At 72.0% G+C, this 112,848-nt stretch carries 113 protein-coding genes and 2 pseudogenes (1 of these 115 only partly in view); 69 read left to right on the forward strand and 46 right to left on the reverse strand.

The window, feature by feature from the left end; translation table 11 throughout:
* On the reverse strand, window positions 1–815 hold an 815-nt coding region (locus BSB02_RS28915; RefSeq protein ID WP_143591280.1), incomplete at its 3' end, for a hypothetical protein.
* Between the two features lie 112 nt (window positions 816–927).
* Here BSB02_RS28915 and BSB02_RS39995 point away from each other — a divergent pair.
* The 27 genes from BSB02_RS39995 to BSB02_RS29045 all read left to right on the forward strand — a co-directional run bounded on the left by BSB02_RS39995 (window position 928) and on the right by BSB02_RS29045 (window position 23,081).
* On the forward strand, window positions 928–1,164 hold the full coding sequence (locus tag BSB02_RS39995; RefSeq protein ID WP_143591282.1) for a hypothetical protein: 237 nt from the start codon (window positions 928–930) through the stop codon (window positions 1,162–1,164).
* Window positions 1,165–1,290: 126 nt separating this feature from the next.
* Window positions 1,291–1,524, forward strand: a complete 234-nt coding sequence (locus tag BSB02_RS28920) for a hypothetical protein (RefSeq protein WP_084963736.1) — start codon at window positions 1,291–1,293, stop codon at window positions 1,522–1,524.
* A gap of 185 nt (window positions 1,525–1,709) precedes the next feature.
* Window positions 1,710–1,982: an HNH endonuclease gene (locus tag BSB02_RS28925; RefSeq protein ID WP_084963737.1), complete on the forward strand. Its 273-nt coding sequence runs from the start codon at window positions 1,710–1,712 to the stop codon at window positions 1,980–1,982.
* Window positions 1,982–2,413: an AAA family ATPase gene (locus BSB02_RS28930; RefSeq protein WP_084963738.1), complete on the forward strand. Its 432-nt coding sequence runs from the start codon at window positions 1,982–1,984 to the stop codon at window positions 2,411–2,413. The genes BSB02_RS28925 and BSB02_RS28930 overlap by 1 nt, the downstream gene beginning before the upstream one ends.
* A 293-nt stretch (window positions 2,414–2,706) precedes the next feature.
* Window positions 2,707–2,952 (forward strand): hypothetical protein, encoded by a 246-nt coding sequence (locus BSB02_RS28935; protein ID WP_143591284.1) that lies wholly within the window; start codon window positions 2,707–2,709, stop codon window positions 2,950–2,952.
* Window positions 2,949–4,421: a terminase large subunit gene (locus BSB02_RS28940; RefSeq protein WP_084963740.1), complete on the forward strand. Its 1,473-nt coding sequence runs from the start codon at window positions 2,949–2,951 to the stop codon at window positions 4,419–4,421. Before BSB02_RS28935 ends, BSB02_RS28940 begins: the two co-directional genes overlap by 4 nt.
* 10 nt (window positions 4,422–4,431) lie before the next feature.
* Complete coding sequence (locus BSB02_RS28945; RefSeq protein WP_084963741.1) at window positions 4,432–4,650, forward strand: hypothetical protein; 219 nt, start codon at window positions 4,432–4,434, stop codon at window positions 4,648–4,650.
* Window positions 4,647–5,897 carry a phage portal protein gene (locus tag BSB02_RS28950; RefSeq protein WP_084963742.1) on the forward strand — a complete coding sequence of 417 codons (1,251 nt, stop codon included), beginning with the start codon at window positions 4,647–4,649 and terminating at the stop codon, window positions 5,895–5,897. The genes BSB02_RS28945 and BSB02_RS28950 overlap by 4 nt, the downstream gene beginning before the upstream one ends.
* Window positions 5,894–6,685, forward strand: a complete 792-nt coding sequence (locus tag BSB02_RS28955) for an HK97 family phage prohead protease (RefSeq protein ID WP_084963743.1) — start codon at window positions 5,894–5,896, stop codon at window positions 6,683–6,685. Before BSB02_RS28950 ends, BSB02_RS28955 begins: the two co-directional genes overlap by 4 nt.
* A 67-nt stretch (window positions 6,686–6,752) precedes the next feature.
* Window positions 6,753–7,994 (forward strand): phage major capsid protein, encoded by a 1,242-nt coding sequence (locus BSB02_RS28960; RefSeq protein ID WP_084963744.1) that lies wholly within the window; start codon window positions 6,753–6,755, stop codon window positions 7,992–7,994.
* Between the two features lie 11 nt (window positions 7,995–8,005).
* Window positions 8,006–8,413, forward strand: coding sequence for a hypothetical protein (locus BSB02_RS28965; protein ID WP_084963745.1), 408 nt, complete (start codon window positions 8,006–8,008; stop codon window positions 8,411–8,413).
* Window positions 8,414–8,421: 8 nt separating this feature from the next.
* Entirely contained in the window at window positions 8,422–8,634 is a 213-nt protein-coding gene (locus BSB02_RS28970) for a hypothetical protein (protein ID WP_143591286.1), read from the forward strand.
* 59 nt (window positions 8,635–8,693) lie between these two features.
* Entirely contained in the window at window positions 8,694–9,362 is a 669-nt protein-coding gene (locus tag BSB02_RS28975; RefSeq protein WP_084963747.1) for a phage tail fiber protein, read from the forward strand.
* Window positions 9,363–9,681: 319 nt separating this feature from the next.
* Entirely contained in the window at window positions 9,682–9,996 is a 315-nt protein-coding gene (locus BSB02_RS28980) for a hypothetical protein (protein WP_158088749.1), read from the forward strand.
* Window positions 9,997–10,077: 81 nt separating this feature from the next.
* Window positions 10,078–10,461 (forward strand): hypothetical protein, encoded by a 384-nt coding sequence (locus BSB02_RS28985; protein WP_084963749.1) that lies wholly within the window; start codon window positions 10,078–10,080, stop codon window positions 10,459–10,461.
* Between the two features lie 32 nt (window positions 10,462–10,493).
* Entirely contained in the window at window positions 10,494–12,173 is a 1,680-nt protein-coding gene (locus tag BSB02_RS28990) for an SGNH/GDSL hydrolase family protein (RefSeq protein WP_143591288.1), read from the forward strand.
* 13 nt (window positions 12,174–12,186) lie between these two features.
* Window positions 12,187–13,407, forward strand: a complete 1,221-nt coding sequence (locus tag BSB02_RS28995; protein ID WP_084963751.1) for a hypothetical protein — start codon at window positions 12,187–12,189, stop codon at window positions 13,405–13,407.
* Window positions 13,404–14,207: a head-tail connector protein gene (locus BSB02_RS29000; protein ID WP_084963752.1), complete on the forward strand. Its 804-nt coding sequence runs from the start codon at window positions 13,404–13,406 to the stop codon at window positions 14,205–14,207. Before BSB02_RS28995 ends, BSB02_RS29000 begins: the two co-directional genes overlap by 4 nt.
* Entirely contained in the window at window positions 14,204–14,662 is a 459-nt protein-coding gene (locus BSB02_RS29005) for a hypothetical protein (RefSeq protein ID WP_084963753.1), read from the forward strand. The genes BSB02_RS29000 and BSB02_RS29005 overlap by 4 nt, the downstream gene beginning before the upstream one ends.
* A 14-nt stretch (window positions 14,663–14,676) precedes the next feature.
* The gene (locus tag BSB02_RS29010; RefSeq protein WP_084963754.1) at window positions 14,677–14,886 is read left to right on the forward strand and encodes a hypothetical protein; all 210 of its coding nucleotides are present in this window, start codon (window positions 14,677–14,679) and stop codon (window positions 14,884–14,886) included.
* Between the two features lie 2 nt (window positions 14,887–14,888).
* Window positions 14,889–15,920 (forward strand): phage tail tube protein, encoded by a 1,032-nt coding sequence (locus BSB02_RS29015; RefSeq protein ID WP_084963755.1) that lies wholly within the window; start codon window positions 14,889–14,891, stop codon window positions 15,918–15,920.
* Complete coding sequence (locus tag BSB02_RS29020; protein WP_084963756.1) at window positions 15,921–16,541, forward strand: hypothetical protein; 621 nt, start codon at window positions 15,921–15,923, stop codon at window positions 16,539–16,541. It abuts the gene before it with no gap.
* A gap of 2 nt (window positions 16,542–16,543) precedes the next feature.
* Window positions 16,544–16,858, forward strand: coding sequence for a hypothetical protein (locus BSB02_RS29025; RefSeq protein WP_084963757.1), 315 nt, complete (start codon window positions 16,544–16,546; stop codon window positions 16,856–16,858).
* 146 nt (window positions 16,859–17,004) lie between these two features.
* The gene (locus tag BSB02_RS29030; protein ID WP_084963758.1) at window positions 17,005–20,448 is read left to right on the forward strand and encodes a phage tail protein; all 3,444 of its coding nucleotides are present in this window, start codon (window positions 17,005–17,007) and stop codon (window positions 20,446–20,448) included.
* Window positions 20,445–22,109: a hypothetical protein gene (locus tag BSB02_RS29035; protein WP_143591290.1), complete on the forward strand. Its 1,665-nt coding sequence runs from the start codon at window positions 20,445–20,447 to the stop codon at window positions 22,107–22,109. The genes BSB02_RS29030 and BSB02_RS29035 overlap by 4 nt, the downstream gene beginning before the upstream one ends.
* A 3-nt stretch (window positions 22,110–22,112) precedes the next feature.
* On the forward strand, window positions 22,113–22,565 hold the full coding sequence (locus BSB02_RS29040; protein WP_084963760.1) for a hypothetical protein: 453 nt from the start codon (window positions 22,113–22,115) through the stop codon (window positions 22,563–22,565).
* Entirely contained in the window at window positions 22,566–23,081 is a 516-nt protein-coding gene (locus BSB02_RS29045) for a hypothetical protein (protein ID WP_084963761.1), read from the forward strand.
* A 15-nt stretch (window positions 23,082–23,096) separates the two neighbouring features.
* Here BSB02_RS29045 and BSB02_RS29050 read toward each other — a convergent pair whose 3' ends face one another.
* Window positions 23,097–23,441, reverse strand: coding sequence for a hypothetical protein (locus tag BSB02_RS29050; protein WP_084963762.1), 345 nt, complete (start codon window positions 23,439–23,441; stop codon window positions 23,097–23,099).
* Between the two features lie 178 nt (window positions 23,442–23,619).
* On the opposite strand from BSB02_RS29050, the gene BSB02_RS29055 reads away from it, so the two are divergent.
* From BSB02_RS29055 to BSB02_RS29070, 4 genes are all read left to right on the forward strand, one after another.
* Window positions 23,620–23,967: a hypothetical protein gene (locus BSB02_RS29055; RefSeq protein ID WP_084963763.1), complete on the forward strand. Its 348-nt coding sequence runs from the start codon at window positions 23,620–23,622 to the stop codon at window positions 23,965–23,967.
* 9 nt (window positions 23,968–23,976) lie between these two features.
* Window positions 23,977–24,756, forward strand: a complete 780-nt coding sequence (locus tag BSB02_RS29060; RefSeq protein ID WP_084963764.1) for a peptidoglycan recognition protein family protein — start codon at window positions 23,977–23,979, stop codon at window positions 24,754–24,756.
* A gap of 65 nt (window positions 24,757–24,821) precedes the next feature.
* Entirely contained in the window at window positions 24,822–25,061 is a 240-nt protein-coding gene (locus BSB02_RS29065) for a hypothetical protein (protein ID WP_084963765.1), read from the forward strand.
* A gap of 324 nt (window positions 25,062–25,385) precedes the next feature.
* Complete coding sequence (locus tag BSB02_RS29070) at window positions 25,386–25,805, forward strand: GntR family transcriptional regulator (RefSeq protein WP_206184942.1); 420 nt, start codon at window positions 25,386–25,388, stop codon at window positions 25,803–25,805.
* Here BSB02_RS29070 and BSB02_RS29075 read toward each other — a convergent pair.
* The 8 genes from BSB02_RS29075 to BSB02_RS29110 all read right to left on the reverse strand — a co-directional run bounded on the left by BSB02_RS29075 (window position 25,793) and on the right by BSB02_RS29110 (window position 30,309).
* Window positions 25,793–26,146, reverse strand: coding sequence for a hypothetical protein (locus BSB02_RS29075; RefSeq protein ID WP_143591292.1), 354 nt, complete (start codon window positions 26,144–26,146; stop codon window positions 25,793–25,795). The two genes, BSB02_RS29070 and BSB02_RS29075, sit on opposite strands and share 13 nt — an antisense overlap.
* Window positions 26,143–26,523, reverse strand: coding sequence for a hypothetical protein (locus BSB02_RS41635; protein ID WP_206184943.1), 381 nt, complete (start codon window positions 26,521–26,523; stop codon window positions 26,143–26,145). Before BSB02_RS41635 ends, BSB02_RS29075 begins: the two co-directional genes overlap by 4 nt.
* Before the next feature lie 85 nt (window positions 26,524–26,608).
* On the reverse strand, window positions 26,609–27,790 hold the full coding sequence (locus tag BSB02_RS29085) for a helix-turn-helix domain-containing protein (protein WP_158088750.1): 1,182 nt from the start codon (window positions 27,788–27,790) through the stop codon (window positions 26,609–26,611).
* A 360-nt stretch (window positions 27,791–28,150) separates the two neighbouring features.
* A complete protein-coding gene (locus BSB02_RS29090; RefSeq protein WP_143591294.1) occupies window positions 28,151–28,513 on the reverse strand; it encodes a hypothetical protein in 363 nt (120 codons plus the stop codon).
* 75 nt (window positions 28,514–28,588) lie between these two features.
* Window positions 28,589–29,041, reverse strand: a complete 453-nt coding sequence (locus BSB02_RS29095; RefSeq protein WP_084963769.1) for a hypothetical protein — start codon at window positions 29,039–29,041, stop codon at window positions 28,589–28,591.
* Window positions 29,042–29,129: 88 nt separating this feature from the next.
* Complete coding sequence (locus tag BSB02_RS29100) at window positions 29,130–29,525, reverse strand: hypothetical protein (RefSeq protein ID WP_143591296.1); 396 nt, start codon at window positions 29,523–29,525, stop codon at window positions 29,130–29,132.
* Window positions 29,526–29,533: 8 nt separating this feature from the next.
* The gene (locus tag BSB02_RS29105) at window positions 29,534–29,809 is read right to left on the reverse strand and encodes a hypothetical protein (RefSeq protein WP_084963771.1); all 276 of its coding nucleotides are present in this window, start codon (window positions 29,807–29,809) and stop codon (window positions 29,534–29,536) included.
* Window positions 29,806–30,309, reverse strand: a complete 504-nt coding sequence (locus BSB02_RS29110) for a hypothetical protein (protein WP_084963772.1) — start codon at window positions 30,307–30,309, stop codon at window positions 29,806–29,808. The genes BSB02_RS29105 and BSB02_RS29110 overlap by 4 nt, the downstream gene beginning before the upstream one ends.
* A gap of 36 nt (window positions 30,310–30,345) precedes the next feature.
* Between BSB02_RS29110 and BSB02_RS29115 the strand changes: the two genes are divergently transcribed.
* On the forward strand, window positions 30,346–31,191 hold the full coding sequence (locus tag BSB02_RS29115) for a DMT family transporter (RefSeq protein ID WP_276206367.1): 846 nt from the start codon (window positions 30,346–30,348) through the stop codon (window positions 31,189–31,191).
* 4 nt (window positions 31,192–31,195) lie between these two features.
* Here the strand turns inward: BSB02_RS29115 and BSB02_RS29120 are convergent, their stop codons facing one another.
* A complete protein-coding gene (locus tag BSB02_RS29120) occupies window positions 31,196–31,909 on the reverse strand; it encodes a DoxX family protein (protein ID WP_158088751.1) in 714 nt (237 codons plus the stop codon).
* A gap of 23 nt (window positions 31,910–31,932) precedes the next feature.
* A complete protein-coding gene (locus BSB02_RS29125) occupies window positions 31,933–33,462 on the reverse strand; it encodes an MFS transporter (protein WP_240506716.1) in 1,530 nt (509 codons plus the stop codon).
* Between the two features lie 248 nt (window positions 33,463–33,710).
* Here BSB02_RS29125 and BSB02_RS29130 point away from each other — a divergent pair, with 248 nt between their 5' ends.
* From BSB02_RS29130 to BSB02_RS29150, 5 genes are all read left to right on the forward strand, one after another.
* On the forward strand, window positions 33,711–35,468 hold the full coding sequence (locus BSB02_RS29130; protein ID WP_084963775.1) for a tetratricopeptide repeat protein: 1,758 nt from the start codon (window positions 33,711–33,713) through the stop codon (window positions 35,466–35,468).
* A 308-nt stretch (window positions 35,469–35,776) separates the two neighbouring features.
* A complete protein-coding gene (locus BSB02_RS29135; protein WP_240506717.1) occupies window positions 35,777–38,071 on the forward strand; it encodes an AAA family ATPase in 2,295 nt (764 codons plus the stop codon).
* 118 nt (window positions 38,072–38,189) lie between these two features.
* On the forward strand, window positions 38,190–39,839 hold the full coding sequence (locus BSB02_RS29140; RefSeq protein WP_240506718.1) for an ABC transporter family substrate-binding protein: 1,650 nt from the start codon (window positions 38,190–38,192) through the stop codon (window positions 39,837–39,839).
* A gap of 66 nt (window positions 39,840–39,905) precedes the next feature.
* Window positions 39,906–40,988 (forward strand): DNA glycosylase AlkZ-like family protein, encoded by a 1,083-nt coding sequence (locus BSB02_RS29145; protein ID WP_240506727.1) that lies wholly within the window; start codon window positions 39,906–39,908, stop codon window positions 40,986–40,988.
* Window positions 40,989–41,027: 39 nt separating this feature from the next.
* On the forward strand, window positions 41,028–41,855 hold the full coding sequence (locus BSB02_RS29150; RefSeq protein WP_084963778.1) for a PhzF family phenazine biosynthesis protein: 828 nt from the start codon (window positions 41,028–41,030) through the stop codon (window positions 41,853–41,855).
* On the opposite strand, the gene BSB02_RS29155 is transcribed toward BSB02_RS29150, so the two are convergent.
* The 3 genes from BSB02_RS29155 to BSB02_RS29165 form a co-directional block, all read right to left on the reverse strand.
* Window positions 41,852–44,251 (reverse strand): endo-beta-N-acetylglucosaminidase, encoded by a 2,400-nt coding sequence (locus BSB02_RS29155; protein WP_084963779.1) that lies wholly within the window; start codon window positions 44,249–44,251, stop codon window positions 41,852–41,854. The two genes, BSB02_RS29150 and BSB02_RS29155, sit on opposite strands and share 4 nt — an antisense overlap.
* Window positions 44,248–45,468, reverse strand: coding sequence for a glycoside hydrolase 5 family protein (locus tag BSB02_RS29160; protein ID WP_084963780.1), 1,221 nt, complete (start codon window positions 45,466–45,468; stop codon window positions 44,248–44,250). Before BSB02_RS29160 ends, BSB02_RS29155 begins: the two co-directional genes overlap by 4 nt.
* Before the next feature lie 121 nt (window positions 45,469–45,589).
* Window positions 45,590–46,615, reverse strand: a complete 1,026-nt coding sequence (locus tag BSB02_RS29165) for a LacI family DNA-binding transcriptional regulator (protein ID WP_084963781.1) — start codon at window positions 46,613–46,615, stop codon at window positions 45,590–45,592.
* A 91-nt stretch (window positions 46,616–46,706) separates the two neighbouring features.
* Between BSB02_RS29165 and BSB02_RS29170 the strand changes: the two genes are divergently transcribed.
* From BSB02_RS29170 to BSB02_RS29180, 3 genes are read left to right on the forward strand one after another with little or no spacing between them, the layout of a single operon-like run.
* On the forward strand, window positions 46,707–47,978 hold the full coding sequence (locus BSB02_RS29170) for an ABC transporter substrate-binding protein (protein ID WP_084963782.1): 1,272 nt from the start codon (window positions 46,707–46,709) through the stop codon (window positions 47,976–47,978).
* Window positions 47,975–48,946: a carbohydrate ABC transporter permease gene (locus BSB02_RS29175; RefSeq protein WP_240506719.1), complete on the forward strand. Its 972-nt coding sequence runs from the start codon at window positions 47,975–47,977 to the stop codon at window positions 48,944–48,946. Before BSB02_RS29170 ends, BSB02_RS29175 begins: the two co-directional genes overlap by 4 nt.
* On the forward strand, window positions 48,946–49,767 hold the full coding sequence (locus tag BSB02_RS29180; protein ID WP_084963783.1) for a carbohydrate ABC transporter permease: 822 nt from the start codon (window positions 48,946–48,948) through the stop codon (window positions 49,765–49,767). The genes BSB02_RS29175 and BSB02_RS29180 overlap by 1 nt, the downstream gene beginning before the upstream one ends.
* 1 nt (window position 49,768) lies before the next feature.
* Here the strand turns inward: BSB02_RS29180 and BSB02_RS29185 are convergent, their stop codons facing one another.
* The 6 genes from BSB02_RS29185 to BSB02_RS29210 all read right to left on the reverse strand — a co-directional run bounded on the left by BSB02_RS29185 (window position 49,769) and on the right by BSB02_RS29210 (window position 55,159).
* Window positions 49,769–51,142 carry an acetyl-CoA carboxylase biotin carboxylase subunit gene (locus tag BSB02_RS29185; protein ID WP_084963784.1) on the reverse strand — a complete coding sequence of 458 codons (1,374 nt, stop codon included), beginning with the start codon at window positions 51,140–51,142 and terminating at the stop codon, window positions 49,769–49,771.
* Entirely contained in the window at window positions 51,139–51,630 is a 492-nt protein-coding gene (gene accB, locus BSB02_RS29190) for an acetyl-CoA carboxylase biotin carboxyl carrier protein (RefSeq protein WP_240506720.1), read from the reverse strand. Before accB ends, BSB02_RS29185 begins: the two co-directional genes overlap by 4 nt.
* Complete coding sequence (locus BSB02_RS29195) at window positions 51,623–53,287, reverse strand: acetyl-CoA carboxylase carboxyltransferase subunit alpha (RefSeq protein ID WP_084963785.1); 1,665 nt, start codon at window positions 53,285–53,287, stop codon at window positions 51,623–51,625. The genes accB and BSB02_RS29195 overlap by 8 nt, the downstream gene beginning before the upstream one ends.
* Window positions 53,284–53,661: a TcmI family type II polyketide cyclase gene (locus tag BSB02_RS29200; RefSeq protein ID WP_240506721.1), complete on the reverse strand. Its 378-nt coding sequence runs from the start codon at window positions 53,659–53,661 to the stop codon at window positions 53,284–53,286. Before BSB02_RS29200 ends, BSB02_RS29195 begins: the two co-directional genes overlap by 4 nt.
* Window positions 53,662–53,732: 71 nt before the next feature.
* Window positions 53,733–54,395 carry a response regulator gene (locus tag BSB02_RS29205; protein ID WP_084963787.1) on the reverse strand — a complete coding sequence of 221 codons (663 nt, stop codon included), beginning with the start codon at window positions 54,393–54,395 and terminating at the stop codon, window positions 53,733–53,735.
* The gene (locus BSB02_RS29210; RefSeq protein WP_158088752.1) at window positions 54,374–55,159 is read right to left on the reverse strand and encodes a sensor histidine kinase; all 786 of its coding nucleotides are present in this window, start codon (window positions 55,157–55,159) and stop codon (window positions 54,374–54,376) included. The genes BSB02_RS29205 and BSB02_RS29210 overlap by 22 nt, the downstream gene beginning before the upstream one ends.
* A 454-nt stretch (window positions 55,160–55,613) precedes the next feature.
* On the opposite strand from BSB02_RS29210, the gene BSB02_RS29215 reads away from it, so the two are divergent.
* Genes BSB02_RS29215 through BSB02_RS29255 form a run of 9 tightly spaced genes read left to right on the forward strand, consistent with a single transcriptional unit; the run spans window position 55,614 to window position 62,591 of the window.
* A complete protein-coding gene (locus tag BSB02_RS29215) occupies window positions 55,614–55,976 on the forward strand; it encodes a SchA/CurD-like domain-containing protein (RefSeq protein WP_084963789.1) in 363 nt (120 codons plus the stop codon).
* Window positions 55,973–56,719 (forward strand): SDR family oxidoreductase, encoded by a 747-nt coding sequence (locus BSB02_RS29220; protein ID WP_084963790.1) that lies wholly within the window; start codon window positions 55,973–55,975, stop codon window positions 56,717–56,719. Before BSB02_RS29215 ends, BSB02_RS29220 begins: the two co-directional genes overlap by 4 nt.
* On the forward strand, window positions 56,716–57,027 hold the full coding sequence (locus BSB02_RS29225) for an antibiotic biosynthesis monooxygenase family protein (protein ID WP_084963791.1): 312 nt from the start codon (window positions 56,716–56,718) through the stop codon (window positions 57,025–57,027). The genes BSB02_RS29220 and BSB02_RS29225 overlap by 4 nt, the downstream gene beginning before the upstream one ends.
* Window positions 57,024–58,187 (forward strand): FAD-dependent oxidoreductase, encoded by a 1,164-nt coding sequence (locus BSB02_RS29230; protein WP_206184944.1) that lies wholly within the window; start codon window positions 57,024–57,026, stop codon window positions 58,185–58,187. Before BSB02_RS29225 ends, BSB02_RS29230 begins: the two co-directional genes overlap by 4 nt.
* Window positions 58,184–59,014: an SAM-dependent methyltransferase gene (locus BSB02_RS29235; protein WP_084963793.1), complete on the forward strand. Its 831-nt coding sequence runs from the start codon at window positions 58,184–58,186 to the stop codon at window positions 59,012–59,014. The genes BSB02_RS29230 and BSB02_RS29235 overlap by 4 nt, the downstream gene beginning before the upstream one ends.
* Window positions 59,015–59,030: 16 nt before the next feature.
* Window positions 59,031–59,279, forward strand: a complete 249-nt coding sequence (locus BSB02_RS29240) for an acyl carrier protein (protein WP_084963794.1) — start codon at window positions 59,031–59,033, stop codon at window positions 59,277–59,279.
* On the forward strand, window positions 59,276–60,112 hold the full coding sequence (locus BSB02_RS43335) for a cupin domain-containing protein (RefSeq protein ID WP_084963795.1): 837 nt from the start codon (window positions 59,276–59,278) through the stop codon (window positions 60,110–60,112). Before BSB02_RS29240 ends, BSB02_RS43335 begins: the two co-directional genes overlap by 4 nt.
* A complete protein-coding gene (locus BSB02_RS29250) occupies window positions 60,109–61,386 on the forward strand; it encodes a beta-ketoacyl-[acyl-carrier-protein] synthase family protein (protein ID WP_084963796.1) in 1,278 nt (425 codons plus the stop codon). Before BSB02_RS43335 ends, BSB02_RS29250 begins: the two co-directional genes overlap by 4 nt.
* A complete protein-coding gene (locus tag BSB02_RS29255) occupies window positions 61,383–62,591 on the forward strand; it encodes a beta-ketoacyl synthase N-terminal-like domain-containing protein (RefSeq protein WP_084963797.1) in 1,209 nt (402 codons plus the stop codon). The genes BSB02_RS29250 and BSB02_RS29255 overlap by 4 nt, the downstream gene beginning before the upstream one ends.
* Window positions 62,592–62,649: 58 nt before the next feature.
* Here BSB02_RS29255 and BSB02_RS29260 read toward each other — a convergent pair whose 3' ends face one another.
* Window positions 62,650–64,824, reverse strand: coding sequence for an MMPL family transporter (locus BSB02_RS29260; RefSeq protein ID WP_084963798.1), 2,175 nt, complete (start codon window positions 64,822–64,824; stop codon window positions 62,650–62,652).
* A gap of 123 nt (window positions 64,825–64,947) precedes the next feature.
* On the opposite strand from BSB02_RS29260, the gene BSB02_RS29265 reads away from it, so the two are divergent.
* Window positions 64,948–65,634, forward strand: coding sequence for a response regulator transcription factor (locus BSB02_RS29265; RefSeq protein WP_084963799.1), 687 nt, complete (start codon window positions 64,948–64,950; stop codon window positions 65,632–65,634).
* On the forward strand, window positions 65,634–66,743 hold the full coding sequence (locus BSB02_RS29270; RefSeq protein ID WP_084963800.1) for a sensor histidine kinase: 1,110 nt from the start codon (window positions 65,634–65,636) through the stop codon (window positions 66,741–66,743). Before BSB02_RS29265 ends, BSB02_RS29270 begins: the two co-directional genes overlap by 1 nt.
* Before the next feature lie 47 nt (window positions 66,744–66,790).
* On the opposite strand, the gene BSB02_RS29275 is transcribed toward BSB02_RS29270, so the two are convergent.
* The 6 genes from BSB02_RS29275 to BSB02_RS29300 all read right to left on the reverse strand — a co-directional run bounded on the left by BSB02_RS29275 (window position 66,791) and on the right by BSB02_RS29300 (window position 71,847).
* Entirely contained in the window at window positions 66,791–67,654 is an 864-nt protein-coding gene (locus BSB02_RS29275) for a 5-oxoprolinase subunit C family protein (protein ID WP_084963801.1), read from the reverse strand.
* The gene (locus BSB02_RS29280; RefSeq protein WP_084963802.1) at window positions 67,651–68,382 is read right to left on the reverse strand and encodes a 5-oxoprolinase subunit B family protein; all 732 of its coding nucleotides are present in this window, start codon (window positions 68,380–68,382) and stop codon (window positions 67,651–67,653) included. Before BSB02_RS29280 ends, BSB02_RS29275 begins: the two co-directional genes overlap by 4 nt.
* On the reverse strand, window positions 68,379–69,134 hold the full coding sequence (locus BSB02_RS29285; RefSeq protein ID WP_084963803.1) for a LamB/YcsF family protein: 756 nt from the start codon (window positions 69,132–69,134) through the stop codon (window positions 68,379–68,381). Before BSB02_RS29285 ends, BSB02_RS29280 begins: the two co-directional genes overlap by 4 nt.
* Before the next feature lie 19 nt (window positions 69,135–69,153).
* A complete protein-coding gene (locus BSB02_RS29290; RefSeq protein WP_084963804.1) occupies window positions 69,154–69,915 on the reverse strand; it encodes a thioesterase family protein in 762 nt (253 codons plus the stop codon).
* Window positions 69,916–69,919: 4 nt separating this feature from the next.
* Window positions 69,920–71,458, reverse strand: a complete 1,539-nt coding sequence (locus tag BSB02_RS29295) for a hypothetical protein (protein ID WP_240506729.1) — start codon at window positions 71,456–71,458, stop codon at window positions 69,920–69,922.
* 164 nt (window positions 71,459–71,622) lie between these two features.
* Window positions 71,623–71,847 (reverse strand): hypothetical protein, encoded by a 225-nt coding sequence (locus tag BSB02_RS29300; protein ID WP_084963806.1) that lies wholly within the window; start codon window positions 71,845–71,847, stop codon window positions 71,623–71,625.
* A gap of 137 nt (window positions 71,848–71,984) precedes the next feature.
* Between BSB02_RS29300 and BSB02_RS29305 the strand changes: the two genes are divergently transcribed.
* The 5 genes and pseudogenes from BSB02_RS29305 to BSB02_RS41650 all read left to right on the forward strand — a co-directional run bounded on the left by BSB02_RS29305 (window position 71,985) and on the right by BSB02_RS41650 (window position 77,725).
* Window positions 71,985–72,548: an HhH-GPD-type base excision DNA repair protein gene (locus tag BSB02_RS29305; RefSeq protein WP_084963807.1), complete on the forward strand. Its 564-nt coding sequence runs from the start codon at window positions 71,985–71,987 to the stop codon at window positions 72,546–72,548.
* Between the two features lie 182 nt (window positions 72,549–72,730).
* A complete protein-coding gene (locus BSB02_RS29310) occupies window positions 72,731–74,839 on the forward strand; it encodes a SpoIIE family protein phosphatase (RefSeq protein ID WP_084963808.1) in 2,109 nt (702 codons plus the stop codon).
* Window positions 74,840–75,063: 224 nt separating this feature from the next.
* Complete coding sequence (locus BSB02_RS29315) at window positions 75,064–76,707, forward strand: RNA polymerase sigma factor (protein ID WP_084963865.1); 1,644 nt, start codon at window positions 75,064–75,066, stop codon at window positions 76,705–76,707.
* A 92-nt stretch (window positions 76,708–76,799) separates the two neighbouring features.
* Window positions 76,800–77,012: pseudogene (locus tag BSB02_RS43670) on the forward strand (site-specific integrase); the annotation flags it as partial.
* Window positions 77,013–77,086: 74 nt separating this feature from the next.
* Complete coding sequence (locus BSB02_RS41650; RefSeq protein ID WP_240506722.1) at window positions 77,087–77,725, forward strand: tyrosine-type recombinase/integrase; 639 nt, start codon at window positions 77,087–77,089, stop codon at window positions 77,723–77,725.
* Window positions 77,726–77,750: 25 nt separating this feature from the next.
* Here the strand turns inward: BSB02_RS41650 and BSB02_RS29325 are convergent, their stop codons facing one another.
* From BSB02_RS29325 to BSB02_RS29335, 3 genes are all read right to left on the reverse strand, one after another.
* Window positions 77,751–78,113 carry a hypothetical protein gene (locus tag BSB02_RS29325; RefSeq protein ID WP_084963809.1) on the reverse strand — a complete coding sequence of 121 codons (363 nt, stop codon included), beginning with the start codon at window positions 78,111–78,113 and terminating at the stop codon, window positions 77,751–77,753.
* Window positions 78,114–78,300: 187 nt separating this feature from the next.
* Window positions 78,301–79,017 carry a YaaA family protein gene (locus tag BSB02_RS29330; RefSeq protein WP_084963810.1) on the reverse strand — a complete coding sequence of 239 codons (717 nt, stop codon included), beginning with the start codon at window positions 79,015–79,017 and terminating at the stop codon, window positions 78,301–78,303.
* 215 nt (window positions 79,018–79,232) lie between these two features.
* Window positions 79,233–79,463, reverse strand: coding sequence for a DUF7455 domain-containing protein (locus BSB02_RS29335; protein ID WP_084963811.1), 231 nt, complete (start codon window positions 79,461–79,463; stop codon window positions 79,233–79,235).
* A 248-nt stretch (window positions 79,464–79,711) separates the two neighbouring features.
* Between BSB02_RS29335 and BSB02_RS29340 the strand changes: the two genes are divergently transcribed.
* Window positions 79,712–81,766, forward strand: a complete 2,055-nt coding sequence (locus BSB02_RS29340; protein WP_084963812.1) for a DNA gyrase/topoisomerase IV subunit B — start codon at window positions 79,712–79,714, stop codon at window positions 81,764–81,766.
* A 179-nt stretch (window positions 81,767–81,945) separates the two neighbouring features.
* Here the strand turns inward: BSB02_RS29340 and BSB02_RS29345 are convergent, their stop codons facing one another.
* A complete protein-coding gene (locus tag BSB02_RS29345) occupies window positions 81,946–82,206 on the reverse strand; it encodes a hypothetical protein (protein WP_084963813.1) in 261 nt (86 codons plus the stop codon).
* 150 nt (window positions 82,207–82,356) lie between these two features.
* On the opposite strand from BSB02_RS29345, the gene BSB02_RS29350 reads away from it, so the two are divergent.
* Both BSB02_RS29350 and BSB02_RS29355 read left to right on the forward strand, forming a co-directional pair.
* Entirely contained in the window at window positions 82,357–82,932 is a 576-nt protein-coding gene (locus tag BSB02_RS29350) for an RNA polymerase sigma factor (RefSeq protein WP_084963814.1), read from the forward strand.
* Window positions 82,920–83,879: a CU044_5270 family protein gene (locus BSB02_RS29355; protein WP_084963815.1), complete on the forward strand. Its 960-nt coding sequence runs from the start codon at window positions 82,920–82,922 to the stop codon at window positions 83,877–83,879. The genes BSB02_RS29350 and BSB02_RS29355 overlap by 13 nt, the downstream gene beginning before the upstream one ends.
* On the opposite strand, the gene BSB02_RS29360 is transcribed toward BSB02_RS29355, so the two are convergent.
* Together BSB02_RS29360 and BSB02_RS29365 are read right to left on the reverse strand one after the other, a co-directional pair.
* Complete coding sequence (locus BSB02_RS29360; protein WP_084963816.1) at window positions 83,876–84,874, reverse strand: 1-aminocyclopropane-1-carboxylate deaminase; 999 nt, start codon at window positions 84,872–84,874, stop codon at window positions 83,876–83,878. The two genes, BSB02_RS29355 and BSB02_RS29360, sit on opposite strands and share 4 nt — an antisense overlap.
* Window positions 84,875–84,926: 52 nt before the next feature.
* Entirely contained in the window at window positions 84,927–85,421 is a 495-nt protein-coding gene (locus tag BSB02_RS29365; protein WP_084963817.1) for a beta-class carbonic anhydrase, read from the reverse strand.
* A gap of 101 nt (window positions 85,422–85,522) precedes the next feature.
* Between BSB02_RS29365 and BSB02_RS29370 the strand changes: the two genes are divergently transcribed.
* Complete coding sequence (locus BSB02_RS29370) at window positions 85,523–85,852, forward strand: hypothetical protein (protein ID WP_084963818.1); 330 nt, start codon at window positions 85,523–85,525, stop codon at window positions 85,850–85,852.
* Here the strand turns inward: BSB02_RS29370 and BSB02_RS29375 are convergent.
* Complete coding sequence (locus BSB02_RS29375; protein ID WP_084963819.1) at window positions 85,805–86,368, reverse strand: thioredoxin family protein; 564 nt, start codon at window positions 86,366–86,368, stop codon at window positions 85,805–85,807. The two genes, BSB02_RS29370 and BSB02_RS29375, sit on opposite strands and share 48 nt — an antisense overlap.
* A gap of 14 nt (window positions 86,369–86,382) precedes the next feature.
* Here BSB02_RS29375 and BSB02_RS29380 point away from each other — a divergent pair, with 14 nt between their 5' ends.
* Window positions 86,383–86,757 (forward strand): VOC family protein, encoded by a 375-nt coding sequence (locus tag BSB02_RS29380; protein WP_084963820.1) that lies wholly within the window; start codon window positions 86,383–86,385, stop codon window positions 86,755–86,757.
* A 55-nt stretch (window positions 86,758–86,812) separates the two neighbouring features.
* Here the strand turns inward: BSB02_RS29380 and BSB02_RS29385 are convergent, their stop codons facing one another.
* The 3 genes from BSB02_RS29385 to BSB02_RS29395 all read right to left on the reverse strand — a co-directional run bounded on the left by BSB02_RS29385 (window position 86,813) and on the right by BSB02_RS29395 (window position 93,394).
* Window positions 86,813–89,845 (reverse strand): glycoside hydrolase family 3 N-terminal domain-containing protein, encoded by a 3,033-nt coding sequence (locus tag BSB02_RS29385; RefSeq protein ID WP_084963821.1) that lies wholly within the window; start codon window positions 89,843–89,845, stop codon window positions 86,813–86,815.
* Between the two features lie 360 nt (window positions 89,846–90,205).
* Complete coding sequence (locus BSB02_RS29390) at window positions 90,206–92,734, reverse strand: DNA gyrase/topoisomerase IV subunit A (RefSeq protein WP_084963866.1); 2,529 nt, start codon at window positions 92,732–92,734, stop codon at window positions 90,206–90,208.
* 87 nt (window positions 92,735–92,821) lie between these two features.
* Window positions 92,822–93,394 carry a GNAT family N-acetyltransferase gene (locus BSB02_RS29395; RefSeq protein ID WP_084963867.1) on the reverse strand — a complete coding sequence of 191 codons (573 nt, stop codon included), beginning with the start codon at window positions 93,392–93,394 and terminating at the stop codon, window positions 92,822–92,824.
* A gap of 85 nt (window positions 93,395–93,479) precedes the next feature.
* Here BSB02_RS29395 and BSB02_RS29400 point away from each other — a divergent pair, with 85 nt between their 5' ends.
* Window positions 93,480–94,304: a TauD/TfdA dioxygenase family protein gene (locus tag BSB02_RS29400; protein WP_084963822.1), complete on the forward strand. Its 825-nt coding sequence runs from the start codon at window positions 93,480–93,482 to the stop codon at window positions 94,302–94,304.
* A gap of 56 nt (window positions 94,305–94,360) precedes the next feature.
* Entirely contained in the window at window positions 94,361–96,448 is a 2,088-nt protein-coding gene (locus BSB02_RS29405; protein ID WP_084963823.1) for a RecQ family ATP-dependent DNA helicase, read from the forward strand.
* Window positions 96,449–96,452: 4 nt separating this feature from the next.
* Here BSB02_RS29405 and BSB02_RS29410 read toward each other — a convergent pair whose 3' ends face one another.
* Both BSB02_RS29410 and BSB02_RS29415 read right to left on the reverse strand, forming a co-directional pair.
* Entirely contained in the window at window positions 96,453–98,852 is a 2,400-nt protein-coding gene (locus BSB02_RS29410) for an ABC transporter substrate-binding protein (protein WP_084963824.1), read from the reverse strand.
* Window positions 98,853–98,855: 3 nt separating this feature from the next.
* Complete coding sequence (locus tag BSB02_RS29415) at window positions 98,856–99,749, reverse strand: carbohydrate kinase family protein (RefSeq protein ID WP_084963825.1); 894 nt, start codon at window positions 99,747–99,749, stop codon at window positions 98,856–98,858.
* Between the two features lie 160 nt (window positions 99,750–99,909).
* Between BSB02_RS29415 and BSB02_RS29420 the strand changes: the two genes are divergently transcribed.
* Entirely contained in the window at window positions 99,910–102,537 is a 2,628-nt protein-coding gene (locus tag BSB02_RS29420) for a bifunctional acetate--CoA ligase family protein/GNAT family N-acetyltransferase (protein ID WP_084963826.1), read from the forward strand.
* A 57-nt stretch (window positions 102,538–102,594) separates the two neighbouring features.
* Here BSB02_RS29420 and BSB02_RS40000 read toward each other — a convergent pair whose 3' ends face one another.
* Complete coding sequence (locus BSB02_RS40000) at window positions 102,595–103,665, reverse strand: hypothetical protein (RefSeq protein ID WP_143591300.1); 1,071 nt, start codon at window positions 103,663–103,665, stop codon at window positions 102,595–102,597.
* Window positions 103,666–103,897: 232 nt separating this feature from the next.
* On the opposite strand from BSB02_RS40000, the gene BSB02_RS29435 reads away from it, so the two are divergent.
* The 3 genes from BSB02_RS29435 to BSB02_RS29445 all read left to right on the forward strand — a co-directional run bounded on the left by BSB02_RS29435 (window position 103,898) and on the right by BSB02_RS29445 (window position 106,524).
* Window positions 103,898–104,488, forward strand: a complete 591-nt coding sequence (locus BSB02_RS29435) for a DUF5998 family protein (protein ID WP_084963829.1) — start codon at window positions 103,898–103,900, stop codon at window positions 104,486–104,488.
* Between the two features lie 93 nt (window positions 104,489–104,581).
* Window positions 104,582–105,712 (forward strand): alkaline phosphatase family protein, encoded by a 1,131-nt coding sequence (locus tag BSB02_RS29440; protein WP_084963830.1) that lies wholly within the window; start codon window positions 104,582–104,584, stop codon window positions 105,710–105,712.
* Window positions 105,709–106,524 (forward strand): sulfurtransferase, encoded by an 816-nt coding sequence (locus BSB02_RS29445; protein ID WP_084963831.1) that lies wholly within the window; start codon window positions 105,709–105,711, stop codon window positions 106,522–106,524. The genes BSB02_RS29440 and BSB02_RS29445 overlap by 4 nt, the downstream gene beginning before the upstream one ends.
* Here BSB02_RS29445 and BSB02_RS29450 read toward each other — a convergent pair.
* The 3 genes from BSB02_RS29450 to BSB02_RS29460 form a co-directional block, all read right to left on the reverse strand.
* Window positions 106,464–109,124: a CHAT domain-containing protein gene (locus BSB02_RS29450; protein ID WP_084963832.1), complete on the reverse strand. Its 2,661-nt coding sequence runs from the start codon at window positions 109,122–109,124 to the stop codon at window positions 106,464–106,466. The two genes, BSB02_RS29445 and BSB02_RS29450, sit on opposite strands and share 61 nt — an antisense overlap.
* 79 nt (window positions 109,125–109,203) lie before the next feature.
* Window positions 109,204–109,650, reverse strand: a complete 447-nt coding sequence (locus BSB02_RS29455) for a hypothetical protein (protein WP_084963833.1) — start codon at window positions 109,648–109,650, stop codon at window positions 109,204–109,206.
* Window positions 109,647–110,183: a sigma-70 family RNA polymerase sigma factor gene (locus BSB02_RS29460; RefSeq protein WP_143591302.1), complete on the reverse strand. Its 537-nt coding sequence runs from the start codon at window positions 110,181–110,183 to the stop codon at window positions 109,647–109,649. Before BSB02_RS29460 ends, BSB02_RS29455 begins: the two co-directional genes overlap by 4 nt.
* Window positions 110,184–110,344: 161 nt before the next feature.
* On the opposite strand from BSB02_RS29460, the pseudogene BSB02_RS43675 reads away from it, so the two are divergent.
* Window positions 110,345–110,626 (forward strand): annotated as a pseudogene (locus BSB02_RS43675) (zinc ribbon domain-containing protein); the annotation flags it as partial.
* 318 nt (window positions 110,627–110,944) lie between these two features.
* On the opposite strand, the gene BSB02_RS29470 reads toward BSB02_RS43675, so the two are convergent.
* Entirely contained in the window at window positions 110,945–111,952 is a 1,008-nt protein-coding gene (locus BSB02_RS29470; RefSeq protein WP_084963836.1) for a S8 family peptidase, read from the reverse strand.
* Between the two features lie 175 nt (window positions 111,953–112,127).
* On the opposite strand from BSB02_RS29470, the gene BSB02_RS29475 reads away from it, so the two are divergent.
* The gene (locus BSB02_RS29475; RefSeq protein ID WP_206184947.1) at window positions 112,128–112,622 is read left to right on the forward strand and encodes a DUF3145 domain-containing protein; all 495 of its coding nucleotides are present in this window, start codon (window positions 112,128–112,130) and stop codon (window positions 112,620–112,622) included.
* Between the two features lie 90 nt (window positions 112,623–112,712).
* Here the strand turns inward: BSB02_RS29475 and BSB02_RS29480 are convergent, their stop codons facing one another.
* Window positions 112,713–112,848: the 3' end of an acyl-CoA carboxylase subunit beta gene (locus BSB02_RS29480; RefSeq protein ID WP_084963837.1), read on the reverse strand. The gene runs 1,289 nt beyond the window's last position; 136 of the gene's 1,425 nt are visible here — the last part of the coding sequence; its start codon lies beyond the right edge, outside the window; it ends in the stop codon at window positions 112,713–112,715.

A 112,848-nucleotide genomic window follows, 5' to 3' on the forward strand; every position in this document is an offset into this window, starting at 1 on the left:
CACCCCCGGCCTGAAGGCCGGAGCACTGGCCCGCATTTTGGTAGCTCGATCAGCGGGGATACGGCAGTCTCGACCCCCTGGATCAGGTCAGGAATAGTCGGGATGATCGGCTCGCCGGCGGATGCCGAATCCGGGCTGAAGCATAGGTCGAACGTGAACGAGAACTTCATGGAGACGAGATCATTCGGATGCCGCGCTGCTGCGCCAACGCGGAAAATTACCGCACCGTCAGAGAGCGGATACTGGCGGTCTGCAGGGGCCATCTGAACCACTGGAGCCTCGACGACCTTGCCACTCCGGGGCAGCTTCGCGGATAGGTGGAGGTTGAAGCTTCGATGTGACGCCCCTACGGGCACGATCATGTGGTGCTTGTCCTCGATGTCGAGGTCATGGAGAAGGGCGAATCTGTCGTCGCCGCCGCGATACGGCTTGATCGTGTTATCGACCAAGTCGAATACCTGCGCCGAAGCGCCACGCAAGCTCGATCGCACACGACGGTAGTGCTGCGGATCCTTGCCGATGGGGAAATACGTTTTCCTGTCTGGAGTGTGTCCGTTCGCCCGCACGAGGTGCCAGGCGATGTGATCGAGAGCCGAGCGGGCGTTATGGACGGCGTCACCGAGGGCGAGACTGAGGTCGTCGGGTGGCTCCTCCTTGATCTTGACGACATAGATCAGGTCGCCGGTCTCCTGGTCTTCGGCGTCGAACACCTCGAACGGTTCGCGTGCAAGGAAATCGGCGATGTGCTGTTGGAGCGCGGCCGTGTGGCGGTGTGCCTGCCGGAATTTCGCTCGAATCTGTCCCGATGGCGTCAAAGTATCCCCCTCTGGTCAACATGCTTACCGTAGGGGAAATCGGTGCGAAGCGTGACGGAATTTCGACGTCTTGTCCCGGCACCGCCGCGATCACACCAGGCATCATGGAGACGTGGACCTGGCCGTACGCACCGAGCTCTGGACCGTCGAGGACGCCGCACGCGAACTCCACCCCAAGATGACCGTCGCCCAGGTCCGCGCACTCATCACCCTCGCCGACATCCCGTCCATCGGAAATCGGCCACCCGGACCGTACGGTGGCCGACCAGCCAAGGTGTACGACGGCGAGCAACTACGCAAAGCGCACGCTGTCATAGCCCGATTGTTGATCGCGCAAGCAGGTTTGTGAGAAACTCTCCGTTAGGAGACGTGTCTCCACAGTCACGGCATGGCTGGTCGGGACACGGCAAGGCCAGGCACGGCGAAAGAAAGCCCGGTACATGCAACCGGGCTTTTCGCATGTCAGGAGGTTGCCATGAGCCGATTCACCAAGGCATGGCTCATCTGGCTCGGCGTCACCCTCGGCGGCTTCGGCGTTATCGAAGGCCTGGCACTCGCCTCCGGCGACATGGACGCCACCCTGTCAGGGCATCTCCGCCTCTGGCTCGGACTCGACCCCGGCAAGCCGTGGGGAATCGCCGGCGGCATCGCATTCCTCGCCGGCCTGGTCTGGCTCGGCTGGCACATCGTGTTCGACCGCGACCGCTAGACCCTGACAGCGGCGGGAGGTGAACGTCATCTCCCACCGCAAGAACAACCCGTCGCGCCTGTGCTGTGCCGAATGGGGTTTAGGCTGCACCGACCACGGCGGCAAGCGGCACCGCTGCGTGAGGGCCTGGCGACACCGCGGGCCGCACGAATGCGGCTGCTTCGCGACCGGCTGACGGAGGACCCATGCCACGCAGCAAGGGACGCGGCGGCCGGCCCTGGCGGCGTATCCGGGCGCAGATCCTCGCCGCCTCCCAGACCTGCTGGATATGCGGGCACGGCGGCGCGGACACCGTCGACCACGTCATCCCGCTCACCCTCGGCGGCGCCCCGCTCGACCCCGCCAACCTACGGCCTGCACACGGAGTCAAGGGCTGCCCCGTGTGCAGGCGCAAGTGCAACAGCAGCAAGGGCAACAAGACCGCACTCCCTGCGCCTCGCACATCCCGAGCCTGGTAATGCTGTACGTCATCACCGGGCCACCCGCGGCCGGCAAAACCACTTGGGTGCGGGAGCGCGCCAAGCCGGGCGACGTCGTCATCGACTACGACGCGATCGCCGCCGCCCTCACCATCCGGGCCCCATCACACGGGCACGCCCGCATCATCCGCGACATCGCCTACCGAGCCAGAGCCGCAGCCATCCAGGAAGCGCTCAAGCACACCACCGACGTGGACGTGTACCTCATCCACACGCTGCCGCCCGCCGACGCCCTGGCCAAGTACGAAGAGCACAACGCTCAGATCGTCACCGTCGACCCTGGTCGAGACGTCGTCATGCAGCGCATCACCGAACAGAGAACACGCTCCATGGTCGCCGTCGCAGAGCGCTGGTACGCAGCCGCACGTCACGCTACGCAACCAGCCCAGAGACGATCACGACACTGGTAACGCAGAGTCATCACCACGACTGTCACTCACAGTGATGATCCAGATCGAAGCAGTGCGCAGCGCCCCAAGCGCACCGCCGGGCACGAGCATTACCCCAGGTCATAGGCCCAGGGAAGGGGGGTTGCAGAGTTGATCATCAACGCATGGGTGACCCCAAACCCAGTCGCCCATTTCTCTCCCCGCTACGGAAAGTAATCGCCCTCAAGGTCGCTACTCACAGTGATGGATGGGGCGTCACGCTGCGTGAGGAGGTTTCGGTGACTCCTCGTAGTCGGTCGCGGAAGGTGCTCGAGGTGGCGGTCCGTGCGGACCTGGAGCGCTGGGGGATCGCAGAGGACACCGGGCTGGCGGCGAGCGCGCTGGACCTGGCGGCACGCCTGAGCGTCCCGGACATCCGGCCGGCCGCGGCGAGCATGCTGCATGCGCAGTTGCGGGCGACGCTCGCCGAGTTGGCGAAGCTGGCCAAGCCGGAGGCGGAGAGCGGCGACCCGGTGGATGAGCTGCAGAAGCGGCGCGAGGACCGCCGGAAGGGCGCGTGAACGGCGCGCTGGCGCTTGGGGTGCAGACCCCGCGGATCGTTTCGATCCCGCCGTACCAGTCGTCGGCTGGCCAGGAAGCGATCGATCTGTGCGCACAGATCGGGCTAGTGCTCGACCCGTGGCAGCAGTTCATCATGCACCACAGCCTCGGGGAACGCGACAACGGCCGGTGGGCGGCGTTCGAGGTCGGCATCGTTGTCAGCAGGCAAAACGGCAAGGACTCGGTCTTCGAGGCACGCGAGCTCGCGGGATTGTTTCTTTTCGGCGAGAAATTGCTTTTGCATTCCACTCACGAATTTAAAACGACGCTTGAGCATTTTCGCCGAGTGCTTTTCTGGCTGGAGAACGTGGACACGCTGCGCCGTCGGGTGAGGCGGATCCGCACCTCGCATGGCGAGGAGTGCGTGGAGCTGCTGACGGGCCAGCGGCTGCGGTTCGTGGCGCGCACGACCGGCTCGGGCCGCGGCTTCAGTGGCGACTGCGTGATCCTCAACGAGGCGTTCAACCTGCCCGAGGTCGCCGTCGACGCGCTGATGCCGACGCTTTCGGCGCGGCCGAATCCGCAGCTGTGGTACGGCTCGAGCCCGGGTGACAAGGACATCGCGCCGTGCGAGCAGCTCGCACGGGTGCGGCGGCGTGGCATCAAGGGTGATGACCCGTCGCTGGCGTACTTCGAGTGGTCGATCGAGCCTCACACGCCCGAGTGCGGCGAGGGGTGCACCGAGCATGACGATCCTGCGGATCCGGCGTCCTGGGCGAAGGCGAACCCTGCGCTCGGGATCCGCATCAGTCAGGAGCATGTGGCCCGGGAGCACGCCTCGATGGGGGCGAAGGGCTTCCTGCGCGAGCGCCTGGGCGTGGGGAACTGGCCGACGGATGCGGCGGACCAGTGGGCGGTCATCCCGGAGCCGCGGTGGCGGGCCGTGGCGGACGAACAGTCCGAGCCCGTCGGCCGGGTGGCGTTCGCCATCCACGTGAGCCCGGACAGGTCGTGGGCGGCGATCGCGACGGCGGGCCGGCGTGCTGACGGGCTGACGCATGTTGAAGTGGTCGATCACCGGCCGGGCACGGGCTGGGTGCCGGAGCGGGCCAAGACCCTCGTCGAGCGGTGGGATCCGTGCGCGCTGGTGGTGGACGCCGGTTCGCCGGCGGGCTCGCTGATCGCGCCGCTGGAGGAGCTCGGGCTGGAGGTCGTGAAGCCGACGGCGCGCGAGGTCGGGCACGCGTTCGGCCAGCTGATCGACGGGGTGATGCCCGAGGAGGGCGAGCCGACCATCCGCGTGCTCCCGCACCCGGCGCTGGACGCGGCGGTGGCCGCCGCGGTGACGCGGCCGCTGGGTGATGCGCGGGCGTGGGACAGCAAGGCCGCGAGCGCGGATATCTCGCCGCTCGTGGCCGCAACCCTCGCCGCGTGGGGGTTCGCAACCAGGGGTCATGTCGAGGAAGACGCACCGCCGAACCTGTGGTGAAGGAGATCGTGTGGCCGACAACCTGATCGAAACCGCTGGGTTCGGGCTGCTGATCGCGTTCGCCTACTTCGTGTGGCCGCCCGCGGCACTGTTGGTGGCCGGGCTGGTGTTGCTGCTGGTGGCCAACGTGCGCAGCGCACGGAAGGCCAAGCGGGAGGGCAACGCGGGGCACGGCTTCGTCGAGCGGCTCCTCCGTACCTGGCTGGCGGCGAAGGCTGAGCAGAAGTGACGATCCTGCGCGGTCTGGCGGAGCTGCGGTCGCCGGAGAATCCGGCGGTGCCGCTGACGTCGGCGACGTTGCTGGACTGGATGGGTGGCCCGCGCACCGCGTCCGGGAAGCGGGTGACGGAGAAGGGTGCGCTCGCGTTCTCGGCGGTCTTCCGATGCACGGCGCTGATCTCTGGCGTGAGCTCGGCGCTTCCGCTGCACGTCTACCGCGACGGGACGCATACGCGTGTGGCGTCGCAGCTGCTGCGGAATCCGCATCCTGAGCTGACGGCGCTCGAGGTGTGGCGGCTGACGTTCGTGCATCGGTGTCTGTGGGGCAACGCGTATGTGCAGAAGCTGCGTGATGGTGGCGGTCGGGTTCGGGAGCTGTGGCCGATCACGCCGGACCGGGTGCGGGTGGAGCGGTTCCGGCCGACGGAGGCGAATCCGAGCGGGAAGCTGTTCGACGTCACCGACGACTGGGGCACGCAGCACATCCTGACGCCGCGCGAGGTCCTGCACCTGCCCGGCATGGGCTACGACGGGGTGTGCGGCGTCTCTCCGGTGCGGGCTGCGGCTCAGGCGATCGGCCTGGGGTTGGCCGCGGAGGAGTATGGGGCGAAGTTGTTCGGTAGCGGCAACCTCATGTCGGGCATTCTGCAGACCGAGCAGCGGCTCACCCCCGACCAGGCCGACGCGCTCAAGCAGCGGTGGAAGGCCAAGATGTCTGGCCTGGACAAGGCCCACGACGTCGCGGTGCTCGACTCGGGCGCCAGCTTCAAGCCGGTGTCCCTGCCGGCGAAGGACTCCCAGTTCCTGGAGTCGCGGCTGTTTGAGGTGGAGGAGATCGCCCGCTGGTTCGGTGTACCGCACTTCCTGATGGGCCTCACGGCCAAGTCCACCTCGTGGGGGACGGGGTTGGAGCAGCAGGCGATCGGCTGGACCAAGTTCGACTTGCAGCCGACGTGGCTGGCGCCGACCGAGCAGCGCATCACCAAGGAGCTGCTGGGCGCGGGTGTGGAGGCCCGTTACAAGGTTGAGGGGCTGCTGCGGGGTGACAGCCGGGCGCGGGCGGAGTTCTACCGGGTGATGCGCGAGGTGGGCGCGTTCTCCGCGAACGACATCCGCGATCTTGAGGATCTGCCGCCGATTCCGGAGGGCGACACCTACCTCCAGCCGCTCAACATGGCGCCGCTCGGCAGCGACCCCACCAACGACGATCCGGACGACGAGCCTGTTGATGATGAGGAAGGCGAGGACGGCGAATGACGCTGACCGTGACCACCGAGGAGCGCCGTCGCCTCGCTCTGACGGCGACCGGCGCCGAGCTGCGCGCCGATGACGCCGGGACCGAGCGGTTCGTCGGCCTGGCCAGCCCGTTCAACGTGCGGGCGCCGATCGGCAACCCCAAGACCTGGGGGTTCTTCGAGGAGTTCATGCCGGGCTGCTTCACCAAGACCCTGCAGGAGGGGGATCAGCGGATGCTGATCGACCACGACTCCTACTACGTGGTCTCCCGCGTGTCGGCTGACACGCTGAAGCTCGCCCAGTCGGCGCGCGGCCTGGAGGTCGACAGCGCTCTGGACGACGAGCTGTCGTACGTGCGGGACCTGAAGGCCAACCTGCGCAACGGCAACATCACGGGCATGTCCATCGGCTTCTACGTCGTCAAGGACACCTGGACGATGATCGAGGTCGAGGAGGAAGGCGACGACGGCAAGGTTCGAGTCTACCAGGCGGAGCTGCGCACCGTTCAGGAGGTGCGGCTCATCGAGGTCTCCGCGGTCACCTTCCCGGCCTTCGTCGACACCGAGGCCGAGCTGAAGAGCGTGGCGTCGGCTCTCGCGTTGCGGGCCGACGTCGGCGCGATCGAGCGTCGCGCCGCCTACCGTCCCGAGCTTCGGGACTTGCTGCAGGTCGTCACACGCGAGCCGGGTGAGTCCACTCGCGCTGACGAGACCACCGAGCCGGAGCACCCCACTCGGCGGCATCTCGACACGGTCGACCTGGCGATGCGGGGCCTTGCCGCCCGCTACGGGCTGAAGCACCCCGCCTGACCCAACACGATCACGACCCCGCACCCGACGTGCGGGCTGTCGGTATGCCCTCGAAAGGGGAATCCGGATGAGCGATCAGCTCAAGCGGCTCATTGACGAGCAGAACGCCGTCTGGCAGCGGATGAACGACATCCGCGCCGCCGCCGAGTCCGAGAACCGCGACCTGACCGCCGAGGAGCGGGCCAACTGGGATGCCGCCGAGGCGCGCCTGACCGAGGTGTCGGGCGACATCGAGCGGCTGGAGCGGTTCACCAAGCTCGACAAGGTGGACCGCTCCCAGGTCGTCGTCGCCGGTGGCGGTGAGGACCATCAGGACGCGACGGCTGAGCGGGACAAGCGGTACGCCGAGGCGTTCAACACCTACCTGCGCCGCGGCATGAGCGCCCTGACGGGTGAGGATCAGCAGCTGCTGATGCAGCGGTTCGAGGCTCGCGACCAGGGCGCCGCCAACGACACGCTGGGCGGCTATCTGGTGCCCGAGGGGTTCCGCAACATCGTCACCGAGACGATGAAGGCGTACGGCGGTCTGCTCGCCGTGTGCACGGTCATCACCACCTCGACGGGTGCGGATCTGCCGTGGCCGACCAACGACGACACCGGCAACGAGGGCGAGTTCCTCGCGGAGAACACCCAGCTGGGCAGCCAGGACGTCACCTTCGGTCAGCGCAAGCTGCAGGCTCACACGGTCAACAGCAAGATCGTGCGTGTGGCGATCCAGCTGCTGCAGGACTCGGCGTTCGATCTGGACACGTGGCTGCCGCGCAAGCTCGGTGAGCGGATCGGCCGCCGCGCTGCCCGGGCGTTCACCCAGGGCACTGGCATCGACCAGCCCGAGGGCATCACGCAGAACGTGGCCACGGGCGCCACCGGCACCGGCACCATCGCGTCGGGTACGGCGTACGCCTACAACGACCTGGTGGACCTGGAGCACTCCGTCGACCCGGCCTATCGGGCGCGGGCGCGGTATGTGCTGCACGACAGCGCGCTCAAGCACATCCGCAAACTCAAGGACAGCCAGGGCCGTCCGCTGTGGGTGCCGATCCCGGCGCCGGGCTTCCCGCCCACGATCAACGGCTACGAGTACACCGTCGACAACTCGATGCCCGCGGTCGCCGTGAACTCCAAGAGCGTCGCGTTCGGCGACTTCCAGGCCGGTTACGTCGTGCGCCAGGTGCAGGGTATCCAGGCGCTCCGGCTCACCGAGCGGTACGCCGACTTCCTGCAGGTCGGGTTCCTCGGCTTCTCCCGGCTGGACGGCAAGGTCGACGACGCTTCGGCCCTCCGCATCCTCGTCTCGCCGGCGTCCTAAGGAGATCCGTCGTGAAGGACCTGTACAACAACGCCCTTTCTCGCCACAGCGTGGCTGTGGCCAACCGCACCAACGGCACCGTCAGCGGCACCGGCGTGGACCGTGCCCAGTTCGGCAACATGGCCAACGCCGTCATGATCGTCGCCGTGGCGGGCGCGATCACCGACGGCACCCACGCTGTCAATGTCCAGGAGTCCGACGACAACAGCACCTGGGCCGATGCCCCGGCGTCGGCTCTGCTGGGTACGGAGCCGTCGTTCACGTCCGCGAACGCCAACAGCACCGCCGACGTCGGGTACATCGGCACCAAGCGCTACGTGCGCGCTCAGGTGGTGACCACGGGCGCTACCACCGGCGGCGCGGTCGGCGCGGTGGTGATCCTGGGCGATCCGCGGAACGCGCCGGTGGCGAGGTCCTGATGCCTCGGGTGCGGATCCTGGATGCGATCAGGTTCACCAGCTACGAGCACAAGCCGGGCGACCTGGTGGACCTGCCCGGGGACATCGCCGCCACCTGGTGCCACAACGGGCTTGCTGAGCTGGTGCGGTCGGATCGTGCTGAGGCGCCCGAGGCTAGCGAGCCGGCGCAGGAGACGACGGCCACCAAGTCCCGCGCGTCACGCGCACGCAAGTCTGACTAAGTCGTCGCAGGAGGCCGCCCCGTCTTGGGGTGGCCTCCTCGCTGTGCCTGGGAGGTGGCATGCCCTTCAATCTGACCAGCCAGAACAACGCCCTGAAGTCGGGTACGGGCGGCGGGATCGCGGGCGCGATCACGCACATCGGCGTGCATACGCTGACCGATCCCGGCACGGGTGCCAACGCCAGCGCCGGCGAGGTATCTGGTGGCAGCCCCGCCTACGCCCGGCAGGCGGTCGCCTGGGGTACGCCGGGTACGCCCGGGCCGGGTCAGGTGTCCAACACGGGGGCGTTGACGTTCGACATCCCCGCCGGCTCCACTGTCGGGTTCCTCACCTTCTGGAACGCTGCGACCGGCAACAGCAACAACTATCTGGGGTACGCGCCGATCAACGGCACGGTGAAGGGGTTCTTCTCGGTCGACACGACGCTGGCGAACGATGCGCTGCTGTCGGTGGCGCACGGCCTCGCCGACGGCGACCGGGTCCAGTTGTTCAACACGTTCGCCGAGTCGCTGCCGACCGGGTTGACGGAGGGTGCCCTCTACTACGTGGTGAACTCCACGGCCAACAGTTTCAAGGTGTCCACCACCTCCGGCGGTGCGCCTGTGGACATCACCGCGTTGGGCGGCGGTGAGGGCTTCTTCCAGAAGATCGTGCCCGAGGTGTATGCGTCGCAGGGGCAGCTCACGGTCGCCGCTGGTGCGATCGTGCTGGACGCGACCGGCATTTAGCCTGCCGTGGCGATTGGGTTTCGGTCCGCCAGTGGGGCGACATCCGGGTTCGGCGCCAACACTTCGCTGGAGGTGCCGGCCCCGCCTGGGGTGGCCGTCAACGATGTGCTGTTCGCCGTGATCACGAACGTGACGGCGGTCGGCGGCGACATCACGCAGACGGAGCCCTCCGGCTGGTCGCTGGTGCGCGGCGATCATGACCCGGGATCGGGTGCGACCGGTGTCCGTGTCAACTGCTGGATGCACGTGGTTGGTGATTCTCCGCCGTCCTCGTACATCTGGACGGTGAGCGCCGGGACCGAGCTGGTCGGCAGCATCTGTGCCTACACGGGCGGTCGTGCGCGGCCATGCCGCGACCGGCAACGGCACGGCCACCACGCCCCGTCCGCTGGACCCCTCCGACGGGGCCGCCTCGTTCATCGCGAAGGTCGTCTCCTCCACTCCAGCCTCGGCTGGGACGCCGGTCACCTTGGTGGCGGACACCTTCAACATCCGCGGCGGGCTCGAGGAGGTCTACCCGGAGGTGATGCGGCCGAAGGCCGCGCAACCCGACGGCACGATCTGCGTGCGCCTGCTGACGGCGCTGGCGGACGACGCGGTGTTCTCCGGGACGATCTGGGTGCGAGAGCTGTGATCGATGCCGCTGTTCGGGCCTGGCCCTCTGCCGCCGCGACGCTCGCGCCGACGCATCATCTGGACGCTCCCGGGAGGTGTCGTGGCTGATAGCGCCGTCCCGATCACGCCGGGCAGCGGGGCGAACATCGACACGTACGCCGTGGCCGGTGGCGACCATCAGCAGATCGTGCGGGAGGCTCGCGCCACCGCGGTGACCACGAACACGTGGACGGTGTCGACGACCGCCTCGACGGGCCAGATCCCTGCTGATGCGGGGCGGGTGGCGGTGGCTATGGTGAGTCTCGCATCGGCTCGCGTGTACCTGCGGTTCGACTCGACGGCGCCGACCGCGAGCAGCCACCACTGGTATCTGGACCCTGGCGATCGGTATGAGGTGCCCGCCGAGATGACCACGCTGGCCATCAGCATGCTGGGGGCGTCCGGCGGGGGCACGATCGTCTCGACTCTGGCGACGGCGAGCTGACCATGGGTGTTTCACCGGGTCCCCTGCGGCAGGTGCCGGACTACTGGAACGTGTTCGGCCACAGCTACCTCATCTTCACAGTCGGGACCCTGTGGCAAACCGGGAGGGCTGACGCGATCTTCCGTGGCTCGATGGACATCGAGCACAACAACTGGAGGAACTACGCCTCAACAGGGGCAATGCTCACACAGGAAGGGCGTCAGCACGGCGGTTACGCCCGCGTGCTGCAGGAGGTCACCAGGAGCCAGCGGACCGCGCCCTACGCCGCTGACGGCGGCGCGGCGGTGCTGTGCTACGGCATCAACGACATGGGCAACAAGGGCGTCACGACGCAGCTGCGGACCGCCTTCCAGCATGCGCTGCGGACCTGCATCTCCCGCTGGCGGGCCAGCAGCATCCGGGAGAACAACTACAACCTGGGCACGTCGCCGGGCCAGATCAGCTACGGTGCCGGGTTCACCGAGTCCGGCGGCACATCGGAGTTCTCGTCCGGCACGTCCATCCACCGCGCGACCTCGACGACGAACGCGACGATCACGATCACGCTGCCTAGTGATTACGGCGGCGAGCCGGTCGTGGTCTGCTGGGTGGGCGCCGCGGGAGCGTTCGGCGCAACGATCACTTTCAGTGGCACCGCTGGCGTCACCGGTACGTTGTCGACGTCGAACATCATGCCGTCCGGGTCGCATTGCCCGGTTGTGCGGCGGATCACGAACCTGACCGCGGCGAATGCGGGCCAGACCATCGTCATGACCGCGACCAGCATCGACGCGTCGGGCGCGGCCGAGTTCGATTGCTGGTGGATCGAGGCGACGAATCCACCTCCGGTGATCGTGTGCAACATCGCGCGGCTGACGGCGGCCGGGTATGCCTCCTACCCGAATACGGTCACGGATGCAGACGTGGCCACCTGGAACCAGGCGATCGCGGACGTTGTCGCCGAGTTCGACGGCATGGTGCAGATCGCGGACTTGGACGCGGCGCTCAACAAGGACGCCTCCCTGATCTTCACCGACGGCGTACATCCGAACGAGTTCGGCGCCGCGCGCATCGCCGATGCGTTGCTGGCCGCCACGAAGCGGCTCACCCCGACCACCAGCCTGGGGAACGCAGCGCACCTCAACGTGTCTGCCCCCCGCTCCGGGCAGCTGCTCCGGCCTCGCCTGTCCGGGCATTGGTACACCGCCGACAGTGCAGGCATCGGCGCCACCTACACGGCGGTGGCGGGCGACATGTTCGCCCTGCCGATCCAGGTGACCGGCTCACGCGAGCGCTGGATCCGGTTCGCGGTGGAGGCGATCGCGAGCGTGACGGGCACGAGCATCCGGTGGGGCATCTACGACGACATCGGCGCCAGCGGATACCCGATGTGTCTCGTGACTGAGCCCACCGCCTCGGGGGCGTTCACCATCACCACCGGCGCCGGGGTGAAGATGTCGCCCGCGTCCGGCACCGGCAGCCTCAACCAGCCGCTGGATCCTGGCGTCTACTGGCTGGTGATCAAGTTCACCGCCGTGGGCACCTCGCACACGTTCCGCACGTTGAAGGGCCCGTCGCTGCTGCTGCCGAACCTGTCCACGGGCGGCGCCGGGTCCATCACCCCGTCCGGGTGGAAACTCACCGGCCAAGGCACCGGCGTACTACCCGCTACCTTCCCGGCCGGGGCGGCACTGTCGGACAACTGCCCATACGTCGGCGTCCTGATCAACTAGCCGAGGGGGCGCGGTGCCGATCCTGCTGCTGCCGCGCTCCAGCACCACCGGACCCGGCGTCGCCGCCACAGGTCGCGCCTATGCCGCGCTGGCGGGCCAGGCGACGGTCGGCAAGCGGGTGGCAGTCTCGTGCCACGCGCAGCTGGCGCTGGCTGGCGTCGCCTCGACACGGAAGCAGGGGGCAGCGACCGCGCGTGGGCATGCGGCGCTGACCGCCACGTCCACCCCGCGGAAGGCGGCACACGCGACGTCGGCGGCCGCCGTGGCAGCGGCTGGGCTCGCTACGGCGGCCAAACGCGGCCTGGCGACTAGCTCGGCGCCGATGGGGCTGTCGGCGACTGCGGTGGCCGTACGGCGAGCTGTCGGGGCCGTCACAGCGCCGGTCGCCGCGGTCGGCACGGTGACCGTCCGGAAGGCGGCCACACCTGCCGTACGGGGCGTTCTGGCCGCCGCCGCGACCGCTGGCGGACGTAAGGCTGGTGCGGGGTCAGGTCGCGCCGCGCTGGCGGCGGCGGCCACCGCAGCCGGGCGCAAGACCGCCCCCGCGACTGGCCGTGCATGCCAGACGCTGGTCTCCTTCGCCTCCGGCAGGCGGGCGGCAGCGGCGGCCGGACAGGCTCACCTCGCCCTGGCCGGACATGCCAGCGTGGCCAAGACGGCGCCGGCGGTCGTGGCCGGGCAGCTGGTGCTCGCCGCGGCGAGCAGCGCCCGCAAGACGACGTCGGCCGCGGGGTTCGCCCCTGTCGTGCTGGTCGGCTGGCAGACGCAGACCTACGTGCGGGCGGTCATCGCCACCGCGGCGTTGTGCTGTGCGGCCACCGCCGCCGCAGTGCGCCGCACGGCCGCCTCCGGCGCGGGCGTCGTCCTGCTGTATCCGGCGGCGGCTGGCCGTCCGGTACGGCACGCCGTCGCCAGCGCGCCGCTGGCCGTCGTTGGGCAGGCGACGGGCAGGCGCCGCGCCTCGGTTGCCGGCCGCGGGGTTCTGGCGCTGGCAGCCGCCGGCACTGGCCGCCGTACCGCAGCTGTGAGCGGGCAGGCGCATCTGCTGCTGGCCGCCTACACGATGCCGACGGCCGCCAACGCTCCGGCGCGGCTGTCGCCGTCCGCGGGGTCTGCTGTCCGCTTGTCGCTGTCGGCCGCGTCAGCGATGCAGGTGGCGGGCCGGTCGGAGCTGCTGTCGACGTTGTCGGCCTCGTCCCATCCGCTGATCGAACTGGGAGGGAGGTCGGGATGACGTTCGCCTTTGGCGCCGCGGCGCGGTTGTCGACCGAAGTGCGCGTCAACGGCACGCTCACCAACGCGACGACGATCTCGTTGACGATTCTTCGCCCAGACGGCACGACGGACGGGCCGTTTACGCCAGTCAACGATGGCATCGGGCTCTACCACTACGACTACACCTCGGCGCAGGCTGGGCGGCACATCGCCCGGTGGACCACGACAGGGCCGGTCGGTGCGGACGAGGAGTCCTTCGATGTCGCCGCCCAGTGGGCGGAGGCGGGAGTCATTAGCCTCGTCGCGGCGAAGAAACAGCTGAACATCGACCTGTCGGACACCGAAGACGACGAGGAGATCCAGGACTACCTGCGCAGCGTGACGGAGATCTGTGAGCGCTACGTCGGGGCGCTGGTGCGCCGCACGGTGGTCGAGAAGCATGCGGGCGGGTATGCACTGGCACTCAATCACGCCCCCGTGCTGTCGCTGACCTCGGTGGTGGCGATCGAATCGGGCGGCGTGGACCAGGCCGTGGCTGATCTCGACCTGGATGGGCCGACCGGGATCGTTCAGCGCAAAGACGGCGGCTTCATGTGCGGACCGTTCCGTGTGACGTATGTGCCGGGCCGGTTGGAGATCCCACCGCACGTCTCGCAGGCGGCGAAGATCCTGTTGCAGCACATGTGGGAAACCCAGCGCGGCACCATGGGCGGGGTCCGCGTCGGCGGCAGCGACGAGGTGTACGACCCGCGGTTCGGGTTCACGATCCCCCGCCGTGCCGTGGAGCTGCTCGGCGATCAGCCACCGGGGATCGCATGACCGAGACGCGCGTCCCGGCCATCATCAACGCCCTGGTGACGCTGCTCAGCGCCGACCCGGGACTGGCCGGGAAGGTCGTCGACGGGCCGCCGGTGACGAACGATCCGCTGAATGAGGCGGTGTTCATCGGCTACGACGGCAACCCGGAGGGTGACGGGCAGGCTGCCGAGTCCACCCAGGAGTGGGCGGGGATCGGCCAGAGGAAGCGCGACGAGACCGTGCAGATCACATGCGCGGTGGTCGTGTGGCGCGGCAGCACGAAGGTCCAGCCGGTACGGCAGCGCGTGTATGAGCTGCTCGGCGAGGTGGGCGAGGTGCTGCGCGCGGATCCGTCGCTGGGGTTGCCGCCGCCGACGCTGGCGGAGATGGCGTCAGGTCAGCTGTTCCAGTCGCAGCGGCAGTCGGGGATCGAGTGCCGGATTCCGTTCGTGGTCGCGGTCAAGACGCGCGTGTGAGAGGGAGGGGCCTGGTGGCCAGGTTCAAGAACGTCAGCGGCGAAGATCGCCGTGTCGGCCGGGTCGACGGGCCGCTGGTGAAGGCGGACGAGGTCGCCACGGTCGACGGTGAGGTGACCGAGGAGCTGGAGGACGCGTACGTCGTCGGCTCGGGGGATGAGGCGCGGGCCTGGCCGAAGGCCACGTGGCTGCTGCTGGACGAGCCCAAGAAGAAGGGTGACTGATCATGCCGACCGGTACCGGCCTTGACGCACAGCTGGGCTTCGCCGCGGAGTCCACCGTGGGGACCGCGGTGACGGTCACCAAGTTCGTCGAGTTCAACAACGAAAAGCTCGCGTGGAAGCCGACCTTCGTCGAACCGACGGGCCTCCGGGTGGGCCGTAAGTACAAGCGAGCCTCCCGCCTGGTGCAGTCCCGCAAGACGGTCGAGGGCTCGCTGGAGCTGGAGTGGGCGACCAAGGGCATGGGCTTGCTCGTCGCCCACATGCTGGGCTCGACCGGCGCGCCGCAGCAGATCGCCGCCACGTCGGCCTACAAGCAGATCCACACGCCGGGCGGGTTCGTCGGCAAGAGCCTGACGATCCAGGTGGGCCGGCCGGAGCCGTCGGGGACGGTGCGGGCGCACACGTACTCCGGCTGCAAGTTCAAGGGCTGGGAGTTCAAGCTCTCCGACAGTGAGATCGCCACCCTCAGCCTGGAGGTCGATGGATGGGACGAGTCGACGGCGACCGCGCTGGCGACCGCGTCCTTCGTCGCTGGCGCCGAGGTCTGGAACTTCCAGCAAGCGGTCCTCAAGCTGGGCGGCACCGCGTCGACCGCGTCGGGTGAGATGAGCATCACCGGCGGCACCGCCGTGACGACCATCATCAAGGAAATCTCGATCAAGGGCGAGAACCCGCTGGCGACCGAGCGGTACGGCATCGGCAACAGCGGGGTCAAAAGGGAGCAGTTGGAGAACGACACCCCGACGATCACCGGGTCGCTGACGGCGGAGTTCAATCGCACCGAGCTGTATGACTTGATGAAGAACAACACCACCACGGCGATCGAGCTCGCCTTGACGGGTGCGGCGATCCCCTCTGGCGGTGGCAACAACTTCTTCCTCAGCTTCATCATGCCGGCCTGCAAGCTGAAGGAAGCGTCTCCCACGGTCGAGGGGCCGGATGTGGTGCAGATGACCACCAGCTTCGAGGCCTACGACGACGAGGTGAACGCGCCGATCCAGATCAAGATCGTGTCGACGGACACGGCGCTGTAAGTGGTCGACGTTCGCATCACCGGCTCCGAGCAGCTCGGCGACCTGGCCAAGCGCCTCAAGGGTGCGGGCGATCAGGGCAAGGGGCTGCGTAAGGAGCTGCTGAAAGCGATCCGGACGGCCGCGCGGCCGGCGTTGCAGGACACGCGTCGGGCGGTGCGCACCATCCCGGTGACCGGGTCGCGTGGCGGTGGCCGCAAGCAGCGGGAGACCAAGGCGTTCCGGGACCGGTTCGACAGGGTTCTCGACCGGGCCAGCGATGACGAGCTCGGCTCCGATGAGCTCGAAGCACAGGAAGCGAAGATCCAGGACCGTGCCCGGCGGGGCTCCGGCCTGCGGGACACGATCGCCCGGTCCCTGCGCCTGGTGACCAAGACGGGCAGCCGGTCGGCGCGGGTGCGAATCGAGGTCGATGCCTCCAAGATGCCGCAGGACCAGCGCACATTGCCGAGGCATCTCGACTCGGAGAAGGGCTGGCGGCACCCCGTGTTCGGCAACCGCAAGAAGTGGGTGCACCAGCGCGGCCAGCCCTGGTTCGAGGTGACCATCCGCCGGCACGCCCCGAAGGTGCGCAACGACATCCTCAAGGCGATGGACGACATCGCCGACAAGATCGAAGGATAGGCATGCAGAAGATCACCATCGGCGATGAGAGCGTCGAGCTGGACATCGCCCACCTGCCGCTGCACGAGGGCATCGCCCTGCAGAGGGCAACCGGGTGGCGGATCAAGGAGCTCGGCGAGGCGTGCGCCGCGGGCGACCTGGTTGCCATCGCCGCGCTGGCGTGGCTGGCGCTGCGCCGGATGGGCAAGGACGTGACGTTCGCCGATATCGAGTCGGGTGCCTATCCGATCGACCTGGCGTCGATCAACGTCGAGGTGCTGGACGAGCCGAGCCCTCCCTCCGGCGGCGAGGCGAAGACCTCGCCGCCAAACGCCTGAGATATCTCGCGCCGCTGGCGTACCACTTCGGGGTGCGCCCGTGGGAGACGCGGTTGCTCAGCGAGCAGGAGTTTGAGCTGCTGTGCACAGCTGTCGATGAACTGAATAGGCAGGCCAAGGCCTGAGTCGCGCCAGGGGGGTGTCCGATGACCACCTCCATGGGGTTCGACATCTTCGCGCGGGATCACGCCTCCAGGACGTTCGACCAGGTCGGCGACCGAGCCGAGCGGCTCGGTCGCCGCCTGGACGACGTCGGCAAGTCCAGTTCCAGCCTCCGCGGCGAGTTCGACGGGCTCGGCAACACCCTGTCCGGGCTCGGCGGTGGTCTCTCCGGGCTCGGCGGCCGCCTGGGCGACCTCGGTGGCCACCTCTCTGCGCTGGGTGGCCGCGCTGCCAGCATCGGCGGCCACCTGTCAGACCTGGGCGACCGCATGGGCAGGCTGTCATCGTCGGCCGCGTCGATGGGCACGAGCGTGCTCGCGGCATCGGTCAAGCTCGGGACGTTCGCCGGTGCCGCGGCTACGGCCGCCACGAATGTCGCCGGTCTGGTGGCAGCGCTCGCCCCGGCGGCGGGCGCGCTGGCGGCGCTTCCTGGCGCGGTACTGCTGGGCGCCGGCGCCCTGGGCACTCTCAAGCTCGCGCTGCGGGGTGTCGCCGAAGGCTTCGCCGACGCCATCAGCGGCGACTACGAGCGGTTCGTCAACAGCACGGCGGATCTGTCCGAGGCGGCAGCGGCGGTCGGCCTCGAGCTGTTCCAGATGGCGCCCGCCTTCCAGGGGATCAAGTACGAGGTCCAGGACGCCGTCTTCGAGCCGCTGATCGGCCAGATGTGGAGCCTGCTCCCGGCGATCAACGCAATCGACGACGGCATGGTGGGCGTCGCCGAGCAGTTCGGCCAGGCGGCGCTGCAGCTGGTGGAGTTCGCCCGGGCGGCCGACACCGTCCGCGCCATCGAGGCGGTCTTCGCCTCGCTGCGCAGCACCATCTCCGACCTTCTGCCCGCGTTGCAGCCGCTCCTGGCCGGCTTCCGCGACCTGGGCGTGGTCGGTGCTGGATTCTTGTCCGGGCTTGCTCCCGGCATCGCCGATGTGGCCGCCAAGTTCGGCACGTTCCTGTCCACCGCGGCCGCGTCCGGCCGCGCCTTGGATTGGATGCAGGAAGCCGTCGAGGTGTTCCGGCAGCTTGGGGCGATCGTCGCCGACGTCGGCGGCATCCTCAACGCGGTCTTCACCGCCTTGGAGACCGCAGGTGGGAACGCGCTGGGCATCCTCGGCGAGCTGCTCGACAGCCTGCACGCCTTCCTGGACTCCGCTCGCGGTCAGGAGATCCTGGTCGCGGTCTTCGAGGCGCTGCACGAGGTGGCGGCGGCGTTCCTGCCGGTCATCAGGGCCATCGGTGATGCGGTGCTGCAGCTCGCGCCCGGCGTCGCCGACCTGGCTACCGCGGTCGGTCCGGTGCTGACGGCGGCGATCCGCGCGGTGGCGCCCGCGCTGGCGGCGATGGTTCCGGGCGTCGTGGCGGCGATCGGCGGCATCCAGGCCGCTGTCGAGGCGCTCGCTCCGGCGCTCTTGCCGCTGGGACGGGCGATCGGCGAGGCGTTCGCTACCGTCCAGCCGCTGATCGCCGAGCTCGGGCCTGCCATCGCCGCTGTGCTGCCTGGGGTGCAGGCGCTGCTGGCAGGGTTCGCGGAAGGCCTCGCAGCTCTCGCCCCGGCTCTGGCGCCTCTCGGTCGGGCGATCGGCGCGGTGATGGCCGCCGTGGCGCCGTTGCTGCCGATCGTCGGCGAGCTGGTGGCGCTGATCGCCACGTCGCTGGCCGCCGGGGTGCAGCAGGCGCTGCCGTCGCTGCGTCTCCTGGTGCAGATCGTCGGCCAGGCGCTGCAGAAGCTGGCGCCGCTGATCCCGCTGGTCGTGGACTTCGCTGCGACGCTGCTCGGCACGCTGGTGCCTGCCCTAGTACCGGTGGCGCAGGCGATCGGCCAGACGCTCAGCCTGCTGAGGCCGCTGTTCGTCGGGATTGGGCAGGCGATCGCGGCCGCGCTTCCCGGCATCCAGGACTTCGTGCAGGCGTTCGTCGTGGGCCTGTCCAAGCTGGCGCCGGCCCTGGCGCCGATCGGTCAGGCCATCGGCGGGATCTTCTCGGCGCTCGCGCCGCTCCTGCCGATCCTGGGGGAGCTGGCCGCGCTGATCGCGACCTCGCTCGCCTCGGGCGTGCAGGCGATCTTGCCGTCTATCCAGCTGCTCGTGGCCAGCTTCGGCCGGGCGCTGCAGGCCCTCGCCCCGGTGATCCCCTTGCTGGTGCAGCTCGCCGCCACGATCATCAACAGCTTGGTGCCCGCGCTGGCGCCGCTGCTGCCGCAGATCGCCCAGCTGATCACACAGCTGGTCCAGGGGCTCGTGCCCGCGGTCATGCCGTTGATCCCGATCATCGCTGAGCTGGCCGGCATCGTCGGCCAGAACCTGGTCACGATCCTCGCCGCCCTAGTCCAGGCGATCACCCCAGTCCTGCCCCACCTCAGCGAGATGGCACAGATCATCGGGAACGCCCTGCTAGAGGCCATGAGGGCGATCTCGCCGTTCCTGCCGGAGATCGCCTCGGCGCTGTTGTCGTGGCTACCAGCGCTGGCGCCGCTGCTGCCGGTCTTGGGCCAGTTGGCGGCCGACCTGCTGCCGATGTGGGTGGACCTGGTGCGCCAGCTCGCGCCCTTGTTGCCGCCGCTCATCCGGGCGGGCATCGAGATGACGCAGGCGTGGCTGCCGCTGGTGCCCGTCCTGGCCGACCTGATCGTGAAGCTGACCCCGTTCCTGACGCTGTTTGCCCAGATCGGGACGTCGATCGCCGTTCATCTCCTGCCGGTGCTGACCCGCTTCATGCAGGTCGTAGCGGACGTCGTGGAGAAGGTCGTCGGCGGATTCCAGTGGCTCTACGACCGCCTGGTCGGACATTCGATCATCCCGGACCTGGTGAACGGCATCGGCCGGTGGATCTCCCAGTTGCCGGAGATGTTCGCCCGCTGGGTGGGGCAGGCCAAGGACTGGGCTGTGGCGAAGTTCGGCGAGCTCGTCAGCTGGGTTGCCGGGCTGCCGGGCCGCATCGTCGGCGCCCTGGGCGACCTGGGGGGCCTGCTGCGGGACTCCGGCGCGCGGATCATCCAGGGCCTGATCGACGGCCTGTGGAGCAAGTTCAACGACCTGTGGAACACCGCCGTCGACATCCTGAACAGGATCCGCAGCCTGTTCCCGTTCAGCCCGGCGAAGGAGGGCCCGTTCAGCGGCAAAGGCTGGACGCTGTTCTCCGGCCTGTCGATCGGCGAGGACATGGCGCGAGGCCTGGCCGCCACCCGAGACAAGGTGGCCCGCGCAGCCGAGGGGCTCATGGGGGCGGCGTCCATGTCGCTCACACCCACCCTCACGGTCGGCGGCGGAGCCGGCATGGTGCCGATCACCCCGCAGGGCGGCGCGACCATCAACCTGCACTTCCCGGGCCAGCCGCTGGTCAGCCGGGATGAGATCTTCCGGATGGTCATCGAGGCGGTCAACGAGGCCAACAAACGCGGCTTCAACCTCGGCGCGATGGGAGCCTCGGCGTGACGATGCCGGACGTGCGCGCCGAGATCGCGTTCGTGCGGGACGGCGCCGGCTGGCCGCTGTGGCGGGACGTCTCAGCGGACGTGGAGTGGTGGCAGGGCGTGCGCATCTCCCGCCGCCGCAGCCACGAGCTGGACGAGGTGCAGCCGGGCACCATGTCGCTGACACTCACCAACACCGACGGCCGCTACACCGCAGGCAACACCGCCTCGCCGTACTACCCGAACGTGCGCATCAACCGTCCGATCCGGATCCGGGCCCGCTGGCCGTCCTCGATCAACCGGCTGCTCAAGGGGCAGGCAGAGGCGACCAACGCGGCCCTGTTCTCCACCAACAACGGCACGCTGGCCACCTCGGCGACCGCCCCCGCAGGGCAGACCAGCAGCATCCGCTGGTCGTCCGCCTCCTGGGCGTCCGGCGACATCATGCGGCTCGGCGTGAACTCGACGGCCACGCCCACCGAGGAGGCGCTGGAGGTCACGCCGGGCGCCACCTATGCAGTGTCGTGCCAGGCTCGCCGCGAGACCAACGCGGTGTCGGCGGCGATCCGGGTCCGCTGGTTCACTGCGGACGGCGCGTTCATCTCCGACGTGTTCGGCAGCACGGTCACGTTGACGACCAGCTTCCAGCCGGTGACCTTCGTCGGGGCGGCGCCGGCCAATGCGGTGTTCGCCCGCGTCTTCCTGACGACGCAGTCGGCCGCCACCTCGGCGGCGATCCTCAGCTCGGCGTGGCAGTTCGAGCAAGCCGCGTCCCCTTCGTCCTGGGTGAGCCCCGGAATCGAGTACATGCGGTTCGTCGGCTACGTGGATCGCTGGCCGCACTCGTGGGACAACGGCGTCCTCGGCCGGGTAAGCATCACGGCGACGGACCGGCAGAAGCTGTTCTCCCGCCAGCTGCTCGGCTCCACGCCGCTCACGGACAACCAGCTGTCGGGCGCCCGCGCGGCCGCACTGCTGACGGCGGCCGGGGTGACGACCATGACCGTCGACCCTGGCGTCTCGACGCTCGGGCTGTCGGGCAACGAGGCGACACAGAACATCCAGCAGCTGCTGCGTACCACCGCCACCTCGGAGGCTGGCCTGTTCTTCGTCGGCCGCGACGGCGTGCCGGTCTTCCAGGACCGCAGCAAGCGGCAGCGGCCCTCCACCGTCGTGCTGACGGTCAACGCCGACCAGTGCGGCCCGGACCTCCACTTCGTGGTCGACGACGCGCTGCTCATCAACGACGCCACCGTGCTGGCCGACAACGGCAGCAGCGCCACGGCGACGGACTCGGCGAGCATCACCGAGTACGGCCGCTACAGCCGCCGCATGGACACCGTGCTCGTGCCTGGCGAGATCACCGACCGCGCCGCCTACCTGCTGTTCCGCTACAAGGAACCGGCGCCGCGCGCCGGTCAGATCTCCATCGAGGCCCGTTCGCAGCCCGCCCTGTGGCCAGCCCTGCTCGGGTCAGAGATCGGGCAGCGAATCCAGGTCACCAACCTGCCGAGCAACGCTCCCAGCGGGACCTTGGACCTGTGGATCGAGGGCGTCCAGGACTTCATCACCGATGAAACGTGGACATTCACCTTCGACCCGTCGCCAGCCTCGACGACCGTGGCGTTCATCCTCGACGACCCCACCTACGGCCTGCTCGACTTCAACGTCCTGGGATGGTGACGCATGACCGTGCGCGCTCCGCTGCGGTTCGCCGCGCAGGCGCTCCCCTCACCGGCACCGATCACGCGGTGGGAGCACTTCTGGGACTTCCTCGATTCCAACCGGGCCGCCTACGGTAAGCCGCTGGTGCCGCGGCCGACCGGCCACAACCCGACCATGCGGGCTTACGCGCGGGTGGATGAGGGTCGCTGGATCGCCGACTGCCCATGGGGGTGCGGGGCTGCGTTCAATCTCCCGGCCGGGGCCGACTCGATGTGGTGCACGGAATGCGCAGGCGGCGGCTGGGGGCACACGGCGGCACTGATGTGGCCGAAGTCGATGGACAAGCTCACGGCCAACCTGGAGTCGCTGCCGGCGATGCTCCAGTTCTGGCCGTGCACCTCGTGCCGGGGCCGGCTGGCCGACGGCAAGCGGCTGTGCGACACCTGCCGCGGTATGCAAGGCGAGGCGGTGTAGATGGCCACCATCCCGTCGCCGCGCACGTGGACGGTCGGTGAGCTGGTGACGGCGGCGAAGATGAACGCCGACCTGCGCGACGGATTGAACTTCCTCCTCGCTCCGCCGCTGGCGGCGCTGCGGAAATCGGTGAACCAGTTGATCCCTCAGACCTCGCCTACCGAGGTTACGTGGGATGTCGAGGATATCGACCGTGACGGCGGGCACAGCAACGTCACCAATCCCAGCAGGTATACGGCGCAAACGGCGGGTTGGTATCAGGTGAGTGTCACCATCCTCTGGGACATCTCACTATCGAGCGAGCGGGTGCTAGATATGACCCGTAGCGTAACGTCGCCGACGAGTTTGGTGCTGGACCGGCAGCCGGGCTCGAATGTCTGCATGGGCGGGCAGATCACATGGTTCGCGGGCGTCGGCGAGTATATGCGAGCGTTTGTTACCACGTTTGCGGCTGGGACGCAGCATGTCTCGAGTATCGGCAGCCGGATGGAAGTCCGGTGGGTGTCGATCACGTAAGCCGGTGAGCGTTGCTCAGTATCCGGGCTGGCCGTACTGCGGAGGGTAGGGCGGCTGCTGAATCTGCTGGACCGGCACCGTGCGGGTGACCCGCCAGCCGATGAACGTCACGGGGATGGCCACCAGCAGCCAGAAGCCGATGGTGAGGAACGTCAGCCACGAGTGCAGGAAGATCCACAGGCAGGCGTGAACGCCGAAGGTGACCGGGTTGAAGCCGCGTTCCTTGACGGTGACCGTCTGCACCGGCCCGTAGTGGGGGCCGGAGGCGGGTAGGTACGGCTGGCCGTACGGGGCCGGAACCTGCGGCTGTGGCTGGTAGTGCCCGTAGGGTTCGCTCGGTGGCTGCTGTGGGTGGCCCATGGACCTCTCCTGATCGTGGCTGGGACTGTACGACGCCTCAACCATCCCTCTGGTTTACCGGCTGTGCATGTCCGATCGCGGCCACATGTGTGTGACTCGATGCTGCACGTCGGAGTCGGGTCAGGTTCAACCTGACCCTGGATCGCTCGAAAGCCCCATCCTGACACCAAGGAGTGCTGTGACGATGCCCGCCGATGAGCCGACGCTGGGCGAGGTTGCCCGCACCCTTGCGCGGTTCGCGGACGACACCAGATCACGCTTCGCCGAGCTCAACACAGCCATCGGCCTCATGGTCACCCGAGACCTTTATGAGGCCCACCGGGCTGCCATGCAGGAGGACATCCGCGAGCTCCATGCGCAACTGAAGGCGGAACGGGACGCCCGCGCCGCGGACGAGAAAGCCGACCGGGACAGCCGGGCCGCGGACCGGCGCATGATCCAGGGTGCGCTCATCGCCGCCGGCCTCTCGCTCGTCGTCACCGTGGTCGCCGCCGCGCTGGTCTTGGCGCTGGGGCTCAAGCCGTAGGAGGCAGGTATGGCCATCGACCTGATCACCCGGGAGGAGTGGCGGGCCCGGGCGCCTCGTGGCCGCTACGACGAGATCTCGCGCACTCGCGGCGTGAAGGTGCACTACACCGGTGGCCGGGTGGATCCGGCGCTCGTTGAGGATCATGACCTGTGCGTGGCGCTGGTCCGGTCGATCCAGAAGCACCACATGGACGGGAACGGCTGGATAGACATCGGCTACTCGCTGATCGCCTGTAGCCACCGGAAGGTGTTCGAGGGCCGTGGCCTTCACCGGCTCCCGGCCGCCAACGGGCCCGGGTTGAACGCGGGCCACTATGCCGTGCTCGGGCTGGTCGGTAATTCCGGTCTCACGGTGCCGCCGGACGGGCTGCTGCACGGCCTGCGTGACGCGATCGACTACCTGCGCGCGGGGGGCGACGCCGGTCCGGAGATCCTCGGGCACCGCGACGGCTACTCGACGGACTGCCCGGGCGAGGCGCTGTACGGCTGGGTGAAGCGTGGAGCGCCGCGGCCGGGCGGCGGCGCGCCTGCCGTACGGGCGCCGGCCTTCCCCGGCCGCCTGCTGAGGTACCCGCCCACGATGTACGGCGGCGACGTGTACGCCTGGCAGGCACAGATGCGGGACCGCGGCTGGGATCTAATCCCTGACGGGGTGTACGGCCCGCGGTCGGCGGAGGTGTGCCGCCTCTTCCAGCTCGACTCGACGGCGCACGGCTGGCCGCTGGTCGCTGATTCGATCGTCGGTCCGGCGACGTGGCGGGCGGCGTGGGAGCGTCCGATCACCTGAGCTTTTCCCGCCTGGCCAGGCATACCGCCTGGCAGGTCCAAGAATCCGACCTCCGAGGAGGGGTCATGCTCGCATCCATCATCCGTACCGTCGTGCCGGTGATCGTCGGCGTGCTGCTGGGCTGGGCGGCCAAGGTCGGCCTGGACCTGCCCGAGGGGCCCGTCACGCAGCTGGTCACCATCGTCATCACGGGGGCGTACTACGCGCTGGCCCGGTGGGTGGAATCCTGGTGGCCGGCGGCTGGCCGGATCCTGCTGGCGGCCGGGCTGACGAAGAAGCAGCCGAGCTACGACGTGGCGGCATGATCGCCCTGTAGTCTGACCGCAGAGCGGCTGGTGGCAAGAGGTCCAGGGGGCTTCTTCCCAACGGATAGCTGGCCGCTCATGGGCTTCAACCACCCCGGTTGAGTGCGCCGTAGGCGCTGGCCGCAAGGCCAAGGGGTATGCACAAGGCCCCGGTCCTCCCCCACGGGAGGGCCGGGGCCTCTTCTTCGTGGCGCGGCGGCCCGCCTGGGAAGCGTCTGCCGCCGCGCCTGCTCGTGGGCAGAGATCATCCGCCGTGTCAGGGTATGTCCTATGGGCCTATTAGCCAATAGAGGGACTGGCCTATAGGGCTGATGGCATGATCCCGTGCCGATCGACCGCCGCTCGTACGTGCCGGCCTACCGCCAGGTCGCCGATGACCTGCGCGAGCGCATCCGCCACGGGGAGCTCGCCCCGGGCCAGCAGCTGCCGGGCGAGGACCGTCTGGCCAGCCAGTACGACGTCGGCAAGGACACGATCCGGGACGCGCTCCAGGTTCTGCGGACCGAGGGCTTGATCCGCACCGTGTGGCGGCGCGGCTCCTGGGTGCGTGCGCAGCCGACGCGGTCCCGCATGGAGGTGCGAGGCCCGGCGCGCGTGTCGGCCCGCATGCCGACGCCGGAGGAGCGGCAGGAGCACGATCTGGACGAGGGCGTGCCGGTCCTCGTCGTGGAGCGGGACGGCCGCGTGGAGGTGCTGCCGTCGGACCGCGTCGAGCTGGATCTGCCGGGAGCTCACGAGGCATAGGCGTGTTCCACGAATTTGTGCTTGAAGGCGAGTTCACGCCATAGCTCGTAGGTATCGGCGTACCGGCCGCGCGCGGCCTCGAAGTAGCGGCCGTTCGCGTAGCGGAGCAGGAAGTACTGGCCGCCCTCGCAGCAGAACTCGTACTCGAAATACGGCGAATTCTCCCGCACCCGCAGCACGCCCCCGTTCGGCTGGTACGGCTCCCACAGGATTGACGGCAGCGGCACGGACGGTGGAGGAGCATGCCCGTCCGTGCCGCCGCGCGGGCGCACGGACCCGGTGCCGTGCGCGGGCGCGACAGCGGGCGTCTGGGAACGTCTGCCGCTGCCGCGCCGGCTCATGGCCGCGCCGATTCGCGGTCGGCCAGCATGGCGCGCTGCTCCTGTTCGCGGATCAGCCGATGCAGGGCTGCCTCGGTGTCGGCCTCGACCGTCCGGCAGGCGCCCTCACGCTCGGCGGCCCGGCTGAACGGGCGGTGGCGGGTCGCCCAGTAGCGTCCGGTGTCCGATCTCCACCGCGACCAGGCGGGGGTGTCCGGCGACGCGGTGCGCAGGTTGGCGCGCAGCTCAGCCAGGCTCGCGGCAGCGTGGCACGCGGGACCGAGGTTGGCCGACCATCCCGTCGAGGTGCGGGTGAAGCGCCAGCCGGGGAACTCCCGCTGAGCCTCGCGGACAAGCCGGTCCATGACGACGTCGTCGTTGTCAGGAGCTGCTGTCATGGCCGGATCGTACGCCGGTCAAGCGGCGTCGGACCGAACACCCGGCCGCGAACTCTGTGTTCGCGGCGGGGGACTGGCGGTTCGCTCAGACGAGGATGTGGTGACGCTCGGCGAGGTAGCGCACCTCGGGTGCCCACGACGGCCGCGCCCGGCGGGCCAGGGAGCGCACCATCTCCCGCAGCAGCCGCTTGTGATCCAGCTCCTCCGGGCACTCCCGTTCGATGCGCATCAGGTACACCAGGCTCGCGGCGTCGTCGCCCAGGTCCTCGCAGGCGCGGGCGACCTGGCTCAGGTGAGTGGTGCGCCGCTCGATGCTCGGCGTCCGGGTCAGGTCGATCTCGTCGGCGACCCGGATCGCCGCCTCGGGCTGCCGCGCCTCGCATTCGACGCTGACCATGTGGATCGCGACGTTCGTGGCTCCGAAGGCCAGCCCGAAGTGGTTGGCGCCCTCCTCGACCCGCCGGGCCAGGGTCAGCGCCTCCCCGCGCAGCACCTCGCGGCCTGCCTGATCGTCGCCGGAGCGGGTCAGCGCGATCGACGCCATCAGGTGCAGCGCGCCGTACACCGACAGGTGCCGCTCGTCGCCGTCGCCGAGCGCGGGCGCGAACCGCTCCATCCCGTGCCGGGCGACGTCGTAGGCGACCTCGTGCATGTCGTCCGACAGCATGGACTGGCCCAGGTTCCAATGCGCCCAGGCGATCATGAGAGGGTCTTCGGTCTCCTCGGCGTAGCGCATCGCCCGGTCGGCCGCCAGGTGCGCCAGGTCCACCCGTCCCAGATGCTTGAGCACGCCCCGGGCCAGGATGTAGGCGTCGGCGGCGATCCGGCACGCGGCCCGGCGCCGTTCCGGCCAGCCGCCGGCCACCAGGACGAGCCGCTCGGCGTCGCCGATCAGCGACGGCAGGCTGCGCATGAGGAGGGAGTACTTGTGGGGCGAGGTGAACCAGGCGTCGCGGGCCGCGCCGATGCGCTCGGCGAGCTGGTCGGCGTCGGGCGGTTCGGCGTCGGGCGTGAGGGTCTTGTAGGTGAACATGGCGCGTTCGACGTCGCCGATCTGCGGGCGGCCCGGCTCGTGGGAGTCGCGGGGACTCTCGCCCAGCAGCACGGCGGACCGCACGCCCAGGACCTTGGCGATCTCGCGGAGCATCGGCAGCGACGGGGTGCGCTTGCCCTGCTCGATCAACTCGATGTGCCGGACGCTGCACCCGACCTGAGTGGCCAGGGCGGTGGTGCTCATGCCGCGCCACTCACGCTGAAGTCTGATCATGTGGCCCGTGCTAATCTCGCTCATAAGGCCCCGCACCTCCTGGATTCTCATCATCAGGGTACGTGCGGGGCCTTCGCCGTGTCAGCCGACGTCCGGGATCGGGGTAGGGAGCGTGAATGTGACCGCACGGTCGAGGTGCTGGCTGGGAGGCCGTTCCTGCCCCGACCGTGCGGTCACCCTCGCCTGCCGAGATCCACTCACCTACTGGACCCGGTGAGTTGGAACGGTAACGCTGGCAAGCCCGCAGGTCACCCCCAAGTGGAGAACATTCCGCCTGCGGGGGAGAAAAGCGCACCCGGAGTGGAAACGAAAACGCTCCCACCACCCCTGAACGGGATTCGGTGGGAGCGTTCGGTCCGTCTACGCCTCGGCGGAGGGATCGTCGACCCTCCACGAGATCACCCGGTTGGGGTGGTCGGGGAGAACCGAGCGAGCCCAGCCGAAGGCTGCCTCCTTGTCGCCGACCGGGACGGCTGTGGTGAAGAACTCCGGCGGCGTGCTCAGGTCCGGGCGCGGGTACGTGAGCCACCGTCGCAACGCCCAGCCGCCGTTCTCGGCGTGCAGGTGCCAGCGCATCTCGGGGACGTCCGGCTCAGGGAAGATCCGCCGCCAGACGTTGCCGAGGCGGGCGCGGGCGACCACGAGCGCACGCTCCCAGCGGTTCTCCGGAAGCGGTGCGTAGGCGAACCACGGGCCGGGATCGCGGGGTGTGATCGCTGTCATCGGAACCTCCTCGAAGATCCCCGGCGGCATCGCCGCTCTGGGCGTCGATGGCACCTTGGCCGCCGGGACGATCTTCTATTCGCAGGTCACGTAGGACCTGACCTCCGGCGGGTCGGCACGGTACTCGCGACCCTTGCTGTCCTGTCCGGTCACCACGATACGAGTCCGCCACCATCCCGGGATACAGACCGTGAAGGTGAGCGCGTACAGACGGGTGTCCTCCTTCGGGGGAATCCCCGGGAACTCGTCGGAGATCATCTCGCGCCAGCGGCCGGACTGCGTGAGCTTCCGGTCCAGCGCGATCCGCATGTGGTGACTGCGAGGGCGGACGTCGCAGCGCGCCTCGACGATGGTGTGCACCCATGCGTGATGGGGCTCATCCTCCGGGATGTAGCTGGTGGGCGGGGTGCGCACGCGCTGGACGCACCCGAAGTGGGGCAGGCCGGTCGGCCTGCAGTCGGCCGCCATGGTCGCCAGGCAGACGACGGCGAGGGTTGCGCCACTGAGCACACGGTGTTGGATGGACATAGGTCCCTGACCTCCTCATCAGGTCGGTGGACTCAGGCCCCGGGAAGGTGTTGGCGCACGCGACCCGGGGCCGCCTGGTGGGGGGGATCTAGCGGTTGGCGGCGCGCCGGTCGGGCAGACCCGCGCGGTCAAGGCGCGCCTGGCGGCGCTCTCGGAGGGACACGACGCCGAGGCGCTCCCGCTCGGCGGCCAGCAGAGCGCGGCCCTTGGCGGCACGCTGGAAGATCGCCTCGCGCGAGATGCCGAGGATCTTCGCCAGCTCGGCGTAGGAGTACCCGGCCGGGCCGGGCCGCTCCTGGTTGACGGCGATCGCGATGTTGGCCGCGTCGCGCAGCTGGTCACGCAGCGCCTCGACGTGGACGAGCCCGGCCGGATCGTCGGCGAGCCGGGCGGCGAGGGCGGCGATGACGCGGTGGAGGAAGGCGACGTATTCCTCGGTCTCGACGATGCTCTTGGTGCGCTTGCGGCGCTGGGGGGTGGCCATGGGTCCGGTCACCGCCCGTTCGCCGGTTCGGTGTGAAGCTCAGCTTCACAGGCGGGGGTGTGAAGCTGAGCTTCACGCTCGGCGGGCGTCCGGGCCTTCCTGGTCGCGCGGTCCTCGGCGAGCGCGTCGAGTGCCCGGTCGATCGCGTCGGGGGCGTCGTAGACGAGCCACCCGAGCACGAAGAACGCCTCGTGAGGGGTGAGGTTCGCGGCGTCGAGGCGCGCGCCGACCTGCCTGCCCGCGCGAAGACGGTCGCGCTGCTCGCGCGATGCATCGCCGGTCACAGCTCGCCGCCCAGCATCAGCTCGCTGGACCGGCCCGGCCCCTCGTACAGGTCCGGGACGTAGGTGGCGCCGTACGTGCCCGCGATGCCGCGCGCCAGCGCCTCGACGGTGACGTCGTAACCCCATGAGACGTGCTCGGCGGCGTGCGCGTCGGTGGCGTTGCACACCTTGGCCAGGCGGCCGGCGTGCCGCTCGACGATCACGAGGGTGGCGTTGTCGGGCAGCTCGGTGCCGCGCCGCAGCTCGGGCGTGATCGGCTCGACGGTGATCGAGTGGGGCACGTGCGCCAGGTCGAAGCGGAAGGTCGGGTCGGCGACGGGCCAGCCGGTCGCGATCTCGCGGCCGTAGAGCGCCTGGTGGGCGAGGGCGTGGGCGACTTGGTCGCCGAGCTCGTTGCGGTCGAGGAGGTGCCGGTGGAGCTGGGGCGCTGCGGTCTTAAGCCGCTGGTACTCGGCGGCGTCGGCCATGGGGGGAAGCATCGCGATCCTCTCGTCGGTCAACGAGAGTTATGCTGACCGAGAAAGAGCTTCCTGTTCATCAAAGTGGCCGTGACCTCGCTGGAGCCGTTGCAGGTGTCCTTCGGCCGGATGGCGATCGGGGCGGCCGTGCTGCTGCTCGCGACGCTGCTGAGCGGCAAGGCGCTGCCGCGCGACCCGAGCCTGTGGGCGCACTTCCAGGTCGTGTCGATCTTCGCGACGAGCGTGCCGTTCACCCTCTTCGCGTACGGCGAGCAGTACGTCTCCTCGGTGGTCGCGGCGATCTGGAACGCCACCACACCTTTGTGCACGCTGGTGTTCACGATGACCCTGCGCGCCGAGAAGGCCACGCCCGGCCGCCTCGCGGGGCTGGGCCTGGGCTTCGCGGGCGTGATGGTGGTGCTGGGCGTCTGGCAGCCCATGGCGGGCGGCCAGCTGGAGGGCAGCCTGGCCTGCTTCGGCGCGGCCCTCAGCTACGGCGTGGGCGGGGCGTACCTGGGCCGGTTCCTCACCGGCAGGCGCACCGAGGCGCCGGTCGCGCTGGCGGCCGGGCAGCTGCTCAGCGGCACGGTCCAGATCGGCGCGGTCACCGTGCTCGTCGGCGTGCCGCTGGTCGACACGGGCGCGCCCGCCGCGGCCTGGTGGAGCCTGCTGGCGCTGGGCGGGCTCGGCACCGGGCTGGCGTACCTGCTGCTGTACTGGGTCCAGGCGCGGGCCGGAGTGACGACGACCTCGACGGTCACCTACCTGCTGCCGGTGGTGGCCGCGCTGTCCGGCGTGGCGGTGCTGGGGGAGAGCCTGTCGTGGAACCAACCGGTGGGGGCGCTGGTCATCCTGGCCGCCATCGCGCTCACGCAGGGCGGGTTCCGGCTGGGACGGCGGCGCCAGGCCGTACCGGCGGCTTAGACGATCAGTCCTCGGCGGCGGGAGGGCGGCGCTTGCGGCGGCCCGCCACCAGCGTGTCGCCGGGCGCGGGCTTGCTCTCCGGCAGCGGATGGGGCGCCGTGTCCTCCAGCGAGGAGTCCGCGGGCGGCTGCTCCTGGCGGGGCTTGTCCGGTGCGGGCTTGCGCGGCTCGCGCCGGGACGGCTCGGGCGCGGCCGGCTCGGATGCGGGCGCCTCGGACGCGGCCGGCTGGGGCGCGGTTCGCTGCTCGCCGGGGTCGCGCAGCGACTCGATGACCCGCTCGGCGTCGCGGTCGGCGGCGAACTCGGCCTCCGCCTCCGATTCCCTGCGACGGATCACCACCATGTGGTCGACCGATATCCGCCCGGCCCCGACGACCGCGAGGAGCACGGTCGCCGCGCCCAGCAGGATGATCTCGTTGACGCCGACCGGATTGAGCGGCCTGGCCATGACGAAGACCGCGAGGAACTCCAGGAACAGCACCAGGCCGGTCACCGACACCACCAGCCCGGCGATCAGGAGGGCCCCGCCGACCAGCTCGGTCATCATCGTCACGGTGGCCCACGCGCGCGGGATGGGCGCGCCCTGCGTGGCGAACTTCGCGGTCGTGGCGTTGAGGCCGTCTTCGAGCTTCCGCCAGCCGTTCGCGAAGACGATCCCGCCGACCCCTAATCGGGCCACGAGTGCGGCGAGATCGTAGAGGGCTCGTCTCACGGTCACGTTCCTGCCCCTATCCGGTTGTCTCAATCACGTCGAAGCAGCATCGCGACGGCCACGGCGGTGGCCGCCAGCAGGACGACGCTGACCGCGACGGTGGTGTGCAGCGCGTTGACGAACGCCCAGCGGGCCTCGCGCACCAGCACCGCGCCGCTCGCGCCGCCCACCTCGTGAGCGACGTGCGCGGCGCTGGCCAGGGACTGCCTGGCCTGCGCCATCCCGCTCTCGGGCACGCCGGGCACGGACGGCAGCGCCGGGGCGTAGGCGATGGTGGTGATCGTGCCGAGCACGGCCACGCCCATGCCCGCGCCCAGCTCGTAGGCGGTCTCCTCGATGGCCGCCGCGCCGCCCGCGCGCCACTCCGGCACCGACGACATGATCGTGTCGGACGCGGCGAGCAGCGCGACCTGGACGCCGAAGCCGATGCCGACGAAGCAGCACGCGAGCACGAACGAGTGGCTCTCCACCCCCCAGGTCAGCGTGGGCGTCAACGACAGGGCGACCAGGCCGAGCCCGCCGCTCATGGTGGCGCGCAGGCCCAGCCGGGGCAGCAGGTGCGCGGCGGCCAGCCCGCCGCAGACGGCCGCCAGCACCAGCGGCAGCATGCGGAAGGCGGCGCGCAGCGGGCTGTCGCCGAGGACCAACTGCAGGTACTGGGCCAGCATGAGCTGCAGCCCCACCAGCGCGAACACGCCCAGCAGCACGCCGGCCACGCCGGTGGTGAACGCGCGGCTGCGGAACAGCTCCAGGTCCAGCAGCGGTACGGCCAGCGCCCGCTGCCGCCGGACGAACCACACCAGCAGCGCCACCCCGGCGGCGAGCACGGCCAGCGACGCCCCGACCGGGAGGAGGTGGCCGGAGCCCGCCTCCTTCAGCCCGAAGGCCACGGCCAGGATGCCCAGCACCGACAGCACCGCGCTCAGCGTGTCCCAGGAGTGGCGCTCGCGCCGCTCGCAGCCGGGCAGCAGCCGGGCGGCGGCCGGCAGCAGGGCGAGCAGGATCGGCACGTTGACCAGGAAGACCGCGCCCCACCACAGGCCGACGAGCAGGGCGCCGACTAGCGGTCCGACGGCCGCGCCGGCGGCGGCCACGGCGCTCCACACGCCCAGCGCGATCGCCCGCTCGCGGCGGTCGGAGAAGACCTGCCGGATGATCGACAGCGTGGCCGGCATGATCATGGCGCCGCCGACGCCGAGCAGGGCGCGGGCCGCGATGAGCGTGGCCGCGTTCGGGGCGAACGCGGCCGAGGCCGAGGCGATCCCGAACACCGCCAGCCCGGCCAGCACCAGGCGTCTTCTGCCGTAGCGGTCGCCGAGCGCGCCGAACAGGATCAGCAGCGGCGCCACGACCAGGGAGTAGGCGTCGATGATCCACAGCAGCTGGACCGACGACGGCTCCAGCGCCGCGGTCAGCGCCGGGACGGCGATGTGCAGCACCGTGGCGTCGACGGTGATGAGGAGGAGGCTGACGCAGAGCACGACCAGGACGGCCCACCGGTTGCCCTGGTGCGGCTGGGGGAGGCTGCGCGCCTTGGGGGCTGGAGCGGTGACCGTCACAGGCCCGCCTGCCCGCTGGGATGAGTCTGTGTCGGGGTGCATACGCATGTCATGGCCCGGCGGACACGTCGAGGCCGGGCGGCTTCCGCCCGGCCGGCTCTCATCGAGCTCATCCGCTCCGGCATGCCGGGAAGCTTAGGCGATACTCCATGCTCTTCACAGCCGTATCGAGCCATACCCCTCTCTAGTGAGATACAGGGATATATCAGGATCTAGGCACTGCCGGGGCTCCGGCTGATCATGGAACCATGGGCGGGAGCGAGGAGGGGGACCAGCCGGAGACGTCCGGGGCATGGTGCGCGGAGGCCGCCCGCCACCTCGACGCCGGCCGCCTGGAGGCCGCGCTGAAGGCGGCACGGGCCGCCGCCGAACTCGACCCCGGCGACGAGTGGGCCCACCGGCTGCTCAGCCTCGCCCACACCCGTCTGGGCCGCTTCGCCGAGGCGCTGGAGGAGGCCGAGGAGGCGGTACGGCTCGCGCCCGGCTCATGGACCGCTCGCTTACGCCTGTCGGAGGCGGCCCACCGGGTGCCGGGCCGCTGGGCCCAGGCGGTCGAGCAGGCCGAGCTCGCGGCCCGCTTCGCCCCCGACGAGCCGGAACCCGTGGTACGGCAGGGCGACCTCGCTCTGGCGCGCGGCGACCACCGGCGGGCGATCCAGACCTATGAGCGGGCGCTGGCGCTCCTCGGCGAACCGGAAAACCACGACGGCGCGGTCCGGGGAGCGGCGGCGCAGGCGCGTGTCAACCTGGGCCTGGCCCTGTTGCGGTGGGACCGCTTCCGGGCGCACCACGACCCCGCCTGGCCGGTCGACCCGCGCGAGACCGGCCGGGCGCGCCGGGCCCTGGACGTCTGGGCGCGTCAGGTGCGTCTGCTCCTCGCCGCCGCCACGGTCGCCGTCGCGCTCGCCGCGCTGGGCCTCGACGCGGGCGCCCAGGCCAGGGCCGCCGGTCTGGGAGCGCTCCTCCTCCTGGTCCCGCTCACCGTCAGGCAGGCACGCCGCGTCCGGGCCTGGCGGTACGTCCCGGCCATGCTCGGACGCGACCCCTGGCTGGGCGCCGCGATCGTCTCCACGGCCCTGTCGATCGCCGCCTTCGCCGCCTGGCTGGTCCTCCCCGCGCTGCACACCGCCCCCCTCGCCCCCGTGCTGGACCCCGTGTGGGCGGGGCTGGCCGGGATCGTGGTGCTGGGCTGGCCCGCCCTGGCACTGCTCCGCCTGCTGACCGACGTCTGGCGCGGCCGTCCCGTCAAGGCGCTGGGCCAGTTCGCCCGTGCGGCCGGCGAGCGCCTGGCCCGCAGGAACGCCACGGTCACCCGCTGGATCCTCCTCGGCCGGGCGTGGTCGGCCCAGCTCGCGCTGGGCGCCACGGCCGCCGCCCTCGACCCTCGCGGCGCGGTGCTGGAGCTCGCGGTGCCGTACGTCCTGGCACGCTCCAGCAGGGGAACGGGCGGCGACAGGTGGCTGGCCGCCGCGTTCGTCCTGCTGGGCGTGTCGGCGGCCGGGTGCGCCGCGGGCGGGCTGTCGGGCTGGGCGTGGGGCTGGCGCGTGGGCCTGGCGGGCAAGGCGGCGGTGGTGGCGGTCTTCGCCGTGCGCGCGGTCCTGGCCTGGTGGCGCGGCGCGCCCGGCCCGTGGCGGGCGTCGCTGCTGATGTGCGAGGACCTGCTGACCGGCGAGGCGCACCCTCCCGTGGGTCTGGGACCGGAGGTGCGGCAGGCGTTCGCGTACGCCAGGGGAGTGGCCCTGGCGTACGGCGACGCGCGGGGGCCGAGGGTGTCCGGCGCCGTCACCGCCCTCAGCACGAGCGGCGAGCTGCGGCTCATCGTGGAGGAAGATGTGTGGGCGGCGGTGGAGCGCGACCCGCGCGTCACGGTGTTCGCCGCCGACACGATGCGCACGAGGCATTGGGTGGAGGTGCGCGGCGTCGCCTGGCCGGACGGCGACGTGCTGCGGGTGACGCCCCGCCGGGTGCTCGAAGGCGAGTTCCCGGGACGCCACCAACGCCGCTAGACCGCTCCGGAACACCGGATCGCCGATTTCCACGGGCTTCCCGGGCCGGGGTCGTAGGCCACGGCCCCGCCGTACGGTATAACCGGGGGCGGACGCGAGGAGGGTATTGGACGTGGCGCCGAAACTCGCGAGTGACGCAGCCGGTTGCGCGAAGGGCGCGGCTCGCTCTGGACTGAGGAGCGGTTCGGGCGCTCCAGCGCCCGGAGCGCGACGAGGGAAGAGTGAGCCTTGAGGGCGCCCGGAGCCGTCGCGCCGGAGGCGCGACCATGAACACAGAGCCCGAAGCTCGTCGCGCCAGAGGCGCGACCATGAGCAGGGAGCGGTTCGAGCGGGTCCGGCTGCGCTACTTCGGGCTTCCGCCGGCGGTGCGCCGCGTCATGTACGTCGCCGTGCTGGTCATTGCGGTGGGTGTGGGCGCCGCGCTCGGCTGGCAGCTGTTGCAGACCTTCCTCCTCACCCTCCTCGCGCTCGCCTTCCTGGCCCTGACCCTGCGCTTCCCGCGCGCCGCGGCCACCGTCCTGGTCGTGGCCGGGTGGGGCGCGCTGCTGGGCGTGATGGTGCAGGAGCCGGCCGCGCTGACCCTGATGGCGCTGCTCGGGCTGCTCACCGCCGTCGCCGCGCACCTCATCCGCTGGGTGCCGCCCTGGCTCACCACGCTCATGGCCCTGCTGCCCGCCGGCGTGCTGGCCACCGCCCTCGCCCCGCTGCTGGGCACGGGCGTGGTGTGGGTGGCGTACGGCGTGGCCGCCGCGGTGCTGGTCTACCGCTTCGTCGTGGCCCGCAGGGTGAAGGCCGAGCTGACCGCCGAGGAGGCGGCGGCGATGGGCGGCCGGGTGCCCGTCCGGGTGCGAGAGGGCCGCCCGGAGACCGCGCGGGACCACGCCCCGCAGCCGCCGGAGATCTCGGTCGAGGACGCCCTGGGCGAGCTGGACGCCATGATCGGCCTGGCGCCCGTCAAGGAGCAGGTCCGCTCGATCGCCGCCTCCATCGAGGCCTCCCGGCTGCGCGCCGAGGCCGGGTACGCGGCCGAGCGGCCGATGCGGCACTTCGTGTTCGTGGGCCCGCCGGGCACGGGCAAGACCAGCGTCGCCCGCACGGTCGCCAAGATCTTCTATGCGTTCGGGCTGCTGGAGACCCCGTTCGTGGTGGAGGCGCAGCGGGCCGACCTGGTCGGCGAGTACCTGGGCGCGACCGCGATCAAGACCAACGAGCTGGTGGACCGGGCGCTGGGCGGCGTGCTGTTCATCGACGAGGCCTACGGCCTGGTCAACGCCTCCGACGGGCAGCCGGACAGGTTCGGCGCGGAAGCCGTCCAGACCCTGCTGAAACGGGCCGAGGACGACCGCGACCGGGTCGTGATCATCCTGGCCGGCTACGAGCAGGAGATGACCTCCTTCCTGGCGTCCAACCCGGGGCTGTCGAGCAGGTTCGCCACGCGCGTGCGCTTCCCGAGCTACTCGCCGCAGGAGCTGCTGGAGATCACCGACGTGCTGCAGGCCAGGCGCGGCGACCGCATGACGCCCGACGCCAGGAGCGCGCTGCTGGGCCTGTACGAGGACATCCAGCGCCGGGGGCTGGTCGACGAGCTGGGCAACGCCCGGTTCGCGCGCAGCCTCACCGAGGCCGCCGCGCAGGCCAGGGACGTGCGGGTGGTCGGCGCCGGAGGCACGCCCACCACCGAGGACCTGGTGACCACCACGCTCGCCGACGTGACCAAGGCGTTCGAGGAGCTGACCGCGCGTTTCCGCGGCTACCAGGCCACGCCGTCGCTGGAGGAGGCGCTGGCCGACCTCGACGCCATGGCCGGGCTGGAGCCGGTCAAGCGGCAGATCCACGCCATCGCCGCGCAGCTCAAGGTGGCCCGCCTGCGGCAGGAGCGAGGGCTGCCCACGCCGACGCCCATGCGGCACTTCGTGTTCGTGGGCCCGCCGGGCACCGGCAAGACCACCGTGGCCCGCATCCTGGGCCGCATCTTCGCCGCGCTCGGCCTGCTGGCCCGGCCCGACGTGGTGGAGGCGCAGCGGGCCGACTTGGTCGGCCAGCACCTGGGCGCGACCGCGATCAAGACCAACGAGCTGGTGGACCGGGCGCTGGGCGGCGTGCTGTTCATCGACGAGGCCTACAGCCTGGTCAATCCCGGGTACGCCGGAGGCGACGCGTTCGGCGCGGAAGCCGTACAGACCCTCCTGAAACGGGCCGAGGACGACCGCGACCGGCTGGTCATCGTGCTGGCCGGTTACGAGCGCGAGATGGACTCGTTCCTGGCCTCCAACCCGGGCCTGGCCAGCCGGTTCAGCCAGCGCGTGCGCTTCCCCAGCTACTCGCCGCAGGAGCTGTCGCGGATCGCCGTGCTGCTGGCCGCCAGGTCGGGCGACCGTTTCGAGGAGGCCGCGCTCGACTACATGGGGCGTATCTTCGAGCAGGTCTGCGAGGAGCGGCTGATCGACGGGCTGGGCAACGGCCGGTTCGCGCGCTCGCTGCTCGAGCGGGCGGCCATGCGCCGCGACGTGCGGCTGGCCGCGCTGGAGGCGCCCGCCAGCGCCGCCGAGCTGACCACCATCACGCTGCAGGACGTGCGCGCCGCCGTCGACGAGCTGTCCTGACCGCGCCTTCTCGACCCCGCTTTCTTGACCGCGCCTTGGGCGCCCGCCGTGCCCCGATGAAGACGCTCTGTAGCACGATGACTACGGAATGCTTTATGCCGGGGAAAGCGGAGGAACGGTGCGGAGGTTCCTGGTCATCGCCCTGGCCGTGGCGCCGCTGCTGGCGGGCTGCGGCCTCATCCCCGGCGGCGGGGGAGAGGCCGTCAAGGCCCACGACCTCAACGTCGTCGCCCGCGACCGGGTCAGGGAGGGCGGCACGCTGCGCTGGGGCATCGCCACCTTCCCCACCCAGTGGAACGCCAACCACGTCGACGGCGACTCCGCCACGGTCAGGACCGTCGTCGACGCGCTCATGCCCGCGCCGTTCCGTTCCGACGAGCGGGGCCGCGTCAGCCCCGACGCCGACTACGTCCTGCGGGAGGCGGTGACCGCCGTCCACCCCAGGCAGACCGTCACGCTGCGGCTCAACCCCGAGGCCAGGTGGTCCGACGGCACGCCGATCACCTGGGAGGACTACCGGGCGCAGTGGCGGGCCATGACAGGCCCCGCCTACCGGGCGTCGAGCACCACCGGCTACCAGGACATCCAGAGCGTGGCCAGGGGCCGGGACGAGCACGAGGTCGTCATCACCTTCGGGCGCCGCTTCGCCGACTGGCGGTCGCTGTTCCGTCCGCTGTACCCCAGGAGCGCCAACGCCTCGCCCGCCGCCTTCGCGACCGCCTGGCTCGACAGGATCCCCGTCACCGCCGGGCCGTTCAAGGTCGAGTCCATCGACACCCTGGCCAGGATCGTCACGCTCGTCCGCGACGACGCCTGGTGGGGCGACAGGGCCAGGCTCGACCGGATCGTCTACCGGGCGATGGGGAGGCAGGCGCTGGCCGGCGCGTTCGCCGCCGGCGAGATCGACGTCTTCGACGTGGCCCCCTCCGCCGCCGACTACGTGCGCGTGAAGGCGATCCCGGGAGCCGTCGTACGGCGCGCGGCCGGTCCCGGCTTCCGCCACCTCACGCTCAACGGCCGCAGCCCGATCCTGTCCGATCCGCGGGTCCGCCGGGCGGTGGCGATGGCCGTCGACCGCCAGGCCGTCGCCCAGGCCGGGCTGCGCGGCCTGGACTGGCCCGGCACGGTGCCGAACAACCACTTCTTCATGGGCGTGCAGCACGGCTACCAGGACAACGCCGGCGCCCTGGGCGTCCACGACGCCGCCGGGGCCGCGGCCCTCCTGGAGGAGGCCGGGTGGCGGGCGGCGGGGCAGACCCGGAGGAAGGACGGCAAGGAGCTGGTCCTGCGGTTCGTGCTGCCGGCGGGGTCGCCGCAGGCCGAGTCGGAGGGCACGCTGCTGCGGCACATGCTCGGCCGGGTGGGGATCGGGCTCACGCTGCACCCCGTGCCGAGCGGCGACTTCTTCGCCCGGCACGTCATCCCCGGCGACTACGACCTGGCCACCTTCTCCTACGCGGCCACGCCGTTCCCCGTCTCCGGCTCCTACGGCGTCTACGCCGGCGCCGCCGGCGGACGCTGGCACGCCAACCTCGGCCGGATCGGCTCGCCCGAGATCGACATGGCTCTGCGGGCGGCGGCGGCCGAGCTGGATCCCGAGCTGGCGCGCGACCACGCCAACGTCGCCGACCGGCTGATCTGGGAGGCGGTCAACGTCATCCCGCTGTACCAGCGGCCGCAGCTCGTCGCGGTCAGGCCGGCCCTGGCCAACATCGGGGCCCGCGGCCTGCGCGACCTGAGATACCAGGACATCGGCTTCACCGGCTGAGGCTTTCCGGCCCTCTCGCGGGCCGCGGTGTTGTCGGGGCCGTGGTGTAGAAAGGCGGCTGTGACGATGCGCCTGACCTGGTCCCAGATCCTCGCCTGGCGGTTGCGCCGCCACCACGTGACCGGCGCCGACGCCTCCGACGCCGTCGCGGTGGCGCGGCGGCTGTGCGGGGTGCAGGCGCAGGTCGCCTCCTCGGCCCGGCTGGCGGTCGCCGTGCGCGGCGCCGACCCCGCCGGCGTCGACCGGGCGCTGTGGCACGACCGCACGCTGGCGAAGACCTGGCTGATGCGCGGCACCCTCCACCTGGTCCCCGCCGACGAGCTGGCCGATTACTGCGCCGCCCTGGCCACGCTGCGCTTCTGGGAGAAGGGCTCCTGGCAGCGCGGCCACGGCGTCACCGCCGAGGAGATCGGCAAGATCATCGAGGCGGTGCCGCAAGCCCTGGCCGGCCGCGTGCTGACGCGCGAGGAGCTGGTCGACTCCGTCGTCGAGGTGACCGGCGACCGCCACCTGCGTGAGCCGCTCACCTCGGGCTGGGGCGCGCTGCTCAAGCCGCTCAGCCGCCTGGGCGAGCTGTGCTCCGGCCCGCCCCGCGACGGCAGGGTCACCTTCACCTCGCCCCGGGAGTGGCTGCCCGGCTGGCCCGCCGAGCCGCCCGGCTTCCAGGAGGCCGGCGTACGGCTCGCCCGCGCCTTCCTGTCGGTCCACGGCCCGGCCACGCCCGAGGTGTTCGACGCCTGGCTGTTCGGCGGCGTCGCGCGCAAGGCCGTGCTCAGGGGCTGGTTCCGCGCCCTGGAGCCGGAGCTGACCGAGGTGGAGGCCGACGACGGGCAGCGCCTGCTGGCCCTCACCGCCCACCTGGACGAGCTGGCGGGCACCGCGCCCGCCGAGGAGGTCCACCTGCTGCCCGGCTTCGACCAGTACATCCTGGCCGCCCCGCGCACCCTCGAGCCCCTTCTCCCCGCCGCCGCCAGGCCCAAGGTGAGCCGCCAGGCCGGCTGGATCTCGCCCGTGGTCGTCCATCGGGGCCGCGTCGTGGGCGTGTGGGAGGCCAAGGACGGCAGGGTCGGGCTCGACCTGCTGGAGGAGGTGCCGCAAGACCGGCTGGCGGCGGCCGTGGCACGTGTGGAGGCGCTTCTGGAGAGCTGACGGGGCCAGAGCTGACGGGCCCATGGCAGACTCGCCCGCATGAAGCGCCCGTTCCAGCAAGTCGACGTGTTCACCGCCGTGCCGTACCTGGGCAACCCGCTCGCCGTCGTGCTCGACGCCGAGGGGCTGGGCACCGAGGAGATGCAGCGGTTCGCCAGGTGGACGAACCTGTCAGAGACGACCTTCGTGCTCCCGCCCACGCGGGAGGGCGCCGACTACCGGGTGAGGATCTTCACCCCGCAGGAGGAGCTGCCGTTCGCCGGGCATCCGACGCTCGGCACCTGCCACGCCTGGCTCGCGGGCCGCGGCACCGACGCCGAGGAGATCGTGCAGGAGTGCGGGGTGGGGCTCGTGCGCGTGCGCCGCACCGGCACCGGGCTGGCCTTCGCCGCGCCGCCGCTGCTGCGCGAGGGCCCGGTGGAGGAGGACCTGGTCAGGCGGGTCGCCGGCGGGCTCGGCGTCGACCGGTCGGCCATCGTGGACGTCGCGTGGGCCGACAACGGGCCCGGCTGGATCGCGGTGCTGCTCGGCAGCGCCGAGGAGGTGCTCGCCCTCAGGCCGGGCTCGCTCGGCGAGCTGAAGGTGGGCGTGGCCGGGCCGTACCCGCCGGGGTCCGAGCACGCCTTCGAGGTGCGCGCCTTCTTCAACAAGGGCGACCAGACCGCCGAGGACCCGGTGACCGGCAGCCTCAACGCCGCGCTGGCGCTGTGGCTGCTCGGCACCGGCAGGGCGGCCGCGCCGTACGTCGCCGCTCAGGGCGCCGCTCTGGGCCGGGCGGGGCGGGTGAGCGTCTCCCGCGACGCCGACGGCACCGTCTGGGTCGGCGGCGACGTCGTCACCTGCGTCGCGGGAGAGGTCGAGCTCTAGGCGCCCCAGGCCTCCAGCTCGTAGACCCGGGCGGCGGGGTCGCCGGTCTGGGCCGGCTTGGTGATGGAGAGCCGGACGTGGCGGGCGGTGACCGACACCGGATGCGTGGTCGTCCCCGACGTATTGCCGGTCACCGTCACCGCCGTGGTCCACGCATCGGAGGTGGAGGAGCGGACCTGGATGGTGAAGTCCCGGGTGTTCCAGCTCGGCGACTCGCCGCCGGCCTGGGCGTGCTTGACGACGAAGCGCGTGATCGAGCGGGCCGAGCCGAGGTCGACCTCGAGCCACTTGGCCGTGGTGAGCGTGCACCACTTGTCGGTGGTGCCGCCGTTCACGCTGCCGTTGACCGCCTTGGCGGGGCCCTCGTCGGCGTTGCACTGGCCCGAGGCACTGGCGGGGCGGTTGAGCGCGAGGTTGCTCTCGGCCGGGCCGTCCGCCCAGCGCACCGTCGTGGTGGCGGCGCCCGACCGGCCGCCCTCCGCCGACACCGCCAGGACCTCCAGCGTGGTGGCGGTCTCGCTGCCTACGCGCTCCAGGCGCGGGACGAAGTAGGCGTCGTTGGGGGTGCCGCCGAGGAAGGTCCGGGTTCCGTCGGGGTTGCGCCGGTAGAGCTCGTAGTGGTGGGCCGGGCCGCCGCCGGTCCACGCCAGGCGGAGCGACTTGACCGTGGGGGACACCTCGGCCGAGCCCAGCACGGTCAGCCCGGAGGGCGTGGCGGGCGTGTCGACGGCGCCGTCGTACACGGCCAGCCGGCCCACCCTGACGTCGGCCCTGGCACCGGCGGGACCCGCCACCTGCAGGCCGATCTGCGCGATCGTCTTGCCGGCGTGGGCCGACAGGTCCAGCGTCTTTCGCTCCCACCCGCTGCCCGAGGTGGCCCCCAGGTCGAGGGCGATGAAGGTCGTCGGCGCGTCGGTGAAGGCCACGGCGGCCTTGAGGTGCGTGGGCCCGGCGGCGGGTGTCTTGACCACGACCGACAGCTTGGTGCCCGCGGCCACCGGCAGGCGCGTCTGGTACAGGCGCACGGTGTTGACCGCGTCCAGCACGCCGGTCAGCCGCAGCGACGAGCCGCCCTCGTAGGCGTCGCCGAAGTCGATGGAGGGGGCGACCTTGGCGCCGGTGGAGGTGACGACCCATCGGTAGGTGGGCGGCACGTCCTGCAGCGACAGGTTGTTCCAGCCGCCGGTGGCCACCCGGGCGCCGCCGACGTTGTAGAAGTCGCCGTGCCCGGCGTTGAAGGAGGTCAGGAACGGCTTAGCCGTGACGGGTGTGGCCTCGGCGATGTAGGTGGCCAGCCCCTTCCACGAGGAGGAGGTGGCGGTGTCGGACGGGTCGCCGTTGGCGCCCACCCAGTAGCGGGAGTCCTTGGCGTAGAAGTCGGCGCGGCCGGTGGAGGACTTCCACGTCCACTCGGGCCGGTAGATGCCCAGCGAGGTGACGTGCGGCTTGCCGGGCGGGAACAGCGCGTTCCACGACACGTTCGTGCCCGAGCCGTTGGCCTCGGTGTCGATGCCGGTGAACAGGTCGTACTCGCTGCGGCCCAGGTCGCGGGCCAGGTCGCGGGAGGAGGTCAGGTCGGCGGCGGTCCAGTTGAAGTTGAGGAACATGGAGTTCGACGCCTGGAAGAAGGAGTCGTTGGCGCCGGTCAGCGCGTCCTGCCAGGAGATGGAGCCGGACTCGGTCATCGCGTCGTACCACATCACCTCCATGCCCTTGGCGCGCAGGTAGGCGATGACGTTGCGCATCTCGGCGGCGAGCGCGGCGTCGCCGCCCGCGGTCTCCTGGTTGACGAACCAGCCCTCGAACCCGTAGTGCCTGGCCGCCTCGACCAGCTTGTCGGCCACTGGGTAGGCCGAGCCGTCCTTCTGGACGAAGTCGCGGACCCACTGGAGCTGCCCGCCGTACGCGGTGGGCGGGAAGAACACCGTGCCGTAGACCTTGACGCCGTTGCGGTGCGCCGCGTCGATCACCGTGGGGTTGGGCGTCAGGATCAGGCCCTCGCCCGCCGAGCCGCCCCAGAAGACCAGCGTGTCGACGTACTGCCAGTACTGGAAGGCGTAGTAGTTCGCGTCGGGCGCTCCCTGGGAGGGGTTGCCCGAGGTGGGGGCGAAGGACACGAGCGAGGCGATCCGCCCCTCGCCCGCGCGGGCGTCGGCGTTGGCCTTGAGCGCGGGGTCCTGGCGGCGGGGCTGGAGCGGCACGCGCGAGCGGTTGAAGCGGGCGTCGGGGTCGCTCGCCGGGTTCCAGGACAGGATCGTGCCGGGGTACCAGTAGGAGGCGTACGGCTGGCCGCCCGGCTCGGCGTGCGCGGGCTCGGCGTGCGCGGGCTCGGCGTGCGCGGGCACAGCCGCCACCAGGGCAGCCACCAGCAGGGATAACGCGGCTAACACTCTCATGTCTGCTCCTGCAGGACGGTGTCGATCCCCCGAGCTTGGAGATAGGCCTCGTCGCCGGCCCGGCGGGCGGTGACGACGGCGACGGGTCCGCTGCGGCGCCGCCGGACCCACGCGCCGTGGAACGCGCTGCCCGGGGCGACCTCGGCGCGGCGCTCCGGCTCGGCGCGCAGGTCCGCCGGGCACACCAGCGCGGGCCGGGTCCGCGGCACGGCGCGTGCGGCCCTGACGTGGGCCTCCAGCTCCTTGGCGGCCGGCTTGGCCTGGTGGTCCACGGTGAACAGGCCCAGGTCGTACTCCCGCTCGGGGAAGTCGGCCAGGCCGCGGTCCAGGTCGTGGGAGCACCACCAGGTCACGCCCCACAGGGCCGGGTTCTGCCCGACCGCCTCCAGCAGCCCCCTGGTGTACGGCGCGGCGTCGTCGGCGCCGACGTCGGGCCGGGGCGCGCCGACCTCCTGCAGCCAGACGGGGCGGGCGGGATCGGTCGCGGTGGCGGCCGCCAGCTCCACGAGATAGTCGGCGTGCGTGAGCGTCGCCGGGCCGAGGGGGCCGTCGATGGCGGACACCCCGTTGAACACCCAGGAGTGGACGGTGGTCAGGTCACCCAGGTCCACGTTGTCGGCCGGGTGGAAGGGGTGGGCCGGGTCGTACCACGTGGCGTCGTAGAGCGAGTGGAGCGTGAGGAGGTGGGGCGCGGCGGCGCGGGCCACGTCGAGGAGCTCGGCGGCCCACCGCCGCGACGCGCCGGAGTCGGTCGGGTTGTGCGGCCAGAGGTTGTTCACCTCGTTGCCCAGCGTGACGGCGAAGACGTTGTCCTTGGCGGCCACCTCGCGGGTGAGCACGTCCACGTAGGTCGCGATGCCCTGCCGTACCGCCTCGTCGGTGAAGACGCTGCGCCCGTGGTGGGTGAGCACCCACGAGGGCAGGAAGTCGAAGCTCGACAGGTGGCCCTGGAGCAGGTCGACCGCGACGGACAGGCCGAACTCGGCGGCCACGTCGACGAGGGTCAGCAGGTCGTCCACGGCGCGCCGGCGGATGAGCGTCCGGTTGGGCTGGATCCACGGCCAGACGGGGAAGACGCGCACGTGGTCCAGGCCGATCCCGGCCAGGTCGGCCAGGTCGCGCCGGGCGTCGTCGGCCGAGAAGTCGAGCCAGCTGTAGAACCAGCCCCGGGAGGGCACGTAGTTGGCGCCGTAACGGACGGAACGGGGTGGGAACACATGGCCTCCGGGCTCGAAGCGGTCCCGGTGAGCCTAAACCGATTTAGCGACGCCTGCCAAGCCCGGTCCGTTTCCGGCCCGCCTGCCAGACCCCGGCAGGCGGACCCGGCGGCTCGACCCGTCAGCCGGACCGGCGCGGCACCGCGGTGCTCTCCCTGACGGTCAGCCGGGGCGTCGGGGTCTTGACGTTGCGCGGCCGGCCCGGGTCGGCGACGGTCTCCAGCAGCGTCACGGCCACCTGCTCGCCCAGCGCGAAGGTGTCGCGCGACAGGGCGGTCAGCGCCGGGTGCACGATCCTGGCCAGGACCGAGTCGTCGAAGGCGACGATGGACAGCTCCCGCGGCACCGCCACGCCCATCTCGGCGGCCACGCCCAGGCCCGCCACGGCCATCACGTCGCTGTCGTAGACGATCGCCGTGGGCCGGTCGACGCGCGACAGCAGCGCCCTGGTGGCCGCCGCGCCCTCGGCGTCGCTGAAGTCGGTGGGGAGCGAGACCACCTCGCCCAGCCCCAGCCGGCGCGAGGAGTCGCGCAGCGCGCGGATCCGGCGCTGCGTGTGGCGGAACTCCGGCAGGCCGGCGACGTGCGCGATGCGCTCGTGCCCGAGCGCGGCCAGGTAGTCGGCGATCGACAGCATCGCCTCGCGGTCGTCGGCCCACACGCTCGACAGCGACCCGTGCCGTCCCGGGCCGCCGAGCACCACCGACGGCACGCCCAGCTCCTCCAGCACCTCGACGCGCGGATCCCTGGTCTGCAGGTCGACGAGGATGAAGCCGTCCACGCGATGCTCGGAGGCCCACTGCCGGTAGACGGCGATCTCGGCGTCGGTGTCCTCCACGATCAGCAGGTGCAGCGCGACGCCCTGGGCCGACAGCCCCGCCTGCAGCCCCGACAGCAGCTGGGCGAAGAACGGCTCCACGCCGATCGTGCGCGCCGGCCGGGCGATGACCAGCCCCGCCGCCTGGGCCCTGGCGCCCACCAGCGCGCGGGCGGCGCTGTGCGGGCGCCAGTTCATCTCCTCGGCGACCCGCAGGATCAACGCCCGGGTGGCCTCGCTCACGCCGGGACGCCCGTTGAGCGCGAAGGACACCGCCCCCTTCGACACTCCGGCCCGTCGGGCGATGTCGGCGATCGTCGGTCGCGCCACGGCTTGGACTCCTCTCCCACTTGACACACGAGTCTAGTGGGTAGATAGTCCGCAGAACTAGAACGGTTTAGCAAGGCGGCGGGAGTATCGGATGCGAAGGTACTGGGCTGTGCTCGCCCTGGCGGCGCTGGCGATCGCGGGATGCGGGCTGAGTTCGGAGACGCCGCGGCAGGAGTCCGCGCCGGCGGCCTCCGGACCGGCCAAGGGCAAGGTGACGTTGCAGACGTGGGCGCTGAAGCCCAAGTTCACCGACTACGTTCAGGGCGTCATCGACGCCTTCGAGAAGCAGAACCCCGGCGTCGAGGTCGAGTGGCTCGACCAGCCGGGCGACGGCTACTCGGAGAAGGTGCTCAGCCAGGCGGCCGGCGGCACGCTGCCCGACGTCGTCAACCTGCCGCCGGACTTCGCGCTGCCGCTGGCCCGGCAGGGGCTGCTCCTCGACGTGGAGAAGGCCGACCCCAAGCTGGCCGACGAGTACGTCACCGGCGGGATCGACGCCTACCGCTTCGCCGGCCTGACCGGGGTCTTCGGCTACCCGTGGTACCTCAACACCGACGTCAACTACTGGAACTCCGAGCTGCTCGCCAAGTACGGCCTGGACCCCGGCAAGCCGCCCGCCGACCTCGACGAGCTCATCGAGCAGGCCCGGATCCTCAAGGACAAGTCCGGGGGCAAGGTCTACCTGATGAGCCGCAAGCCCGGGCTGGGCGACTTCGCCGACGTCGGCGCCAAGATCCTCGCCGACGACGGCAAGAGCTTCGTCTTCAACACCCCGGAGGCGGCGGCGCTGCTCGACAAGTACCGCGCCGCCTACAAGGAGGGGCTGCTGCCCAAGGACGTCCTGACGGACGCCTACGCGGGCAACGCCAAGCTCTTCGCCGAGGGCCGGGTGGCCTGGACCACCGGCGGCGCCAACTACATCGACAGCCTCAAGACCGACAACCCCACGCTGGCCCCCAAGGTCGTGCCGTCGGCGGCGATGGGCACGCCGCCGCTGTACGTGCAGGGCGTGTCGGTGTCGGCCAAGAGCCGAAGCCCGCAAGCCGCGATCGCCCTGGCCCGCTTTTTGACCAACGCCGAGAACCAGGCCGCCTTCGCGCACCTGACCAGCATCTTCCCCAGCACGAAGGCGTCGGCTGGCGACCCGTTCTTCAGCAAGAGCGACGGCACCAACGCCGGCGACGCCAAGGTCATCGCCTTCACCTCGCTGGCCAAGGCCAAGATGCTCCAGCCGGTGCAGTTCAACGACGCCATGAGGAAGGTCATGGAGCAGCAGATCGCCCTGGCCGTCGCCGGTGAGACCTCCGCCAAGGAGGCGCTCGACACCGCCGTGACCAAGCTCAACGAGCTGCTCAACCAGTGACCGCGGGACACGGCACCCTCGGGCGCGCCCGCGGGGACGCGGGCTCGGGGCGGCATGTCCGCCCCGAGCCGGTCCCCCGGCCGGGGAGGAAGCCCGTAGCCAACCAGAGGTGGTTCACCCCGTGGCTGCTCGTCGCCCCGGCCGCGATCTGGCTGGCGGTGTTCAACGTCTGGCCGTCGATCAACACGGTGGTCCTGGCCTTCACCAACGCCAAGCCGATCGGCGGCGGCCACTTCACCGGGCCGGCCAACTTCCGGCGGGCGCTGAACGACGACCAGCTGGCCGACGCGCTGCTCAACAGCGTGGTGTTCATGCTGGTGTGCCTGCCGCTGCTGACGTTCCTGCCGCTGCTGCTGGCCGTCCTCGTGGAGAAGAGGCTGCCGGGCATCACCTTCTTCCGCACCGCGTTCTACACGCCGGTCATCGCCTCCGCGGTCGTGGTGGCGGTGATCTGGGGGTGGCTGCTCAACGAGCAGGGCATGATCAACGGCATCGCGCGGCAGCTGAAGATCATCCAGGAGCCGCTGCCGTTCCTCACCGACCGCTGGCTGCTGCTGTTCAGCGCCATCAGCCTGACGGTCTGGAAGGGGCTGGGCTACTACATGATCATCTATCTGTCGGCGCTCGGCAACGTCCGCCGCGAGCTGCATGAGGCCGCCGCCGTCGACGGCGCCGGCCCGGTGCGCCGGTTCTTCGCGATCACGGTGCCGGGCGTGCGCAACACGATGCTGCTGATCTCCGTGCTGATCTCGGTCTCCGCGCTGCGCACCTTCACCGAGCTGTACGTGCTGTCCAAAGGCACCGGCGGCCCGGGCGGGCGCGACATGTCGGTGGTCATGCTCATCCAGATGTACAGCCGCGGTTTCACCGGTCACCTGGGCTACGCCTCGGCGCTGAGCATCCTGCTGTTCGTGCTCACGATCGGGCCGATGCTCCTGCTGCTGCGGCTCAACAGGAAGGAGGCGTGATGAAGCCCGGTGAGAGGGTGTTGCGCTACGTCCTGCTCCTGCTCGTGCTGGTGATCTCCATCGGGCCGTTCCTGTGGCAGCTGTCCACCTCGCTCAAGAGCATGCGGGAGGACATCTACACGCTCACCCCGCGGTTCATCCCGGAGCATCCGACCTTCGAGAACTACGTGAAGGTCGCCGAGACCATCCCGGTGTGGGCCTACGCCGGCAACTCGCTCGTCGTCGCCGTGATCGTCGTGGGCGGCAACGCGATCGGCGCCACGCTGGCCGGCTTCGCGCTGGCCAGGCTCCGCTTCCGCGGGGGGAAGCTGCTGCTGGGCGCCTTCCTGGCCACGCTCGTGCTGCCCGGCGAGGTCACGATCATCTCCCAGTACGTCACCATCCGCAGCCTCGGCCTGGCCGACACCCTCCTCGGCGTCGCCCTGCCCGGCGCGATCGGGATGCTCAACGTGCTGCTGATGCGGACGGCCTTCGCCGCGATCCCCAGGGAGATGGACGAGGCCGCGATCGTCGACGGCGCCAACGCCTGGCAACGCCTGGTCCGCATCGGCCTGCCCAACGTCCGCGGCATGCTCAGCGTCATCGTCATCTTCGCCTTCATCGGGGCGTGGGACGACTTCCTGTGGCCGCTCATCGTCCTCAACGACCCCGACAAGTTCACGCTGACGGTCGGCCTGCAGTACCTCAACGGCACCTTCAGCGCCAACCCCCGGCTGATCGCGGCGGGCACCATGATCGCCTTCATCCCGATCGTGATCGTGTTCGCCGTGCTCCAGCGCTTCTTCTTCCGCGGCGTGGAGGAGGGCGCGATCAAGGGCTGAGTCATCCCGCCCTGAGCCCGGCCTCCCGGGACAGGAACTCCTCCACGAACCGGGTGGTGTGCCGGCCCTCGGCGAACTCCGGCTGGGCCAGCAGCCGGCGCAGCAGCGGGATGGTCGTCGCCACCCCCGCTCCCTCGACCGCGAACTCCGCGAGCGCCCGATCCGCCCTGGCGATCGCCTCCGCCCGCGTGGGCGCCCACACGACGAGCTTGGCGATGAGCGAGTCGTAGGTGGGCGGGACCATGTCGCCCTGGCTGAAGCCCGAGTCGACGCGCACGCCCGGCCCGCCCGGCGGGCGGAAGACGGCCAGCCGTCCCGGCGTGGGGCGGAAGCCGGCGTCGGGGTCCTCGGCGTTGACCCGGCACTCGATGGCCGCGCCCGCGAGCTCGACCTGGTCCTGGGTGAAGGACAGCGGCTCGCCCGCGGCCACCCGGATCTGCTCGCGGACGATGTCGACGCCGGTGAGCATCTCGGTCACCGGATGCTCCACCTGGATCCGGGCGTTGATCTCCATGAACGTGGCCCGGCCCGCCGCGTCGACGAGGAACTCCATCGTCCCGGCGCCCGTGTAGCCCACGTGGCGCGCGCCCGCCACGGCGTACTCGCCCAGCGCCGCGCGGACGCCGTCCGGCAGCACGGGCGAGGGCGCCTCCTCCACGAGCTTCTGGTTGCGGCGCTGCAGGGAGCAGTCGCGCTCGCCGAGGTGCAGGACCGTGCCGTGCTCGTCGCCCAGGAGCTGGACCTCCACGTGCCGCGCGACCGGGATGTAGCGCTCCAGGTAGACCTCTCCGTTGCCGAAGACCTGCCGGGCGAACGCCGTGGTGCGCCGGTAGACGTCCTTGAGCTCCGCCCGGTCGCGCGCCACCTCGATGCCGCGCCCGCCGCCGCCCGCCGCGGCCTTGACGATGACGGGGTAGCCGATCCGCGCGGCCACCTGCTCGGCGTCGGACAGCGAGGCCACCGCGCCGTCGCTGCCGGGCAGCACGGGCAGCCCCGCCTCCGCCATCAGCGAGCGGACGCGGGCCTTGTCGCCGACGCAGTCCATCACCTCCGGGCGCGGCCCGATGAAGGTGATCCCGTTGTCCGCGCAGATCCGGGCGAAGTCGGCGTCCTCCGAGAGGAACCCGTATCCGGGATGGATCGCGTCGGCGCCCGTCTGCAGGGCGGCCTCGATGACGGCCGGCGCGTACAGGTAGCTGCGCCGCGCCTGGGCGGGCCCGATGTGGACCGCCTCGTCGGCGTAGGCGGCGAACCGCGCGTCCCGGTCCGCCGTGGAGTACACGGCGACGGTGGGGATGCCCATCTCGCGGCAGGTGCGGGCGACGCGCAGGGCGATCTCGCCGCGGTTGGCGATGAGGATCTTGCGGAAGCTCATGGGCCGTCCACCCGGATCCTGACCAGCACCTGGCCGTACTCGACCGGTTCCGCGTCCGCCACCGCCACCTCGGCGACCTGCCCGGCCCGGTCGGCCTTGACGGGGTTCATCAGCTTCATCGCCTCCACGATGCCGATGGTCTGGCCCTCGCTCACCCGGTCGCCGACCTCGACGAACGGCGGCGCGCCTGGCTCGGGCGCCATGTAGAAGGTGCCGACGAGCGGCGCGGTGACCTCCACCAGGGAGGGGTCGGGCGCGGCCTCGACCGGTTGCGCGGGCTGCGCCGTCTGCACGATCTGTCCGGCCGGGACGGCCTCGGCGGCCGGGGCCGCCCAGCTGATCTTCAGGGCGCACTCGCCCAGCCGGAGGGACACGCTCGCGACCGGCCCGGGGACGGTCTTGACGATGGTGGCGGCCTCCTCGCGGAGCAGCCGCATGGCGGCGTGCTCCCGGTCGTCGGCGTGCCGCCCGGCCGCCTGCTCATCCACCCTCGGTCACCCCCAGCCCGCGGAACCGCTCGTAGCGGTGCTTGCGCAGCTCGTCCCCGCTGAGCCCGGACAGCTCGCGCAGCGCCTGGAGCAGGGCCGCCTTCAGGTACCCGGCCGCCTCCTGGGGCGCGACCTGCGCGCCGCCGGCGGGTTCGGGCACCACGCCGTCCACCACGCCGAGCGCGAGCAGCTCGGGCGCGGTGATCCGCAGCGCCCCGGCCATCTGAGGCCCCCTGGACGGGTCGCCGTGCAGGATGGTGGAGCAGCTCTCCGGGCTGATCACGGAGTAGACGGCGTTCCCGAGCATGAGCACCCGGTTGGCCACCGCCAGGGCGAGCGCGCCGCCACTGCCGCCCTCGCCGACGATCACGGAGACCACCGGCACCGACAGCCGGGACATGCCGGCCAGGCACTCCGAGATCGCCCACGACTGGCCGCGGTCCTCGGCCCGGATGCCGGGCGCGGCCCCCTGGGTGTCGACGAGCGTCACCACCGGCAGGCCGAGCCGGTCGGCCAGCCGCATGAGCCGCAGCGCCTTGCGGTACCCCTCCGGGTGCGCCAGGCCGAAGTTCCTGGCGACGAGCTCCTCGGTGTCGTGGCCCTTCTGGTGGCCGACGACCATGACGGGCACGTCGTCGAGCAGGGCGGGCCCGCCGACGATCGCCGGGTCGTCGCCCTCCAGCCTGTCGCCGTGCAGTTCCACGAAGTCCGTGCACATCTGCCAGATGTAGTCCAGCGTCGTGGGCCGCCGGACGTCGCGGGCCACGCGCAGCGTCTCGTACGGCGTGAGCACGCCCGCCAGCTCGGCCGGATCGCGGACCAGCACCTCCTGGCCGCCGGCCGGGCCGTGCTCCCCGGGCGCGGTGACCGCCAGCAGCCTGGCCAGCAGCGGCCGCAACCCGTCGCGGGCCTCCACCCGGTCGAGCATGCCGCGGCCCTTGAGGTACTCGGCGCTCTGGAACCCGGCCGGCAGCCTCTCCCGCGTCGCGGCGGCGATCACCCGCGGCCCGGCGAAGCCGATCAGCGCGCCCCGCTCGGCGACGAGCACGTCCCCCAGCGTGGCGAAGGAGGCCGTCACCCCGCCGAAGGTCGGATCGGTCAGCACGCACACGCTCAGCACGCCCTCCTCGCGCAGGGCCTGCATCGCCTGGGCCGTCTTGGCCATCTGCATGAGCGACAGGCTGCCCTCCTGCATGCGGGCGCCGCCCGAGGCGATGGCCAGGATCAGCGGCGTGCGCTCGCGCAGCGCAAGCTCGCAGGCCCGGGTGACCGCCTCGCCGACCGCCGAGCCCATGCTGCCGCCGAGGAAGGCGAAGTCCATCACGGCCACGACGACGGGCCGGCCGCCCACGGTGGCCCTGCCGTACAGGACGGCGTCCTCCAGCCCGGTACGGCGGCGCGCCTGCTCCAGCCGCTCGGGGTAGGGCCGGGAGTCGGCGAAGCCGAGCGGGTCGCCGCCGCGGACCTGCGGCGCGGGGACGAAGGAGCCGTCGTCGACGAGCGTGGCCAGGCGCTGCCCGGCGCCGAGGCGGTGGTGGTGGCCGCAGTCGGGGCAGACGTGCCGCGCCCGCTCCAGCCGGGGCCGGTAGACGATGGCCGAGCAGGCCGGGCACAGCTCCCAGCCGACGTCCCGCGAGGCGGGCGGGGAGATCGTCACCTGGCGCCCCCCTCCGGGGTCCAGTGGTAGAACGGCCGGGCCACGGCGTCGGCCGGGCTGCGCCAGGTGGCCGGGTCGTAGGGGGTGACGTAGGCGCCGAGTTCCTTGCTGAGCCGCTGGAAGTCGTCGCGATCCCGGGCGGCGGCCAGCGCCTCCCGGGCGCCGCCCGCGAACTCCACGTGGTGGAAGTACAGGTCCCGGTAGGTGAACAGATCGCGGCGCGTCACCCCCAGCGCGTGGGGCAACTCGCCGGAGTCGGACTCGGCGAACAAGCGGGCGACCTCGCCGGACCCGCCGGGGGCGAGGCGGGCGACGATGAGGATCCGGTCGGGCACGAGGCTCTCCTCCGTGTGCGAGCGGTCGGTTGCTGTCACCGTAGGAACCGCGCCGGAGGATGTCGCCCGCCGGCGGCATGAACCCGCCCCTCCCCCCGCGGGGCGAGGGCTCAGCCCGCCGGGTGACCGGGCACCAGGCCGTTCTCGTAGGCGTAGATCACCACCTGGACCCGGTCCCGCACGCCGAGCTTCTGGTACAGGTGCTGGATGTGGGACTTGACCGTGCTGTCGCCGACGACGAGGGCGCGGGCGATCTCGTCGTTGGTGTAGCCGCGCACGAGCAGGCGGAAGACGTCCCTCTCCCGTTCGGTGAGCCGGTCCAGGTCGGGCGCCGCGACGGTGGCGACGGGCTGCCTGGCGAACTGGTCGATGAGCCTGCGGGTCACCGAGGGGGACAGCAGGGCGTCGCCGTCGGCGGCGTGCCGTACCGCCTCGGTCAGCCGCTCGACGGGAGCGGTCTTGAGGATGAAGCCGCTGGCTCCGTTGCGCAGGCCCTCGAAGACGTACTCGTCCTGGTCGTAGATGGTCAGGATGACCACCTTGGCGGGATGCTCGGCGCAGATCCGCCGGGTGGCGGCCAGGCCGTCCATGACCGGCATGTTGATGTCCATGAGCACCACGTCGGGGCGCAGCTCCCGCACGGCCCTGACCGCCTCCAGCCCGTCGGCGGCCTCGCCCACGACCTCGATGTCCTGCGCCTGGCCGAAGGTGGCGCACAGGCCGCTGCGGATGAGCGGCTGGTCGTCGGCGATCAGCACGCGGATCTTTCGCAAGCGTCCTCCTCGGGAAGCCGGTCCGGCGCCAGGGGGATGATCGTTCTGGTCACGAACCTGCCGCCGGGCCGGGGACCGCAGTGGAGGCGCCCGCCGTGGACGGCGACGCGCTCGCGCAGGCCGGCCAGGCCCGACCCGCCGAGCCCGCGCGGGGACCCCTCCGGCGCGCCGGGCCGGTTGGTCACCGAGACGCTGAGGTCGGGGCCGAAGTCGACCTCGAGCGCGATCTCCTGGCTGCCGTGCCGCAGCGCGTTGGTGAGGGCCTCCTGGGCGACGCGGTAGGCGGTGTGGGCGACGTCGGCCGGGACGCGATGCTCGCCGGCCACGTTGGACAGGCGGACCGCCACGCCGGGCGCGGGAAGGCGGCCCGCCATCTCCACCAGCCGGGCCGACAGCAGGAAGGGGCGCCCCTTCCGGGCCTCCTCCCCCGGAGGGAGGCCGCGCGCCCCGTCCGAGCGCAGGACGCCGAGCGTCTCGCGCAGGTCGGCGAGGGTGGCCTGGGCGGTGTCGTCGATGAGCGCGGCCAGGCGCCGGTCGGTCCCCTCCACCGGCGAGGCGAGCAGGCCGCGGGCGTGCATGGCCAGGACGACCAGGCCGTGGCCCACGCCGTCGTGCAGGTTGAGCGCGATGCGCCGCCGTTCCTTCACCACGGCGACGGCCCTGGTCCTGGCCAGGATCCCCGGTGCGATGGCCAGACCCCCGAGGGCGATCAGCAGTCCGCCGGCGAGGGCGGGCGGGAGGACGTATAACCAGGACTCGAGCAAAGATGAGCAGTACTTCGGAAAAAGTCCCTCTATCTGATGATTTTCCCCCATGTGCAGGGATCTTAGTCGTGAAATGGACGGCTTCTCAAGAGAAATGTATGCGGCGTCACAGCGACGTCTAAGGGCGGTAACTCTTCGCTTTTCAACCAGTTCAGGCGGCCGAGATGTAGCACGTCGGCGCCGCCATGGCAAGGTTTCACCGCGTCTCCACAGAGCTCTCTAAGAAATCGTTTACCCCGATTCACCGGCGCCCGGCCGTTACGGGACGGCAAACTTTTCGCCACTTGCCGGAATTCCCGAAAAATACCGCCGGACCGGATTTCACTCGGTCGGAGGAGCCGTCCCGCGGCCGGGGGAGAGGCAGGTTCGCCCCGGTGACGGAAGACACCGGACCCCCTTCCGAACAGGCTGATGGGGGAGGCGGCCGAGGGCCGCCGGGAGCAGAGGGAGTCCGATGCAGCGATACGCGATCACCTTCGAGATCAAGCCAGGCTCCGAGGCCGCGGTCCGGGAACTGCTGTCCAGCTACGAGCCGCCGGAGTGGGTGACCGCTGACGGCACCCGGCTGCTCAGCACCTCGATCTTCATGAAGGGCACCACCGTCGTCCGCGTCATGGAGATCGACGGCAGCCTGCCCGGCGTGATGGCCCACCTGGCCAGGCAGCCGAGCATCCAGAAGCTGGAGCGCGAGCTCGACGCGCACCTGGCGGTGCCGCGCGACATGAGCTCGCCGGAGGGCGCCAGGGCGTTCTTCCTGTCGGCGATGATGGACCACGTCACCACGCGGGTGGCCGGCCACGCGGAGGCCGCCCGATGAGCGCCCCCGTCTTCCTCGTCACCGGCGCCACCGGCCAGCTCGGCGGCGCCGTGGTGGAGCAGCTCGGCGGACGCGGCGACCGGCTGCTGCTGGTCGCCAGGGACAAGGACCGGCTCGCCGACCTGGAGGCCGAGTTCGGCGCCGAGGGCAGGCTCGAGACGCTGGCCGCCGACGTGTCCGACCCCGAGGAGGCCCGCCGCGCCGCCGCCGAGGCGGTCGGCCGCTTCGGCCGGCTGGACGGGCTCGTCCACCTGGTCGGCGGCTTCCGCGCCGGACCACTGTTCCTCACCGGCCCCGACGTCTACGAGCAGATGCTGCGCGACAACTTCCTGTCCGCGGTCACCGCCACCCAGGGCGTCCTGCCGCACCTGGGGGAGGGCGCCCGGCTGGTGTACTTCGGCACCCCGCTGGCCGAGGTGCCGCTGCCGGGGCTGTCGGCCTACGCCGCGGCCAAGGCGGCGCTCGTCACCTGGGTCAAGTCCGTCGCGCACGAGCTCAAGCGCAAGGGCATCCACGCCAACGCGGTCGTCATGACCATGGCGGACACGCCCGACAAGCGCCGGGAGCGGCCGCACATGAACTTCGACCACACCGTCACGCCCGAGCTGGTCGCCAGGGTCGTGGGCTTCCTGACCGGCCCGGGCTCCGACGGCCTGTACGGCTGCGCCGTACCCGTGCTGGGCCGCTTCGAGTTCACCTCGGAGCTGGGCGGGCCGCCCCCGGGGGTGGGTGGTCCCCGGTGAAGGCCCGGATCGTCTTCCTCATCAAGGTCCCGCAGCACCGGCAGGAGGACTTCCTGGCCGCCTACGAGAAGATCAGGTACGAGGTCGCCCGCGGCGTGCCCGGCCACCTGAGGGACCAGGTCTGCCGGTCGGCCGCCGACCCCGAGCAGTGGCTGATCACCAGCGAGTGGCGCGACCTGGCCGACTTCCTGGCATGGGAGGCCGGCGAGGAGCACAGGCAGCTCGTCCGGCCGATGCGCGAGTGCATCACCGAGGCCAGATCCCTGCGGTTCGTCGTGCACGCCGAGACCGCCGCGGACGGGACGTGAGCAAGCCCAGGGTGCTCGTCGTGGGCGGCGGCATCGGCGGGCTGGCCGCGGCCCTGGCCCTCCGGAACGCCGGCGCGTCGGTCACGGTGTGCGAGCGCGCCGCCGAGCCCCGGGCGGCCCGGGCCGGGCACGGCCTGGTGCTGTGGCACAACGCCGTGCTCGCCCTGCGCCGCCTCGGCCTGGACCGCGAGATCCAGAAGATCGGTTACGAGCTCCACCGGCACGTGTTCCGCGACCGGCGGGGCCGCGCGATGGCCGACTGGTCCATGGCCCGCATGGCCCGGCGGTTCGACGCGCCCGTCTACAGCGTGAGCCGGCCGGAGCTGCACCGGGTGCTGTCCGAGCGGGTCGGCGGCGACCTGGCGCGGGGCTTCCGCTGCACCGGGCTGGCCGCCGACCGCGACGGGGTCACGGTCCTGTTCGCCGACGGCCGGGAGATCCGCGCCGACGCCGTGGTCGGCGCCGACGGGCTGCGCTCGGCGGTCCGGGCCGCGCTGCGCCCGTACGAGCCGCCGCCCAGGTACGCCGGCTTCACCGCCTTCCAGGGCGTGATCAGGCTGCCCGGGCACGGCGTCCCCGAGCACACCTTCCTCAGCACCTGGGGCCGGGGCCGGTGGTTCGTGTGCTATCCGCTCCCCGGCGACCAGGTCTACTGGGACGGCGTGCTCGGCGACCGCGTCGACGCGCCGCTCGGCATGACCACCGCCGCGCTGCTGGAGCGCGAGTTCGGCGGCTGGCCGGAGCCGATACCGCGGCTGATCGCCGCGACCGGCGAGCGGGCCCTCAGCCCGGTGCACATCTTCGACCGGCCGCCCCTGCGGCGGTGGAGCCACGGCCGGGTGACCCTGCTGGGGGACGCCGCCCACCCGATGACGTTCAACCTCGGCCAGGGCGCCGGGCAGGCGATCGAGGACGCGGTCGTGCTCGGCCAGGTCTTCGACCCCGCCGACCCGGCCGGCTCGCTGGCCGCCTACGAGGCCCGCCGGGTGGACCGCACGGCCCGCCTGGCCCGCAGGTCCAGGGCCAACGGCGAGCTGACCCGCTGGAGCCACCCCGTCGCGGTCGCCGCCAGGAACGCCTTCATGCGCGCCACCTTCGACCGGCTCGTCTACCGCAAGACCTACCAGCTCACGATGGCGATCGACTGGAGTGACCCATGACCCCACCCACGGGCCTGCCGAGCGGCGTCAGCCGTACCGCCGTGCTCATCGCGCAGGCCAGGCAGGCCGAGAGCGACCGCCCCGACCGGCTCTTCCACGACCCCCTGGCCGGGCCGCTGGCCGACGCCGCCGGACGCATCCCCCAGGTCAGCGAGGCGGGCCGGCGGGCCGCCGACCACTTCGTGCTGCGCACCCGCTTCTTCGACGACCGGCTCCTGGAGGCGGCCCAGGCGGGCCTGCGCCAGGTGGTGCTGCTCGCGGCCGGCCTGGACACCAGGGCGTTCCGGCTCGGCTGGCCCGCGGGCACGCGCCTGTTCGAGGTCGACCTGCCCGAGCTGGTCGCCTTCAAGGAGAAGGCGCTGGCCGACCTCGGCGCCCAGCCGGCGTGCGGCCGCACGGTCGTGGCCGCCGACCTGCGCGAGGACTGGCCCGCCGCCCTGCGCGAGGCCGGCTTCGACCCCGCGGCCCCCACCGCGTGGCTGGTGGAGGGCGTGCTGATGTACCTCACCCCCGAGGACGGAGAGCGGATCCTCGACCGGGTGCGGGAGCTGTCCGCGCCCGGCAGCCGGCTGGCCGCCGAACACGTCAACCGCGCCTACATCGACCTGCCGCAGATGGCTCCGGCCATGGGCAGGCTCGCGGCCACCCGCGCCGCCTGGCTGTCGTCGGTGGAGGACCCGCAGGAGTGGCTCTCGCCGTACGGCTGGCGCGCCCAGGTGACGCACCAGGCCGACCTCGCCCGCCGGTTCGGCCGCCCGGTGCCGGCCATGGCCGACCCCGAGATCGTCGGATCCGCCCGGATCTGGCTCGTCCACGCAGTCCGCTAGCAAGGAGCTGACCACCATGACCTTCACCGACGACACCGTGCGCGACCTGCTGATCTCCGTCGGCCTCGACCGTGAGTCCGCCGGGGAGGCGTGGGAGCGCAGCTTCGAGGAGCTGGGCCTGGACTCCCTGGCCCGGGTGGAGATCGCCACCAGGATCCAGGACCGCTTCGGCGTGGACGTCGAGGCGGACCTGACCGCCGAGGCCACCCCGGCCACGCTGAAGAAGCTGGTCGCCGAGCGCCTGAACGGGAGCGCGGCCCGATGATCGGACACACCGACAACGCCGTCGAGATCGACGCGCCCACCGGCTTCGTCTGGGACCAGACCAACGACGTGAGCGCCTGGCCGGAGCTGTTCTCCGAGTACGCCAAGGCCGAGATCCTCGCCGAGACCGACACCTCCGTGACCTTCCGCCTCACCATGCACCCCGACGAGCAGGGCCGCGTCTGGTCGTGGGTGTCGGAACGCCACTGGGACCGCGACACCTGGACGGTCCGCGCCCGGCGCGTGGAGACCGGCCCGTTCGAGTTCATGAACATCACCTGGACCTACGAGGAGCTGGCGCCCGACCGCACCAGGATGCGCTGGGTGCAGGACTTCCACATGAAGCCGGACGCCCCGCTCGACACCGCGGCGATGACCGACCGCATCAACGCCAACACCCTGGTGCAGATGTCGCTCATCAAGGAGAAGGTGGAAAAGCGCCGCCGGGAGGTCATCGGCTTCCACGACGTGCCGAGCAACCGCAGGCGCGGCGGCGACCTGCGCACCCTGGTCTCGCCGGCCACGCGCGGGTCCAGCTCCGGGTTCTGCGGCGCCGTACGGCTCGCGCCCGGCGAGAAGGTCTCGGAGCACTACCACCCGTACTCCGAGGAGTTCCTCTTCGTGGCCCGCGGCACGCTGCGGATCGACCTGGACGGCGAGCCCGTCACGGCCGGCGCGGAGCAGGCCCTGCTCATCCCGCGCAACGTCCGGCACCGCCTGACCAACGTCGGCGAGGAGGAGGCGCTGGCGGTCTTCCACCTCGGCCCGCTGGCGCCGCGGCCCGAGCTCGGGCACGTCGACACCGAGCCCTACCCCGAGCAGGTGAGCGCGTGAGGAGGGCCGTCGTCACCGGCGTGGGCGTGATCGCGCCGGGCGGGGTCGGCCGCGAGGAGTTCTGGGGCCGGATCGTGGACGGCAAGCCCGCGATCCGCAGGATCAGCGTCTTCGACCCCTCGCGGTTCCGCTCCCAGATCGCGGCCGAGGTGGACTTCGACCCCGCGGCGCACGGCCTGACCCCGCGCGAGATCCGGCGCATGGACAGGTTCGTCCAGATGGCCGTGGTCTGCGCCGACGAGGCGGTCCGCGACGCCGGCCTGGAACCGGAGGCGGTGGACCGCGAGCGGATGGGCGTGAGCCTCGGCTCGGCCGTGGGCGCGACCATCACGCTGGAGGAGGAGTACGTGGTCGCCAGCGACGGCGGCCGAGACTGGGTCGTGGACGACCGCCACCTGCGGCCCTTCCTCTACCAGGCGCTCGTCCCCTCCAGCGCGGCCACCGAGCTCGCGGTCAGGTTCGGCGCGCAGGGACCGGCCGCGGTGGTCTCCACCGGCTGCACCTCCGGCATCGACTCGATCGGCCGGGCCTACCGGCTGATCCAGGACGGCGAGGCCGACGTCGTGATCGCGGGGGCGTCGGACGCGCCGATCTCGCCCATCACCGTGGCCTGCTTCGACGCCATCCGCGCCACCAGCCCCGACAACGACGAGCCCGAGCAGGCCTCCAGGCCCTTCGACGCCGGGCGCAAGGGGTTCGTGCTGGGCGAGGGCGCGGCGGTGCTGGTCGTGGAGGAGCTGGAGCACGCCAGGCGGCGCGGGGCGCGGATCTACTGCGAGGTCACCGGCTACGCGGCGCGGGCGAACGGGTTCCACATGACCGGCCTGCGGCCGGACGGCTACGAGCTGGGCGAGGCCGTCAAGGACGCGATGGCCCAGGCCCGCCTGGAGCCGGAGGACCTCGGCTACATCAGCGCCCACGGCTCGGGCACCAAGCAGAACGACCGGCACGAGACCGCCGCCTACAAGCGCGCCCTGGGCGAGGCGGCGCGCGGCGTCCCGATCAGCTCCATCAAGTCGGTCGTCGGCCACTCGCTCGGCGCGATCGGCTCGATCGAGATGGCGGCCTGCGCGCTGGTCCTCCAGCGGGGCGTGGTGCCGCCCACGGCCAACCTGACCACGCCGGACCCCGAGTGCGACCTGGACTACACGCCGCTGGTCGCCCGGGAGGTGTCCGCGCGGCACGCGCTGTCGGCGGGCAGCGGGTTCGGCGGCTTCCAGTCGGCGATGGTGTTCTCCGCGTTGGGAGACAGCAGAGCGGGAGGCGGCGCATGAGCCGGCGCGCGGTGATCACCGGGCTCGGCGTGGTCGCCCCCACGGGGATCGGCGTCGTCGAGCACTGGGAGAACTCCCTGTCCGGCCGCCCGGGCATCGGGCCCATCGCGTCGTTCGACGCGGGCGGCTCGCCCATCCGGTGGGCCGGCCAGGTGCCGGACTTCGACGAGAAGGCGTTCGTGGACGGCAAGCTGCTGGTGCAGACCGACCGCTGGACCTGGTTCGCCTTCGCCGCCGCCCAGCTCGCGCTGGCCGACGCCGCGCTGGACCCGTCGCTGGCCGATCCCTTCGAGCTGTCGGTGGTGACCGCCAGCGCGTCGGGCGGCAACGCCTTCGGCCAGCGGGAGATCCAGGCGCTGTGGAGCCAGGGCTCGCGGGCGGTGAGCGCCTACCAGTCCATCGGCTGGTTCTACGCCGCCAGCAGCGGCCAGCTGTCCATCAGGCACCAGCTCAAGGGCGCGTGCGGGGTGCTGGTCGCCGACGCGGCGGGCGGCGTCGACGCGCTCGCCGAGGCCGCGCGGCTCATCCGCCGCGGCACCGGGGCGGTGGTGACCGGCGGCACGGAGGCGCCGCTGTCGCCGTACGCGCTGGCCTGCCAGGCCAGCGAGGCGACGGTCAGCCGGGACGGCCGCTACCGGCCCTTCTCTCCCGACGCCGCAGGGTACGTCCCCGGCGAGGGCGGCGCGATCCTCGTCGTGGAGGAGCGCGAGCGGGCGCTGGAGCGGGGCGCGCCCACGGTCTACGCCGAGATCGCCGGGACCTCCTCCACGCACGACGCCCACCACGTCACCGACCCCGCGCCCGGCCACCGGCAGTACGCGCGCGCCATGCGCGAGGCCGTCGCCCGGGCCGGCCTCACCCCCGCCGACATCGGCGTGGTCTTCGCCGACGGCGCCGGCGACCCGGTGCGGGACCGGCAGGAGGCCGCGGCCATCGAGGAGGTCTTCGGCCCCGGCCGGGTGCCGGTCACCGTCCCCAAGACGATGACCGGCCGCCTGTACTCCGGCGGCGCGGCCCTCGACCTGGCGTGGGCGGCGCTGGCCCTGGCCGACGGCGTGCTGCCGCCGACGGTCGGCGTCGAGGGGGACGTGCCGGGCCTGGACCTGGTACGGCAGGCCAGGACGGTGGACGGCCTGTCGGCGGCGCTGGTCCTCGCCCGGGGCGCCGGCGGCTTCAACTCCGCCGCGGTCCTGACCAAGGTCTGATCCTTCCTCGAAGCAGGGGGTACGGCTCGCATGCCGTACCCCCTGCTTTTTCATATGGTCAGCCGACGGGCTCCGGGGCCGGGGCCGGCTCGGGCGCCTCCTTCCGCAGCGGCGAGGGCCGCACCCGCAGGACGGCCGCCGCCCAGCCGGGCAGCCACCAGTTCCAGCGGCCCATCATCGCCACCACGGCCGGGACCAGCACGCCCCGGATCAGCGTGGCGTCCAGCAGAATGCCCAGCGCCAGGCCGCTGGCGAAGACCTTGACGTCCAGCTCCGGCGTCATGGCCAGGGCGGCGAAGGAGATGAACAGGATCAGCGCCGCCGAGGTGACCAGCCGTCCGGTCCTGCCGACCCCCTCGATCACGGCCCGGCGCGTGGTGCCGCCGCGGTCGTACTCCTCCCGCATGCGCGCCAGGATGAACACCTCGTAGTCCATGCTCAGGCCGTACAGGAAGGCGAAGATCGTCAACGGCACGAACTCGCCGATCGATCCGGTGGGCTGGATGTCCAGCAGTTCCCTCGTGCCCCAGCCGTACTGCCACAGCAGCACCATCGCGCCGATCACCGCGCCCAGCGACAGCAGGTTGAGCGCGATCGCCTTGAGCGGCAGCAGCAGCGACCGGAACGCGCGGGCCAGCATGACGAAGGTGACCAGCGCGATCAGGCCCAGCATCCACGGGAAGGCGCCGTAGGTCTGGGACTGGAAGTCCATGCTCTGCGCCGCGTTGCCGCCCACCTTGACGGTGTCCGGCACGGCCTGGCGGATCCGGGTGATGGTCGCCTCGCCCGCGGCGGTGCCGTTCTCGGCGACGGGCAGCACGGACACCACGGCGGTGCCCTGGCGCCGCCAGGTGGGCGAGTCGGGCGCGAGCACGGTGGCCACGCCCTCGATCCGCCTGATCCGCTCGACGGCCGCGGCCGCATCGCCGGTCACCAGCACGTCGATGGGCGTGATGACGCCGGCCGGGACGCCGGCGCGGTGCAGCGCCGCCACGCCCTCGTGGCCGGGGCCGCCGGCGCGCAGGTGACGGCTCTCCGGCAGGCCCAGGTTGACGCCGAGGGCGGTCCAGGTCAGCGCCAGCAGCAGGCCGCCGGAGACCAGCGCGGCGGGCCGGCGCAGCCGCACCACGCCGCGGGCCCACGCCGACCAGGCACGCCCGGCCCTGGCCTCGCTCTGGAAGCGCGCCCCCTCGCCGCGCCGCCGGTCCAGCCGCTGCCCGGCGAGGGCGAGCAGGACCGGCAGGACCATGAGGGTGGCCGCCACGCTGACCGCGGTGATGATCATCCCCGCGATGCCGAGGCTGCGCAGGAACGGCACCGGCAGCACCACCATCGTGACCAGGCCGATGGCCACCGCGACGCCGCTGAACAGCACGGCGCGGCCCGCCCCGGCCATCGCCCGGTGCACCGCCTCGTCCCCGCGGTGGCCGGCCGCCTGCTCCTCCCGCCAGCGGGCCACCAGCAGCAGCGAGTAGTCCACCGCGATGCCCAGGCCCAGCAGCGGCATCGTGGTCAGCGCGACGTCGTGGACCGTCATCACCAGCGTCAGCAGCAGGATCGCGATGAACGAGACGAAGACGGCCAGCACCGAGATGAGGATCGGCACGAAGGCCAGCGCCGACCGGAACACCAGCAGCAGCACGACCACCGCGGCCAGCACGCCGATGCCGATCTTGCTCGGGACGTCCACGCCGCCCGCCTCCACGCTCGGCGCGAGGGTGTCCAGGCCGGTGACGTGGACCGTGCTGCCGGGCGGCAGGTGCGGCCGCATCGCCGCGACGATGACCGGGCTCTCGTCCGGCGTCTCGCCCAGGCCGCCGCCGGGCGGGCTGCCGTCGGAGTAGGTGCCGGGGAACACCAGGCCGAAGGTGGTGCGGCCGTCGGCCCCGACCAGCCGCGGGTCGCCGGTGTCGGCGTAGGAGACCACGCGGGACTTGGGCAGCTTCGCCGAGACGGCGGCGAAGGCCGCGCCGATCGCCTCCTTGGCGCCTTGCGCCGTGCTGCCCTCCGGGAGCACCACGACGGGGACGAACGGCCGCTGGTAGCCGCCGTTGCCGTAGATCCTGACGATCTCCTGGTTGGCCTCGAAGGCCGGCATGCCGGGATGGGCGTACTCCTCCGACAGCCGTTGGATCGCTATGGGGGTGGCCCCCATGCCGATGAGGAACGCCACCAGGGCCAGCAACGTGACCATGCCCTTGCGGCGCAGCACGAAGGCAGACAGTCTCTCCATACGGCCCAGTGGAGCAAAGCGATCTCCAGCGGCCGTGTGACCGGCCTTAAGCCCTCGTGTGAGTCGGGCAATTCACAGAGTTCCCTATGGGCCGTTCAAGATCTTCCGGGTCAGACTAGACGGGTGACCCGGATTCTTGTCGTGGACGACGAACCCTATCTCGCCGATCTCGTCGCCACCGCCCTGCGGTATGAGGGGTTCGAGACGGCCACCGCCTCCTCGGGGGCCGAGGCGGTCTCGGCGACCGAGGCCTGCAAGCCCGACCTGATCGTCCTGGACGTGATGCTGCCCGACATCCTCGGCACCGAGGTCTGCCGCCGCATCCGCGCCTCGGGATCGGATGTGCCGGTGGTCTTCCTGACGGCCATGGACGCGACCGAGGACAAGATCAGCGGACTGACCGTCGGCGGGGACGACTACGTGACCAAGCCGTTCAGCCTGGAGGAGCTGATCGCCCGGGTGCGCGCGGTGCTGCGCAGGACCAAGCGGGCCGGGGACGACTCCGGCACGCTGGCCTTCGCCGACCTCGTCATCGACGAGGACGCCTACGAGGTACGGCGGGGCGGCGTCCTGCTCGACCTCACCCCGACGGAGTTCAAGCTGCTGCGCTTCCTGCTGACCAACGCCGGCAAGGTGATGTCCAAGCGCCAGATCCTCGACCACGTCTGGGAGTACGACTTCGGCGGCAACGACGGCGTCGTCCAGACCTACATCAGCTACCTGCGGCGCAAGGTCGACTTCGCCGGCCCGCCCCTGATCCACACCGTCCCCCGCGTCGGCTACGTCCTGCGCCTGCCCAGGGAAGCCTGATGTCGCTGCGCGTCCGCCTCGTGCTCACGGTCGTCGGCCTGCTGGCCCTGGCCCTGGCCCTGGCCGGCGGCGCCACCTTCGGCGCCATCCAGGACTGGCGCGGCCCCGGCGGCTCCCGGCTGCTGGCCCTGACCAGCGAGGAGCAGCTGCTGGCCGCCGCCGACGAGCTGACCCGGCGGGTCGCCCTCGTCATGATCGGCACCTCGGGCTTCGCGCTGGCCGGGCTGACCCTGCTGGCCCTGCTCCTGATCCGCCGCGACCTGCGCCCCCTGGACCGGATCGTGGACACCGCGACCGCCATCGGCGCCGGCGACCTCGGCCGCCGCATCGAGACGGCGCCGCCGGACACCGAGGTGGGCCGGCTCGGCGCGGCGCTCAACGCCATGCTCGGCCAGATCGAGAGCGCCTTCCGGGAGCGCGAGGCCTCCCAGGACCGCCTGCGCCGCTTCGTCGCCGACGCCTCCCACGAGCTGCGCACCCCGATCGCCACCATCCGCGGCTACGCCGAGCTGTTCCGCCGCGGCGCCGCCACCCGCCGGGACGACCTGGAGAAGGCCATGCGCCGCATCGAGTCCGAGGCCGCGCGCATGGGCTCGCTGGTGGAGGAGCTGCTGCTGCTGGCCCGCCTGGACCAGGGCCGGCCGCTGGAGCGCCGCCCGGTGGCGCTGGACGCGCTGGCCGCCGACGCGGTCGCCGACACGCTGGCGATCGAGCCGGACCGCCCGCTCACGCTGGCGTGCGACGGCCCGGTGGAGGTCGTGGGCGACGCGGCCAAGCTCCGCCAGGCGGTGGGCAACCTGCTGGTCAACGTGCTCCACCACACGCCACGCGGAACGCCCGCCACCGTCCGCGTCACCGCCTCCGGCGGCCGGGCCGTGGTGGAGGTCGCCGACCAGGGCCCCGGCCTCACCGACGAGCAGCGCTCGCTGGTCTTCGAGCGCTTCTACCGCGGCGACCACGGCCACGGCGACCGCAGGGCGCAGGGCGGCGCGGGACTGGGCCTGTCCATCGTCGCCGCGGTGGCCGCCGCGCACGGGGGAGAGGCGTCGGTGAGCTCGGCCCCCGGCGGGGGCGCGGCCTTCCGGATCATCCTGCCGCTGGAGCGGTGATCCGGAAGGCCGCGGGCCCGATCACCGGGCCCGATCACCGGGCCCGATCACCGGTGGCCGGGCCGTACCAGGGCGAACCGCACCCGGTCGCCCGGCCGCAGCTGGGCCGCGACGGCCAGGTCCGCGGCGAGCACCACCCCGATGACCGGGTAGCCCCCGGTGGGCGGGTGGTCGGCCAGGAAGACGATCGGCTGGCCGCTCGGCGGCACCTGGATGGCGCCCGTCACCATCCCCTCGCTCGGCAGCTCGCCCTCGCGTGCCCGCTTCAGCTCGCGCCCGCGCAGCCGCACGCCCACCCGGTTGCTGTCCTGGCTCACCTCGTACGGCTCGGCGCACAGCCCGTGCGGCGCGTCGGGGGAGAACCAGTCGTCGCGCGGCCCCGGCAGGAAGCGCAGCACGGGCTCGCCGGGGATGCCGACCGGCGCCAGGTCCACCGGCGGCGGCTCCAGCCCCGCCGCCGGGCCCACCTCCAGCGTCGTGCCCGGCCGCAGGGGCGGCGGCCCCAGCCCGGACAGGGAGTCGGTCGAGCGGCTGCCGAGCACGGGCTCCACCGCGATCCCGCCCCGCACCGCCAGGTAGGTGCGCAGGCCGCCGGCGGGCGTCCCGAACCGCAGCTCCGTCCCGGCCCCGGCCCAGAACGGCGCGTTCATGCCCGCCCCGGCGCAGCGGCTCCTGATCGGGCAGGGCGCGCCCGTGACGGCCACCCAGGCCCCGGCGTGGAAGCGCAGCACCGCCCCGCCGAAGGTCAGCTCCAGGCCCGCCGCGCCCTCCGGGTTGCCGACGAGCCGGTTGGCCAGCCGCAGGCTCGCCTGGTCCGCCGCGCCGGACCGCGGCACCCCCAGGTGCGCATACCCGGGGCGGCCCAGGTCCTGCACCGTGGTGTACGGCCCGGCCGCCAGGATCTCGATCATGCGGCCTCGAATCGCACTCGCATGCCCGGGCGGAACAGCGATGGCGGATCGGCGCGCACGTCCCACACCCGCACGTCGGTCCGCCCGAGCAGCCGCCAGCCGCCGGGGGAGGCGCTGGGGTAGACGGCCGAGTACGGCCCGGCGATCGCGACGGACCCGGCGGGCACCGAGGTGCGCGGCGTGTCGAGCCGGGGCACGTGCAGGACGGGGTCGAGCCCGGTCAGGTAGGCGAACCCGGGCGCGAAGCCGAGCCAGCCCACCACGAGGTCGCTGCCGACATGGCGGGCGATCACCTCCTCGACGGAGATCCCGGCCAGCTCCGCGACCGGCTCCAGGTCCGCCCCGTCGTACCGGACCGGGATGACGACGGCCTCCTCGCCGGGGCCTCTTCGCGGCCCACCGACCCCCGTCGCTCCCGGCATGCCCGTCCCGGCGGCCCCAGGCGTGCCCGCTTCTTCCCGCGCCCCTTCTTTCCCCCCTGGTCCCGCACCCGTGCGGCCGGAGGTCGCGCCGACTCCCGCACGCGCGTCGGCGAGCATCGCCTCCAGCACCGCACGCAACCGCCCGGCATCCATCCCCGGCGCCACGACGAGCACCGTCTCCGGCCCCGGCACGATCTCCTCCACCCCGGCCGGCCGCGCGCCGCGCAGCAGCGCGTCGAGACGGTGCGACACCTCCAGCGCCCCCGTCTCGACCAGCAGCCCGTGCTCCCCGGCCAGACGGATCATGCGAACGCCTGAAGGGTCACGCCCGCCTCGACCAGCGCGTCACGGACCCCGCGCGCGAGCCGTACGGCATCCGGCGTGTCCCCGTGCACGCAGATCGACCGGGCCGTGACCGGGACCTGCGTGCCGTCCACGGCCGTGACGGTGTGCTCGACCGCCATCCTCACGGCGCGGGCCGCCACCTCCGCCGGGTCGTGGACGACCGCCCCGGGCTCCCGCCGCGGCACCAGCGTCCCCCCGGCTGTGTAGGCCCGGTCGGCGAACGCCTCGCACACCGTGGTGATCCCCTCGGCGGCGGCCGCCTCGTGCACGGCCGAGCCGGGAAGCGTGAGGACGGGCAGCGACCGGTCATAGTCCGCGACCGCGTCGATCACGGCCGCGGCCTGGACGGGGTCGCGGACGATCCGGTTGTACAGCGCGCCGTGCGGCTTGACGTAGGCGACGCGCCCGCCCATGGCCCGCGCGATGCCGTCGACGGCCGCCAGCTGGTAGAGCACCTCGGCGCACAGCTCCTCGGGCTCCAGGTCCATCTCCCGGCGGCCGAAGTGCGCCAGGTCGCGGTAGGACACCTGGGCGCCGATGGCCACCCCGCGGTCGACCGCCGCCGCGCAGGTGCGCCGGATCGTCACCGGGTCGCCGGCGTGGAACCCGCACGCCACGTTCGCGCTGGTGACGATGTCGAGCAACGCCATGTCGTCGCCGAGCCGCCAGATGCCGAAGCCCTCGCCCAGGTCGGCGTTGAGGTCGATCACCATGGACCCATCCTCCCTCTGCCTAGCGCGGCGCGACGAAGAGGGTCTGGGTCGCCACGCCGACCTCGCCCAGCTCGTCATACAGCGTGGACCGGGTCAGACCGCGCCCGGCCGGGCCGATGACGGTGGCCGCGTCCATGCACGTCCACTCGCCGGCCGGCGCGCGGAACAGCGAGATCGTCAGGTCGACGTTGACGAACAGGTGGGTGGCGAAGTCGATCACGCCGCTCACGCCGTTGCCGCTGTCGGCCAGCAGCGCCAGGCTCTCCAGCGGGCTGGCCGGCTCGCCGTCCACCAGCGGCACCCGTGGCCGGCCCCAGACCACGGCCGGGCCGTACTCGTCGGGCGAGCCGGAGACGAAGCGCACGTCCATGGCTCTGCCGTACCCGAAGCCGGTGGAGAACCACGTGTCGGGGCCGGGCGGCGGGATCGGCGCGGGCGGGCCGGGCAGCGGGGTCGCCGGGGTGTCGCTCTCGCGGATGCGCCAGGCGGTGGCGCGGACGTACTCGCGGCCGCCGCAGGACACCGAGGCGGCCAGGCACTGGACGCGCTTGCCGTCGCGCACGACCTCGGCGCGGACCTCCAGCTCGCCGACGGGCACAGGCCCGAAGACGTCGGCGGCCAGCCGCGACAGCGCCAGCCCGGGGCGCGGCGCGGTCTGCTCCAGCTCGTGGACGATCAGGGCCGTCACGGGGCCCATGTGCTGCGTCGCGGGGTCCCACGGGCCCTGCGTGTGCTCCGAGGCCAGGTAGCGGCCCGCGGACAGCCGCTCGTACATCGCCATGGCACTAGATTTCATCAGGGATCTCGGCGATGTCGTCCAGGGCCGCCGCCAGCTCCTCGGGATCGCCGCCGATGCGCTCGACGATCTCGATGAGCACGTGCAGCACCTCGTCGCGGTCGTGGCCGAGGTCGAGCAGGCGCTGGGCGGCCTCCCACAGCTCCGGCGGGTCGCCGTCCCACAGCCGGGTGGCGATCTCCTCGTGCCAGGCCAGGTGCTGCTCGTCGACCGCGCCGCCGTGGTCGAGCTCCAGCAGCGTGCGCCGGTCGGCCGGGTCGGCGGGGTTGAGCGTGTCGAGCAGGACCCCGCCGCGCTCGCCCTGCAGCAGCGGGAAGGCGAAGACGCGGCGCGCCAGCGCCGACAGGTCCCCGTCGGGCAGCAGGCGCTCCAGCAGGGAGCGGTCCAGGCCGAAGGACGTCGGGTCGCGGTAGGCCTCGGGGAACTTGGCGGTCGCCTCCCACACGCCGTCGAGCGTGGCCTTGAGTCCCTCGTCCGGCAGGCCCGTCTTGCGTGCGGCGAAGCGGGCCCAGGCGGCCAGCACGTGCGGCATGGCCTCCTGCTCGGCGGGGCTGAGCATCACCTTGCGCGGCAGCCAGTCCAGCAGGAAGGTCTCGCACTTGGTCGGGCTGACCCGCAGCGGGCGGCTGAAGTCCTGGTCGCAGCCGTAGTCGATGATGTGGTCGGCGCAGCGGGAGGCGGCCGACCTGTCCGACAGGTGCTCGGCCTCGTCGGAGGCCAGGAACTCGGCGGCGAGCATGGCGCGCCGCTCGCGGCTGTAGGGGGCCTCGCTGTGCAGGGGAGCGGGCCGCTTGCGGCCGGGGGGCAGCGCCTTGAGCCGGGCGCGGGCGAAGGCGTGGTAGGCGCTGTAGCTGTCGCTGACCGGAGGCGGGGTCTTGGGCGCCCGCTTGCCGCCGCGCTGGCGCGGCCCCAGGTCCTGGGCGCCGAGGGTGGCCTTCATGGCCGACTCCAGCAGCGCGCGGGCCTGCTGCGGCTCGATCTCCTCGAAGATCAGCATCGGGTTGGCGTCGGCCTCCGCCCGCGCCTGCTCCAGCAGCTTGTCCACCTCGGAGGAGACCCATGCGTCGCGCGCCATGCCGCGCATGTTGTAGTCGACCACCAGCACCAGCGCGTGCCTGTCCTGCGCCGCCTGCTCCTCGTGCGGCGAGCCGCGGTAGGCGAAGGTGCACACGACCGTGTCCTGGTCGCCGTAGGCGTCGCGCGAGACGTAGCAGCCCGTCGGCTTGACCGCGCCCACCCGGTCGGCCCAGCCCGGCCTGGCCACGCCCGACTCCATCATCGCCAGCGCGGCGCCCTCCGCCTTGGCGCCCTGCCGCGCCGTACCGAGATAGGCCAGGCAGATCAGCAGCGTGAGCGACGCGGGCGTGCCCGCCTTGGCGGCGTAGTCGACCAGCCCCTCGCCGAGGACCTGCTCGACGTCGCCGCCCTTGACCCGCCTGCCCCACCAGGCGCCGACCATGTCGGAGACCATCAGCTCCGCGTCCAGAGGACTGCGCACGGCCAGCAGTTCGCGCGCCGCCTGCAGCATTTCCTTGAACACGTCGTCAGGATTGGTTCGGTGTCGGCGCACGCCCTCACTCTCTCGCATGGCAGGTCCGTTGTCGCGTCCAGGGCGGACGCCCGGAAAGGGTCGATCCTCGCTTTCTCCACCCGAGCCGGGGCGCTCGGGTGAAATCGGTGCTGCGACAGATGCTATCGGGCCGTGCGGGGCGGCGGCGCTGAGTTGACGATGGCGAGCAGGTGCTCGCGGGCGATGCGCTCGATGACCTCGGCGGTCGCCTCGATGCCGAGATGCTCGGCGCAAGCGCAAACGTCGGCCACGCAGCGATCAATGGTCTCGACGGGCACGGTCAGGAACTCTTCGGCCAAGCGGAGACTGACTGGCTCCCGGAGGTAACGGATGGCCAGAGCGAGCATGGTGGCGTTCCTCTGCGGACCTAGGGCCAGGCTTGCGCTCCCATTCCATCCCTTATCGGGCAGGTGTCAAGCCCCTGCGACGCCTGTCTTCCCTTCACCGCCGAACTCCGTCAGGTCTTTCGTGGGAAGCTGGAGCCATGCGCATCCAGATCGCCCAGCGGGCCGAGGCCGACGACCTGCTCGGCCGCAGCCCGCTCGCCCTGCTGGTCGGCATGCTGCTCGACCAGCAGATCCCCCTGGAGTGGGCCTTCACCGGTCCCCACACCATCTCCGAGCGGCTAGGGCACGACCTGACGGCCGAGGAGCTGGCCTCCTACGACCCCCAGGCCTTCGCCGAGCTGCTGTCGCGCAAGCCCGCCGTCCACCGCTACCCCAAGTCGATGGCCGAGCGGATCCAGCGACTCGCCGCCTATCTGGTCGAGCACTACGATGGTCGGCCGGAGCGGATCTGGGAGGGCGTGGCCGACGGCAAGGAGCTGCTGCGCCGCCTGCAGGAGCTACCCGGGTACGGCAAGCAGAAGGCACAGATCTTCCTGGCGTTGCTCGGCAAGCAACTGGGGGTCCGGCCACCCGGATGGCGCGAGGCGGCGGGGCCGTACGGTGAGGAGGGGTCCTACCGGTCGGTGGCCGACGTGGTCGACCCCGAGAGCCTTGTCAAGGTCAGGGAGACAAAGCAGGCTGCGAAGAAAGCCGCGAAGTAGGCTGATTTGACAGTATGCGTTGACGCTGATGACGACCTGGTGGCGGCGGGGGCTTCCGTCCGCACCCGACCATCGCCGATGATGTACAGCAGAATCCGGTCGCCCGGAGCTGCGCTACGCCGATACAAGTTTTTGGAGATGTGCCGCGTGGGAGACCCTGGCACGCGACGGAGGTGCCGAGCATGAGCGCCGAGACCTCCGTTCCCCGTCCCCGGGAGTCGGGTGTGGACATCTCAGACTCCGCCCTGCTGAAGGGCCTGCTGTCCGAAGCGGAGTTCGCCTTCGCCTTCTTCGACGCCGAGGGCCGCGTCCACCGGGCGAACGACGTGTTCGCCGACGTCGTGAGCGTGCCCCTGGACCGCCTGGTCGGCAGGCGGCCGATGGAGGCGCTTCCCGCGGACCTGAGCCAGCTCATCACGCATGCCGTACAGGCCGTGATCGAGACCGACGCCCCCGTCACCGAGGGGCGCGTGCGCGTGCGCTCGGCCGACGGCGACACCCGGCACTGGTCGCTGTCGTTCTCGCCGGTCCACGACGAGGACGGCGCGCTGCGGGCCGTGGCGCTGGTCGGCACCGACGTGACCGAGAGCAGGCAGACCGAGGAGGAGCTGCGCCGCAGCGAGGAGCGCTACCGCTCGCTGGTGGAGGCGCAGTCGCAGCTGGTGTGGATCACCTCGCCCACGGGCGCGGTGATCGAGGACGCGCCGCAGTGGCGTGCCATCACCGGCCAGGGCCTGGAGGAGTACCTCGCGCACGGCTGGCTCGACGCCGTCCACCCGGAGGACCGCCGGCAGACCGAGGAGGCGTGGCGGGAGGCCCTGCGCGGGCGGACCATGTTCGAGTGGAACTACCGCGTGCGCACGCGGGCCAGCGGTTACCGCTACTTCGAGGTGCGCGCGGTGCCGATCATCCGGCACGGCCGGGTCGTGGAGTGGGTCGGCGCCAACACCGACGTCACGCCGCAGAAGGAGGCCGAGGAGATGCGCGGCCGGCTGACCGACCAGCTCGGCGCCGCCGCCCTGCGCACCGCCCGGCTCCAGGGCGCCACGGCCCAGCTGGCCGAGGCGCTGACCGTCGAGCAGGTGGTCCAGGTCATCATCGACGTGGGCCGTACGGCTCTGGCCGCCGACCGCTCGGCCGTGGCGCTGCTCGACCACGAGCGCGCGTCGCTGAAGCTGATCAACGGCGAGGGCATCCCGGAGATCCCCGGCGCGCCGGGCGAGGAGATCCCGCTGTCGCACGCCAGCGTGATGACGATGGCGGTCAACAGCCGCCGCCCGGTCTTCGCCGAGTCGCCCGAGAGCCTCAAGGAGCAGCTGCTGGAGGCGGGGGGCGACGAGGAGGGGCTCAACGCCTACCTGGCCAACAGCGACGAGCGGGCCTGGGTGGGCCTGCCGCTGCTGGCTGCGGGCCGGGCGCTGGGCGCGCTGCGCTTCTCCTTCACCCGGCCGCAGAAGATCTCCCAGGAGGACGGCGTCTTCCTGGAGGCGCTGGCCGGCCAGTGCGCGCTGGCCGTCGAGCGCGCCACCCTGTTCGAGCGCGAGCACAAGACCGCCGAGACGCTCCAGCGCAGCCTGCTGCCCGACCGCCTGCCGGTGGTCAAGGGGCTGACGCTGGCCCAGCGTTTCCGCTCCGGCAGCCGCCACGTGCAGGTCGGCGGCGACTGGTACGACGCTTTCGTGCTGCAGGACGGCCGGGTGGCCGCCGTCGTGGGCGACGTCATGGGCAAGGGCGTCAAGGCGGCCGCCGGGATGGGCCGCATCCGCAACGCCATGCGGGCGCTCGCGCTGACCAACCCGCCGCCCGCCTCGGTGCTCACCGGCCTGGACCGGGTCTTCGAGGCGACCGAGGAGGAAGAGCAGGTCACCACCCTGGCCTACATGGTCGTCGAGCCGGGCACCGGCGAGGGCACGCTGGCGCTGGCCGGGCATCCGCCGCCCGTGCTGGTCTCGCCCCAGGGCCGGGCCGTGCTGTGCGACGCCGAGCCCGGCACCCCGCTGGGCTGGTCCACCTCCCGGCGGCAGTTCAGGTTCGTGGTGCCGCCCGGCCACACGGCGGTGCTGTACTCAGACGGGCTCGTGGAGAACCGGAAACGCGGCCTCGATGCGGGACTCGCGGAGCTTTGCTCGGTTGTGACCGAAGCTCCACCAGAAGTGGTGACAAATCCGCATATGTTGCTCGATTTCCTGGTAGATCGAATGCTGTCGGGGTATGAGCAGGACGATGACGTGACCGTGCTCGCGATCCACGTCCCTCCTGCCACGAAGAGTGACGGAATGAAACAGTCATAAGGGTTGCTTTCGGATATCAGTGCCCCGCTTCCGTACGCACTACTGTCCCGGTCGGCCTAGGGTGGAGGTCAACCGCCGGGAGGTGGCCGTATGGAGGGCTGGGTCGTGTCAGAATGCTGGATGGCCCGTCGCACTCCGCACGGCCTTCGCATCCAAGAGAGGCAACAGCCCCCCAGCGGGCACCTGGGTCCATTTGTCGCCACGCGTTCGTTCGAGAGGTGTTCGTGTCGCCTGCAAGTTCGACTCGCTCGAAGCCATCTGAGCTGAACGAGCCCGTCATTCAGCGACTGCTCGAGCGTGGGCGCTCGCAGGGTTACCTCGAGTCTGAGGATGTCCGCAAGGCCTTCGAGGAGGCGGACATCCCCATGTCGCACGCCGCCGCGTTCTTGCGGAACCTGAGCAAGGAGGGCGTGACCGTGGTGGTGACCGCCGCGGACTCGGCGGCGCCGAAGAAGTCTCGCGGTCCAGCAAAGCGCCGCACAGCTGCCCCCGTCAAGACAAAGACCGCGGCGGCCGCCAAGGAGCAGCAGCCCGACACCGTCACGGCGGTCGTCGCCGCCGACGACCCCGCCGACCCCGCGGCCAAGCCCGAGGCTCCGGCTCCGAGGAAGAAGGCCGCCGCGAAGAAGTCCGCGCCCGCCAAGAAGGCCGCTCCCGCGGCCGCCGCCGTGCCCGCCGCCGAGGCTGAGGCGGCCGCGCCGCCGGCCGCCAAGGCCGCCGACCCCGTCGACGTGGAAGTCGAGGACGACATCGACCTCGAGGCCGACGTCGACCTCGAGGACCTCGAGGACCTGGAGGTCGACGACGAGGTCGTGGTCGAGGAGGAGATCGAGGAGGAGCCCGAGGTCGAGGAGGAGCCCAAGGTCGAGGCCGTCGAGGAGAAGAGCGACGACGAGGTCCTCATCCTCTCCGACGACGACGACGACGCGCCGGTGGCCCAGGTGGCCGCCGCGGGTGCCACCGCCGACCCGGTCAAGGACTACCTCAAGCAGATCGGCAAGGTCCCCCTGCTCAACGCCGAGCAGGAGGTCGAGCTGGCCAAGCGCATCGAGGCCGGGCTGTTCGCCGAGGAGCAGCTCAGCAGCGAGGGCGACAAGCTGCCTCCCGACGTCCGCGCCGAGCTGGAGTGGATCGCCGAGGACGGCCGCCGGGCCAAGAACCACCTGCTGGAGGCCAACCTCCGCCTGGTGGTGTCGCTGGCCAAGCGCTACACCGGCCGCGGCATGCTCTTCCTGGACCTTATCCAGGAGGGCAACCTGGGCCTGATCCGCGCGGTGGAGAAGTTCGACTACACCAAGGGCTACAAGTTCTCCACCTACGCCACGTGGTGGATCCGGCAGGCGATCACGCGCGCCATGGCCGACCAGGCGCGGACCATCCGCATCCCGGTCCACATGGTCGAGGTGATCAACAAGCTGGCCCGCGTCCAGCGGCAGATGCTGCAGGACCTCGGCCGCGAGCCCACGCCGGAGGAGCTGGCCCGCGAGCTGGACATGACGCCCGAGAAGGTCGTCGAGGTCCAGAAGTACGGCCGCGAGCCCATCTCGCTGCACACCCCCCTCGGCGAGGAGGGCGACAGCGAGTTCGGCGACCTCATCGAGGACTCCGAGGCCATCGTGCCGGCCGACGCCGTCAGCTTCACGCTGCTGCAGGAGCAGCTGCACTCGGTTCTCGACACGCTGTCGGAGCGCGAGGCGGGCGTGGTGTCGATGCGGTTCGGCCTCACCGACGGGCAGCCGAAGACGCTGGACGAGATCGGCAAGGTCTACGGCGTGACCCGCGAGCGGATCCGCCAGATCGAGTCCAAGACCATGTCCAAGCTGCGTCACCCGTCGCGGTCCCAGGTGCTGCGCGACTACCTCGACTGAGGAAACCATCCATCAATGGCTCTGACCTGGAGAAACCCGGGTCAGAGCCATTCCGTTTGTCTGGCACAAGGCTCAGAGTCGAGATATCGGGCATGGCTCCCGAAGACCTGCCCGCCCTCCTCGACTCCTGGCTGCTCCACCTCCGGGCGGAGCGCAAGAGCGCCCAGACGCTCAAGACCTACGGCGACGGCGTCCGCGCGTTTCTCCGCTGGAGCGAGCGCACCGGCACGCCGCCGACGCTGGACCGGCCGACCGTGAACCGCTTCGTGTCCGACCTGATCGACAGCGGCGCGGAAGCGACGACGGCCCGCTCCCGCCAGCTCTCGTTGCGCGGTTCTCCGCGTGGCTCGCCGACGAGGGCGAGATCCCGCGTGACGAGTTGGTCAGCCTCAAGCCGCCGAAGCTCGACCAGAAGATCACGCCGGTCCTGTCCGACGATCAGATCAAGGCGTGCGCCGGTCCCGACATGTGGGACCGGCGGGGTGAGGCGATCGTCCGGCTCATGGTGGAAACCGGCGCGCGTGCCGGGGAGATCGTCGGCATGATGCTCGACGACATCGACCTCAAGACCGGCATGGCGACCGTACGCCGGGGCAAGGGCGGGAAGGGACGCCGCGTCCCGTTCAGCCCGCAGACCGGCCGCGCGCTGGATCGCTACCTTCGCGCCCGCCGTACGCATCGGCTCGCCAGCACGCCCGTGCTGTGGCTGGGAGACCGGGGCAAGACGTTCAGCTATGACGGCCTGTACAGCACGCTCCGCCACCGTGCCGACCGCGCGGGCATCCCGGACTTCCACCCGCACATGATGCGGCACACGGCCGCCTCACGCTGGCTCGCCGCCGGGGGCAGCGAAGGCGGTCTCATGGCGGTCGCCGGATGGTCCCGCCGCGAGATGATCGACCGCTACACGCGGGCGACCTCCGAGCGGCGTGCCGCCGACGAAGCGCGTGCGCTCAACCTGGCGACCTCTGACGCCCGCCCGCATCACGAAGCCCCCGAGTGCTCGGGGGCTTCGTGATGCGCTCGGCTACCGTCGCGCGGGGTCAGCCGGTCGGCTTGTCGCGATCGTTGATCTTCGCCATCCGGTCGCGATACCAGGTCCCACGAACGTTGCCGCCCTGCCTGCCGGGACTCAACCTGATGATCGCGTCTCCGCCCTCCTCGCCGCCGTCGAGCGCCGCGATCACGAACGGCGCTTCGCTCACACGGATCTCAATCTCGCCGTTGCTGTAGGCCGTGACCGCGATCGTCCCGCCGTCGTCGAGCGTGATCGTCTTCTCGTCGGTGGCCGTGAGCGGGGGCGTCTCGGGTCGCGCGTCATACGCCTGTTGTACGACGGCCCGCCGACGTCGGCCACCGATTCCGCACGCCCGCGCTTCACGCCACGTAGCGTCACGCCCGCGCAAGACTCACGGGCAAGACTCAACCGGCCGCTACGGATGACATGCAGACCACACACGCGCGTACGCGCGCGAGGATCATGGCCCTTGAGCGCGTACCCTTGCCCCCGGAGGTGGTTACCGTGAGCAACCAGCACGAACGCCACGCGGCCTGCCGGGAGCGGTGGAACGCCTCCTTTCGGAGGCGCGGGGCTCAGTCCGTTTCGACCTCGATCGTGCCGGGCGCGAGCCGTACGGCGTAGTCGAGGCTTTCGAGCACCTTGGCCAGCTCCTCGGGCGTCGCCGGGTCCTGGCCGCTCTCCAGCAGCGCCCGGGCGATCCGGCCGCGTGTCGCCTTGGCCATGTGGCTGACGACCCTGCCGTCCTTCAGCACCCGTACGGCGACGCCGCGCCCGCCGGGCCTCCAGGCGGCGGCGTAGGCGGCCGAGCGCATGTCGACGGCCAGGCCGGGGAGGGGGTCGAGCACGGTGGTGAGAGCGGGACGCCAGAAGGCCGCCAGGCCTCCCAGCGGCGGCAGCGCGACGCCCATGGACAGGCGGTAGGGCGGGATGCGGTCGGTGATCCTGACGACGCCCCACAGGCCGGAAAAGATCAGCACCTCCCGCTCGGCGCGTGCGCGGGCCTCGGGGCTCAGCGTCGCCAGGCCGAGGTTGTCGTAGAGGACGCCGGTGTACAGCTCAGCCGCGGGCAGGGTGGGGGCCTGGCCGATGGCGAGGTTCTTGGCGAGCTCGTCGCGCTGTCCGGGGCTCAGGCCGAGGATGTCGAGGGCGTCGCGCCGCCTGGAGGCCTTGAGGAGGGCGTTGAGGACGCGCCGGCGGGGCTTGGCGAGGCTCGGGAAGGACAGCTCGCCCAGGCTCGGACCGTTCCCCTGGGCGGCCTTGCCCTCGGACGGCGGGAGCAGGATCAGCATGGTGCCGCAGCTTATCGCGGGCGCGTTCCGGCAGGGCCGTCACGTGGGCGAACGGGGCCGTCGTGGGGAGTGGGAGGAGCGAGGCCGGTGAGGCATCGCCTGATGCCCGGCCCCGGGAACGAAGGCATGCGACAAAGCGGACGCGACGGCCTCCCGGCCTCGGGAAGGCCGGGAAGCCGCCGCGTCCGGCATATGGTCGGCTGGGCCGGCTGAGCTCAGCGCTCGTTGTCGGTCGCGGTGGCCGGCGTCTTGCTCAGCTTGGCGGACTCGTCGAGAATCTCCGCGCCCTTCTCGCGCAGGGCGGCTATGTGCTGGCGACCGTGGTGGGCGCAGAACAGCAATTCCCCACCCACGGGCAGGGTGGCACGGATGTAGGCCTGGGCGCCGCAGCGGTCGCAGCGGTCCAGAGCCGTCAACGGCTTGGCGGGGGCGAGTGCTCCAGTCACGTATCGCCTTTCGGGTCATCCCCGCCTGGACGGGGATCTGGCGTCAGTCACTTGGGACAACATCTAACCCGAAGCAGACGTTCCCAATCACCCCCTGGATACGCCCAGAGCGGAATGTGTCCAAAAGTAATGAGGACCATGCCGTTGGTCATGGCAAACGTGACCCAGTGGCAAGCTTGTACCCGGTGGACCGGGAAGGACGGTAGGCTACGCACAGGTGTTCGATCCCTGGGACTGAGGGGGACGGAGTGACGGTTGCGGAGGCGGGTTACACAGCTCGTCACCTGTCGGTGCTTGAGGGCCTCGAAGCGGTCCGCAAGCGGCCGGGCATGTACATCGGGTCCACCGACAGCCGCGGCCTCATGCACTGCCTTTGGGAGATCGTGGACAACGGCGTCGACGAGGCGCTGGCGGGTCACTGCACCCGCATCGAGGTCGAGCTCTACGACGACGGCTCGGTCGAGGTGCGCGACAACGGCCGCGGCATCCCGGTCGACATCGAGCCCAAGAGCGGCCTGCCGGGCGTGGAGCTCGTCTACACCAAGCTCCACGCGGGCGGCAAGTTCGGCACGGGGTCCTACACCGCCTCCGGCGGCCTTCACGGCGTGGGCGCCTCGGTGGTCAACGCCCTATCGGCCCGCCTCGACGTCGAGGTCGACCGCGACGGCCGCACGCACCTGATCAGCTTCCGGCGCGGCGTGCCCGGCGTCTTCGACGGCGAGGGGCCCACCGCCAAGTTCAAGAAGAAGTCCGGCCTGCGCGACGGCGGCAAGGTGGCCAAGAAGGTCACCGGCACCCGCGTGCGATTCTGGGCCGACCGGCAGATCTTCCTGCCCGACGCCGAGGTGTCGATCGACGAGATCCACGTACGGCTGCGCCAGACGGCGTTCCTCGTGCCCGGGCTCACGCTGGCGCTGATCCACGAGGGCAAGACCGAGGAGTTCCGCTTCGAAGGCGGCATCTCGGAGTTCACCGAGTTCCTCGCCCGCGACGAGCCGGTCTGCGACGTGCTGCGGCTGCAGGGCGTGGGCCACTTCCACGAGACCGTGCCCGTCCTCGACGACCAGGGCCACATGACGCCCACCGAGGTGGAGCGGGAGCTCACCGTCGACGTGGCGCTGCGCTGGGGCAAGGGCTACGACACGACGGTCCGCTCCTTCGTCAACGTCATCGCCACCCCCAAGGGCGGCACCCACATCGCCGGCTTCGAGCGCGGCCTGGTCCGCACGATCAACGAGCAGCTGCGCGAGACCCGCCTGCTGAAGAACGGCGACGACCCGGTCACCAAGGAGGACATCCTCGAGGGCCTGACGGCCGTGGTGACCGTCCGGGTGCCGGAGCCGCAGTTCGAGGGCCAGACCAAGGAGGTCCTCGGCACCTCGGCCGCCACCCGCATCGTCTCCCACGTGGTCTCGCGGGAGCTCAAGGCGCTGTTCGCGAACCCGCCCCGTGGCTTCAAGCAGCCGCTGCGCGCGGTCCTGGAGAAGATCGTCGCGGCCGCCAAGGCCCGCATCGCCGCCCGCGAGCACCGCGACAACCAGCGCCGCAAGAGCGCCCTGGAGAACTCCGCGCTGCCCGCCAAGCTCGTCGACTGCCGCAGCGACGACGTCGACCGCAGCGAGCTGTTCATCGTCGAGGGCGACTCGGCCCTCGGCACGGCCAAGCTCGCCCGCGACTCGGAGTTCCAGGCGCTGCTGCCCATCCGCGGCAAGATCCTCAACGTCCAGAAGGCCTCGGTCTCCGACATGCTCAAGAACGCCGAGTGCGCCGCCATCATCCAGGTCGTCGGCGCGGGCTCGGGCCGTTCCTTCGACATCGACTCGGCGCGCTACGGCAAGATCATCCTGATGGCCGACGCCGACGTCGACGGCGCCCACATCCGCTGCCTGCTGCTGACGCTGTTCCACCGCTACATGCGGCCCCTGGTGGAGGCCGGTCGCGTCTTCGCCGCCGTCCCGCCCCTCCACCGCATCGAGCTGACCAACCCGGGCCGGGGCCAGAGCAAATACATCTACTGCTACTCCGACGCGGAGCTCCACAAGGTCCTGCGCGACCTGGAGCGCCGCGGCAAGCGCTGGAAGGACCCGGTCCAGCGCTACAAGGGCCTGGGCGAGATGGACGCGGACCAGCTGGCGGAAACGACGATGGACCCGCGCCACCGCATCCTGCGCCGGGTGCGCATCGAGGACGCCGAGGCGGCGGAGAGCATCTTCAACCTGCTGATGGGAAGCGATGTGGCGCCCCGCCGGGAGTTCATCGTGAAAAGCGCCGCCGAGGTCGACCGGGACCACATCGACGCCTAACACCGGTAGCCGAGCCGGTCGAGCAGCGAATACATCCCGCCCCGGCTGAGTCTCGCCCGCGTGCGGGGGCCGCTTCATGTCTTCGCGTGCGGGCGATCGGTCTTGTCCGCGTGTGTGATCTCCAGAGTTCGTCCTCTTTGTCCGCGGGTGTGAGCGACCGGGGTTTGTCCTCGCGCCCGTCACACGGCGCAGCCCTCACCCGTCGGCATGCCGCGCGCCTGCTCGACCCACCGTGAAACGCCCTGGGCGCCCGAGCTCTCGGCCAAGCCCGTCGCCTCGTCGGGCAGCCGCAGCGCCTCTTCCCGATCGCCGCGGATGTGCGCGGACGCCGCGAGGTTCGCCGCGGCCCCTGCCGTGAACCCCAGCTCGCGGCGCAGCCGTACCGACTCCTCCAACTGGTCGCGCGCCAGGTCGGCCTCGACGGGCTCCAGCTCAAGCATGGCGGTGTCGTCGGCGGCAGGGCCGCCGCGCGTTCATGCCGGTCATCGGTGGTCCTCCGCCCGCTCTCGCGCCCGCCGTACGGCGAGGCGAACCCGAACCGGCCCTTCGGGAGACAGTGGGGTGACCCGCACGCGAGACGAAGGAGACACGTGAGTGCCGTGGAAGCGACGGACCTGGACGACGCCGAACTGATCAGCAGATCGCGGGACGATCCCGAGCAGTTCGCCGAGCTGTTCGACCGGCACGCCAGGCAGATCCACCGCTATGCCGCCAGACGCCTCGGCACCCAGGCGGCCGACGACATCGTGGCCGAGACGTTCCTGACGGCCTTCCGGCGGCGCGACTCCTACGACCCGGCGCACAAGCTCGCCAGGCCGTGGCTGTACGGCATCGCCACGACGCTCATCGCCCGGCACCGGCGCGACGAGGAGCGGTTCTTGCGGGCGCTGGAACGGACGGGGATCGACCCGCTGCCGGCGCCGATGGCCGACGAGGTGGTGGAGCGCGTCGCGGCGCAGGGGCAGGAGCGGCGGCTGGCGGGGGCGCTGGCGCGGCTGTCCAAGAAGGAGCGGGACGTCCTTCTGCTGATCGCCTGGGCGGATCTGAGCTACGAGGAGGCCGCCCAGGCGCTGGGGATCCCGGTGGGAACCGTGCGCTCCCGCCTGCACCGGGCGCGCAGGACGATCAGGACGACGATGGGGGAGGGGAGCCGATGGACGAGCTGACCGCGGTTCGGCGGTTGCGTGAGCACATCCCGGCCATGACGCCGGAGGCGGAGGAGGCGGCCAGGACCCGGCTGCTCGCGGCTGTCCGGGACAAGCCCGGGCTCGCGGCCGCTTGGGACAAGCCCAGACCGGCGAGGCCGAGACTGCGGTGGCGTCTGGCGGTGGCCGCCGCGCTGGCCGTCCTGGTCGGGACCGGGATCGTCGTGACGCGCGGCCGGCCGGACATCGCGCCGGTGGCGGGCGTGCGGGAACTGGGGGAGCGGGCCGCCAGGGCCGCGGAGCGAGGCCCGTCGCCGATCGCCCACCCTGATCAGTGGTACTACGTCAAGGAACTCCAGGCGTCCCCGGCCAGGGGCGGCTACGGCTACGCCCGCGACCTGCACAGGCGCGAGATCTTCGAGCAGTGGATCAGCGTGGACGGCAAGCGGGTGGCCTGGGAGCAGGGCAGCGGCGGGCTCCTGATCCAGGGCACCCATCCCGGCATCGGCGCCGCCGAGCTGGCCCGGGAGCCGGTCACGCCCGAGACGGTGCTCGACAGGATCAGGCAGGCCCTGGCCGACGTGCCAGAGCAGGCGGAGTTCTCCGAGGACCAGCGGCTCTTCCAGGCGATCTACCAGCTCATGGGCGAGCAGATGTTGCCGCCCGAGGTCCGCTCGGCGCTGTTCCGCGCGCTGCCGACGATTCCCGGCGTCACGGTGACCCACGATGTGCCGGACGCGGACGGCAGGCGCGGCATCGCCTTCAGCCGCGCCGACGGCTGGGCGCGCTACGACCTCATCCTCGACCCGTCCGACTACAGCTTCCTGGGCACGTACGGCGTGGCCGTGAGCGACCGCACGTTCCACCCGGTCAACGTGGGGCCCGTGCACGTGAAGGCGGGCACGCCGCTGACGTGGAGCGCGCGCCTCGACATCCAGATCGTGGACAAGGCGGGCGAACGCCCCTAACGGAACAGCGCGCTGTAGCCGTTGAGGGCCGGCTGCCCGCCGAGATGCGCGTACAGCACGGTCGAGCCGGGCTCGATCTCGCCGGAGGTCACCAGGTCGATGAGGCCCGCCATCGACTTGCCCTCGTACACCGGATCGGTGATCATCCCCTCCAGCCGGGCCGCGAGCCGCATCGCCTCCAGCGTCCGCTCGTCGGGTATCCCGTACACGCCGGCGTGGTAGCGCTCGTCGAGCACCACGTCGGCGTCGGCGACGGCGGTCCCGATCAGGGAGGCGGTGTGGCGGGCGATGCGCAGGACCTGCTCCCGCGTCTCGCGCGGCTTGGCGGAGGCGTCGATGCCGATGACGCGGCGCGGCCGGTCCTGCCCCGCAAATCCCGCGACCATCCCGGCCTGGGTGCTGCCCGTCACCGAGCACACGATGACCGTGTCGAAGAAGACGCCCAGCTCACGCTCCTGCCGGGCCACCTCCTCCGCCCACCGGGCGAAGCCGAGCCCGCCGAGCGGGTGGTCGGAGGCGCCGGCTGGGATGGCGTACGGCTTGCCGCCCCGCTCGGTCACCTCGGCCAGCGCCCGCTCCCAGCTCTCCTTGATCCCGATGCCGAACTCCGCGCTCACCAGCCGCACGTCGGCGCCGAGCAGCCGCGACAGCAGGATGTTGCCGACGCGGTCGTAGACGGAGTCCGGCCAGTCCACCCAGCTCTCCTGGACCAGGACGCAGCCCAGCCCCAGCCGGGCGGCCACCGCGGCGACCTGGCGGGTGTGGTTGGACTGCACGCCGCCGATGGACACCAGCGTGTCGCAGCCCTGCTCCAGGGCGTCGGCGACCAGGTACTCCAGCTTGCGCGTCTTGTTGCCGCCATAGGCGAGGCCCGAGTTGCAGTCCTCCCGTTTGGCCCAGATCCGGACGGCGCCGCCCAGGTGCTCGGTCAGGCGCGGCAACGGGTGGACCGGCGAGGGGCCGAACAGCAGCTCCTGCCGCGGAAAGTCGATCATCGGTCCTCCTGGGTACGGCGGGGCCCGGCTCACCCATCGTGCCTCACGGCCGTCAGACGTCCACGGGCAGGAGCCTCCCCGATCGCACGTCGTAGATCGCGCCGCCGACCGGGATGCCCGCGGGCAGGAACGGGCTCGTGCGGATGCGCGTCAGGTCGCGCCGCAGAGCGGCGTCCTGGTCGGGCACGGTGTGGAACTCCAGGCTCCGCGTGTCCACGCCCCTGTCCAAGGTGATCTTGTGCACGTCCGCGTCGGTCACCTTGGTCACGCCACAGTCGGTGTGCGGCATCACCAGCACGCGATCCACGCCGAGCAGGTAGACGGCCAGGATCAGCGTGCGCAAGACGTCGTCGGTCACGCGGGCGCCGGCGTTTCGCAGGATCTTGGCGTCGCCGGGCTTGAGCCCCAGTGCCGCCAGCGGGTCGATGCGGGAGTCCATGCAGGTCACCACGGCCAGGCCGCGGGCCGCACGGCCGGTCAGGGCCGAGCCGCCGAAGTCTCGCGCGTAGTCCGCGTTGGCGGCCAGCAGGTCGTCGAATGCGGTCATGGGAACGATGATGTCCCATGCCCGTTTCCAACAGGTTTCCGGGGGCCCGACTTCGCCAAGGTCCCACCACGGGACGTCACAATGGGTGAAGATATGTTGCCGTGAGTAGAAGTCAATCGCTGGCCGAATATCTTCGCGCCCAGGCTTGGCGGCGGCTGGACCGCGTCGAGCGGGGCGACAACGGCATGAACGCCCGCTGCGCGCTCGCACTGCTCGACGCCGCCGCCTACGCCGCCGACCTGCCCGAGGACGACCCGCTGATCGACAGGCTCCAGAGCGCCGGCTGCTTCGGCCCCCTCGGGGAGTTCGAGCCCGGCGAGCCGGGCCGCAGGCTCGTCAGGGACTGGACGGGCGGCGAGCCCGCCGAGCTCTTGCTGGCCCTGTCACGCGGGCTCGTTGCCCGGCTTCCACTTGATGCCGCAGCCGAGTGAGGGGCGCTGCTCGGCCTCGACCGGCCGCCCGGCGAGCACGGCGTCGATCGCCGCGCGCAGCGACGAGCCGGTGACCGGGACGTCGTTGCGGGGCCGGGCGCCGTCGAACTCGCCCCGGTAGGCGAGCTTGAGGTCCGCGTCGTAGAGGAAGAAGTCGGGCGTGCAGGCCGCGCGGTAGGCCTTGGCGACCTCCTGCGTCTCGTCGATCAGGTAGGGGAAGCGGAAACCCGCGCGCTTGGCCTGCTCGGTGAGGTGTGCCACGTCGTCCTCGGGGTAGCGGTCGACATCGTTGCTGCAGATGCCGACGATCGACACCGTGTCGGCGTAGTCGGCCGACAGGGCGCCGAGCCCCTGCTCGATGTGGCGGACGTACGGGCAGTGGTTGGACAGGAAGATCACCAGCGTGGCCGGGCGCCCCTTGAGGTCGGCGAGCGAGACGGTGCCGCCCTCGATGTCCGTGAGGCGGAAGTCGGGGGCGGGAGTGCCCAAGGGGACCATGAACGAGTTGACTGCCATGGAAGGAGTCAATCATGCCAGGGATCGCACGCTTCCGGTCGACCGTCCTCGACTGCCCCGACGCGCGCGGGCTGGCCCGCTTCTACTCCGAGCTTCTGGGGTGGCCGATCACGCAGGACGACGACGGCTGGGTCGTGATCTCCGACGGCGGCTCGCCGATGCGCGTGGCCTTCCAGCAGATCGCCGACTACCGCCCGCCCACCTGGCCCGAGATCGAGCGGCCCCAGCAGTTCCACATCGACGTGACCGTCGACGACCTGGACGCGGCCGAGAAGCGGGTGCTGGCCCTGGGGGCGCGCAAGCACGAGTTCCAGCCCAGCAAGGAAGGCGACTTCCGCGTGTTCCTGGACCCCGCCGGGCACCCGTTCTGCCTGTGCGTGGACCTGTGAGGCCCGCCCCGGGCCGCCGGGACGGGCCTCACTCCGAAAAGGTCCAGCCTGAGCGCTACACGGCCTGGGCCAGCAGGTCCACCGCCTTCCTCAGGTGACCGAGCGCCAGCTCGTGGTCGGCCCGCGCCTGCAGGTCCGGCCGCTTGCCGCCCGCCTGCGCCACGTCCCTGGCCACGGAGACCAGCGCGTCGTCCTGCGCGTAGGTGTCGCTGCGTGACTTCTCCAGCAGCGCCGCCGCGACGCCCAGCGCACGGAGCACGGCCCGCGTGTCGCGCACCGAGCCGTCGTCGTTCCAGTTGCGCCCGAGCAGCGCCACCGACAGCGTCGCCGCCGCGGCCTTCGCCGGCCCGTCACCCTTGGCCAGCTGGTCCCTCACGGCCTTGAGCCGGTCGCGGGCCGGGTCGGTGCGCAGGCCCCAGCCGTAGGGGAACAGCGGGTCGTAGGCCGCGTCGCCGACGTTGATCGGCAGCTGGTCCACGCCGCGGAACCAGGTGAAGGGCAGCCTTCCCGTGTACGGCACGGCCCCGAAGAGCGGATCGGCCACGCCGTCGCCCTCGGTGCCCGGCAGCCACGACGCCACGATCGCCTCGATGCCGGAGATGTCGCCCAGCACCATCGGCCGCCCCGACACGACCAGCACGACGCACTTCAGCGCGCCGCAGACCTTGTCGATCGCCTGCCGGTCCGCGGCCGACAGGTCCAGGGTGCGGCCCTGCCGTCCCACGTCGCCGAAGCCCTCGGCGTACGGCTTCTCGCCCACCACGACGACGCCCACGTCGTGCCCGGCGGTCGGCGCGGAGGCGTCGGGGGAGTGGGTGACGCCGGCGGCGCGCTTCCTGATCGCCTGCAGGATCGTCGTGCCCGGGGTGATCGGCCCCGAGGAGCCCTGCCAGGTGATGGTCCAGCCGCCCGACTGGTTGCCGATGTCGTCGGCGTTGGACCCGGCCACGTAGATCCTGGCGTCCTTCGACAGCGGCAGCAGCCCGCCGTCGTTCTTGAGCAGGACCTGCGACTTGGCGGCAGCCGTACGGGCCACCTGGCGGTGCTGCGGCGAGCCGACCCGGTCCAGCTCGGAGCGGTCGGCGAAGGGCCGCTCGAACAGGCCCAGGCGGAACTTCTGGGTGAGGATCCTGGCCACCGCGTCGTCGACGCGCCGCATGGCGACCCGTCCGGCCTGCACCTCCGCCGTCAGCGTGCCGACGAACTCGGGATAGGCGTACGGCACCATGATCATGTCGAGCCCGGCGTTGATCGAGGTGCGCACGTCGCTCGCGTAGTCGCCGGGGATCTGGTCGATGGCCTGCCAGTCGCTGATGAGGAAGCCCTTGAACCCGAGCCGGCCCTTGAGCACGTCGGTGAGCAGCTCTCGGTGCGCGTGCATCTTGGTGTCGCCGACGCTGGAGAACGACGGCATGATCGAGCCCACGCCGCGCCTGACGGCGGCCTCGTAGGGCGGCAGGTGGACCTGCTCCAGCTCCTCCCGCGTGCCGCGGAAGACGCCCTGGTCGATCGTGTAGTCGCCGGTCGTGGAGGAGCCGAACTCGGTGCCGCCGTCGGCCACGTAGTGCTTGGCCGTGGCCAGCACGCCGTTGTCCTGCAGGCCGTCGATGACGGAGGTCATCCTGACCACCAGCGCCGGGTCCTCGGAGAAGGACTCATAGGCGCGTCCCCAGCGGTCGTCGCGCGAGACGCACACGCACGGCGCGAAGTCCCACGGGATGCCGGTGGCCTTCACCTCGCTCGCGGTGACCTTCCCCTGCTGCTCCACCAGGCCGGGGTCGCGGGTGGCGCCCATGCCGACGTTGTGCGGGAAGATCGTCGCGCCGACCACGTTGTTGTGGCCGTGCACCGCGTCCACGCCGTAGATGAGCGGGATCTGCAGCCGGGTCTGCAGGGCGCGCAGCTGGAAGCCGTCGACCATGTCGGCCCACGCCTCGGGGGTGTTCCGCGGCGGGGTCGAGCCGCCGCCCGACAGCAGCGAGCCGAGCAGGTAGGTGGCGATGTCGTCCGGCTTGGCCAGCGCGCCGCGCTCGGCCTGCGTCATCTGGCCCACCTTCTCGGCCAGCGTCATCCGGCTGAGCAGGTCGGCCACGCGCTCCTTGACCGGCCTGGTCTTGTCCAGGTACGGCAGGCCGTGCGCGTTGATCACGACGGCCGGTTCGTCCTGCGGCGGCGTGACGCCCTCGCCGTCGAGCAGGATCGGGACGGTCTCGGCGACCTCGGCCTGCCCGTCGCGCCTGGTCGTGACCGTGAAGGACTTGGCGGTGCCGGAGGCCGTTCCGGCGAGGAAGGTCAGCGTGCCCTCGACGGGGGCGTAGTCGGCGCCGGCGGTGGCCGTGCCCTCGCCGGTGCGGTAGCGGACGGTCACGTCCGAGGCCAGCGGGGCGCCCGTCGCCGTGGAGACGCTCACGCGCACCTCCGCCGAGCCGGCCTCGTCCACCAGGTAGACGGGCTTGTCGGTGGCGAGCCGGGCCGGTCGGGGCGGCGCCGTGCCGTACACCTGCACGTCGTCCCACAGCAGGGTGCCACTGGCGCCGGCGGGCAGGCGCATGGAGTAGCCCCACATGGCGACCAGGTCGAGCTGGCCGTCGGCGGGCGCGCCGCCGGGCTGGTAGTCGGCGCGGCGTTTGAAGTCGCTGAACCTGGTCTGAACCTGCTTCCATCCGGCGGTGTCGTCGACGAAGGACGACTCGAACAGCTCGCTGGCGGCCGCGCTGCCGCCGCCGTCCTTGACCTCGAAGAAGATCCGCTGGCCCGAGCCGGTGCCCTTGACCCAGAAGGAGAACCCCTCGTACGGGCTCCAGTCCTGGGCGGCGGTCAGGTCGTGCGACCAGCCGCCCCACTGGCCGACCGTGTAGTCGACCTTGAGAACCCGGCCCTGGCGTTCGGCGTCGGGAACGATCGTCAGCCTGGGCGTGGAGGCGGCGTCGTTGCCCCAGGCGGCCACGCCGGCGGGGAGGTCGGCGGACTCGAAGTCGGTGACGGTGAGGGGAGCCGCCGTCGCCGCGGCCGGTGGCGCGACGAGGGCGGAGGCTAAGAGGGCGAGCACGCAGGCGAGGATGCGGGGGGTCGCTCGGGGGATCACCATGCCTCCTATGCGTCTTTGCGGTGTTTATCGTGCAGAGAGCGCTCTCTGTCAACCCTCGCGTACGGCTCGCCCGGAGTGGTTGGACCGCTTGCGAGGCGGAGGAGGCGGCCGTGACCAGGGCCGCGACGCATCGACGAGCGCCGGTGGAGGCCGTGAAAGAGCGTGAAAGAAGCCGGTGACGAGGCGCCCGGAATCCGCGCCGGTGCGGGCCGCTCGGAAGGGACACGCCTCAGGCGGAACGTCCTGTCGGCAGCACGGCGGCCTCAACACGGCGACGGCTTTCCGGCGGCGGGCACGCCGCGGGGGATCCCCCAGACGAGGATCCCCCGCAGCCCGGGCGTCTCAGAACACCCAGACGTCTCAGAACAGCTGAGGCTCCTCCTCGGCCGAGCCGCCCCCGTCGCCGGCCGCCGTCTCGCCGGCCCCGGCGCCACCCGCCGGGGCGCTCGCCAGCGCTCCGCCGACGGCCCCGATGGTGTGCGTCAGCCGCATCCCGGACCCGTCGCGACGGCCCAGCTCCTCCGGCAGCGGGACGGGCTTGCCCGTCGACGAGACCGCCTTGGCGGGGGCCGGACCGGCCCAGGCCAGCAGGAGCACGTCCTCGCCCTTGAGGAAACGCTGCGCCCGGACGCCGCCCGTGGCGCGGCCCTTGGGCGGGAAGTCCGCGTAGTCGGAGACCTTGCCGCCGCCGACCTGGGTGCCCGGCAGGGCGGTGGAGGAGCCCGCGACCGTCACGACGTGCGCCGGGCGGGAGGGGTCGACGGAGCCGAAGAAGATCACCTGGGCGCCGCCGTCGAGCCGGATGCCGGCCACGCCGCCCGCCGGGCGCCCCTGCGGGCGCACCAAGGACGCGGGGAAGCGCAGCAGCTGCGCGTCGGAGGTGATGAACACCAGGTCGTGGTCCTCCGACTCGAGCTCCACGGCGCCCACGACGCTGTCGCCGTCCTTCAGCGTGATGACCTCGAAGTCGTCGCGGTTCACCGGATAGTCGGGGACCACACGTTTGACCACGCCCTGGGCGGTGCCCAGGGCGATGCCGGGGCCGTCGGGGTCGAGGGAGCTCAGCCCGACGACCTTCTCGTCGTGGCCGAGCGCGACGTATTCGGAGACCGGATGCCCGCCCGACAGCGACGGCGGGTTGGCCGACGGCGGCAGCGTCGGCAGGTCGAGCACCGAGACCCGGATCGCCCGGCCCTGCGAGGTGACCACGGCCACCTCGCCGCGCGCCGTGGTCCGCACGGCCGCCACCAGGACGTCGTGCGCGGCCCGCTCGCCCTCCCCGGCCAGCGGCGAGGCGTCGGCGGTGCGGGCCAGCAGGCCGGTGGACGACAGCAGCACCAGGCACGGGTCGTCGGCCACCTCGAGCGACACCACCGCGGGCCGCGTCGCGCCGGAGGACTCCAGCAGCACGGTACGGCGCGGCGTGCCGTACTTCTTGGCCACCTCCGCCAGCTCGGCCGACACGACCTGGCGCAGCCGCGCGTCGGAGGACAGGATCTCGGTCAGCTCCGCGATCTCGTCGGTGAGCTGCTGCTTCTCCCGCTCCAGCTCCAGCTTGTCGTACTTGGTCAGGCGGCGCAGCGGCGTGTCGAGGATGTAGGAGGCCTGGATCTCCGACAGGTCGAAGACGTCCATGAGCCGCTGCCGCGCCTGCGCGGAGTCGTCGGAGGACCGGATGACCTGGATGACCTCGTCGATGTTGAGCAGCGCGACGATGAGGCCGTCGACCAGGTGCAGGCGCTCGGCCCGCTTGCGGCGCCGGAACTCCGACCGGCGGCGCACCACCTCGAGCCGGTGGTCGACGTAGACCTGCAGCAGCTCCTTCAGCCCCAGCGTGCGCGGCTCGCCGTCGACGAGCGCCACGTTGTTGATGCCGAAGGTCTCCTCCATCGGCGTGAGCCGGTAGAGCTCCTCCAGCACCGCCTCGGGCACGAAGCCGTTCTTGAGCTCGATGACCAGGCGCAGGCCCTTGTGCCGGTCGGTGAGGTCCTTCAGGTCGGAGATGCCCTGGAGCTTCTTGGCGGTCACCAGCTCCTTGATCTTGGCGACCACCCGCTCGGGGCCGACGTTGAAGGGCAGCTCGGTGACGACGATGCCCTTGCGCCGCGGCGTGATCTGCTCGATGGTGCACTTGGCCCGCATGCGGAAGGTGCCGCGGCCGGTCTCGTAGGCGTCGCGGATGCCCTCCAGCCCGATGATCAGCCCGCCCGTCGGCAGGTCGGGGCCGGGGACGAAGCGCATCAGGTCGTCCAGCGAGGCGTCGGGCTTCTTGATGAGGTGGCGGGCGGCCGCGATGACCTCGGTGAGGTTGTGGGGCGCCATGTTGGTCGCCATGCCGACCGCGATGCCCGTGGTGCCGTTGACCAGCAGGTTGGGGAACGCCGAGGGCAGGACCGTGGGCTCGGTCTCCTGCCCGTCGTAGTTGGGCTTGAAGTCGACCGTGTCCTCCTGGATGGACTCGGTCATCAGCAGCGCCGCCGGGGCCAGCCTGGCCTCGGTGTAGCGCATCGCCGCCGGCAGGTCGTCGGGCGAGCCGAAGTTGCCGTGCCCGTCGATCAACGGCAGGCGCATGGAGAACGGCTGCGCGAGCCGTACCAGGGCGTCGTAGATGGCGCTGTCGCCGTGGGGGTGGAGCTTGCCCATGACGTCGCCGACCACACGCGAGGACTTGACGTGCCCGCGGTCGTGGCGCAGGCCCATCTCGTTCATCGAGTAGAGGATGCGCCGCTGCACCGGCTTCAGGCCGTCGCGCGCGTCGGGCAGGGCGCGCTGGTAGATGACGGAGTAGGCGTACTCGAGGAAGCTGGTGCGCATCTCCGTGGAGACGTCGATGTCGACGATCCGCTCCTCGAAGTCCTCGGGCGGGGGTGTGGTCGTGCGTCGGGCCATGTCGAACATTGTGCCGAATGGCGGGGGTGCTCGCGACCGCTCGGCCTTATGTGCGGCTTGGCCGGAAAATCGGCGGCGCCGCCGCCGCTAGAGGCGGCCGGCGCCGGGCCAGACGCCCGGGGTCGTGCCGGAGTCGAGGTCGCCGGGCTCGTTGCGCCTCTCGTCGTAGACGCGGAAGCCGCGGGCCTGGTAGTTGGCCAGCGCCGCGGGCCCGTCGAGGGAGCAGGTGTGGAGCCAGACCCGCTTGGTGGCGGGCAGGTGCGGCCAGCGCTCGGCCAGGTCCCAGGCGCGGGCCGTACCGGCCGACAGCAGGTGGCCGCCGGCCCCGCCGCCCATCGCGAACCGCAGCAGGCCGAAGCAGGCGATCTCGACGTCGCCGTCGCCGTCGGTCTGGAGCTCGACGTAGCCGGCGGGTGTGCCGCGGTGCCACGCCACCCACGTCTCGACGCCCGGGCGTTCCAGATACGCCTGCCACTGGGCGTAGGTCCAGGGCAGCCGGTCGGTCCACTGCCAGTCGCCGCCCACGGCCGTGTAGAGGAACCGGCTGAACTCCGGGCAGGGCACCTCCGCGCGCACGATGTCGACCGCTAGGCGCGGCGGTCCGGCCGGGCGCAGGTCGGCTGGGGAGGTCTGTTCGAGATACCAGGTGGTGACGTCCATCGCGGGGTCCACTATGCCATCCCCTCGACTTGACCAAGCAATTGCTTGGGACATACGGTCCGTGGAGGACATCCCTGGAGGCGTCATGATCGAGTTCCATCCCGTCACCAAGCACATCGGCGCCGAGGTGACCGGAGTCGACCTGCGCAAGCCGCTGTCGCAGGAAGAGGTCGCCACCCTCCGCGAGGGCTGGCTGAAGCACCTGGTGCTGTTCTTCCGCGACCAGCACATCGACGACGAGCAGCACGTCCAGTTCGCGCTGAACTTCGGCACGCTCAACCACCCGGCGTTCAAGCGCGACAGCGACAGCCCCGTCCACGTGCTCGACCAGACCGACCCGAAGGGGGAGGGCGGTGACGAGTGGCACAGCGACAACACCTTCGAGCCGGTCCCGCCCATGGGCTCGCTCCTGCGCTGCGTGCAGCTGCCCAGCGTGGGCGGCGACACGCTGTGGGCGAACACCTACCTCGCCTACGAGTCGCTGTCCAAGCCGATCCAGCGCCTGTGCGACGAGCTGACCGCCGTCCACGACATCACCAACTCGATGAAGAAGGCGATCGCCAAGGGGCACCCGTTCAACCTGGAGGAGGTGCAGCGCAAGTGGCCGCCGATCGAGCGGCCGGTCATCCGGGTGCACGCCGAGACCGGGCGGAAGGCGCTGTTCGTCAACAGGGCGTCCACGACCAGGCTCGTCGGCCTGTCCGACCGGGAGAACGAGGCGCTGCTGCCGCTGCTGATCGACCACATCCGCTCGCCGGAGTACCAGGTGCGGCTGCGCTGGCGCCCCGGCACGCTGGCCTTCTGGGACAACCGGTCCACCCAGCACTACGCGGTGGCCGACTACACCGAACGGCGCCGCATGCACCGCGTGACCATCAACGCCTTCCCCGAGCACGCCGACCCGCGATAGCCGCCTCCCGTACGGCGGAGCGGAAACGGTCGGTGAAACCTGGTAACAAGGAGGGCATGTTCGACGCCTCCGACGTCACCGCGCTCCGAGACGAGGCCGAAGGGCGGCTGCGAGCGCTCGCCGGCGAGCACGCGCGGCTGCGCGACGACCAGTGGGCCGCCATCAGCGCCCTCGTCGTCGACCGGCGGCGCGTGCTCGTCGTCCAGCGCACCGGCTGGGGCAAGTCGGCGGTCTACTTCGTCGCCACGGCGCTGCTGCGCGACCTCGGCGAGGGGCCCACGGTGATCGTCTCGCCGCTGCTGGCGCTGATGCGCAACCAGATCGCCGCCGCCGAGCGCGCGGGCATCCGCGCGGTCACCGTCAACTCGGCCAACCCCGAGGAGTGGGAGCAGATCTACGAGCAGGTGGCCGACGGCCTGGTCGACGTGCTGCTCGTCAGCCCCGAGCGGCTCAACAACCCCGACTTCCGCGACAACGTCCTGCCCGAGCTGGCCGACAGCGCCGGGCTGGTCGTGGTCGACGAGGCCCACTGCATCTCCGACTGGGGCCACGACTTCCGCCCCGACTACCGCCGCCTGGCCCGGCTGGTCGAGGAGCTGCCGCCGGGCGTGCCGGTGCTGGCCACGACCGCGACGGCCAACGCCAGGGTCACCCGCGACGTGGCCGAGCAGCTGGGCGACGACACGCTCGTGCTGCGCGGGCCGCTGGAGCGCGACAGCCTCCACCTCAGCGTCGTCCGGCTGGCCTCCCCCGAGCAGCGCCTGGCCTGGCTGGCACAGGCCCTCCGCGAGCTCCCCGGCTCCGGCATCGTCTACACCCTCACCGTCGCCGCCGCCCAGGAGATCGCCGCCTACCTGCGCGACCAGGGCCACGAGGTGCGGGCCTACTCCGGCCAGACCGACCCGGCCGAACGGCTGGAGGCCGAGGAGGCCCTGCTCGGCAACAAGATCAAGGCGCTCGTCGCGACGAGCGCGCTCGGCATGGGCTTCGACAAGCCCGACCTGGGCTTCGTCGTCCACGTCGGCGCGCCGCAGTCCCCGGTCGCCTACTACCAGCAGGTCGGCCGGGCTGGGCGTGGCGTGGAGCGCGCCGAGGTGATCCTGCTGCCGGGCGCCGAGGACCGGGAGATCTGGGCCTACTTCGCCTCGCTCGCCTTCCCGCCCGAGCCCGTCGTGCGCGCCACGCTGGCCGCGCTGGCCGAGGGCGGCGTGCTGTCCACCCCGGCGCTGGAGGCCAGGGTCGACCTCAGCCGCACCCGCCTGGAGATGATGCTCAAGGTGCTCGACGTCGACGGCGCGGTGCGGCGCGTGAAGGGCGGCTGGGAGGCGACCGGCCAGGAGTGGGTCTACGACGCCGACCGCTACTCGCGCATCGCGGCCGAGCGCAAGGCCGAGCAGGAGGCGATGCTCGGCTATCTGACCACCACCGAGTGCCGCGAGGTCTACCTGCGGCGCTGCCTCGACGACGAGACGGCCACGCCCTGCGGCCGGTGCGACAACTGCACCGGCGCCCACCGCTCCACCGAGGTCGCCGCCGACGCGCTGCGCGGCGCCGCCGAACGGCTCGCCCGGCCGGGCGTGGAGATCGAGGCGCGCCGCCAGTGGCCGACCGGCCTGCCCGACCTGTCCGGCCGCATCAAGCCCGAGCTGGGCGCCGAGCCGGGCCGTGCCCTGGGCCGCCTGACCGACATCGGCTGGGGCGTGCGGCTGCGCGAGCTGTTCCAGGGCGCCGACGGACCGATCCCCGAGGAGATGTTCAAGGGCGTGGTGCAGGTGCTGGCCTCCTGGGGCTGGCGGGAGCGTCCCGTGGCCGTGGTCAACGTGCCTTCGGCGTCCCGCCCGCTGCTGGTCCGCAGCCTGGCCGAACGGCTGGCCCAGGTGGGGCGGCTGGCCTACCTGGGCGAGCTGGGCTACCGCACCGGGCCGCCGGGCAGCCAGTTCAACAGCGCCAAGCGGGTGCAGGCCGTCCGCGCCACCCTCGCCATGCCGCGCGACCTCGGCGGCAAGATCGCGGCGTGCGGCGGCCCGGTGCTTCTCGTGGACGACAGGGTCGACACCGGCTGGACGATGACGCTGGGCGCCGCGCTGGTACGGCACGCCGGAGCGCCGTCGGTGCTTCCCTTCGCGCTCGCCACGGTGTCCTAGACGCCTAGCGAGACACCCCCGCGGTGAGCAGGTCGTAGCCCTGGAACTGCGGGCTGACGTGCACGTTCGTCACGGCCTCACCCCGCAGCAGCGCGGCCTTGGGCCAGACCATCGGCACCAGCAGCGCCTGCTCCAGCACCGTCCGCTCGACCCGGCCCCAGATCTCCGCCCGGCGGCCCGCGTCCAGCTCGGCGTTGGCCTGGTCGACGAGCCGGTCCACCTCCGGCAGCCGCACCGACACGTTCACCGACGTGCCCTCCTCGAGGATCAGCCTGCTGTCCACGAGCGAGGACAGGAACGACTCCGCCTCCAGCCAGTCGGGCGCCCACCGGCCGGCGACCAGCCCGACCTTGGCCGTCCTGAGGTATGCGGGGTTGCCCGCGTACTTGGTGAAATAGTCCGCCAGACTCGCGGACCTCAGCGTCACCCGGATGCCGGCGGCCTCCAGCGACCGCTGGACCGCCTGGGCGGCGGCCGTCTCCGCCGGCGTGTCCCGGTGCAGCATGGTCGCCTCGAAGCCGCCCGGCCTGCCGCACTTGGCCAGGTCCTCCCGCGCCGCCGCCAGGTCCCTGGGATACAGGTCGAGCCTGCGGTACCCCGGCATGGTCGGCGGCAGCAGGCCGGTGGCGACCTCCCCGTACGGCGGGCCGTACGCCTGCCGGACGGCGGCGCGGTCGAGCGCCCGCGCGACCGCCCTGCGGCAGTCGGCGGAGTCGAAGGGCGGCACCTGCGGGTTCAGCGCCAGGTAGCGCAGCTGGGTGACGATCCCGACGTCGACGCGGCCCCGCAGGGACGGGTCGGCGGTCGCCCTGGCGGCCTGGTCGGCCGACAGCGCGGGACCGATGTCGTACACCCCGCGCGCCACCCCGTCCTCGGCGGCCCGGAAGGTGAACTCGTAGGCGTCGGGCAGCGCCCTGCGCACGGGGTCGGTGGCCGGGTCCCAGTGGGGGTTGCGCTTCAGCGTGAGCCGCTGCTCGCCGACCTCGTCGAACTGGTAGGGGCCCGAGGACAGCACGGCGGTGCCGTACCGCGCGCCGGTCTCCTTGGCCATGGTCCTGAGCACGGCGTGCTTGACGTCGCGGGAGGTGATGGGGGTGCCGTCCTGGTACTTCAGCCCCGCGCGCAGGCGGTAGGTCCAGGTCCGGCCGCCGTCGCTCGGCGTGCCGAGCGATTCGGCCAGGTCGGGGACCAGCTCGGCGCCGCGTGCCCCCGGCTCGGGCCGGAACGTCGTCAGCGACCTGCCATAGAGGCGGACCAGGTTCCACATGTCGGGGTTGTACATGACGCCCGGGTCCAGCGAGTCCGGCTCGCCCAGGATGCCCATCCGCAGTACGCCGCCCCTCTGCCCGGACGGGTTGACGACCCGGGTGAAGGCCGAGCCGTCTCCGCCGGTGGCGGTGGGCGTGGCCGCCGCGGCCCCTTGAGGGGCCGGTCGCGGCCACAGCCAGACGGCGACGCCCACGACGGCCGCCAGGGCGACCGCGCCCAGAGTGATCGCCAGCCCCCGCCGCCGCCTCCCGCCCGACGACGCCGTCCCCGGCGTCACCGGCCCCGCGTACGGCGGCGCCGTGCCCAGGGGCGGTGCCGTGCCCAGGGGCGGCGTCGTGCCGGACGGCGGCCCCGGCAGGCGTAACAGCTCGGTCACCAGCTGCTCGGCCGTCGGCCGGGCCCGCGGATCCTTGTGCAACGCCGCCCGCAGCAGCGGCGCCAGCTCGCCCGGCACCCCGCTCAGGTCCGGATCGTAGGCCAGGATCCTGTGCATCACCACCGGCAGCGGCCCCGTCCCGAACGCCGGCCGCCCCGTCGCCGCGAACACCATGGTCCCCGCCCACGCGAAGACGTCCGCCGGCTGCCCGCCCTGGCCGTGGAACTGCTCGGGCGACATGTACGCCGGGGTCCCCACCACGCTGGTGGTGAGCGATTGGCTGACGTCGAGCGCCCGCGCGATCCCGAAGTCGATCACCCGTGGTCCTTCGGACGACAGCAGCACGTTGGACGGCTTGAAGTCGCGGTGTACGACGCCCGCCCGGTGGATCGCCGCCAGCGCGGTCGCGGTCGCCACGGCCAGCCGTACCAGACCGGGACCCCGCATCGGCCCGTGCGCCTGCAGCGACGGCCCGTCGACGAACTCGCTGACGATGTACGGCCGGCCGTCCATGGCCCCGATGTCCAGCACGCGGGCCGTGCAGAACTCGGCCACCCGGCGCGACGCCTCCGCCTCGCGGTGGAAGCGGCGCAGCGCGGCGGGGTCGTCCGCGAACCGGGCGTGCAGCAGCTTGACCGCGACCCGCTCGCCTGAGGGCGACACCCCGCCGTAGACCGTCCCCTGGCCGCCCTCGCCCAGGAAACCGGTCAGGCGGTAGCCGCCGACGGCGGCGGGATCTCCCGGCCGGAGCGGGCGCACGCCTTACAGGCGGGGCCGGGCGCCGAGGTGGCTGATCGCCTTGGCGGCCAGGCGGCAGCCCGCGGCCAGCGACTCGGCCGGCGGCTTGCCGGCCAGCCACGGCGGCAGGAAGCCGGCGACGAAGGCGTCGCCGGCGCCGGTGCCGTCGACCACGCGCTCGACGGGCTCGGCGGGGACGCGGACGGCCTCGCTGCGCCCGTTGGCGAACCACAGCGCGCCGTCCTTGTTCATCTTGATGACGACCTGCGGGAACCACGCGGCCAGCACCTTGGCGGCCGCCTCGGGCTCGTCGCGGCCGGTGAGGATCTTCGCCTGGTCGGTGTTGGCGAACAGCAGCTTGGCGCCGTTGGTCCACTCCAGGAACGGCTCGGCTCCGGTGCGCTCCAGCGGCGCGGCGGAGGCGCAGTCGACCGAGATGGACATCCCGGCCCGGCGGGCCATCTCCAGCGCCGCGAAGCCCGCCTCGCGCGAGCCCTCATTGATGATCGTGTAGCCGGACAGGTGGAGGTGGGCGCCCTGGGTGAACAGGTCGCGCGGCAGGTCGTCGGGCGACAGCGCGGCGTTGGCGCCCGGGTCGGACAGCATGGTGCGCTCGCCCTTGTGGGTGACCAGGACGACGCAGGTGCCGGTGGGCCGCTCGGGGTCCATGACGAGCCGGGCGTCGACGCCGTAGCCCATCAGCTCCATGTCGCGGTTGCGGCCCGTGATGTCGGCGCCGCGGCGGCCGATGAAGGCCACCTCGGTCCCCTCGACGGCCAGCCAGGAGGAGATGTTGGCCCCCGAGCCGCCGCCGTGCATCGTGACCGTCGCCGGAGTGTCACTCGCCCGGGCAAGCGCATACCGGGCGCGCGCCACCGCGTCGGTCATGAGATCGCCCACCACGACGACCCGCGTCATGATGCCACCACCTTGCTGCCTTCAAGAACGAGCCTGGCCAGGCTAAAAACTAACAGCTTCGGGGCGGCCCGTGGGGGAGAGAGCGCGACGCGGGTGGAGTCGATGCACAAGCGTTGCCCAAGAGCAGGTGCGCCTGGGGTCCAGGGTTACGCTCGGGGGTGTGGAGGCACACCACCAGGCCCACGGACAGGCTCAGGGGCAGGCGCGCTATCCCGCCCACTGGGAGGCCGACGTCGTCCTGGCCGACGGCGGCACCGCGCACGTCCGGCCGATCAAGCCGGACGACGCCGACAGGCTGCGCGCCTTCTACTCCCGGCTGTCCGACGAGTCGATCTATTTCCGCTTCTTCGGCCCGCGGCCCAAGCTGTCGGACCGCGAGGTCACGTGGTTCACCAACGTGGACTACTCCGACCGGGTCGCGCTGATCGCCACGATCGGCACCGAGATGGTGGCCGTCATCCGCTACGACCGCATCGGCCCGTCCGAGGCGGAGGTGGCGTTCCTGGTCGAGGACGCCCACCAGGGCCGCGGCGTGGCCTCGGTGCTGCTGGAGCACCTGGCGGCCACGGCGCGGGAGAACGGCATCGGCCGGTTCGTCGCCGACGTGCTCCCGGCGAACATGAAGATGATGGCGGTGCTGCGCCAGGCCGGCTACACGGCCGAGAGCCGCTTCGCCGACGGCGTGGTCCGCATGACGCTCGATCTGACCCCCACCGAGACCTCCGCCGAGGTCACCGCCGCCCGCGAGCACCGCGCCGAGTCCCGCTCGATCGCCCGGCTGCTCACCCCGGGCTCGGTGGCGGTCATCGGCGCCTCCCGCGAGCCCGGCGGCGTCGGCCAGACCGTGCTGCGCAACCTGCTGGCCGCGGACTTCACCGGCCCCGTCTACCCCGTCCACCGCGAGGTGCGCGCGGTCGCCGGCGTGCGCGCCTACCCCAGCGTGACCGCGATCGACGACCAGGTGGACCTGGCCGTGGTCGCCGTCCCGGCCGACAGCGTCATCGACGTGGTCAAGGAGTGCGCCGAGAAGGGCGTGCACGGCCTGGTCGTGGTCTCCTCGGGGTTCGGCGAGACCGGCCCGGCCGGCAAGGCCAGGCAGGACGAGCTGGCCAGCCTCGCCAGGGCGTACGGCATGCGCGTGGTCGGCCCCAACTGCCTGGGCATCGCCAACACCGACCCTGCGGTCCGGCTCAACGCCACGCTCGCGGCGACCGTCCCCGGCCGCGGCCGGGTCGGGTTCTTCAGCCAGTCCGGCGCGCTCGGCACCGCGCTGCTCCAGCGGGTCGCCCAGCGCGGGATGGGCATCTCGTCGTTCGTGTCGGCGGGCAACAGGGCCGACGTGTCGGGCAACGACCTGCTGCAGTACTGGGAGCAGGACCCGGCGACCGAGGTGATCCTGCTGTACCTGGAGTCGCTGGGCAACCCGCGCAAGTTCACCCGGCTGGCCCGGCGCATCTCCAAGCGCAAGCCGATCGTCGTGGTCAAGAGCCTCGGCATGCCCAAGTCGCACTCCGCCGCCGAACTGGGCCTGCCCGACACCGCGCTCAGCTCGCTGTTCGAGCAGGCCGGGGTGATCCGCGTCGACGACCTGTTCCAGCTGTTCGACGTCGGCCAGCTGCTGGCCGCCCAGCCGCTGCCCAAGGGGCCGCGGGTGGGCCTGGTCACCAACTCCGACGCGCTGGGCCTGCTGGCCGTCCACGCCTGCGCCGGAGCCGGGCTGGACCCGCGCCCGCCCGCGAACCTGGGCGCCGCCGCCGGGGCCGCCGAGTTCGGCACGGCGCTGGCCGACCTGCTGGCCTCCGACGAGGTCGACGCGGCGGTGGTCATCTACATGCCGCCCATCCCGGTGCGGTCCGACGAGGTGGCCGCCGAGCTGGTGCGGGTCGCCGAGGGGAGCGGCAAGCCGGTCCTGACCACGTTCGAGGGCCACCACGGCATGCACCCGGCGCTGGGCCCGCTGCCGTCCTACGCCGCGCCGGAGGAGGCCGTGCGGGCGCTGGCCAAGGTCGTCCGCTACGCAGCCTGGCGGGACCGCCCGGCCGCCGTCCCGCCGGAGCTGGACGACGCCGACACCGGCCGGGCGCGGCGGATCGTCGAGGCGGCGCTGGACGGCGCGGACTCGACGGTCGAGATCGACGCGGCCGACCTGCTGGCCTGCTACGGCCTGACGGTCTGGCCGGCCGAGCCGGTCTCCTCGCCGGAGGAGGCGGTCTTCGAGGCCGAACGGCTGGGCTGGCCCGTGGTGCTCAAGGTGGCCGGCCGCGAGGCGTCCCGCCGGGCGGGCACCGTACGGCTGGGCCTGTCGGGGCCGGACAGCGTGCGGCACGCCTACGAGGAGTTCACCGCGCGGTTCGGCGCGGACGTGCAGCTGGCCGTCCAGCGCATGGCGCCGCAGCCGGCCGTGCCGACCGTGGTCAGCACGATCGAGGACCCGGCCTTCGGCCCCGTGGTGTCCTTCGGCCTGGGCGAGGTCACCGCGCGGCTCCTGGCCGACGAGGGCTTCCGCCTCGCCCCGCTGACGAGGGAGGACGCGGCGGGACTGGTCCGGTCCATCAGGGCCGCGCCGCTGCTGTTCGGCGAGTACGGCTACCCGCCCGTGGCGGTCGGCGAGCTGGAGGACCTGCTGGTGCGGGTCGGGCGGCTGGCCCACGACCTGCCGGAGGTCGCCCGGCTGGAGCTGGACCAGGTGCTGGTGGGGGAGTCGGAGGTCGTCGTGCTGGCCTCGCGTGCGGTGCTGCGCACGCCGCAGGCCCCCCGCCCCGACGCCGGGCCGCGCCGCCTGGTGTGACCGCCGACGCGGGGGCGGGCCGCCGCCCGTCCCCGCGGCGAGGCTGCGCCGTACGGCTCAGCGGGCGGTCCTCGGGGTGGCCGGCGCGGTCGCCGGGGTGCGGCCCTTGGCCTTCGTGCTCGCGGCCTGGGCCGGAGTCGTGGCCACCGCCGGGGTCGCGGACGGCTTCCGCGATGCTGTCGCCGGTGGCTTCGGGAGCGGGTCCGCGGACGAGCTCGCCGGGGGAGCGGCGGGCGGGTTCTGCGTCTGGGCGGGCAGGGTGCCCACCGGCGGGTTCGCGGGCGTGCTCGGGGAGCCGCTCGTCGCCGGGGTCGCGGACGGCTTCGACTCCGTGCTCGCCGGCGGGTTCGTGATCGTGCCGGTGGGCGGGTTCGTCACCGTGTTCGTCGGCGTGTTCGTCGGCGTGTTCGTCGGCGTGTTCGCGGGCGTGCCCGTAGGCGGGTTCGTCACCGTGTCGGCGGGCACGCCCGCGTCGCTATTCCGGTGCACCTTGTCGCTTTTGCCCGGCTTTTTGCCCTTGCTTGCCTGGTCGCCCTTGCCACCCTTGCCGCCCTTGCCCGGCTGGTTGACCTTGCCCGTTTCGGTGCCCCCGTCCGCCGCGCCGATGGTCCCGCTGGCGACGAACGTCAACGTCCCGCCCTTCGGAACCCTGACCTTCAGGTCCATGTTCCCCGTGCCCTTGGCCGCCGGGCACTTCGCGCCGCCCGCGCTGGTGCACGTCCATTTGACGTCCCCCCACGAGGAGGGCCACACGACGCTGAGCTTGGCCTCCCCCACGTCGCGGGGGCCGTTGTTGATCAGCTGGATCGTGTAGGTGAACGACTTGTTGTGAATGGACAGGTAATGTTCGGAGGAAACGCCGTCTCCCGATGAGAACGACATGTCGGGCGTCCCCCACGCCTCCAGCCCCTTCACGGAGACCGTTGCCGGCTCGCAGTCGAACGCCTCGCGGGGCATGGGCGTGACCAGCGGCGAGATGCCCCACATCAGGCACGGCGTGCGCGAGTCCGGGACGTCGTCCACAGGTGTGGCGGCGGACACGGCGGGGAATGTCGCCGTGTAGCCGAGCATGGCCGTCGCGGCCAGAGCCGTGGCGAGAGCGTTGCGCGCCGAGCGCTTCCTTGTCATTGCTTCCCCCGATTCGGCGGTTTTGTGAATGGGTTTCTGCGCCGGAAAGCGGCGTCGTTAGCGATAGCCGCAAGCGTCCGTTCACAAACCGGCGCCAGGCCAGGAAAAGGTAATTCCTGCCGCGCCTTGGCCTTCATATTTCGACATCACCGGCCAATCGAAATATGGCGGGAAATGGTTCGTATGTCGCCTCGGGTATGAGATCTGTGCGCGCGGCTGGCAGGATGGACCCATGAGGGAAACCCGAGTCTCAGCCGCGGGTCTGCGCGAAGCGATCGAGCGCAGCGGCTACTACCCCGACCTCGTCACCGATGCGGTCGAATCCGCGCTGGGCAAGGAAGCCGTGTCCGCCTTCGTGGTCCACCACGAGGCCACCTTCGACCCGGCCATGGAGGTGCGCAGGCACGTCACCGTCCTGGTGCTGACCGCGACCAGGCTGCTGGTGTGCCACACCGACGAGCACCCGGCCGTCGAGGGGGTCTCGACCTCGCACGCCTCGACCACGACCGAGGCCGTCCGCCTGAACCGCATCCAGTCCGTGGCCGTCACCCGCGTCGTGCCCGACCCGGCCTCCTACGTGCCGGGCGTCGCGCCCACCGAGGTGACGCTCACCATCGGCTGGGGCGGCGTCTCCCACGTCGACCTGGAGCCCGCCACCTGCGGCGACGAGAACTGCGAGGCCGACCACGGCTACACCGGCGCCATCACCGCCGACGACCTGTCGCTGCGGGTCAGCGAGGCGGCCGACGGCCCGGAGGCGGTCGCCCACATCCTCGCCTTCGCCAAGTCGCTGTCGGAGGCCACGGCCCGCGCCGCCGCCTGACGCTCTCCGCGTCACCCCCTCGCCACCCTCGCACCGCCTTCCGCCCAGGGGTGGGAAGCTGGAATCCGCCCACTCCCACCCCCTGGAGACCCCATGAACAGACCCCACGCGCCCCTGGTGCCCGGCTACGGCGGATCCTCGCTCGCCGATCTCCCAGGCTCCGTGCTGGCGGCGCTCGGCGCGCCCGAGCACAACACCCTGGGCCTGGAACCGGCGGAGCGGGTCTGCCTCTTCCTGGTCGACGGCCTGGGCGCCGCCCTGCTGCGCGCCCATCCCGAGCGCGCGCCGTTCCTGTCCGGTACGGCCGGCCGTACCCTCACGGCGGGCTTCCCCGCGACCACGGTGACCAGCCTGTGCTCGCTCGGCACCGGGATGCCGCCGGGCGAGCACGGCATGCTGGGCATGATCCTGGCCGTGCCCGGCACCGGGCACCTGTTCAACTGCCTGCGCTGGACCCTGCCCGACGGGCTCGTCATGGACCCGGAGACCTGGCAGCCCGCGGCGACCGTCTACCAGCGGGCGGCCGGGGCCGGAATCCGGGCCGGCTACGTGGGACCCGCCGAGTTCGAGGACACCGGGCTGACGCGGGCGGTCTACCGAGGGGTGCGCTACCTGGCGGCCGAGAGCGCGGACGAGCGCGTGGCGGTGGCCCTGGCGGCGCTGGCCGAGCCCAGGTCCTTCGTGGTCGTCTACTACGGCGACCTCGACAAGACGGGCCACCTGGCCGGCTGGGGCGGCGAGGAGTGGCTCGACCAGCTGGAGATCGTCGACCGCATGGCCGAACGGCTCGCGCGGTCCCTGCCGCCGGGGTCGGCCCTCTACGTGACGGCCGACCACGGCATGGTCAACGCCGGGGAGAAGGTCGACGCCGAGAGCGAGCCGGCGCTGCGCGAGGGCGTGGCCATGCTGGGCGGCGAGGCCCGCGCCCGCCACGTCTACGCCGCGCCGGGCGCCGCGGGCGACGTGCTCGCCGCCTGGCGGGAGACCCTGGACGGCAAGGCGTGGGTCGTCTCCAGGCAGGAGGCCGTGGAGTCCGGCTGGTTCGGCCCGCGGGTACGATCGGCATGGCTCGCCCGCATCGGCGACGTGCTGGCGGTGCCCCACGGCGACCTGGTCGTCACCGCGTCGCGGAGCCACCCGCACGAGGCGCAGTTCGTCGGCTACCACGGGTCGATGACGGCCGCCGAACAGACCGTCCCTCTCCTGGAAGTGAGCACCCGATGAGCCCGGCGCTGATCACCCCCGAAGAGCTCGACGCCCTCGGCGAGGCGACCGTGCTGGACGTGCGCTGGCGGCTGGGCGGACCGCCGGGCGCCGAGGCCTACCGCGAGGGGCACCTGCCCGGCGCCGTGTTCTGCGACCTCGACGCCGACTTGGCCGCCCCGCCCGGACCGGCCGGCCGGCATCCGCTGCCGGAGGCGGGGGCGTTCCAGGAGGCGATGCGCCGGCTGGGGGTCCGCGGGTCGCGCACGGTCGTGGTCTACGACGATGCCGACTCCACGGCCGCCGCCCGCGCGTGGTGGACGCTGCGCTACTTCGGCCACCCGGACGTCAGGGTGCTCGACGGCGGGCTGCGCGCCTGGGTGGCCGCCGGGTTGCCGCTGACCAAGGAGACGCCCCCGGTCGCGCCGGGCGACTTCGTGGCCCGGCCGGGCGGGATGCCGGTGCTGGACGCCGACGGGGCCGCCGCCCTGGCGCGTGACGGGGTGCTGCTGGACGCGCGCGCCGCCGAGCGCTACCGGGGCGAGGTGGAGCCGATCGACCCGGTCGCCGGCCACATCCCGGGTGCGGTGAGCGCGCCCACCACGGGCAACGTCGACGCCGAGGGCCGCTTCCTGCCGCCCGCCCGGCTGCGGTCCCGCTTCGCCTCGCTGGGCGTGGGCGAGGGCGTGCGCGCCGGCGCCTACTGCGGCTCCGGCGTGACCGCCGCGCACGAGGTGCTGGCCCTGCACCTGGCAGGGGTGCCCGCCGCGCTCTATGTGGGGTCGTGGTCCAACTGGGTGGCCGACCCGGCCAGGCCGGTGGAGAGGGGCTGATCGCCCGCCCCGAAGCAGGCGAAGCCCAGCGCGCCGGTCTTGACCGCGGCCTCGGCCAGGGCCTCGGCCGGTGGGCGGCCGAGCGCCAGCAGGGCGTGGAAGGCCCGCATGAGATCGGCGGTCTCCTCGTCGGGCACGGGCACCAGCCCGGCGACCACGCAGCCCGCGCCCCGCGAGAGGAACGTCCCCGCCAGGCCCAGCGGCGCCCCCTCCGCCGGGATCCGCGCCATGCCGGTGTCGCAGGCCGACAGGACCACGAGCCGGGGCGCGCGGTCCAGGGAGAGCAGGTCGTAGGCCATCAGCGCGCCGTCGTCCAGCGCCACGGACGACAGCAGCGGGCTGCGCGCGTCGAACACGCCGTGCGCCGCCAGATGCACCACATCCGCCTGTCCGAGGGCGCCCAGCACCTCCGCCCGCCGGGCCGCGACCCGCCGGGTACGGCGGTGCGTCTCCAGCACGGCCCGCACCTCCCCGGCCGCATGCCGGAGGCCGGGCCCGTCGCAGGCCGCCACCAGGGGTGGCCTGCTGCAGGGCGGACGCCTCGCCGCATGCCAGGCCCTCGCGCTCGCGGCGACGCTCACCGGCCGCCCCCGCAGGCACGGCAGGGCGGCCCACGGCACGCTGTGCAGCGGCCCGGCCGGCACGATCACCATCGGCCGGTCGCCCGCCCGTCCGGCCGGCTCTCTCATCACCAGCCGCTCAAGCTCCCCGGCCGCGGCCGTCACGTCCCGCGTGCGGTACGGCGCGGCGCCCCCGTCGCCCATCGTGAGCCGGCGCAGCGCGTACCGCAGGCGGATCACCGCCTCGGCGGCCGGCCGTACCGGGCAGAGCCGATGGAGCGCGACGCCCCGGTCGTCGGCCAGCAACGCCAGCAGCCGGTCGCCGTCGGCCACGAACTCCACGAGCACCGCCCCGCCCAGCGCCGCCCGCAGCTCCGCCAGCGCCACCACCTCGGCGCTCCCGGTGGCCGCCAGCGCCCGCCAGCGTTCGGCCCAGCCGTACACCTCCCCGGGCGCGCCCCCGGCCACCGCCCGGCGCAGCCCGAACGCGGCCAGGCGCTCTCCCTCGCGGGCCGCGTGGGCGCGCAGCGTCGGGTCCCCGAGCGCGGCCGCCTGCCGTCCGACCAGGGAAAGGCCTTCCATAGCCGATCGCAGCGCGCGGGCGTGGTCGCCGTCCAGGACGGCACGCAGGGCCAGCGCGTGGCAGCTGATCACCGTGGCGTCCCGCGGCACCCGGGCCAGCTGTTGCCTGGCCGTGTCCTGGCTGCCCAGGGCGAGGGCGGTCTCCGCGGCGGCCAGGCGCAACGCCGCGGCGCCCGGCGCGCCGGACGGCCCGCGCTCCAGCCGGTCCGCGCACTCGGCGAGGCCGGCGAGCAGCCCGGGCGTCGCGGGCTCCAGCTCCGCCCTCGCCCGCATGATCACCTCGTCGGCCAGCGGCGCCCACGCGGCGCGGTCCTGCGCGAGGAGCTCGGCCCTGGCGCGCTCGGCCGTCTCGACCGCCCGGCGGGCGTCGCCGGCCAGCAGCTCCACCTGCGCCAGCTTCAGCCGCGCCTCGGCCAGCGCCACCCGCGCGCCGGAGGCCTCCAGGTCGGGTACGGCCTGCCGCAGCAGCGTCCGCGCCTCGCCCGGCAGGCGGGCGGCCAGGAGCGCTCCGGCGAAGTCGGTGCGCATCGTGGCCAGGCGCTCGGGGAAGCCGAAGAGCGTCTCCTGGGAGGCGCGGTAATGGGCGAAGGCGGCCGCGATGTCGCCCTGCCGTACGGCCATGAAGGGCAGGTTGGCGGCGGCCAGGCGAGCCAGGTGGTCGAGACCGGCTTCGCGCGCTATGTCCAGGCATCGGGTGACGTCGTCCATGGCCTGCGCCCACTCGCCCCGGTAGGCGTGCACCAGGCCCCGGTTGAGCAGGCCGCCGGCGAGGAAGCGGCGATCGTCCGCCGCGCCGGCGCCCGCGTCCAGCGCCTCGATCGCGCGGTCGCACGCCGCCACCGCGTCGTCGTAGCGTCCCAGGTGGGCCAGGGCCACGGCGCGCTGGGTGTCGAGCTTGGCCCGGTCGCCCGGCGCGAGGGCGGGACGGGCCAGGGCGGCGATCCGCAGGGCCTGGAGGGGATGGCCGCGCTCGGTCCGCACGGTCACCAGCGACAGGCGCGCCTGCGCCACGCGGGCGGGCGGCGCGCCGGGGAGGGCGATGGCGCGGCGCAGGAAGTGCTCGGCGGCCGGGAGATCGCCCAGCTCGCGCGCGGCCAGCGCCATCGCGCGCAAGGCCACGGCCGCGGCCTCGACCGCCGCGGGTGGGGCGGCCGGGGGCTCGCCGTCGTGGTGGTGGCCGGCCGCCGGGCGGAGGATCGGCCGGTGCCGGCCGACGCCCTGCCGTTCGGCGACGGCCAGCACCGCCCGTCCCACCGCCAGGGCCCGCGCGGGGTCCACGACGGACTGGAGCACCGCCGCCTCCGCCGCGCCCACCAGCCCGTCCTCCGGCACGAGGAACGTGTGCTCCTCCGCCGGGGGAGCGTCGGCCGTGGCGCCGAGCTCACGGTCCTCGCCGAGGCCCGCGAGCACCGCGGCTACGGGGCCGAGGGCGCGGGCGGCCGTCTCATCCAGGGTCACGCGGCTCGTCCCTCCGGATGTGAGTGGACAAAGATCGACTCCCCGAGCCGGGGCCGGCTCGGGGAGTCAGTCGATGCCGTCAGGCGCGGATCCTGATCCACGCCGTGACGACGGGCGCCTCACCAGGGCGATGGCACTTCAGGCTGAACCAGCCGGGCGGTAGCCCGGTCGCCGTGAAGTGGCCGTCGGGGGCCACCTCACGGCGCAGGGTCAGCTGCATGGTTCGCACGTCGACGTGGCCACCGAGGCCGAGGGGAGGGGTGACCTGCCCGGCCAGGTCGATCAGTCCGTCGTCCACCGAGACCTCCACGTCGACCGTGAGGCCTGGTGCGGCGAAGCGGACCAATCGCTGCCCGTCGTCCCCGCGGACGGCGCGAGTTGCGTCGCACGCCACGGGGTAGGCGATTTCGGCGTCGGGAACCCGGAGGGCGTAGGCCTCCTTCGCTGCGGCAGCCACATGGTCTGGGACCGAATCGTGACCCGCGCCGAGACGGAGAGCTGCCAGCAGATACTCATCAAGGGTCATGGCACCTTTTCCTCTAAGGAGAACATGGTGCGCAGCTTCTGAAGACAGCGGGCTCGTGTTGGACCGACACTCCCCCGCGGAACGCCCAGCCGCACGGCTGCCTGCTGCGTGCCGGCCGCGGTCGCGACCAATTGAAGGAGCGTGCGACATGGCTCCGGCAACTGAGTGACGAACTGCCAGAGCCTGCGAACCGAGTCGGCCTCCAAGAAGGCCGCCTCCGGGTCTGGTTCGCATGGCGCTTCTGAGGCAGGGAGCGTCATCGGTCCCTTCCTCAGAATAAGGAGAGCCTCGCGCCGCGTTGTGGTGGCCAACCAGGCCCCTACGCCGGAAGGGTTCCTGATCCGGCCGAGGTTCTCCAGCAACCGGAGCCAGGCGCCCTGAACGGCGTCTGCGGCGTCGCTCTCGCCCAGCCCCAGTGCTCGCGCTGCCGCCCACATCCTCGGGCCGTACATGGCCACGAGCTTGGACCACGCGGACTCGTCTCCGTCCGCGGCGGCCTGGAGCAACAGCGCCACATCAGTCATCGAACACATGGGGCGGACGCCCCCGCCTTCCGGCGGGGGAGGACGCCCCTCCCTCCTTCGGTCCTGTCAGTGGGGTCGGCTATGTTGATCACAATCGCAGTCCGGCACGACGTCGGGCCGGGCGGCGCAAGGGGTTCCGGATCGTCGGGCTTCGGGGACGGCAGGGGGATATGCGCCGCGGGTCGCGGAACGTGAGCGAGGTGAGGATCCCGAAGGGGGATCGGGGGCGACGGCCGGCGCGGGCCCATCGCGGCTCCGACCGCCGTGCCGAGGCCCAGATCGCCCGGCTTGTGGCCGGGCTGGAGCACAAGGCGTTCGGCAGGGTGGTCGAGGCCGATCGCGCGTACCCGAGCCAGCGGCGCCCGGCATGCGGGGCCGTGGATGCGAGGGCGCACGAAAGCCAGGCCGTCTTCGCCTGCCGATCTTGCGGATACGCCGGCGACGCCGGCGCGAACGCGGCCCGCGACGTCAAGCCGGCGGCAGGGTGTGCCGTGTCTGCGTGGGAAGGGCCACGCGATGGCGGGCCGGTGCACCGCGAACCTCAACCTGTCCTCCTCTCCGTGTGGGCCGGCGGGTGGGAATCCCCCTCGTTCACGAGGGGGAGGACGGCAACGCCTCACCTCTCGGAAGCCGGCCGGACGGGCGGGGCCGCCTCCTTCGGCACGGCGCCTCCGGGCAACCGGCTCCGAGGGTGCCAGGAGGGAGGTGCCACCCTTGGCTGTCACCGGCGCCTCTGGCCTTGCGTAACGAGATCGGAACCGTGCGTAACTCTACAGATTCGCCGGGACGACAGCGCCCAGATCAGGAATTTGTCGGGACCCGAGGACGGCGGTCGCCGCCTCCCTGGGCGGCCGGTCTCCCGCGGCCTCGGCGATCGCCCCGCTGACCAGCGCCGTCGCGAAGGACGTGCCGCTCCACAGGGCGTAGCCGGCGAAGTCCTCGCGCTGCGGGAAGCTGGAGGCGAGCCACTCGCCGCGGGCCCAGGCATCCACCCAGGGGCCGTGGGCGGAGAAGGGCGCCCGGCGCTCCCCGGCGGCGTCCAGCGCGCCCACGGCGATCACGCCGGGCAGGGCGGCGGGCCAGAAGGGCCGGTCGGAGGCGGTGTTGCCGGCGCAGGCGACCACGACCGTCTCGCCGCCGAACGCCCCCGCGGCGTCGGCCATCAGCACCGGGGGCCGGTCGTCGAAGGTGTGGCAGCCGAAGGACAGGTTCAGCACCTGGGGCGGGCGCTCGCGCAGCCGGTGCAGGGCGCGCACGACCCCGGCCTCGTCGCCGAGCCCGTCGCCGTCCAGCACCCGCACCACGCGCAGGGAGATCTCGGGGGCGCGCTGGAGCAGCAGCCCGGCGATGAACGTGCCGTGTCCCGCCTGGGGGCCCTCCACGGCCTCGGCGGCGGTGCCGCCGTGCTCGCCGTACCACTGGCTGCCCGCCCACCAGGGGTGCTCGGCCACGCCGGTGTCGAGCACCCCCACGGTCACGCCGGAGCGCTCGCGGCCGATCCTGGCCTTGACCGGCTCGGCCGGGAACGGCCGGGACGCGGGCCCGCCGAAGAACAGCGGCTGACCGGCCAGCACGTGGTTGGGGGAGGCCCGGAAGCCCTGCTCGCGCAGCTCCAAGGCCAGCTCGCACGGGTCGACGCCCGCGGACAGGTGGATCACGCACACCCCGTCGGCCTCGGCGAGGGCCTGGGTCCAGCGCGACACGGCCGACACGGCGCCCCGGTCGGTCAGGAGCTGGCCGGGCCTGATCAGCGCCCGGCCGACGGCTTGCACGTCCATGACCTGTATCTTTCCGTGCCGGTGGCCGTGTCACATGCCACACGCGCAACAACTTGGTATGGCCCCCCTCTGGTGTCAGATGGCGACCGAGGGTAGTCTCTCCCTAGTCACTTGTGATCATCCCGGGTGCGAGGCCGTTGGGGAAGGCGCACCTCGTACCGAAACGGGAGGTCCGGTGTCTGCTCGTGGCGTGCTGTACGTCCACTCGGCTCAGCCCGCGCTGTGCCCTCATATCGAATGGGCGGTGGCGGGCGTCCTTGGCGTGCCCGTGAACCTGACGTGGACTCCCCAACCGGCGGCGCCCAACTCCGTGAGAGCCCAGGCGGAGTGGGAAGGGCGGCCCGGCGTGGCGGCGGCGATCGCCTCCTCGCTCATGGGATGGCAGCGCATCCGCTTCGAGGTGACCGAAGACCCCTCGCCGGGCTATGACGGCTCGCGCTACGCCTACACGCCGAGCCTGGGCGCCTTCCACGCGGTCGTGGGCGCCAACGGCGACATCATGATCCCCGAGGACCGGCTGCGCGCGGTCATGCTCATGGCCGCGCAGGGGCGGTGCGTGCTGGAGGAGGAGCTGGACAAGCTGCTGGGCCGGGCTTGGGACGAGGAGCTGGAGCCGTTCCGCTACGCGGGCGACGGCGCGCCGGTGCGCTGGCTGCACGCCGCCGTGTGAGCGGGTGGGCGGGCCGTACGGCAGAGCCCCGCGCCGTCGTGCTCGGCGCGGGGCTCTGTGTCTTGGGGCGTCTCCTCCCGGAAGGACGGGCTACAGCGGGATGTTGCCGTGGGCGCCGCGGGCCGGGGTGGCCTGGGCCAGCACCTTGGCGATCGCGCCGCGCGTCTTGGAGGGGCTGACGACCTCGTCGACGACCCCCAGGTCCTGGGCGCGCGACAGGCCGCCA

It is taken from the genome of Thermoactinospora rubra (assembly GCF_002093975.1).
Classification (GTDB): Bacteria; Actinomycetota; Actinomycetes; order Streptosporangiales; family Streptosporangiaceae; genus Nonomuraea; species Nonomuraea rubra_A.

Coding starts and splice junctions, on each gene's coding strand:
- BSB02_RS28920 (WP_084963736.1), top strand. CDS start 1,291: ATGAGCCGATTCACCAAGGCATGGCTCATCTGGCTCGGCGTCACCCTC.
- BSB02_RS28925 (WP_084963737.1), top strand. CDS start 1,710: ATGCCACGCAGCAAGGGACGCGGCGGCCGGCCCTGGCGGCGTATCCGG.
- BSB02_RS28930 (WP_084963738.1), top strand. CDS start 1,982: ATGCTGTACGTCATCACCGGGCCACCCGCGGCCGGCAAAACCACTTGG.
- BSB02_RS28955 (WP_084963743.1), top strand. CDS start 5,894: ATGACGCTGACCGTGACCACCGAGGAGCGCCGTCGCCTCGCTCTGACG.
- BSB02_RS28960 (WP_084963744.1), top strand. CDS start 6,753: ATGAGCGATCAGCTCAAGCGGCTCATTGACGAGCAGAACGCCGTCTGG.
- BSB02_RS28975 (WP_084963747.1), top strand. CDS start 8,694: ATGCCCTTCAATCTGACCAGCCAGAACAACGCCCTGAAGTCGGGTACG.
- BSB02_RS29000 (WP_084963752.1), top strand. CDS start 13,404: ATGACGTTCGCCTTTGGCGCCGCGGCGCGGTTGTCGACCGAAGTGCGC.
- BSB02_RS29005 (WP_084963753.1), top strand. CDS start 14,204: ATGACCGAGACGCGCGTCCCGGCCATCATCAACGCCCTGGTGACGCTG.
- BSB02_RS29015 (WP_084963755.1), top strand. CDS start 14,889: ATGCCGACCGGTACCGGCCTTGACGCACAGCTGGGCTTCGCCGCGGAG.
- BSB02_RS29025 (WP_084963757.1), top strand. CDS start 16,544: ATGCAGAAGATCACCATCGGCGATGAGAGCGTCGAGCTGGACATCGCC.
- BSB02_RS29030 (WP_084963758.1), top strand. CDS start 17,005: ATGACCACCTCCATGGGGTTCGACATCTTCGCGCGGGATCACGCCTCC.
- BSB02_RS29040 (WP_084963760.1), top strand. CDS start 22,113: ATGACCGTGCGCGCTCCGCTGCGGTTCGCCGCGCAGGCGCTCCCCTCA.
- BSB02_RS29045 (WP_084963761.1), top strand. CDS start 22,566: ATGGCCACCATCCCGTCGCCGCGCACGTGGACGGTCGGTGAGCTGGTG.
- BSB02_RS29050 (WP_084963762.1), bottom strand. CDS start 23,441: ATGGGCCACCCACAGCAGCCACCGAGCGAACCCTACGGGCACTACCAG.
- BSB02_RS29060 (WP_084963764.1), top strand. CDS start 23,977: ATGGCCATCGACCTGATCACCCGGGAGGAGTGGCGGGCCCGGGCGCCT.
- BSB02_RS29065 (WP_084963765.1), top strand. CDS start 24,822: ATGCTCGCATCCATCATCCGTACCGTCGTGCCGGTGATCGTCGGCGTG.
- BSB02_RS29075 (WP_143591292.1), bottom strand. CDS start 26,146: ATGAGCCGGCGCGGCAGCGGCAGACGTTCCCAGACGCCCGCTGTCGCG.
- BSB02_RS41635 (WP_206184943.1), bottom strand. CDS start 26,523: ATGACAGCAGCTCCTGACAACGACGACGTCGTCATGGACCGGCTTGTC.
- BSB02_RS29085 (WP_158088750.1), bottom strand. CDS start 27,790: ATGATCAGACTTCAGCGTGAGTGGCGCGGCATGAGCACCACCGCCCTG.
- BSB02_RS29090 (WP_143591294.1), bottom strand. CDS start 28,513: ATGACAGCGATCACACCCCGCGATCCCGGCCCGTGGTTCGCCTACGCA.
- BSB02_RS29095 (WP_084963769.1), bottom strand. CDS start 29,041: ATGTCCATCCAACACCGTGTGCTCAGTGGCGCAACCCTCGCCGTCGTC.
- BSB02_RS29100 (WP_143591296.1), bottom strand. CDS start 29,525: ATGGCCACCCCCCAGCGCCGCAAGCGCACCAAGAGCATCGTCGAGACC.
- BSB02_RS29130 (WP_084963775.1), top strand. CDS start 33,711: ATGGGCGGGAGCGAGGAGGGGGACCAGCCGGAGACGTCCGGGGCATGG.
- BSB02_RS29135 (WP_240506717.1), top strand. CDS start 35,777: ATGAGCAGGGAGCGGTTCGAGCGGGTCCGGCTGCGCTACTTCGGGCTT.
- BSB02_RS29145 (WP_240506727.1), top strand. CDS start 39,906: ATGCGCCTGACCTGGTCCCAGATCCTCGCCTGGCGGTTGCGCCGCCAC.
- BSB02_RS29150 (WP_084963778.1), top strand. CDS start 41,028: ATGAAGCGCCCGTTCCAGCAAGTCGACGTGTTCACCGCCGTGCCGTAC.
- BSB02_RS29155 (WP_084963779.1), bottom strand. CDS start 44,251: ATGAGAGTGTTAGCCGCGTTATCCCTGCTGGTGGCTGCCCTGGTGGCG.
- BSB02_RS29170 (WP_084963782.1), top strand. CDS start 46,707: ATGCGAAGGTACTGGGCTGTGCTCGCCCTGGCGGCGCTGGCGATCGCG.
- BSB02_RS29180 (WP_084963783.1), top strand. CDS start 48,946: ATGAAGCCCGGTGAGAGGGTGTTGCGCTACGTCCTGCTCCTGCTCGTG.
- BSB02_RS29185 (WP_084963784.1), bottom strand. CDS start 51,142: ATGAGCTTCCGCAAGATCCTCATCGCCAACCGCGGCGAGATCGCCCTG.
- BSB02_RS29215 (WP_084963789.1), top strand. CDS start 55,614: ATGCAGCGATACGCGATCACCTTCGAGATCAAGCCAGGCTCCGAGGCC.
- BSB02_RS29220 (WP_084963790.1), top strand. CDS start 55,973: ATGAGCGCCCCCGTCTTCCTCGTCACCGGCGCCACCGGCCAGCTCGGC.
- BSB02_RS29235 (WP_084963793.1), top strand. CDS start 58,184: ATGACCCCACCCACGGGCCTGCCGAGCGGCGTCAGCCGTACCGCCGTG.
- BSB02_RS29240 (WP_084963794.1), top strand. CDS start 59,031: ATGACCTTCACCGACGACACCGTGCGCGACCTGCTGATCTCCGTCGGC.
- BSB02_RS43335 (WP_084963795.1), top strand. CDS start 59,276: ATGATCGGACACACCGACAACGCCGTCGAGATCGACGCGCCCACCGGC.
- BSB02_RS29255 (WP_084963797.1), top strand. CDS start 61,383: ATGAGCCGGCGCGCGGTGATCACCGGGCTCGGCGTGGTCGCCCCCACG.
- BSB02_RS29260 (WP_084963798.1), bottom strand. CDS start 64,824: ATGGAGAGACTGTCTGCCTTCGTGCTGCGCCGCAAGGGCATGGTCACG.
- BSB02_RS29270 (WP_084963800.1), top strand. CDS start 65,634: ATGTCGCTGCGCGTCCGCCTCGTGCTCACGGTCGTCGGCCTGCTGGCC.
- BSB02_RS29275 (WP_084963801.1), bottom strand. CDS start 67,654: ATGATCGAGATCCTGGCGGCCGGGCCGTACACCACGGTGCAGGACCTG.
- BSB02_RS29280 (WP_084963802.1), bottom strand. CDS start 68,382: ATGATCCGTCTGGCCGGGGAGCACGGGCTGCTGGTCGAGACGGGGGCG.
- BSB02_RS29285 (WP_084963803.1), bottom strand. CDS start 69,134: ATGGTGATCGACCTCAACGCCGACCTGGGCGAGGGCTTCGGCATCTGG.
- BSB02_RS29290 (WP_084963804.1), bottom strand. CDS start 69,915: ATGGCGATGTACGAGCGGCTGTCCGCGGGCCGCTACCTGGCCTCGGAG.
- BSB02_RS29295 (WP_240506729.1), bottom strand. CDS start 71,458: ATGCTGCAGGCGGCGCGCGAACTGCTGGCCGTGCGCAGTCCTCTGGAC.
- BSB02_RS29300 (WP_084963806.1), bottom strand. CDS start 71,847: ATGCTCGCTCTGGCCATCCGTTACCTCCGGGAGCCAGTCAGTCTCCGC.
- BSB02_RS29305 (WP_084963807.1), top strand. CDS start 71,985: ATGCGCATCCAGATCGCCCAGCGGGCCGAGGCCGACGACCTGCTCGGC.
- BSB02_RS29310 (WP_084963808.1), top strand. CDS start 72,731: ATGAGCGCCGAGACCTCCGTTCCCCGTCCCCGGGAGTCGGGTGTGGAC.
- BSB02_RS29330 (WP_084963810.1), bottom strand. CDS start 79,017: ATGCTGATCCTGCTCCCGCCGTCCGAGGGCAAGGCCGCCCAGGGGAAC.
- BSB02_RS29345 (WP_084963813.1), bottom strand. CDS start 82,206: ATGCTTGAGCTGGAGCCCGTCGAGGCCGACCTGGCGCGCGACCAGTTG.
- BSB02_RS29355 (WP_084963815.1), top strand. CDS start 82,920: ATGGACGAGCTGACCGCGGTTCGGCGGTTGCGTGAGCACATCCCGGCC.
- BSB02_RS29360 (WP_084963816.1), bottom strand. CDS start 84,874: ATGATCGACTTTCCGCGGCAGGAGCTGCTGTTCGGCCCCTCGCCGGTC.
- BSB02_RS29365 (WP_084963817.1), bottom strand. CDS start 85,421: ATGACCGCATTCGACGACCTGCTGGCCGCCAACGCGGACTACGCGCGA.
- BSB02_RS29375 (WP_084963819.1), bottom strand. CDS start 86,368: ATGGCAGTCAACTCGTTCATGGTCCCCTTGGGCACTCCCGCCCCCGAC.
- BSB02_RS29380 (WP_084963820.1), top strand. CDS start 86,383: ATGCCAGGGATCGCACGCTTCCGGTCGACCGTCCTCGACTGCCCCGAC.
- BSB02_RS29385 (WP_084963821.1), bottom strand. CDS start 89,845: ATGGTGATCCCCCGAGCGACCCCCCGCATCCTCGCCTGCGTGCTCGCC.
- BSB02_RS29390 (WP_084963866.1), bottom strand. CDS start 92,734: ATGGCCCGACGCACGACCACACCCCCGCCCGAGGACTTCGAGGAGCGG.
- BSB02_RS29395 (WP_084963867.1), bottom strand. CDS start 93,394: ATGGACGTCACCACCTGGTATCTCGAACAGACCTCCCCAGCCGACCTG.
- BSB02_RS29400 (WP_084963822.1), top strand. CDS start 93,480: ATGATCGAGTTCCATCCCGTCACCAAGCACATCGGCGCCGAGGTGACC.
- BSB02_RS29405 (WP_084963823.1), top strand. CDS start 94,361: ATGTTCGACGCCTCCGACGTCACCGCGCTCCGAGACGAGGCCGAAGGG.
- BSB02_RS29415 (WP_084963825.1), bottom strand. CDS start 99,749: ATGACGCGGGTCGTCGTGGTGGGCGATCTCATGACCGACGCGGTGGCG.
- BSB02_RS40000 (WP_143591300.1), bottom strand. CDS start 103,665: ATGACAAGGAAGCGCTCGGCGCGCAACGCTCTCGCCACGGCTCTGGCC.
- BSB02_RS29435 (WP_084963829.1), top strand. CDS start 103,898: ATGAGGGAAACCCGAGTCTCAGCCGCGGGTCTGCGCGAAGCGATCGAG.
- BSB02_RS29440 (WP_084963830.1), top strand. CDS start 104,582: ATGAACAGACCCCACGCGCCCCTGGTGCCCGGCTACGGCGGATCCTCG.
- BSB02_RS29445 (WP_084963831.1), top strand. CDS start 105,709: ATGAGCCCGGCGCTGATCACCCCCGAAGAGCTCGACGCCCTCGGCGAG.
- BSB02_RS29455 (WP_084963833.1), bottom strand. CDS start 109,650: ATGACCCTTGATGAGTATCTGCTGGCAGCTCTCCGTCTCGGCGCGGGT.
- BSB02_RS29460 (WP_143591302.1), bottom strand. CDS start 110,183: ATGTGTTCGATGACTGATGTGGCGCTGTTGCTCCAGGCCGCCGCGGAC.
- BSB02_RS29470 (WP_084963836.1), bottom strand. CDS start 111,952: ATGGACGTGCAAGCCGTCGGCCGGGCGCTGATCAGGCCCGGCCAGCTC.